This is a genomic window from Isoptericola sp. NPDC056573, assembly GCF_042793335.1.
Taxonomy (GTDB): domain Bacteria; phylum Actinomycetota; class Actinomycetes; order Actinomycetales; family Cellulomonadaceae; genus Isoptericola.
Map to the genome: position 1 here is coordinate 111186 of NZ_JBHTUY010000008.1, position 109212 is coordinate 220397.

113 protein-coding genes, 1 tRNA gene and 1 pseudogene (1 of these 115 cut by a window edge) are annotated in these 109212 nt (G+C 74.9%); 46 read left to right on the forward strand and 69 right to left on the reverse strand.

Annotation, left to right across the window (positions count from 1 at the left end; genetic code table 11):
* Window positions 1–109: 109 nt before the first annotated feature.
* A complete protein-coding gene (locus ACFQ8E_RS15060; RefSeq protein ID WP_430551376.1) occupies window positions 110–406 on the reverse strand; it encodes a hypothetical protein in 297 nt (98 codons plus the stop codon).
* Window positions 407–631: 225 nt separating this feature from the next.
* Here ACFQ8E_RS15060 and ACFQ8E_RS15065 point away from each other — a divergent pair, with 225 nt between their 5' ends.
* On the forward strand, window positions 632–931 hold the full coding sequence (locus ACFQ8E_RS15065; RefSeq protein WP_430551377.1) for a hypothetical protein: 300 nt from the start codon (window positions 632–634) through the stop codon (window positions 929–931).
* A 304-nt stretch (window positions 932–1235) separates the two neighbouring features.
* Here ACFQ8E_RS15065 and ACFQ8E_RS15070 read toward each other — a convergent pair whose 3' ends face one another.
* Window positions 1236–2036, reverse strand: coding sequence for an FRG domain-containing protein (locus tag ACFQ8E_RS15070; RefSeq protein ID WP_430551378.1), 801 nt, complete (start codon window positions 2034–2036; stop codon window positions 1236–1238).
* 351 nt (window positions 2037–2387) lie between these two features.
* Here ACFQ8E_RS15070 and ACFQ8E_RS15075 point away from each other — a divergent pair, with 351 nt between their 5' ends.
* The gene (locus tag ACFQ8E_RS15075; RefSeq protein ID WP_430551379.1) at window positions 2388–2582 is read left to right on the forward strand and encodes a hypothetical protein; all 195 of its coding nucleotides are present in this window, start codon (window positions 2388–2390) and stop codon (window positions 2580–2582) included.
* Here the strand turns inward: ACFQ8E_RS15075 and ACFQ8E_RS15080 are convergent.
* The gene (locus ACFQ8E_RS15080; protein WP_430551380.1) at window positions 2579–2791 is read right to left on the reverse strand and encodes a hypothetical protein; all 213 of its coding nucleotides are present in this window, start codon (window positions 2789–2791) and stop codon (window positions 2579–2581) included. The two genes, ACFQ8E_RS15075 and ACFQ8E_RS15080, sit on opposite strands and share 4 nt — an antisense overlap.
* 103 nt (window positions 2792–2894) lie before the next feature.
* Between ACFQ8E_RS15080 and ACFQ8E_RS15085 the strand changes: the two genes are divergently transcribed.
* Genes ACFQ8E_RS15085 through ACFQ8E_RS15095 form a run of 3 tightly spaced genes read left to right on the forward strand, consistent with a single transcriptional unit; the run spans window position 2895 to window position 4335 of the window.
* Window positions 2895–3122 (forward strand): helix-turn-helix domain-containing protein, encoded by a 228-nt coding sequence (locus tag ACFQ8E_RS15085; RefSeq protein ID WP_430551381.1) that lies wholly within the window; start codon window positions 2895–2897, stop codon window positions 3120–3122.
* Between the two features lie 3 nt (window positions 3123–3125).
* On the forward strand, window positions 3126–3827 hold the full coding sequence (locus tag ACFQ8E_RS15090) for a hypothetical protein (RefSeq protein ID WP_430551382.1): 702 nt from the start codon (window positions 3126–3128) through the stop codon (window positions 3825–3827).
* Window positions 3796–4335: a tyrosine-type recombinase/integrase gene (locus tag ACFQ8E_RS15095; protein WP_430551383.1), complete on the forward strand. Its 540-nt coding sequence runs from the start codon at window positions 3796–3798 to the stop codon at window positions 4333–4335. Before ACFQ8E_RS15090 ends, ACFQ8E_RS15095 begins: the two co-directional genes overlap by 32 nt.
* 44 nt (window positions 4336–4379) lie before the next feature.
* Here the strand turns inward: ACFQ8E_RS15095 and ACFQ8E_RS15100 are convergent, their stop codons facing one another.
* The 7 genes from ACFQ8E_RS15100 to ACFQ8E_RS15130 form a co-directional block, all read right to left on the reverse strand.
* Window positions 4380–4586, reverse strand: coding sequence for a hypothetical protein (locus tag ACFQ8E_RS15100; protein WP_430551384.1), 207 nt, complete (start codon window positions 4584–4586; stop codon window positions 4380–4382).
* A 148-nt stretch (window positions 4587–4734) separates the two neighbouring features.
* Window positions 4735–4824 (reverse strand) — tRNA-Ser (locus ACFQ8E_RS15105).
* 149 nt (window positions 4825–4973) lie between these two features.
* Window positions 4974–6782 (reverse strand): glycosyl hydrolase family 18 protein, encoded by a 1809-nt coding sequence (locus tag ACFQ8E_RS15110; protein WP_430551385.1) that lies wholly within the window; start codon window positions 6780–6782, stop codon window positions 4974–4976.
* Window positions 6783–6913: 131 nt separating this feature from the next.
* On the reverse strand, window positions 6914–7360 hold the full coding sequence (locus ACFQ8E_RS15115) for a DUF6098 family protein (protein WP_430551386.1): 447 nt from the start codon (window positions 7358–7360) through the stop codon (window positions 6914–6916).
* Between the two features lie 27 nt (window positions 7361–7387).
* Window positions 7388–8251, reverse strand: a complete 864-nt coding sequence (locus tag ACFQ8E_RS15120) for an SDR family oxidoreductase (RefSeq protein WP_430551387.1) — start codon at window positions 8249–8251, stop codon at window positions 7388–7390.
* A gap of 48 nt (window positions 8252–8299) precedes the next feature.
* On the reverse strand, window positions 8300–9010 hold the full coding sequence (locus ACFQ8E_RS15125; RefSeq protein WP_430551388.1) for a PAS and ANTAR domain-containing protein: 711 nt from the start codon (window positions 9008–9010) through the stop codon (window positions 8300–8302).
* A 91-nt stretch (window positions 9011–9101) separates the two neighbouring features.
* Entirely contained in the window at window positions 9102–9281 is a 180-nt protein-coding gene (locus tag ACFQ8E_RS15130) for a hypothetical protein (protein ID WP_430551389.1), read from the reverse strand.
* Between the two features lie 148 nt (window positions 9282–9429).
* Between ACFQ8E_RS15130 and ACFQ8E_RS15135 the strand changes: the two genes are divergently transcribed.
* Complete coding sequence (locus ACFQ8E_RS15135) at window positions 9430–9999, forward strand: DUF2231 domain-containing protein (RefSeq protein WP_430551390.1); 570 nt, start codon at window positions 9430–9432, stop codon at window positions 9997–9999.
* Between the two features lie 6 nt (window positions 10000–10005).
* Here the strand turns inward: ACFQ8E_RS15135 and ACFQ8E_RS15140 are convergent, their stop codons facing one another.
* Window positions 10006–10668: a PAS and ANTAR domain-containing protein gene (locus ACFQ8E_RS15140; protein ID WP_430551391.1), complete on the reverse strand. Its 663-nt coding sequence runs from the start codon at window positions 10666–10668 to the stop codon at window positions 10006–10008.
* 242 nt (window positions 10669–10910) lie between these two features.
* Here ACFQ8E_RS15140 and ACFQ8E_RS15145 point away from each other — a divergent pair, with 242 nt between their 5' ends.
* A complete protein-coding gene (locus tag ACFQ8E_RS15145) occupies window positions 10911–12113 on the forward strand; it encodes an alcohol dehydrogenase catalytic domain-containing protein (RefSeq protein ID WP_430551392.1) in 1203 nt (400 codons plus the stop codon).
* A gap of 3 nt (window positions 12114–12116) precedes the next feature.
* Here the strand turns inward: ACFQ8E_RS15145 and ACFQ8E_RS15150 are convergent, their stop codons facing one another.
* The 6 genes from ACFQ8E_RS15150 to ACFQ8E_RS15175 form a co-directional block, all read right to left on the reverse strand.
* Window positions 12117–13703: an NAD-dependent epimerase/dehydratase family protein gene (locus ACFQ8E_RS15150; protein WP_430551393.1), complete on the reverse strand. Its 1587-nt coding sequence runs from the start codon at window positions 13701–13703 to the stop codon at window positions 12117–12119.
* A gap of 63 nt (window positions 13704–13766) precedes the next feature.
* Window positions 13767–14870, reverse strand: coding sequence for a hypothetical protein (locus ACFQ8E_RS15155; RefSeq protein WP_430551394.1), 1104 nt, complete (start codon window positions 14868–14870; stop codon window positions 13767–13769).
* Window positions 14867–15301, reverse strand: a complete 435-nt coding sequence (locus ACFQ8E_RS15160) for a hypothetical protein (protein WP_430551395.1) — start codon at window positions 15299–15301, stop codon at window positions 14867–14869. Before ACFQ8E_RS15160 ends, ACFQ8E_RS15155 begins: the two co-directional genes overlap by 4 nt.
* Complete coding sequence (locus ACFQ8E_RS15165; RefSeq protein ID WP_430551396.1) at window positions 15298–15687, reverse strand: hypothetical protein; 390 nt, start codon at window positions 15685–15687, stop codon at window positions 15298–15300. Before ACFQ8E_RS15165 ends, ACFQ8E_RS15160 begins: the two co-directional genes overlap by 4 nt.
* Window positions 15684–16913 carry an NRAMP family divalent metal transporter gene (locus ACFQ8E_RS15170; RefSeq protein WP_430551397.1) on the reverse strand — a complete coding sequence of 410 codons (1230 nt, stop codon included), beginning with the start codon at window positions 16911–16913 and terminating at the stop codon, window positions 15684–15686. The genes ACFQ8E_RS15165 and ACFQ8E_RS15170 overlap by 4 nt, the downstream gene beginning before the upstream one ends.
* Window positions 16910–17368 (reverse strand): hypothetical protein, encoded by a 459-nt coding sequence (locus tag ACFQ8E_RS15175; RefSeq protein ID WP_430551398.1) that lies wholly within the window; start codon window positions 17366–17368, stop codon window positions 16910–16912. The genes ACFQ8E_RS15170 and ACFQ8E_RS15175 overlap by 4 nt, the downstream gene beginning before the upstream one ends.
* A gap of 240 nt (window positions 17369–17608) precedes the next feature.
* Between ACFQ8E_RS15175 and ACFQ8E_RS15180 the strand changes: the two genes are divergently transcribed.
* The 4 genes from ACFQ8E_RS15180 (at window position 17609) to ACFQ8E_RS15195 (ending at window position 21975) form a co-directional block, all read left to right on the forward strand.
* Complete coding sequence (locus ACFQ8E_RS15180; RefSeq protein ID WP_430551399.1) at window positions 17609–18223, forward strand: DUF4956 domain-containing protein; 615 nt, start codon at window positions 17609–17611, stop codon at window positions 18221–18223.
* On the forward strand, window positions 18220–19005 hold the full coding sequence (locus ACFQ8E_RS15185; RefSeq protein WP_430551400.1) for a polyphosphate polymerase domain-containing protein: 786 nt from the start codon (window positions 18220–18222) through the stop codon (window positions 19003–19005). Before ACFQ8E_RS15180 ends, ACFQ8E_RS15185 begins: the two co-directional genes overlap by 4 nt.
* A 37-nt stretch (window positions 19006–19042) precedes the next feature.
* A complete protein-coding gene (locus ACFQ8E_RS15190; protein ID WP_430551401.1) occupies window positions 19043–20845 on the forward strand; it encodes a carbohydrate-binding domain-containing protein in 1803 nt (600 codons plus the stop codon).
* Between the two features lie 221 nt (window positions 20846–21066).
* Window positions 21067–21975: an NAD-dependent protein deacetylase gene (locus ACFQ8E_RS15195; RefSeq protein WP_430551402.1), complete on the forward strand. Its 909-nt coding sequence runs from the start codon at window positions 21067–21069 to the stop codon at window positions 21973–21975.
* A 16-nt stretch (window positions 21976–21991) separates the two neighbouring features.
* Here ACFQ8E_RS15195 and ACFQ8E_RS15200 read toward each other — a convergent pair whose 3' ends face one another.
* The 4 genes from ACFQ8E_RS15200 to ACFQ8E_RS15215 are packed head-to-tail and all read right to left on the reverse strand — an operon-like array spanning window position 21992 to window position 25297.
* Window positions 21992–22351, reverse strand: a complete 360-nt coding sequence (locus ACFQ8E_RS15200) for a hypothetical protein (RefSeq protein WP_430551403.1) — start codon at window positions 22349–22351, stop codon at window positions 21992–21994.
* A 53-nt stretch (window positions 22352–22404) separates the two neighbouring features.
* A complete protein-coding gene (locus tag ACFQ8E_RS15205; RefSeq protein WP_430551404.1) occupies window positions 22405–23274 on the reverse strand; it encodes a DUF4097 domain-containing protein in 870 nt (289 codons plus the stop codon).
* Window positions 23271–23933 carry a response regulator gene (locus ACFQ8E_RS15210; protein WP_430551405.1) on the reverse strand — a complete coding sequence of 221 codons (663 nt, stop codon included), beginning with the start codon at window positions 23931–23933 and terminating at the stop codon, window positions 23271–23273. The genes ACFQ8E_RS15205 and ACFQ8E_RS15210 overlap by 4 nt, the downstream gene beginning before the upstream one ends.
* Window positions 23921–25297: a sensor histidine kinase gene (locus ACFQ8E_RS15215; protein WP_430551406.1), complete on the reverse strand. Its 1377-nt coding sequence runs from the start codon at window positions 25295–25297 to the stop codon at window positions 23921–23923. Before ACFQ8E_RS15215 ends, ACFQ8E_RS15210 begins: the two co-directional genes overlap by 13 nt.
* A gap of 111 nt (window positions 25298–25408) precedes the next feature.
* Between ACFQ8E_RS15215 and ACFQ8E_RS15220 the strand changes: the two genes are divergently transcribed.
* Window positions 25409–27028 (forward strand): phytoene desaturase family protein, encoded by a 1620-nt coding sequence (locus tag ACFQ8E_RS15220; protein ID WP_430551407.1) that lies wholly within the window; start codon window positions 25409–25411, stop codon window positions 27026–27028.
* Between the two features lie 20 nt (window positions 27029–27048).
* On the opposite strand, the gene ACFQ8E_RS15225 is transcribed toward ACFQ8E_RS15220, so the two are convergent.
* The 3 genes from ACFQ8E_RS15225 to ACFQ8E_RS15235 are packed head-to-tail and all read right to left on the reverse strand — an operon-like array spanning window position 27049 to window position 30930.
* Window positions 27049–29232, reverse strand: a complete 2184-nt coding sequence (locus tag ACFQ8E_RS15225; RefSeq protein ID WP_430551408.1) for an ABC transporter ATP-binding protein — start codon at window positions 29230–29232, stop codon at window positions 27049–27051.
* Between the two features lie 60 nt (window positions 29233–29292).
* The gene (locus ACFQ8E_RS15230) at window positions 29293–30330 is read right to left on the reverse strand and encodes a hypothetical protein (RefSeq protein ID WP_430551409.1); all 1038 of its coding nucleotides are present in this window, start codon (window positions 30328–30330) and stop codon (window positions 29293–29295) included.
* 54 nt (window positions 30331–30384) lie between these two features.
* Window positions 30385–30930, reverse strand: a complete 546-nt coding sequence (locus ACFQ8E_RS15235; RefSeq protein ID WP_430551410.1) for a nucleoside deaminase — start codon at window positions 30928–30930, stop codon at window positions 30385–30387.
* 57 nt (window positions 30931–30987) lie between these two features.
* Here ACFQ8E_RS15235 and upp point away from each other — a divergent pair, with 57 nt between their 5' ends.
* Entirely contained in the window at window positions 30988–31623 is a 636-nt protein-coding gene (gene upp / locus ACFQ8E_RS15240) for a uracil phosphoribosyltransferase (protein WP_430551411.1), read from the forward strand.
* A 33-nt stretch (window positions 31624–31656) separates the two neighbouring features.
* On the opposite strand, the gene ACFQ8E_RS15245 is transcribed toward upp, so the two are convergent.
* Entirely contained in the window at window positions 31657–35592 is a 3936-nt protein-coding gene (locus ACFQ8E_RS15245) for a sigma-70 family RNA polymerase sigma factor (RefSeq protein WP_430551412.1), read from the reverse strand.
* A gap of 182 nt (window positions 35593–35774) precedes the next feature.
* Between ACFQ8E_RS15245 and ACFQ8E_RS15250 the strand changes: the two genes are divergently transcribed.
* Entirely contained in the window at window positions 35775–36581 is an 807-nt protein-coding gene (locus ACFQ8E_RS15250) for a hypothetical protein (RefSeq protein ID WP_430551413.1), read from the forward strand.
* Window positions 36582–36618: 37 nt separating this feature from the next.
* Here ACFQ8E_RS15250 and ACFQ8E_RS15255 read toward each other — a convergent pair whose 3' ends face one another.
* The 6 genes from ACFQ8E_RS15255 to ACFQ8E_RS15280 all read right to left on the reverse strand — a co-directional run bounded on the left by ACFQ8E_RS15255 (window position 36619) and on the right by ACFQ8E_RS15280 (window position 42407).
* Window positions 36619–36927, reverse strand: coding sequence for a DUF1540 domain-containing protein (locus tag ACFQ8E_RS15255; protein WP_430551414.1), 309 nt, complete (start codon window positions 36925–36927; stop codon window positions 36619–36621).
* 166 nt (window positions 36928–37093) lie between these two features.
* On the reverse strand, window positions 37094–37531 hold the full coding sequence (locus ACFQ8E_RS15260; RefSeq protein ID WP_430551415.1) for a heat shock protein transcriptional repressor HspR: 438 nt from the start codon (window positions 37529–37531) through the stop codon (window positions 37094–37096).
* A 55-nt stretch (window positions 37532–37586) separates the two neighbouring features.
* Window positions 37587–38597 (reverse strand): DnaJ C-terminal domain-containing protein, encoded by a 1011-nt coding sequence (locus tag ACFQ8E_RS15265; protein ID WP_430551416.1) that lies wholly within the window; start codon window positions 38595–38597, stop codon window positions 37587–37589.
* Between the two features lie 104 nt (window positions 38598–38701).
* Entirely contained in the window at window positions 38702–39337 is a 636-nt protein-coding gene (gene grpE, locus ACFQ8E_RS15270) for a nucleotide exchange factor GrpE (RefSeq protein WP_430551417.1), read from the reverse strand.
* Window positions 39334–41217: a molecular chaperone DnaK gene (dnaK, locus tag ACFQ8E_RS15275; RefSeq protein WP_430551418.1), complete on the reverse strand. Its 1884-nt coding sequence runs from the start codon at window positions 41215–41217 to the stop codon at window positions 39334–39336. Before dnaK ends, grpE begins: the two co-directional genes overlap by 4 nt.
* A 215-nt stretch (window positions 41218–41432) precedes the next feature.
* Window positions 41433–42407 (reverse strand): cold-shock protein, encoded by a 975-nt coding sequence (locus tag ACFQ8E_RS15280; RefSeq protein WP_430551419.1) that lies wholly within the window; start codon window positions 42405–42407, stop codon window positions 41433–41435.
* Between the two features lie 125 nt (window positions 42408–42532).
* Here ACFQ8E_RS15280 and ACFQ8E_RS15285 point away from each other — a divergent pair, with 125 nt between their 5' ends.
* Entirely contained in the window at window positions 42533–43006 is a 474-nt protein-coding gene (locus ACFQ8E_RS15285) for a GNAT family N-acetyltransferase (RefSeq protein WP_430551511.1), read from the forward strand.
* 27 nt (window positions 43007–43033) lie between these two features.
* Here the strand turns inward: ACFQ8E_RS15285 and ACFQ8E_RS15290 are convergent, their stop codons facing one another.
* Complete coding sequence (locus ACFQ8E_RS15290; RefSeq protein ID WP_430551420.1) at window positions 43034–43510, reverse strand: GNAT family N-acetyltransferase; 477 nt, start codon at window positions 43508–43510, stop codon at window positions 43034–43036.
* A gap of 86 nt (window positions 43511–43596) precedes the next feature.
* On the opposite strand from ACFQ8E_RS15290, the gene ACFQ8E_RS15295 reads away from it, so the two are divergent.
* Both ACFQ8E_RS15295 and ACFQ8E_RS15300 read left to right on the forward strand, forming a co-directional pair.
* Window positions 43597–44397, forward strand: coding sequence for an AraC family transcriptional regulator (locus ACFQ8E_RS15295; protein ID WP_430551421.1), 801 nt, complete (start codon window positions 43597–43599; stop codon window positions 44395–44397).
* Window positions 44398–44500: 103 nt separating this feature from the next.
* Window positions 44501–45118, forward strand: a complete 618-nt coding sequence (locus ACFQ8E_RS15300; RefSeq protein ID WP_430551422.1) for a LysE family translocator — start codon at window positions 44501–44503, stop codon at window positions 45116–45118.
* A 14-nt stretch (window positions 45119–45132) separates the two neighbouring features.
* Here the strand turns inward: ACFQ8E_RS15300 and ACFQ8E_RS15305 are convergent, their stop codons facing one another.
* Together ACFQ8E_RS15305 and ACFQ8E_RS15310 are read right to left on the reverse strand one after the other, a co-directional pair.
* Window positions 45133–45795 (reverse strand): histidine phosphatase family protein, encoded by a 663-nt coding sequence (locus ACFQ8E_RS15305; RefSeq protein WP_430551423.1) that lies wholly within the window; start codon window positions 45793–45795, stop codon window positions 45133–45135.
* A 75-nt stretch (window positions 45796–45870) separates the two neighbouring features.
* A complete protein-coding gene (locus tag ACFQ8E_RS15310) occupies window positions 45871–46281 on the reverse strand; it encodes a RidA family protein (RefSeq protein ID WP_430551424.1) in 411 nt (136 codons plus the stop codon).
* Window positions 46282–46360: 79 nt separating this feature from the next.
* On the opposite strand from ACFQ8E_RS15310, the gene ACFQ8E_RS15315 reads away from it, so the two are divergent.
* Window positions 46361–46741 (forward strand): winged helix-turn-helix transcriptional regulator, encoded by a 381-nt coding sequence (locus ACFQ8E_RS15315; RefSeq protein WP_430551425.1) that lies wholly within the window; start codon window positions 46361–46363, stop codon window positions 46739–46741.
* Here ACFQ8E_RS15315 and ACFQ8E_RS15320 read toward each other — a convergent pair.
* Complete coding sequence (locus ACFQ8E_RS15320; protein ID WP_430551426.1) at window positions 46731–47978, reverse strand: MFS transporter; 1248 nt, start codon at window positions 47976–47978, stop codon at window positions 46731–46733. The two genes, ACFQ8E_RS15315 and ACFQ8E_RS15320, sit on opposite strands and share 11 nt — an antisense overlap.
* A 72-nt stretch (window positions 47979–48050) precedes the next feature.
* On the opposite strand from ACFQ8E_RS15320, the gene ACFQ8E_RS15325 reads away from it, so the two are divergent.
* The 3 genes from ACFQ8E_RS15325 to ACFQ8E_RS15335 all read left to right on the forward strand — a co-directional run bounded on the left by ACFQ8E_RS15325 (window position 48051) and on the right by ACFQ8E_RS15335 (window position 50616).
* The gene (locus ACFQ8E_RS15325) at window positions 48051–48926 is read left to right on the forward strand and encodes a LysR family transcriptional regulator (protein WP_430551427.1); all 876 of its coding nucleotides are present in this window, start codon (window positions 48051–48053) and stop codon (window positions 48924–48926) included.
* Between the two features lie 83 nt (window positions 48927–49009).
* Window positions 49010–49630 carry an RNA polymerase sigma factor gene (locus tag ACFQ8E_RS15330; protein ID WP_430551428.1) on the forward strand — a complete coding sequence of 207 codons (621 nt, stop codon included), beginning with the start codon at window positions 49010–49012 and terminating at the stop codon, window positions 49628–49630.
* Entirely contained in the window at window positions 49630–50616 is a 987-nt protein-coding gene (locus ACFQ8E_RS15335) for a hypothetical protein (RefSeq protein WP_430551429.1), read from the forward strand. Before ACFQ8E_RS15330 ends, ACFQ8E_RS15335 begins: the two co-directional genes overlap by 1 nt.
* 38 nt (window positions 50617–50654) lie before the next feature.
* Here the strand turns inward: ACFQ8E_RS15335 and ACFQ8E_RS15340 are convergent, their stop codons facing one another.
* Window positions 50655–51341 (reverse strand): response regulator, encoded by a 687-nt coding sequence (locus ACFQ8E_RS15340; RefSeq protein ID WP_430551430.1) that lies wholly within the window; start codon window positions 51339–51341, stop codon window positions 50655–50657.
* Window positions 51338–53071 (reverse strand): sensor histidine kinase, encoded by a 1734-nt coding sequence (locus ACFQ8E_RS15345; protein ID WP_430551431.1) that lies wholly within the window; start codon window positions 53069–53071, stop codon window positions 51338–51340. Before ACFQ8E_RS15345 ends, ACFQ8E_RS15340 begins: the two co-directional genes overlap by 4 nt.
* Before the next feature lie 141 nt (window positions 53072–53212).
* Between ACFQ8E_RS15345 and ACFQ8E_RS15350 the strand changes: the two genes are divergently transcribed.
* The 7 genes from ACFQ8E_RS15350 to ACFQ8E_RS15380 all read left to right on the forward strand — a co-directional run bounded on the left by ACFQ8E_RS15350 (window position 53213) and on the right by ACFQ8E_RS15380 (window position 59782).
* A complete protein-coding gene (locus ACFQ8E_RS15350) occupies window positions 53213–54190 on the forward strand; it encodes a Bug family tripartite tricarboxylate transporter substrate binding protein (protein WP_430551432.1) in 978 nt (325 codons plus the stop codon).
* The gene (locus tag ACFQ8E_RS15355; protein WP_430551433.1) at window positions 54187–54732 is read left to right on the forward strand and encodes a tripartite tricarboxylate transporter TctB family protein; all 546 of its coding nucleotides are present in this window, start codon (window positions 54187–54189) and stop codon (window positions 54730–54732) included. Before ACFQ8E_RS15350 ends, ACFQ8E_RS15355 begins: the two co-directional genes overlap by 4 nt.
* A 13-nt stretch (window positions 54733–54745) precedes the next feature.
* Window positions 54746–56332: a tripartite tricarboxylate transporter permease gene (locus tag ACFQ8E_RS15360; RefSeq protein ID WP_430551434.1), complete on the forward strand. Its 1587-nt coding sequence runs from the start codon at window positions 54746–54748 to the stop codon at window positions 56330–56332.
* Window positions 56329–56775 (forward strand): universal stress protein, encoded by a 447-nt coding sequence (locus ACFQ8E_RS15365; RefSeq protein ID WP_430551435.1) that lies wholly within the window; start codon window positions 56329–56331, stop codon window positions 56773–56775. The genes ACFQ8E_RS15360 and ACFQ8E_RS15365 overlap by 4 nt, the downstream gene beginning before the upstream one ends.
* 109 nt (window positions 56776–56884) lie before the next feature.
* The gene (locus ACFQ8E_RS15370) at window positions 56885–57472 is read left to right on the forward strand and encodes an RNA polymerase sigma factor (RefSeq protein ID WP_430551436.1); all 588 of its coding nucleotides are present in this window, start codon (window positions 56885–56887) and stop codon (window positions 57470–57472) included.
* Window positions 57469–58827 carry a hypothetical protein gene (locus ACFQ8E_RS15375; RefSeq protein ID WP_430551437.1) on the forward strand — a complete coding sequence of 453 codons (1359 nt, stop codon included), beginning with the start codon at window positions 57469–57471 and terminating at the stop codon, window positions 58825–58827. Before ACFQ8E_RS15370 ends, ACFQ8E_RS15375 begins: the two co-directional genes overlap by 4 nt.
* Window positions 58828–58843: 16 nt before the next feature.
* Complete coding sequence (locus tag ACFQ8E_RS15380) at window positions 58844–59782, forward strand: phosphotransferase family protein (protein WP_430551438.1); 939 nt, start codon at window positions 58844–58846, stop codon at window positions 59780–59782.
* 27 nt (window positions 59783–59809) lie between these two features.
* Here ACFQ8E_RS15380 and ACFQ8E_RS15385 read toward each other — a convergent pair whose 3' ends face one another.
* A complete protein-coding gene (locus tag ACFQ8E_RS15385; RefSeq protein ID WP_430551439.1) occupies window positions 59810–60391 on the reverse strand; it encodes a hypothetical protein in 582 nt (193 codons plus the stop codon).
* A gap of 68 nt (window positions 60392–60459) precedes the next feature.
* Here ACFQ8E_RS15385 and ACFQ8E_RS15390 point away from each other — a divergent pair, with 68 nt between their 5' ends.
* Complete coding sequence (locus ACFQ8E_RS15390; protein WP_430551440.1) at window positions 60460–61638, forward strand: SLC13 family permease; 1179 nt, start codon at window positions 60460–60462, stop codon at window positions 61636–61638.
* Between the two features lie 33 nt (window positions 61639–61671).
* The gene (locus tag ACFQ8E_RS15395; protein ID WP_430551441.1) at window positions 61672–62139 is read left to right on the forward strand and encodes a luciferase family protein; all 468 of its coding nucleotides are present in this window, start codon (window positions 61672–61674) and stop codon (window positions 62137–62139) included.
* A gap of 81 nt (window positions 62140–62220) precedes the next feature.
* On the opposite strand, the gene ACFQ8E_RS15400 is transcribed toward ACFQ8E_RS15395, so the two are convergent.
* Together ACFQ8E_RS15400 and ACFQ8E_RS15405 are read right to left on the reverse strand one after the other, a co-directional pair.
* Window positions 62221–62811, reverse strand: coding sequence for a phosphoribosylglycinamide formyltransferase (locus ACFQ8E_RS15400; protein ID WP_430551442.1), 591 nt, complete (start codon window positions 62809–62811; stop codon window positions 62221–62223).
* Window positions 62812–62833: 22 nt separating this feature from the next.
* Window positions 62834–63214, reverse strand: a complete 381-nt coding sequence (locus ACFQ8E_RS15405; protein ID WP_430551443.1) for a VOC family protein — start codon at window positions 63212–63214, stop codon at window positions 62834–62836.
* 63 nt (window positions 63215–63277) lie between these two features.
* Here ACFQ8E_RS15405 and ACFQ8E_RS15410 point away from each other — a divergent pair, with 63 nt between their 5' ends.
* Window positions 63278–63859, forward strand: coding sequence for a 1-acyl-sn-glycerol-3-phosphate acyltransferase (locus ACFQ8E_RS15410; RefSeq protein ID WP_430545958.1), 582 nt, complete (start codon window positions 63278–63280; stop codon window positions 63857–63859).
* A 15-nt stretch (window positions 63860–63874) separates the two neighbouring features.
* Here ACFQ8E_RS15410 and ACFQ8E_RS15415 read toward each other — a convergent pair whose 3' ends face one another.
* Window positions 63875–64777 carry an SDR family oxidoreductase gene (locus ACFQ8E_RS15415; RefSeq protein WP_430551444.1) on the reverse strand — a complete coding sequence of 301 codons (903 nt, stop codon included), beginning with the start codon at window positions 64775–64777 and terminating at the stop codon, window positions 63875–63877.
* A 102-nt stretch (window positions 64778–64879) separates the two neighbouring features.
* On the opposite strand from ACFQ8E_RS15415, the gene ACFQ8E_RS15420 reads away from it, so the two are divergent.
* Window positions 64880–65443: a TetR/AcrR family transcriptional regulator gene (locus ACFQ8E_RS15420; RefSeq protein WP_430551445.1), complete on the forward strand. Its 564-nt coding sequence runs from the start codon at window positions 64880–64882 to the stop codon at window positions 65441–65443.
* 10 nt (window positions 65444–65453) lie between these two features.
* A complete protein-coding gene (locus ACFQ8E_RS15425; RefSeq protein WP_430551446.1) occupies window positions 65454–66020 on the forward strand; it encodes a GNAT family N-acetyltransferase in 567 nt (188 codons plus the stop codon).
* Here ACFQ8E_RS15425 and ACFQ8E_RS15430 read toward each other — a convergent pair.
* Window positions 65904–67964, reverse strand: coding sequence for a hypothetical protein (locus ACFQ8E_RS15430; RefSeq protein WP_430551447.1), 2061 nt, complete (start codon window positions 67962–67964; stop codon window positions 65904–65906). The genes ACFQ8E_RS15425 and ACFQ8E_RS15430 overlap by 117 nt on opposite strands.
* 106 nt (window positions 67965–68070) lie before the next feature.
* On the opposite strand from ACFQ8E_RS15430, the gene ACFQ8E_RS15435 reads away from it, so the two are divergent.
* Window positions 68071–68367, forward strand: coding sequence for a hypothetical protein (locus ACFQ8E_RS15435; protein ID WP_430551448.1), 297 nt, complete (start codon window positions 68071–68073; stop codon window positions 68365–68367).
* Between the two features lie 60 nt (window positions 68368–68427).
* Here ACFQ8E_RS15435 and ACFQ8E_RS15440 read toward each other — a convergent pair whose 3' ends face one another.
* Window positions 68428–69324, reverse strand: a complete 897-nt coding sequence (locus tag ACFQ8E_RS15440) for a universal stress protein (protein WP_430551449.1) — start codon at window positions 69322–69324, stop codon at window positions 68428–68430.
* Window positions 69325–69468: 144 nt separating this feature from the next.
* Here ACFQ8E_RS15440 and ACFQ8E_RS15445 point away from each other — a divergent pair, with 144 nt between their 5' ends.
* Entirely contained in the window at window positions 69469–71223 is a 1755-nt protein-coding gene (locus ACFQ8E_RS15445) for a GAF domain-containing protein (RefSeq protein WP_430551450.1), read from the forward strand.
* Here ACFQ8E_RS15445 and ACFQ8E_RS15450 read toward each other — a convergent pair.
* From ACFQ8E_RS15450 to ACFQ8E_RS15495, 10 genes are all read right to left on the reverse strand, one after another.
* Window positions 71175–71855: a response regulator gene (locus ACFQ8E_RS15450; protein ID WP_430551451.1), complete on the reverse strand. Its 681-nt coding sequence runs from the start codon at window positions 71853–71855 to the stop codon at window positions 71175–71177. The two genes, ACFQ8E_RS15445 and ACFQ8E_RS15450, sit on opposite strands and share 49 nt — an antisense overlap.
* A 56-nt stretch (window positions 71856–71911) precedes the next feature.
* Window positions 71912–73129, reverse strand: coding sequence for a dipeptidase (locus ACFQ8E_RS15455; protein WP_430551452.1), 1218 nt, complete (start codon window positions 73127–73129; stop codon window positions 71912–71914).
* A gap of 9 nt (window positions 73130–73138) precedes the next feature.
* On the reverse strand, window positions 73139–73498 hold the full coding sequence (locus ACFQ8E_RS15460; RefSeq protein WP_380318621.1) for an RNA-binding S4 domain-containing protein: 360 nt from the start codon (window positions 73496–73498) through the stop codon (window positions 73139–73141).
* Window positions 73499–73510: 12 nt separating this feature from the next.
* The gene (locus tag ACFQ8E_RS15465; RefSeq protein ID WP_430551453.1) at window positions 73511–74164 is read right to left on the reverse strand and encodes a response regulator; all 654 of its coding nucleotides are present in this window, start codon (window positions 74162–74164) and stop codon (window positions 73511–73513) included.
* Window positions 74161–75489: a sensor histidine kinase gene (locus tag ACFQ8E_RS15470; protein ID WP_430551454.1), complete on the reverse strand. Its 1329-nt coding sequence runs from the start codon at window positions 75487–75489 to the stop codon at window positions 74161–74163. The genes ACFQ8E_RS15465 and ACFQ8E_RS15470 overlap by 4 nt, the downstream gene beginning before the upstream one ends.
* 77 nt (window positions 75490–75566) lie before the next feature.
* Complete coding sequence (locus ACFQ8E_RS15475; protein ID WP_430551455.1) at window positions 75567–76166, reverse strand: NADPH-dependent FMN reductase; 600 nt, start codon at window positions 76164–76166, stop codon at window positions 75567–75569.
* Window positions 76163–76423: a hypothetical protein gene (locus ACFQ8E_RS15480; RefSeq protein WP_430551456.1), complete on the reverse strand. Its 261-nt coding sequence runs from the start codon at window positions 76421–76423 to the stop codon at window positions 76163–76165. Before ACFQ8E_RS15480 ends, ACFQ8E_RS15475 begins: the two co-directional genes overlap by 4 nt.
* Window positions 76424–76426: 3 nt before the next feature.
* Window positions 76427–76687 (reverse strand): hypothetical protein, encoded by a 261-nt coding sequence (locus ACFQ8E_RS15485; RefSeq protein ID WP_430551457.1) that lies wholly within the window; start codon window positions 76685–76687, stop codon window positions 76427–76429.
* On the reverse strand, window positions 76684–76872 hold the full coding sequence (locus ACFQ8E_RS15490) for a hypothetical protein (RefSeq protein ID WP_430551458.1): 189 nt from the start codon (window positions 76870–76872) through the stop codon (window positions 76684–76686). Before ACFQ8E_RS15490 ends, ACFQ8E_RS15485 begins: the two co-directional genes overlap by 4 nt.
* A 16-nt stretch (window positions 76873–76888) precedes the next feature.
* Complete coding sequence (locus ACFQ8E_RS15495) at window positions 76889–77815, reverse strand: hypothetical protein (RefSeq protein ID WP_430551459.1); 927 nt, start codon at window positions 77813–77815, stop codon at window positions 76889–76891.
* Window positions 77816–77962: 147 nt separating this feature from the next.
* Here ACFQ8E_RS15495 and aspA point away from each other — a divergent pair.
* Together aspA and ACFQ8E_RS15505 are read left to right on the forward strand one after the other, a co-directional pair.
* Window positions 77963–79396: pseudogene (gene aspA, locus ACFQ8E_RS15500) on the forward strand (aspartate ammonia-lyase); the annotation flags it as partial.
* Window positions 79397–79530: 134 nt separating this feature from the next.
* Window positions 79531–80838: an anaerobic C4-dicarboxylate transporter gene (locus ACFQ8E_RS15505; RefSeq protein WP_430551460.1), complete on the forward strand. Its 1308-nt coding sequence runs from the start codon at window positions 79531–79533 to the stop codon at window positions 80836–80838.
* A 6-nt stretch (window positions 80839–80844) separates the two neighbouring features.
* Here ACFQ8E_RS15505 and ACFQ8E_RS15510 read toward each other — a convergent pair whose 3' ends face one another.
* On the reverse strand, window positions 80845–81261 hold the full coding sequence (locus ACFQ8E_RS15510; RefSeq protein ID WP_430551461.1) for a cupin domain-containing protein: 417 nt from the start codon (window positions 81259–81261) through the stop codon (window positions 80845–80847).
* The gene (locus tag ACFQ8E_RS15515; protein WP_430551462.1) at window positions 81258–82175 is read right to left on the reverse strand and encodes a helix-turn-helix transcriptional regulator; all 918 of its coding nucleotides are present in this window, start codon (window positions 82173–82175) and stop codon (window positions 81258–81260) included. The genes ACFQ8E_RS15510 and ACFQ8E_RS15515 overlap by 4 nt, the downstream gene beginning before the upstream one ends.
* 101 nt (window positions 82176–82276) lie before the next feature.
* Here ACFQ8E_RS15515 and ACFQ8E_RS15520 point away from each other — a divergent pair, with 101 nt between their 5' ends.
* From ACFQ8E_RS15520 to ACFQ8E_RS15540, 5 genes are all read left to right on the forward strand, one after another.
* On the forward strand, window positions 82277–83677 hold the full coding sequence (locus tag ACFQ8E_RS15520; protein ID WP_430551463.1) for an MFS transporter: 1401 nt from the start codon (window positions 82277–82279) through the stop codon (window positions 83675–83677).
* A gap of 196 nt (window positions 83678–83873) precedes the next feature.
* Window positions 83874–84764, forward strand: a complete 891-nt coding sequence (locus ACFQ8E_RS15525) for an aldo/keto reductase (RefSeq protein ID WP_430551464.1) — start codon at window positions 83874–83876, stop codon at window positions 84762–84764.
* 3 nt (window positions 84765–84767) lie between these two features.
* Window positions 84768–85496, forward strand: coding sequence for a carboxymuconolactone decarboxylase family protein (locus tag ACFQ8E_RS15530; RefSeq protein WP_430551465.1), 729 nt, complete (start codon window positions 84768–84770; stop codon window positions 85494–85496).
* Window positions 85493–85858, forward strand: a complete 366-nt coding sequence (locus tag ACFQ8E_RS15535) for a DUF2255 family protein (protein ID WP_430551466.1) — start codon at window positions 85493–85495, stop codon at window positions 85856–85858. Before ACFQ8E_RS15530 ends, ACFQ8E_RS15535 begins: the two co-directional genes overlap by 4 nt.
* An 84-nt stretch (window positions 85859–85942) precedes the next feature.
* Window positions 85943–87379, forward strand: coding sequence for a DUF2252 domain-containing protein (locus ACFQ8E_RS15540; protein ID WP_430551467.1), 1437 nt, complete (start codon window positions 85943–85945; stop codon window positions 87377–87379).
* A gap of 63 nt (window positions 87380–87442) precedes the next feature.
* Here ACFQ8E_RS15540 and ACFQ8E_RS15545 read toward each other — a convergent pair whose 3' ends face one another.
* Genes ACFQ8E_RS15545 through ACFQ8E_RS15580 form a run of 8 tightly spaced genes read right to left on the reverse strand, consistent with a single transcriptional unit; the run spans window position 87443 to window position 98496 of the window.
* Window positions 87443–87691 (reverse strand): DUF2630 family protein, encoded by a 249-nt coding sequence (locus ACFQ8E_RS15545; protein ID WP_430551468.1) that lies wholly within the window; start codon window positions 87689–87691, stop codon window positions 87443–87445.
* Window positions 87692–87735: 44 nt separating this feature from the next.
* Window positions 87736–88167 carry a GNAT family N-acetyltransferase gene (locus tag ACFQ8E_RS15550; protein ID WP_430551469.1) on the reverse strand — a complete coding sequence of 144 codons (432 nt, stop codon included), beginning with the start codon at window positions 88165–88167 and terminating at the stop codon, window positions 87736–87738.
* Window positions 88168–88177: 10 nt separating this feature from the next.
* Complete coding sequence (locus ACFQ8E_RS15555) at window positions 88178–89548, reverse strand: cellulase-like family protein (RefSeq protein WP_430551470.1); 1371 nt, start codon at window positions 89546–89548, stop codon at window positions 88178–88180.
* A 5-nt stretch (window positions 89549–89553) separates the two neighbouring features.
* Complete coding sequence (locus tag ACFQ8E_RS15560; RefSeq protein WP_430551471.1) at window positions 89554–90450, reverse strand: carbohydrate ABC transporter permease; 897 nt, start codon at window positions 90448–90450, stop codon at window positions 89554–89556.
* The gene (locus tag ACFQ8E_RS15565; protein ID WP_430551472.1) at window positions 90447–91382 is read right to left on the reverse strand and encodes a carbohydrate ABC transporter permease; all 936 of its coding nucleotides are present in this window, start codon (window positions 91380–91382) and stop codon (window positions 90447–90449) included. The genes ACFQ8E_RS15560 and ACFQ8E_RS15565 overlap by 4 nt, the downstream gene beginning before the upstream one ends.
* A complete protein-coding gene (locus tag ACFQ8E_RS15570; protein WP_430551473.1) occupies window positions 91379–92707 on the reverse strand; it encodes an ABC transporter substrate-binding protein in 1329 nt (442 codons plus the stop codon). Before ACFQ8E_RS15570 ends, ACFQ8E_RS15565 begins: the two co-directional genes overlap by 4 nt.
* Window positions 92698–95157: a beta-galactosidase gene (locus ACFQ8E_RS15575; RefSeq protein WP_430551474.1), complete on the reverse strand. Its 2460-nt coding sequence runs from the start codon at window positions 95155–95157 to the stop codon at window positions 92698–92700. The genes ACFQ8E_RS15570 and ACFQ8E_RS15575 overlap by 10 nt, the downstream gene beginning before the upstream one ends.
* 39 nt (window positions 95158–95196) lie before the next feature.
* Window positions 95197–98496 (reverse strand): DUF5107 domain-containing protein, encoded by a 3300-nt coding sequence (locus tag ACFQ8E_RS15580; RefSeq protein ID WP_430551475.1) that lies wholly within the window; start codon window positions 98494–98496, stop codon window positions 95197–95199.
* A gap of 55 nt (window positions 98497–98551) precedes the next feature.
* Between ACFQ8E_RS15580 and ACFQ8E_RS15585 the strand changes: the two genes are divergently transcribed.
* Window positions 98552–99466 (forward strand): helix-turn-helix domain-containing protein, encoded by a 915-nt coding sequence (locus tag ACFQ8E_RS15585; protein WP_430551476.1) that lies wholly within the window; start codon window positions 98552–98554, stop codon window positions 99464–99466.
* Between the two features lie 21 nt (window positions 99467–99487).
* On the opposite strand, the gene ACFQ8E_RS15590 is transcribed toward ACFQ8E_RS15585, so the two are convergent.
* Window positions 99488–100774, reverse strand: a complete 1287-nt coding sequence (locus tag ACFQ8E_RS15590) for a cellulase-like family protein (RefSeq protein WP_430551477.1) — start codon at window positions 100772–100774, stop codon at window positions 99488–99490.
* 174 nt (window positions 100775–100948) lie between these two features.
* Entirely contained in the window at window positions 100949–101449 is a 501-nt protein-coding gene (locus tag ACFQ8E_RS15595) for a nitroreductase family deazaflavin-dependent oxidoreductase (protein ID WP_430551478.1), read from the reverse strand.
* Between the two features lie 16 nt (window positions 101450–101465).
* On the opposite strand from ACFQ8E_RS15595, the gene ACFQ8E_RS15600 reads away from it, so the two are divergent.
* A complete protein-coding gene (locus ACFQ8E_RS15600) occupies window positions 101466–101879 on the forward strand; it encodes a hypothetical protein (RefSeq protein ID WP_430551479.1) in 414 nt (137 codons plus the stop codon).
* Window positions 101880–101937: 58 nt separating this feature from the next.
* The gene (locus tag ACFQ8E_RS15605; protein ID WP_430551480.1) at window positions 101938–102561 is read left to right on the forward strand and encodes a hypothetical protein; all 624 of its coding nucleotides are present in this window, start codon (window positions 101938–101940) and stop codon (window positions 102559–102561) included.
* Window positions 102562–102617: 56 nt separating this feature from the next.
* Here the strand turns inward: ACFQ8E_RS15605 and ACFQ8E_RS15610 are convergent, their stop codons facing one another.
* From ACFQ8E_RS15610 to ACFQ8E_RS15625, 4 genes are read right to left on the reverse strand one after another with little or no spacing between them, the layout of a single operon-like run.
* The gene (locus tag ACFQ8E_RS15610; protein ID WP_430551481.1) at window positions 102618–105086 is read right to left on the reverse strand and encodes a beta-glucosidase; all 2469 of its coding nucleotides are present in this window, start codon (window positions 105084–105086) and stop codon (window positions 102618–102620) included.
* Window positions 105083–105982: a carbohydrate ABC transporter permease gene (locus ACFQ8E_RS15615; protein ID WP_430551482.1), complete on the reverse strand. Its 900-nt coding sequence runs from the start codon at window positions 105980–105982 to the stop codon at window positions 105083–105085. Before ACFQ8E_RS15615 ends, ACFQ8E_RS15610 begins: the two co-directional genes overlap by 4 nt.
* Entirely contained in the window at window positions 105979–106947 is a 969-nt protein-coding gene (locus tag ACFQ8E_RS15620; RefSeq protein ID WP_430551483.1) for a carbohydrate ABC transporter permease, read from the reverse strand. The genes ACFQ8E_RS15615 and ACFQ8E_RS15620 overlap by 4 nt, the downstream gene beginning before the upstream one ends.
* A gap of 7 nt (window positions 106948–106954) precedes the next feature.
* Window positions 106955–108274, reverse strand: a complete 1320-nt coding sequence (locus ACFQ8E_RS15625; RefSeq protein WP_430551484.1) for an ABC transporter substrate-binding protein — start codon at window positions 108272–108274, stop codon at window positions 106955–106957.
* Between the two features lie 197 nt (window positions 108275–108471).
* Here ACFQ8E_RS15625 and ACFQ8E_RS15630 point away from each other — a divergent pair, with 197 nt between their 5' ends.
* On the forward strand, window positions 108472–109212 hold the 5' portion of the coding sequence (locus tag ACFQ8E_RS15630) for a LacI family DNA-binding transcriptional regulator (RefSeq protein ID WP_430551485.1). 306 nt of this gene lie beyond the right edge of the window; 741 of the gene's 1047 nt are visible here — the first part of the coding sequence; it begins with the start codon at window positions 108472–108474; the stop codon falls past the right edge of the window.

The window sequence follows — 109212 nt, forward strand, 5'->3', positions numbered from 1 at the left end:
CATCTGACCTGGCTTTTTACCGCCTCGCCCGTTGGATCGGGTTGCACCCGCCGGCACCGATCCGCCGACCAAACCGGAGGCAAACCGGCGACCTGCCGACCGTGAGCCGCTACGAGCTGCTGTCCGTGTTACGACCGCGCCGTCCTGCGATCAGCGCCTCCACGGTCATCCCGACGGCACCGATGACCGCCAGAAGCCAGAGCACGGTCAGGGGCGCTCGAATCCAGTCCGACAGGGCTCCTTCGGTCCACCAGATCACGAGGAACCAAGCGACGAAGAACGCGGCCAGACTGCCGTACCGCCATGCGGCGCGGAAACGGCTCAACCCGTCCATCTGCATGACGCGAAGGGTACTGCCGACATGGGCCATGTCGGGATCCCCGCCGCGACCGTCGTGCAGCACCATTCCCGCCAGGAGGCCCGGTGCACAGGGAGGCGCCGTGCCGATAGCGGAGCACAAGAGGTCGGCGGAGGTCCGGGCCAAGGGTGGCCGCAGGCCATCGCGTAGCGACGCCGCAGGCGCCCTTGATGCGGGCCGGAGCCGGACGGATGCTCGGCGGTCGGTGCGGGGCCGTCGCGCGACCGCTCCAGATCGGCGCGTCGCGGCGTCCGCAGGTAGAGGATGTCGAACATGGCGATTGACGACCCCTTAGCCGAGCCCCCTAGCGACGCTGTCCAGTCGGATCCCGACGAGTACCTCCCTGCGGGCGAGGTCTTGCAGGGGCTCGAGCTGCTTCCGCTCCCCGAGGGCACGACTCCGAACGCTGCGCTGGCCTTCGTCAGACTCGATGAGCCTGACGGCGGAACTGGCTGGTCGGTGCGCGTGACCGAAGGCACGAGCGACGAGGAGATCCTTGGGCTTCTCGTCGGTTACACCGAGCGGCTGAAGCAAGCGGCTGCTGATGCGTGGGACGACACCGACCCCACGTGACCTGAGCGGCGAATCAACCCGAGGTCGTGCCGGAGGGTGCGCGGTGGGGTGCGCGGAGCGAGCATGCGAGCGCAGCGCGGGGCCCCGACGCGCACCCTCCGGCACGACCGTGCGCGGGCGGAGCCGCGCGCCTTGAGTCAGTAAGGAAAGTTCTCACAGGGTGACCTGACGGCACGGTGTCCCGCTACAGCACCTGCGAGTCCCGCGCGCGATCGTCCTCTGCCTCAAACGGTTAGGAGGCGCGCCGTAGCCAGCGAGACCGCGAGAATGGCGCGAGGCGGAACGTCCCCGCACTCCATCCGACTCAGGAAGCGAACATCTGCCCGACCCCACTAAAGTCCGGGTACATGGTGGCTCTTGTGAAGCCAAAGTTCATCTCGAGGCGATCCAAGAGCACGGGCTTGACCGCAGCTGGGACAACGATCCCGAGCGCCTCAGGAAAGTTAGTTCGACTGCGTCCGCGTCCCACCGTGCCATTCGCCATTCCGAGGTTCTTCATCTCCGTGGTGCCCCACGTAGAGGGTGCCCTAAAGTCGCCGAGCTCGGAAACCCTCGAGAAGGCCGTTTTATCCGGGTCGCTGTGAAGCACGAACAGGCCCCGTTGCGCTGCGATACGGGGATCAATCGTGGGCGTCGAGTAGATTAGTCGGGCAGCTTTCCTCGAGTGAAGCTGGGCGTACGAGTCGACCGCATGAGGGCTGTTGATTTTTTGAAACGCTCTCCGCTGGAACGCCAGCAGGAGCCCTGGTCGCGTCTGAACGTTCACTCCCGCCGCGCTCGAGTCGTCGTCGCAGAGGAACCACAGGGCGACGAACGGGTCGGTCGTGACGTCGATAAGGCGTGTCGCGGCGGCGTGGTGGCGCATACGGGCAAGCAGCTCCCAGTCACCCGTGTACTGCGCGCGGTCCGCACCTATCGTCCTGATGGTCTCGAGCATGCTGATCTCGTGATCACGAATCGCGACCGAGTTCATCTTCTGGCGCGTCGCCTTCGACTCGACTCTCCACGTCGCGTCGGCTTGACCGCGCCAGACGATCCCGCCGTCAGGCCCCGAGATCGAGATGCTGCTGACCGCGTTGACGATCTCGAGCGCTGCTTGCTGCACGAGCTTCTTCCCGGGCTTAGTCCCCGGCCCGCAGCCCACGCTCGCGTCCGATTCGAAGACCACCTCGGCAGGCCACGGCGTCTCGGTGGACGGTTACGGAATCGGTGTCGTCATGGCTGTCATGATGTCAGAAAGGACGCCAGCATGCGGCTAGCAGGGCGTGATGATGCACCGAGTCGATCTCGGATGCGCGCATACATGCGCGAACGCCACTGGGACGGAGTGAACGATGCGCGCGACAACAGCCGCACAGAGAGGTGCGGACACATAACAGACGCGCCGGCCCGGCTCCGCCGAGCCCGCGCACGGTTCCAGAAGCTCAAAGCCGACGCCGACCGCGACCACGCCCCGATGGACACCGCCGACCTCGAGAACCGGCTCCTCGCCGACGACGAAGACACCACCCTCATCATCGGGCACTGGACCTACGCCGGCACCGGCTGGACCAACCCCGGCGACAAGGCCCTCGCCGACGCCGCTGCCGCCCGTGCGCGCGAGTACGCACAGTGGAAGGCCGAGGTCCGCCGGATCCGTGCGGGTGTCTAGTGCGCTCCCCGGAACTCATCCGGATCGTCGGACCCGCCACCGCTTCCTCGATACGCGGCAATCGCGACTCCGATGCCGGCGATGAGCTGTACCCACGCCAGCACCACCAAGAACAGCGGCTGCCTCGCGACGAACAACTGGAGCAGGCCGCTCAGCGCGATAAGGCATCCAGCGAGGAGCAGGAGCCTGCGTCGCTGCTGGTTCGTCATCCACGTCACGGTAGCGAGGACCGTCTGTCTTCGCCCCGAACGCGATCCGCCACTGAACGGCCTCAACGGAGAAGTCAGATTCACCGAGCGAAGGAGCATCGACATGAGCACCACAAGCTCGAGCCAGATCGACAGAGCGACCAACCGTCGGCGCCTGATGACGCCGGACGAGCTGGCTGAGTACCTGGGCGTGAGCCTGCACTGCGTGTACGCGTGGTCGAGCCGTGGCGGTGGGCCGAACGTGGTCCGTGTCGGCGCCCGGCTGCGCTATCGGCCCGACGACGTCGAGGCGTGGCTGGATCGCGTCACCGACGACCACGCGGTGGGCTGACCGATGCCTCGCAAGCCCATCGAGCCGGGACGCTGGGGGCAGATCCGCCGCCGTGAGATCTCCCCCGGCGTGTGGCGGGCGCAAGCGCTGTACCGCGACTTTGCCGGCGTGCTCCACAAGTACGAGGCTCGCGGGCCGTCGGGTGCCGCTGCGCAGCGTCGCTTGGAGGACAAGCTGCACCGTTCGAGCACGGACGGTACGACCAGCGGCGGCGCCGCCATCACGCCGGAGTCCCGGATGACGGTCGTCTTCGACCAGTGGGTGTCGGAGAAGCGGGTCGAGGGGCAGATCACGCCTCAGTCGCTCGCGACGTATCTCGGCGTCCTGGAGCGGGACCTGCGTCCGACGTTCGGCGCGCTGCGGGTGCGGGAGGTCACTCCGGTCGCGGTGAACCGGGTGCTCATGGCGCTGAGCGCGGCGCGGAAGTTCGACACCGCCCGGCAGGCCCGCAACGTGCTGTCGCAGGTCATGATGGTGTGCGTCCGGTACGGGGCGGCGCCGTTCAACCCGGTGCGGGACGCCGTGACGGTGCGCAAGCCGCGACGCGACGAGGTCCGTGCCCTCGGGCTGGAGGACATCGTGCTGCGGCGCAAGGCCGTGCGGGAGTGGGAGGACCGGCCCGCACCCCCCCCGCGGTCGGCGGAACATCACGCTGCTGCCGCAGATCGTGGACATGATGCTCGGCACCGGGCTGCGGATCGGTGAGTGCCTGGCGCTACGGGAGACGGACCTCGACCTCGAGGCTCTCATCCCGACGCTCACCGTGACCGGCACCATCGTCCGGGTGGAGGGCCGGCTGCTGCGGCAGTCCAAGCCCAAGTCGGACACATCGCGGCGCACCATCACGCTGCCGGCCTTCGTCGTCGCGGCGATCACCGAGGCGCTGGACCTCGGGCTCGACGGCGGGCCGGACGACCTCGTGTTCCCGTCGACCAATGCCACGCCGCGCGCACCGAGCCGGATCCGCGACCAGCTCCGCGACGCCCAGGCCGCCATCGGCACCAAGGTCACGCCGCACGACTTCCGCCGCACCGTCGCCACGCAAGTCGCCAACTCGACCACCATCGCCAACGCGACCGCGCTGCTCGGTCACGCCGACGAAGGCACTACCGTGCGGCACTACGTTAAGCGGACCCACGTCGCTCCGGACCTGCGGTTTGTCATCGACCAACTGGTCGCGCGTGCGCACGTGTCAGATCGCGAGAGATCGTGATCGGCGTGCACGTGGGACCTCTGAGGGTCTCGCAGGCGCCCGAGCTAGACCTCGTTGGTGGGGCCGGTAGTCGATCGCCGACGACGGTCGTCGCGGAACTGAGCGACTGCGAGACCGATGCCGATCAGCACCTGGATACCGCCCAATACGCGGCCCAACGTCGATTCCCCCCAGAGTGCGAGGAGCAGTCCGCACACGGCGAAGAGGCAGGCGCACGCGATCATGAACTTGGTGCGTGGAGCAACGCTCATGCGCTCAAAGTAGCGGGGTCATGCCGCGCCCAGCAGGACGCGCGCTGCTTCGAACCGCCGCAACGAACGCAAAACGGAGTGAAAAGGGAGTACGGGGAACGACGAAGGACCCCACAGCCGCAGAATCTCGCGGGTGGGGCCCTTCGGGTGGCGGTAGCGGTGGGATTTGAACCCACGGTGGACTTTCACCCACACACGCTTTCGAGGCGTGCTCCTTAGGCCGCTCGGACACGCTACCTCGCCGGACGAACCGGCCCACCGAGGATACCCAACGAACCGGCAGACCCGAAATCCGCCGTCCGCGGCCGGCCGGTAGTGCCTCCCGTCCCCCGGTCGTACGCGGCGCGCACTACCTGGCGACGGGAGGCACTACCCCGCGCGGAGGCGTCAGACGCAGGGCGCGCCGGCATCCCAGGAACCCTTGACGTCGCTGCCGGGCAGCTCGCCGCGGGTCCACCACTGGGCGGTGTGGTTCACGCCGGCGCGGGAGACGACGTCACCGGTGGAGTACGTCGTGCCCGCGTCGAAGGCCGGGCCGCAGTCCTCGGCGGCGACGGGGTGGTCGCCGTGCTGGCCGACGACCTTCCACGGGTCCTTCTTGGCCGCCACCGACGCGGGGGCGACGCCGCGCGTCCACCACTTCGCGGCGTACTCGACGCCGTCGTGCGAGACGACGTCGCCCGTCGTGTAGACGCCGGTCGGGTACCAGGGGGCGGCGCCGTCGCCCCCGACGAGGGGGCCGGGCGTCGCGGCCTGGAAGGTGCGGACCAGCGCGGAGCTGAGGTCGCGGTCGGCGTCGCCGGCGATGTCCCACAGGTAGGCGCCGCCGAAGCCGTTCTCGGCGAGCCACTCGGCCTTGGCCGTCACGGAGCGCGGGGTGTCGAGCGTCCACCACTCGTCACCGTTGGAGTAGTAGCTCTGGCCGGCCTGCTCGTCGTAGTGCTCGGTGAAGCCGCCCTCGGCGAACCGGTCCTGGAGCTGCGCGTAGTACGTGAACGGCAGCGAGCCGCCGCTGGCGGGCGCGCCGGGCGTCGGGTCGTCGACGCCCTTCCACCCGTACCCGTACGCGGCCAGGCCGAGCACGAGCTGGTCGCCGCGGTACCCGGCGTTCTTGTACGCGTTCATGAGGCCGTCGGCGGCGAGGCCCCAGTTGGCCGACTGGCTCGGGTCGTCGTACGAGGGGTACTCGTGCAGGTTGCCCTGGTGGCCGGTGCTGCCCGCCTGCCACGGCCCCACGTAGTCGTAACCCTGGATGTTGAGGAAGTCGACGACGGCGGCGAGCCGCGGGTCGACCCAGCCACCCTCGGTGCGGCCCGCCCACGACGCGGGCGCGAAGCCGGTGATGAGGTAGTCCTCGCCGGTGGTGGCGGTGCGCGCGTCGAGCTCGGCGCGCAGCAGCTCCGCGAAGGACAGGAAGTTCTCCTTGTCCTCCTCCGGGTGGTCGCTCGGGTGCTCCCCGCCCACGACGGGCCACTCCCAGTCGATGTCGAACCCGTCGAAGATGCCGGCCGCGACGCCGTCGCCGCCCTTGACGCCGTGCTCCGGGTCGTCGACGACGGGCAGGTTCCCGTCGAGGTACAGGTCGATGCACGAGTCGACGAGCCGCTGCCGGCTCTCCGGGCTGCTGACCGCCTCGGAGAAGTTGTCCGACCAGGTCCAGCCGCCCAGGGAGATCAGCACCTTGAGGCCGGGGTTCGCCGCCTTGAGCTTCTTGAGCTGGTTGAAGTTGCCCGCCAGCGGCTGGCCCGCGCCGTCGGCCACGCCGTCCACGGCCTGGCCGGCGCCCTTGAGCTGCACGTAGTCGTTCAGCGGGTCGCCCTCCATGTGCCCCTCGGGCAGTCCGGTCTCCGGGTCGACGGCGCCCTCGTCGGGGTCGACGCGGTCGGTGATGTCGCAGACGAGGTCGGTCGTGACGTTGCCGAAGGCGTAGTTGAGGTGGGTGAGGTCCTCGACCGCCCCGGAGCGCTGGAGGTCGGCGACCTCGAACCCGACGTCCTGCGGGCCCCAGCCCGGGAAGTAGGCGGGCGTCTTGAAGCCGTTGACGCCGTCGGCGTCGTGCACGGAGGCTGCGCCGGGCAGGGGCGGGGTCGACGGCGCGGGGGCGGCAGAGGCGCCTCCGGCGGTCAGCCCGACGACGGCGGCGGCCGCGGCGAGGGTGAGAGCGCCGTGGCGGCGCGGGGACGGTCGGTGTCTCATCGGGAGCCTCGTTGCTTCCTCCGGGCGCACCCGGATCAGGATTTGTTCGGGCTCCTGCACAATAGCGTGGACAGCACGGTGTGGCCAGGCCCTGCACGGTTCGGGCGCAGGTCAGACGGTGTCCGGCCGGTTCAGGTGCCGTCGTTGCCGGGGTCGAAGACGCGAGCGTAGAGCGCGGCCGCCTCGTCCACGACGGCGCGGTCGATCGACGCGACCGGGATCGCGGCGACCAGCAAGGGCTCGCAGTCCGGCCCTCGCCCGGCGAGCTCGCCGGTGAGCGCCCAGGGGAACCGCTGCGGCGTCATGAGGTGCGCGTACTGGCACAGCTGCCGCGCCACCCAGTGCTCCACGGGGCGGTCCCACCACGGCTCCGGGTCCAGCGGATTCACGCTGAGACCCGGGAGGAGGCACCCGCTCTCGTGGTCACGGCTCTCGGCGGCGGCGTCGGCCACCGGGCCGGCGCTGAACCGCACGTACAGCGGGGTCGCGACGGGCAGCAGCTCGACGACGTCCCCCAGCGACCGCAGCCGGGGGACGTCGTCGAGCGTGAGCGGGCCGTCCGGCACGTGCAGCGCCACGCCGTCACCTCACCGTCGGAGCTCCGGTCAGAACACCGGCTTGCCGCCCGTGACGCCGACGACGGTCGCCGAGACGTAGCTCGCGTCGCTCGGGGAGGCGAGGAACACGAACGCGGGCGCGACCTCCGCCGGCTGCCCGGCGCGACCGAGCGGCGTGTCCTGGCCGAACTTCTGCAGCTTCTCCTCCGGCTGCGTGGCCGGCTGCAGCGGCGTCCAGATCGGGCCGGGGGCGACGGCGTTCACGCGGATGCCGCGCGCCCCGAGCTCGCTCGCCAGGTTCACCGTGATGTTGTTGATGGCCGCCTTGGTCGACGCGTAGTCGAGCAGCGACGACGACGGCTCGTACGCCTGGATGGACGAGTTGTTGATGATGCTCGACCCCTCGCCCAGGTGCTTCAGCGCCGACTGCGTGACCCACAGCAGCGCGTACAGGTTGGTCTTCAGCACCCGGTCGATCTCGTCGGTGGTGATGTCCTCCACGGAGTCGCGCCGCGCCATCTGGAACCCGGCGTTGTTCACGAGGACGTCGAGGCCGCCGAGCTCCGCCGCCGCCCGGTCGGGCAGGCCGCGCGCCGTCGGCTCGTCGGTGAGGTCACCGGGCAGCAGCGCGACCTTCCGGCCCGCCTCGCGTACCCAGCGCGCCGTCTCCTGGGCGTCCTCCTCTTCCTCCGGCAGGTACCCGATCGCGACGTCGGCGCCCTCGCGCGCGAACGCGATCGCCACGGCCCGGCCGATGCCGGAGTCGCCGCCGGTCACGAGGGCGCGCAGCCCGTCGAGCCGGCCGGAGCCTCGATAGCTCTGCTCCCCGTGGTCCGGGGTCGGGGTCATCGCGCCGGTGAGCCCCGGCGGTTCCTGCTGCTGGGCGGGGAACGACTGCTGGTCGTCGGCCATGCTGTCCTCCTCGGGTCGTGGGTCGTGGGTCGTGCGTGCGGTCCGGCGTCACGCGGCCCGGCGGCGCGCGAGCTGCGCCTCGTGCACGTGCGGCCGCTTGGCGGGCCGCACGGCCTCGAGGGCCTCCCGGACGGCCTGCTTCGCACCGCGGCCGAAGCCCTCGCCGGCGGCCAGGTGCGCCATCAGCTGCGTGGCGGCCTCGCGCAGCGTGGCGCCGGTGGCGCCCGCCGCCTCGGTGAGCAGGTTCTCCGCCGTGTCCTCGTCCACGCCGTGCACGGCCATCAGCACGCCCTTGGCGCGCTCGATGGCGGCGGCGGAGACGAAGGCGCTGTCGAGGGCGCGGCGCACGTCGCGCTGCACCGCCTCGCGCTGCACCGGCGTGACGTCGACGACGTAGCCCGCGACCTCGGGCGGCCCGTCGCCGCGGACGCGGCGGGCCTGCGCCGTGACCAGCAGGGTCCGCGTGCGGCCGTGGGCGTCGACGACGCGCCGGGCCGTCACGACCGGCCCGCCGGAGCCGAGCGCGCGGGCGGCGTCGTGCACCACGCGATCGCGATCGTCCGGGTGCAGCTTGGCCTCGAGGGTCTCCGGACCGGGCTCGAGCGCTCCGGGCTGGTGGCCGAGCATCGCGTCGACCTCGTCGGACCACCACCAGCGTCCCGTCCCTGCCTCGGCCCGGTAGGAGCCCGTGAGCAGGTGGGTGCCGACCGCGAGCGCCGAGACGAGGTGGTCGGTGCCGGCGGGAGTTGTCGTCGTCATCGTGACCTCCGAAGTGGGAGGGTCGGTGCCGCTTCCTGACGCCGGACCTTCACGCTAACGCCGGCGTCCGAGGACGTCCACCGGGCCCGCCTCATCCGGCGTCGAAACGGTCCTCACCCTCCTCGTCGGGGTCGTCCTTGGGCTTCTCGCCGGGCACCGCCCCGACGTCGGCGGCCTTGCCGTCGTCGTCGTGCGCCGCCCGCTCGCGCTCGGCCTGGCGGCTCGGGTCGTCCTCGTCCGCGCGGTTCCGCTCGGTGGGGTGCTCGCTCATGCGTGTCCTCCTCGGTCTCGGCACGTCGTCCCAGCCTGGGGTGGGTCCGGTCTCCCCGCACCCGGGCGCTCGACGGCGAGCACCGGGCACCCGTCCTACGGTCGAGGGGTGGCGTCGAGGAGTGGCGTCGACTCCAGGAGGAGGCACGATGCCCGCCCACCAGCCCGCACCCCAGCCCACCGACCGGACGTTGCCGCGCCTCGCCGCCGAGCTCGAGCGCGCGGAGCGCCTCGACCCGTTGGCGGGCCTGTACGACCGGATCTCCCGCGCGGTCGTGCCCTCGCCCGGCCGCGTGCGCGACGAGCTCCGCGGCCGTTCCGTCGGCCACCCCGTGCACAGCGTGCTCACCGACCTGCCGATCGGGCTGTGGACGAGCGCGGTCGCGCTCGACCTCACCCGCCCTCAGGGGCACGCCGACGCCGCCCGTCGCCTGGTCGGCCTGGGGCTGCTCGCGGCCCCGCCGACGGCCCTGACCGGCCTCGCCGACTACCGCGCTCTGAGCGTGCCCGCCCGCCGGGTGGCCGTCGTGCACGCCACCTGCAACGGGGTCGGCACGCTGCTGGCGCTCGCCTCGTGGCGCGCCCGGCGTGCCGGCAAGACCGGGCTGGGCACGCTGCTCAGCCTCGCCGGCATGGGGGCCATCGGCGCGGGCGGGTACCTCGGGGGCCACGTCGCGCAGGCGATGCGGGAGCCCCGGCACGTCCCCGGGGCCCGGTGAGCGCGGCTACCGCGTGCGGCGCTCGGAACGGTTCGTCAGCAGGTCGGCCATCGCCTCCGCGACGTGGCGCATGTCCCCGTTGCCGTCGGCGGCGAGCCCCACGATCTGCGCCGCGATGTCGCGCAGCGGCAGGTTGGAGTGGTTCGAGGCCTCCCGGAGCCACTCGAAGGCGCCCTCGAGGTCGGTGCGGAGCGCGCACATGACGACTCCCTTGGCCTGCTCGATCGTCGCCCGGTGCGCGGCGGACGCGCGGATGCTCGCCGTCGCCCGGACGTCGGCGATGCGCGCGACCGCGGGCGTGACGTCGGTGAAGTAGCCGACCAGCTCGCAGACGGCGCCCGTGAGGTCGGTGCGCCCCTCGCCGACGACCGCCAGGGTCCGCTCGTCGCCGTGCGCGTCCATGATGCGGTGCACGCTGCTGAACGGCTCGCCGGTGGTGCAGGCATGACGGAGCACCTGGCTGACGCGGTCCCGGTCGTCGGGGTGCTTGTGCGCCAGGATCAGCTCGGTGGTGGGGACCACCTCACCCGGCTCGAAACCGTGGATGCGGTAGGTCTCGTCGGACCACCACCACAGGCCGGTGGACAGGTCGTGCCGGTACCGACCCACCGGATGGCTGGTGCCGAGGGCAAGCGTGCCCTCGATGTCCCATGACGTGGTGTCGGTCATGTGGATCCTCCCGTCGTGGCTCGCGCCGCTAGAGATGAGCCGCCTCATGACTCCCCTCGACCGTAGCCCGCTTCGGCACGGGACGACAGCGGCGGGTGCTGGGGACGGGGTGCGCCCCGGTGGCGACCATGTCCGATGGACTCCACGATCGACGGTGCGGCGACCCACCGCGGCTGCCGCGGGCCGGGTGTCCAGCAGCGCGGCATCCGGTTCCCCGCCGTCGAGGGTGGAAGGGGCGAACGGTGCGCGCACTGACCTGGCAGGGCAAGGAGCACGTGAGGGTGGAGGACGTCCCGGATCCTCGGATCCAGGAACCGACCGACGCGGTGGTCCGCGTGACGTCCACCGCGATCTGCGGGTCCGACCTGCACCTGTACGGCGTGCTCGGGATGTTCCTCGACGCCGGCGACGTGCTGGGCCACGAGGCGATGGGCGTCGTCGAGGAGGTCGGGAGCGACGTCGGGCACCTCGCCGTCGGCGACCGCGTGGTGGTGCCGTTCGGCATCGCCTGCGGGCGCTGCTGGATGTGCGAGCGCGGCCTGCAGAGCCAGTGCGAGACGACGCAGGTGCGCGACCAGGGCAAGGGCGCCGCCCTCTTCGGGTACACGCGGCTGTACGGCCAGGTGCCGGGCGGGCAGGCCCAGTACCTGCGGGTGCCTCAGGCGCAGTACGGCCCGGTCGTCGTGCCCGACGACGGCACGCCCGACGAGCGCTGGCTCTACCTCTCGGACGTCCTGCCCACCGCGTGGCAGGCGGTGGAGTACGCGCACGTGCCCGACGGCGGCAGCGTCGTCGTCCTCGGGCTGGGGCCCGTCGGCCAGATGGCCGCCCGCGTCGCCCTGCACCGCGGGGCGAGCACCGTGGTCGGCGTGGACCCGGTACCCGCGCGGCGCCTCATGGCGCAGCGGCACGGCGTCATCACGTTCGACCCGGGAGAGCGCGGGGTCCGCACGGCGGTGGGCGACCTCACCGACGGCCGCGGGCCGGACTCCGTGATCGACGCCGTCGGGATGGAGGCGCACGGCTCGCCCCTGGCCGAGACGACGCAGAAGCTCGTGGGCCTGCTGCCCGACGTGCTCGCCGCGCCGCTGACGGAGAAGGGCGGCGCCGACCGGCTCGCGGCACTCCTCGCCGCGTGCGCCCTGGTGCGGCGTGGCGGCACGGTGTCGCTCTCGGGCGTCTACGGCGGCGCGAAGGACCCGCTGCCCCTGATGCAGATCTTCGACAAGCAGCTCACGATCCGCACGGGCCAGGCGAACGTGCGGCGGTGGACCGACGACCTGCTCCCCCTCGCCGCCGACCTGGCCGACCCGCTCGGGGTGCTCGACCTGCGCACGCACCGCCTCCCGCTGGAGGACGCGCCGGAGGCGTACCGCGCCTTCCAGCGCAAGGAGGACGGCTGCATCAAGGTCGTGCTGGACCCCTGGGCCGACGCCGCGTCGTAGGGATCAGCCCGTCGGCGCGTCGTCGGCGCGGAACGCCCGCCGACGCGCGTACTCGTGCAGGCGGTCGAGGGTGGCGAGCTGGCGCTGCGCGCGCTCGGCGAGCCCGCGGAACTGGCCGGGGTCGAGGCCGAGCTCGGCGGCGTGCTCCTCCAGGGTCTGCCAGCCGCCCAGCTTGCCCACGACGGCCGACCGCATGAGCTCGGCCTCCAGCACCACCGACATCGGCGACCGCTCCACCAACCGGCCGTTGAGCTTGAGCCGCCCGACGCGCTCGGCCACGCCCGCCAGCAGCTGGCGGTGACGCCGACGCGGCAGGCCGAGCTCCTGCAGGAGCCGGACGTACAGCTCGCGCTCGCCGCGGATCTGCTCGGCCACCTCCACCAGCTCGGCGTGCAGGGGCAGGTCGGCGTAGTCGCCCACCATCCGCTCGATCCGCCCGAGGCCCGCCGTGGCGCCGGTGAGGTGGTCGGACAGGTAGAGGCCGAGCAGCTCCCGGTCCACCTGCGGGGGCACCGCCGGGTGCGCTCCGCGCAGGGGCAGCGTGGACGCGCCGGCGGGCCGGGTGGCCGCCGGCCGCAGCGGTGCGGAGCCCAGCCCCCGCCCCTCGGCCATGCCCGCCACGACCTCCCGGAGCGCTTCGGCCGCCGACGTCCGCGACCGCCAGCCGAGCTCCGTGACCGCCCGCGTCGTGTCCATCACGGGGGCGCCCATGGCCATGTCCACCCAGCCCGGGTCGGCGGCGACGACGCGCACCGCGTGGCCGAGCGACACCGCCGCGCGCACCACCGGGGGCGGCACCTGCACCAGGCGGCCGTGGTCCACCAGCCGGGCGAGGTCGTCGCCGCGCAGCAGGTCGCCGGCGGCCACGTTGAACGCGCCGCCCGCACGGCGCAGCAGCACGCGCCGGTACGCGTCCGCGGCGTCGTCGGCGTGCACGGCCTGGAGCCGCAGCCCGGCGGGCAACGGAAGCAGCGGCGGGCGACCGAGCCGCAGCAGCCCGACGGGCAGCAGCCGGCCCACGAACAGCCGCGTCACCTCGGCGCCCGCGTCGCCCTGGAACACGAGTGCGGTACGCAGCCGCGCGACGGTGACCTCCGGGTGCGCGCGCTCCAGGTCGTCCAGCACGTCCTCCTGGGCGGCCTTGTCGACGCTGTAGTGGGAGGTCGCGATGCCGTCGGCGGGCCAGTCCTCGGTGCGCGGCACGTCGTCGTCGACCGGCGCGTACGCGCCGACGGAGGACGCCGCGACGAGGTGCGGCACCCCGGCCTCGACCACGGCACGCGCCACCCGCCGCGTCCCCTCGACGTTGACGGTGCGCAGCAGGTCGCGGTCCCGGTTCGGCTGGATCAGCCACGCGAGGTGCACCACGGCGTCGGCGCCGCGGAACAGGCCCGTGAGCCGCTCGACGACGCCCTCCTCGCTGCCCGCCAGGTCCACGGCCGCCCACTCCGCGCGCCGGTACGGCTCGGCCGTCCGGTCCGGCAGCCGCCGCGCCACGCCCAGCAGCGACGTCACCTCCGGCTCGTCCGCCAGCGCGCGCAGCACCGCCGTCCCGACGTTCCCCGTCTGCCCCACCACGACGACCCGCATGACCCACACCGTGACACCGGCGGCCCCTGCCCGCAGTCGCGTGGCGTCGTGGCAGGTGAGCGCTCAGGCGGTGAGCACGTCGGCGGCGCGGCGCAGCACGACGACGAGCGCACCGGCCACGAGATGGTCGCCGCCGGAGCGCTCGCGGGCGTCGCGCACGACGTCGCGGAGACGGTCGAGCGACCGGGCGAACGCCGCACCAGGATCGTCGGCAGCGGTGACCGGAGGTGCGTCCACGGCGTCGTCGGGGCCGCCGTCGTCCTCCGGTTCGCGCAGGGCGTCGGCGAACGAGCGCAGCGCCGACGCGAGCTCCGGGCGCAGCCGCGGGCCCAGCGCGACCTCGTCGCGCCCGGTGCGCTCCCAGTCGACCAGGAGGCGCACGACCTCGTCGACCACCTCGGCCGCCGTCCCGAGCACCTCCGCCTGCCGGGCCTGCGACCGGGCGCGCTCGCCGTGCCGCCGGGCGCGAGGGTTGCCACGGGACGCCTCCCCCGACCGGGCGACCGCCGCCCGCGCGCCCTCGATCGTCGGGAACAGGGCACGACGCCGTCGTTCCCACTCGTCCGGGTCGAGCGTCCCCTCGTCGTCCAGCCGGGCTGCCAGGTCGTCCAGCTGCTCCACGAGGGCGTCGCGCAGCGCCCCCAGCGCGATGGCCGACGGCGCGAGCAGCAGCGGCGGCAGCAGGAGGTTGACCCCGGTCCCGATCGCCGCCCCCACCACCACCAGGCCGGCGAACGCACCGACGTACTCCGCGCTCTCCCCCTGGCCGAGGACGAGGACGAAGATCGCCGAGTTCGCGACCCACGTCCCCTGCGCGCCGAGCACCCGCCAGCCCGCGCAGAGCAGCGCGAGGCCCACCACCAGCGCCACCGACAGCACGCCGGGCACGAGCACGCTGTCGACGGCGAGCGCGATGGCGGCGCCGAGCAGCAGGGCCCCCACGGTCTGCACCGACTCGCGCACCGACCGGGCGAGGGTGCTCGTCGTGGCGATCACGGCGCCCAGCGGGGCGTAGTACGGGTAGTCGGAGAACGGTGCCGGCGCGACCACCCCGACCAGCCAGGCGAGCGCCGCGGCCACCGCGCCCCGGAACGCGAGCGACCAGCGAGGATGCCGCACCCAGACCTCGTGCAGGCCCGCGGCTCCCCGGCCCCACCATCGGGTCATCCCAGCCCCGCCGGCAGCTCGGCGTAGCCCGGCGCGAGGCGCAGGCGCGGGGTCGCGTCGTCGGCCACCGGGTCGGCCTCGACGGCCGCCACGTCCTCCCACCGCACGAGGAAGGTGCCGCGGTGGCGGCGGCGCACGAGCTGCGGGATCGGCCACGGCGAACGGACGTCGGTGCGCTCGTACCCGTGGAACGACCCGGCGCCTCGCGGCCCGACCAGCAGCCCGACCAGGCGCGCGCCGCCGACGGCGTCGCGACGCGCCTGCGCGCTCAGCGGGGCGTCGTGCCCCGCCTCCTCGCGGTCCTCCCCCGCGCCCGGTCCGTCCTCGGGCTCGTCCACGACCTCGAGCGCCAGGCGGACGTCGACGACGACGCCGACGGGCGCGCCGTCGGGCCCCAGCACGCGCGCGTCGAGGAGGTCGCCGACGTTCATGCCCCGGCCTCCGGGTCGTGCCGGCCGCCGGGGATGCGCCCGATCAGGCGGTCGCGCACCCAGCGCTCCACCCACACGGCGTCGAGGCGGTCCGACGGCACGGTGAGCTCGATCGCCGTCCCGACGTGCCCGACGTCGTCCCAGGCGATTCGCGGCAGCCGGCTGTCGGGCACGCGGCCGCCGAAGAGCCGCGTCGCCAGCACGGGGCCGACGAGGATCGCGTCGACGTGCACCTCGCGGCCCGCCTCGACATCGCCCCCGCCGGGGCCCGCGAGAGCCAGGTCGTCGACCACGCCGACGGGCTCACCGTCCGAGTCGAGCACCTGCCGGCTCAGCAGGTGCAGGCGGGCGTCGACGAGGCGCACCTCTCCCCTCGGCTCGGTCATGACCCCGCTCCCGTCGCGATCATCAGGGGGATCGCCGCGACGGCGGCGACCACCACGACCACCAGGTACACCGTGCCCAGGGCGTTGACCACCCGCCCGTTGACGTGCTCGCCCATGTACCCCGGGTCGTTCGCGACCACCAGGATCGGCACGTACGTCAGCGGCAGCGCGACGGCGGAGAACACCACCGACATCTCCGTCACCGCCACCGGGTCGACGCTGGTCATGAGGATCCCGACGGCGAGCAGCAGCGCCACGATCATCGTGAGGTGGAAGCGCGCCGCCCGCGCCGGCCGGCGGAACTTCCCCCACGACCAGCCGAGGTACTGCGCGAGCGTGTAGCCGCTGGACAGGGCCGTCTCCAGGGCGGCGCCGAACGTCGCGGCGACGATCCCCAGGATGACGACCGCGAGCAGCAGCACGCCGCCCGCCTGCGCGACCGGCAGCACGATCTGCGACAGCGACGACACCTCGATCGCCGCCGGCAGCAGCACGACGGCGGCGCACGCGGCGATGGAGAGCGACAGCAGGCCGCCCAGGGGGAAGCCGAGCAGCACGTTGACCCGGTTGGTGCCGAGGTCCTTGGCGGTCCACCGCTCCTCGACGGCGCCGGAGGAGAAGAAGAACACCTCGTACGGCGTCATCGCCGCGCCGAACAGCGCGACCGCGTAGTACCAGTACGACGCGGGGTGCTCGGTGCCCGGCGGCGACGGCGGCACGGCCTGGCGCAGCAGCTCGCCCCAGTCCGGGCCGAGCTGGAACAGCGCGACGGCGAACCCCACGAGCAGCAGGCCCATGAGGCCCGCGACGTTCTCCATGACCTGGAACTTCACGCGCCACAGCACGAGCCACACCGCGAGCGCCGCGACCGGGATCCACAGGCGCGGCTCCACGCTGCTGGCCAGGTGCAGCGCGAGCGCGATGCCCCCGACCTCCGCGGTGAGGGTGAGGAGGTTGATCGCGAACGACGCGAGCAGGTTCGCCCCCGCGGCGCGCGGTCCGAGCCGTTCGCGGACGATCTCGAACGTCGCGCGGCCGCTCACCGCCGCGACCCGCCCGGCCATGCTCGCGAACAGGACGATGCCGACCACGCCGAGCACCACCACCCAGGCGAGCGACATGCCGAACCGGGAGCCGACGACGGCGTTGGTCACCAGGTCCCCGATGTCGACGAACCCGCCGATGGCGGTGAGGATGCCGAGCGCGGCGGCGAGCAGCTTCTTCACGGCCCGCCCGCCTCGGCCAGGGCGGCGTCGGTGGCGTCGAGGGCGGTCGCGAGCCCGGACAGCAGGTCGTCGGCCGACGCCGGCACGCCCTCGTCGGCGGCGAGGTCGCCCCCGGAGCGCGTCGCCACCCAGCTGCGCGCCGCCACGACGGCGTCCGTGACGTCGCCGACGGCGTCCAGCCCGGTCGTGCGCCGCGCGGACGACGCCGCGTCGGGCGGCACGAGGGTCGTCAGCGCCGACTCCGCGTCGTCGAGCACCCGCAGCTGGTCGAGCAGCACCGTGTCGGCGACAGGCCCGGTGACCCGGCCCTCGTCGAGCAGGCCGACGGCGATCCGCGCCGTCTCGCCCGCGGACCCGGCCTCGGCGAGCGCGTCCGCCACGGCCGCCGTCGCCTGGCCGGGCTCCTGCCGGCCGGCGACGCACCCCGTCCCGGCCAGCACGGTCGTGAGCACCACGACGACCCCCAAGCCCGCGGCCGCGGGCCGCCGTCGTCCTGTCTGCCGCGTCACGTCCGATCATCCGCACGGCGCGCGTCTGCACGCATGTCCGGGGCTGCTCGGCGGTGCTCCCAGCGACCGCCCACCCCTCGCAGCCGATTCCCAGGACGCCCTCAGCGCCCACCTGAACGAGGGGTGTCGACTGGGTGTCCTTCCCACCCACGGACCACGACCGGTCCCCGTCCCCCCGGAGCCCGCATGCCTCCCGCAGCCCTGTACGCCGTCGACCTCGTCGCCGTGTCGATCCTGACCTTCGCGCTCTACTTCCCCCGGCACCGCCGCCGCGACCTCGTGGTCGCGTACCTCGGCGTCAACGTCGGCGTGCTGGCGGTGTCGGCCGTGCTGGCGTCGGCCTCGGTCGCCGCCGGCCTCGGCCTCGGGCTGTTCGGCGTGCTGTCGATCATCCGGCTGCGGTCCGACGAGCTCTCCCAGCGCGAGGTGGCGTACTACTTCGCCGCCCTCGCGCTGGGGCTCCTGGGCGGGCTGGGCACGTCGGCCGGCTGGCTCGGCGTCGCCGGCTCGGCGCTGATCCTCGTCGTCATGGCCGTCGCGGACCACCCGCGCCTCCTGGCCCGGTACGGCTCGCAGACGATCGTGCTCGACCGCGCCGTCGTCGACCGCGCCGAGCTCACCGCCCACCTCGAGGCGCTGCTCGGCGCCCGCGTGCGGTCCGTGTCCGTGCAGGAGCTCGACCTCGCGGACGACACGACGCGCGTCGAGGTCCGGTACGACCTGCCCCGCGACGGCGACCTGCCCGCCCGCCCGGCCGTCGCGTCCGTCGCCGCCCCCGACACGCTGGCGGTGACCCGGTGAGCGCCGCGGCCGTCGTCGCCCGGGGCCTGGAGGGCGCCGCGCCCGTCTCCCTCGCGGAGCTCGACGCCACCGCCGCCCTCCAGACCCGCGTCGACCGCAAGTACGTGCTCACCCCCGCCGAGGTCGCGGCCCTGCTCGCCACGCTCACCGCGCACGGCCCGCGCGTGCTGGAGATCGCCGGCGACCGGTCGTTCACGTACGCGTCGACCTACTACGACACGGCCGACCTGCTGACGTTCCGGCTGGCCGCGCGCCGTCGTCGGCGGCGGTTCAAGGTCCGCACCCGCACCTACGTCGACACGGGGAACGCCACGTTCCTCGAGGTGAAGACGCGCGCCGCCCGCGGCGTCACGGTGAAGGAGCGGCGGCCGTGGCAGCTCGCGACGCCGCTGGCCGGCGAGGGCCTCGACTTCGTCGACGACCGGCTCGCCGCCGCCCACCTCGACGCGCCCCCGTCGGCGCACCTCGCCCCCGTGCTGCGCTCCGCGTACCGGCGCACCACCGTGCTGCTGCCCGACGCCCGCGTGACCCTCGACACCGGCCTGCGGTGGCGGCTCGCGGGCCCGGAGGCCACCGACCGCAGCACCGCCGACGTCGGCGACCTCGTCGTCGTCGAGACCAAGGCCGGCACCGCGCCGTCGTCCGCCGACCGCGCCCTGTGGCGCGCCGGCCACCGCCCCGACCGCATCTCCAAGTACGCGACCGGGCTCGCCACCCTGCGACCCGACCTGCCCGACCACCCCTGGCGCCGCCTGCGGCGCGAGCGGCTCGGCGCCGCCTGACCTCACCACCGATCCCCACCAGAGAAGAGCCCGAACCATGCGCATCCCCCGCCCGAGGAAGACCCTCTGGACCCGCACCGTCTCGACCCGAGCCGTGGCGCTCGCCGCCGCCGGGACCCTGACCGTCGGCGCGCTCGCCGCGTGCAGCGCCGGCTCCACCACGTCCGCGGCGTCGGACGGCTCCGGCACCACCACCGCCCAGGTCGCCGCGACGGACAACTCCGGCCGGTCCGCGCAGGAGGTCCTCGACGAGAACCTGTCGTCCGCGGAGACCGCGGCCCTCGCCGACCAGACCTGGGACACGGCCGACGAGGTCGCCGTCACCCTCGACGGCGACTCGGCGTCCGCCTCCGGCGACGGCGTCACCGTCGACGGTTCCATCGTGACGATCACGCAGCCCGGCACGTACCGGCTCTCCGGCACGCTCGACGACGGCCAGGTCGTGGTCGACGCGTCGGCCGACGGCGTCGTGCGCCTCGTGCTCGACGGCGCGGACGTCACCAGCTCGACCGGCGCCGCGATCGACGTCCAGGACGCCGACCAGGTGTCCGTCGTCCTCGCCGACGGCTCCACCAACCGGCTCGAGGACGCCGAGGAGTACGCCGACACGACCTCCGACAACGCCGCCAACGCCGCGCTGTACTCGACGGCGGACCTGGCGATCTCCGGCGGCGGCGCGCTCGACGTGGTCGGCAACGCGAACGACGGCATCACCGGCAAGGACGGGCTCGTCATCGCGAGCGGGACCGTCTCCGTCGACGCCGTGGACGACGCCATCCGCGGCAAGGACTACCTCGTCGTCAGCGGGGGCACGATCGACGTCACGTCCGGCGGCGACGGGCTGAAGTCCGACGCCGACGACGACGCCACGGCCGGCTACATCGCCCTGACCGGCGGCGACGTGACCGTCGCGGCGGGCGACGACGGCGCGCAGGCGTTCACCGACATCGCGATCACGGACGGCACCCTGACCATCGAGGAGTCCGTCGAGGGCCTGGAGGCCGCGACCATCGCGATCTCCGGCGGCGACGTGGACATCACGTCGTCCGACGACGGCCTGAACGCCACGGTGAAGGAGGCGGAGGACGACACCGCCAGCGAGGACTCGACCGCCGACGACACGGCCGCCGACGACTCCGCGACGGGCACGGGTGACCAGGCCGCTCAGGACCAGGGCACCGCGCCGGAGCCGCCGACCGACGGCGAGATGCCGACGGGAGAGCCGCCCACGGACGGCCAGATGCCCCAGGGCGAGGCGCCCCAGGGCGGCGGGGGCGGCGGCATGGACGCCGTCCAGGAGGGTGCGTCGCTCACGATCACGGGCGGCACGCTGCACGTGGACGCCGAGGGCGACGGCCTGGACTCCAACGGCGTCACGGTGATCAGCGGCGGCGACGTCGTCGTCGAGGGGCCGACGAACGGCGGCAACGGCGCGCTCGACTCCGCGGGCGGCAGCACGGTCTCCGGCGGCACCGTCCTGGCGGTCGGGTCGGCGGGCATGGCCGAGGCGTTCGACGAGGACTCGACGCAGGGCTGGGTGGCGCTGACCGCCGACGCCACGCTCGAGGCCGGCACGGACGTGGCGGTCGTGGACGCCGACGGGACCGAGGTCGCGACGATCACGCTGTCGAAGACGGCCCAGTCGGTCGTGTACTCCGGCCCGGAGATCACCGACGGCGGCACGTACACGCTCACCGCCGACGGCGAGGAGGTCGGCACGGCCACCGCGGGCGAGGCCCCCGCGGGCGGCATGGGCGGCGGACCCGGCGGAGCCGCTCCCGGCGGCTCGACCGACCAGGGCGGCCAGACCGACCAGTCGTCGTCGACCACCACCAGCTGACCGCGAGGTAGTCCGGATCCCGCCGAGGTAGTCCAGATCCCGCCGAGGTAGTCCAGATCCCGCCGAGGTAGTCCAGATCCCGCCGAGGTAGTCCAGATCCCGCCGAGGTAGTCCCGAGCTCGCGTCAGAACTACCTCGGCGGGATCTGGACTACCTCGCGGGACCTCGTGCTACCTCGCGGGACCGGGTGGGCCCGGCCGCGCCGTCGTACGCTCGAAGGCGTGCAACCCGTGCCCCGTCCGCTCGCCCCGACGTACCAGGACCGGCGGTGGGAGCTCCCGCCCGACGCCGTCGTGCACCACGGCACGATCGACGACGCGGTCCGCCTGCTCCAGGGCAGCACGGTCACCGCGCTGACGGGCGCGGGCGTGTCCACCGACTCGGGCATCCCGGACTACCGCAGCCCGGACTCGCCGAAGCGCGCGCCGATGACGTACCAGCAGTTCGTGGCCGACGAGGCGTTCCGCCGCCACTACTGGGCCCGCAACCACGTGGGCTGGCAGGTGGTGCACCGCACGGAGCCGAACGCGGGGCACCGCGCCCTCGCGCGGTTGGAGGGGCGCGGGGTGGTGCGCGGCGTCATCACGCAGAACGTGGACCTGCTCCACGAGGACGCCGGCTCGCGGCACGTCATCGACCTGCACGGCCGCTACGACCGGGTGATCTGCCTGCAGTGCGGGCGCGTCATCAGCCGCGCGCACCTCGCGGAACGGCTGGACGCGCTCAACCCGGGCTTCGTCGAGTCGGTGCTCGACGACGGGGCGACCGTCGCGGACATCGAGACCGCGCCGGACGCGGACGCCGTCATCGAGCAGACGAGCCACTTCGTCCCGGCGGCGTGCGAGTTCTGCGGCGGGGTGCTCAAGCCGGAGATCGTGTACTTCGGCGAGAACGTGCCGCGCGAGCGGGTGCAGCGCGCGTACGCGCTGGTGGACGACGCCGACGCCCTGCTCGTGGCGGGCACGTCGCTCACCGTGATGAGCGGCCTGCGGTTCGTGCGGCACGCGGCCAAGGCCGACAAGCCGGTGGTCATCGTCAACCGCGGCGAGACGCGCGGCGACCCGCTCGCCACGCTCAAGGTGGACGACGGCGTCACCGAGACCCTCGTCGCGCTGGCCGACCGGCTCTGACGGCGACGGGCTGCGGCTACCGGGCCGCGACCAGCCGCGAACCCCTGACGCCCTCGGCGTCGATCAGGCTGCCGTCGCCGCCCGGGACGACCGGCAGCGCACCACGCCCCAGCCCGCCGAGGTAGACGGCGGCCTCGGTACCCGTCTCGGCCACGTCGGCCTTGCGGCGCCGCACGTCGATCCGCGTGACGGTCACGGCGTGCTCCCCCGTCGGCAGGTGCAGCACCGCGGCCTGGCCGGTGCGCACCCGACCGGACGTCACGGTGCCGGTGAGCACGTGGCCCCGCGTCGGGACGGCGAAGACGGTGTCGACCAGCAGCTCGAACGGCTCGGCAGGGCCGGACGGGGCCGGCGTCCGGCGCGAGAAGATCCCCATGGCCGACGACGATATCCGCCGCGCGGCGACGCCGGGCCCGCATCAGGCCCGCGTCAGCGCACCAGGTAGGCGACGTCCCCGTTGGACGACCGGACCTCCACGGCGCGGTCGGCGTCCGGGTCCGTGGGCCCCTCGGTGGTCTGCTCCCCGTTCGACGTCTCGATCATGAGCCGCACGGGCTCGCCGTCCCCGACGACGGTGACGTCGCCGTTGCTGGACTCGGCCCGGACGTCGCCGGTCACGCCGGAGACGTCGACCCGGCCGTTGCTGGTGTCCGCGTCGAGGCTGCCCTCGACCCCCGTCACCTCGATCGACCCGTTCGACGACGCCGCGACGACGTCACCCGCGGCCCGGTCGACGAGGACGTCGCCGTTGCTGGAGCCGGCGTCCAGGCGCCCGGTGGCGGACGCCGCGACGTCGCCGTTGCTCGACCGCAGCTCCGTGTCACCCACCACGCCCGCGGCCACGACGTCCCCGTTGGACGTGCGCACCACCAGCGTCGTGTCGGCGGGGAGGGTGACGGCGAGCTCCCCCGCGCACCGGCCCGGGATCCACTGCCAGCGCCGGCACTCGTGGGTGACGACCAGCCGGTCGGCCCCGTCGCCGGCGCGGTACGTGGGGCTCGTGAGGCCCTGGCGCGCGATCCGGTCGACCTCGACCCTCCCCCCGGTGCCGCCGCCGTCGGCGGCCTTGACGGTCACGTCGCCGTCCGCGACCAGCTCGACCGTGCCGACCGCGGCGTACGTCTCGTGCTGCGTGGTCGTGGTCGCGACCGCCCGGTCCACGAGGAACAGCGCGCCCCAGGCCACGGCGAGCAGCCCGACGACGACGCCGGTGACGAGCAGCGCGCGCCCGACGGGGCCGCGGTGCGGCTCCTGCGGGGCCGGCGGGGCGGGCACGGGGGCAGGTCCGGTGGTGGTCATGGTCGTGCTCCGTTCTCGTCGAGCCACCGCAGCACGGCGAGCACGCGGCGGTTGTCGTCGGAGTCGGGCGGCAGCCCGAGCTTGGTGAGGATGCTGGTGACGTGCTTCTCGACGGCGGGCATCCCGACGACGAGGCGGTCCGCGATCGCTGTGTTGGAGCGGCCCTCGGCCATGAGCGCGAGCACCTCCCGCTCGCGGCGCGTGAGCCGGTCCAGGTCGGAGCGGCGACTGCGGGCGATGACCTGCGTGACCACCTCGGGGTCGATGACGGTGCCGCCGCCGGCCACGCGGTCGACGGCGTCGAGGAACGCGTCGACGTCGGCCACCCGGTCCTTGAGGACGTACCCGAGGGCGTGCGCGCCGCGGGCCAGCAGCTCGGACGCGTACCGCTGCTCCACGTACTGCGACAGCACGAGGATCGGCAGGTCCGGGTGCAGGCTGCGCAGGTGCAGCGCGGCGCGCAGACCCTCGTCGGTGTGCGACGGCGGCATCCGCACGTCGGTGACGAGCAGGTCGGGCAGCGCGGCGCCAGGTCGCGACAGGGCGGCGACGAGCTCGTCCGCCGTGCGGTGGCCGGTCACCGTGTGGCCCTCGGCGGCGAGCAGCCGGGTCAGCCCGTCCAGGAGGAGCACGGAGTCCTCGGCGATCACGATGCGCACGGCACCTCCACGGTCAGTCGGGTGCCCGCGCCGGGCGGGCTGTCGAGGTCGAAGACGCCGTCGAGCGCGGCGACCCGCCCGCGCAGCCCGGCGAGGCCGCTGCCGGGCGACGGCTCCGCGCCGCCCCGGCCGTCGTCCTCGACGACGACGCGCAGTCGGGCGCCGTCGCTCCACCCGTCGCCCGCACCGTCGTCCACGACGTCGGCGCGCACCCGGACGGAGCGCGCGTCGGCGTGCTTGGCCACGTTGGTCAGCGCCTCGGCGACGACGAAGTAGGCCGCGGCCTGCGCCGCGGAGCCGGCCCGCGCGACGTCGGGGGACGCGTCGACCCGCACGGGCACGGGGCTGCGCGCCGCCAGCGCGGACAGGGCGGCGTCGAGCCCTCGGTCGGACAGGACGGCGGGGTGGATGCCGCGCACGAGGTCGCGCAGCTCGGCGAGGGTCGCCTTCACCTCGCCGTGCGCGTGCTCGAGGGCCGCGGCGGACGCGGCCGGGTCGCGGTCGGCGAGCCGGCGGGCGACGCCGAGCTCCACCCCGAGCGCGACGAGCCGCTGCTGGGCGCCGTCGTGCAGGTCCCGCTCGATGCGCCGCCGCTCGGCGTCGGCGGCCGCGACGGCCTGGGACCGCGTCTCGGTGAGGACGGCGGCCCGCTCGGCGGCCGCCGTCGCCGCGTGCTCGGCGTCGCGTGCCCGGGCCCGGGCGAGGTCCGTCGCGGACGGGCCGAGGCACGCCCGCGCCAGCGCCAGGACGAGGGCCGTGCCCGCCTGGGCGACGGCCGCCCCGAGCCACAGCAGCAGCACGACCCCGACGGCGCCACCGACCAGCGCGACCGGCCACGCGATACCGGCCTCGCCGCCGACGGCGCCGACCCCGCCGCGCGCCATCACGACGACGAACGCGACCGCGCCCGCGACGAGGGCCACGACCGCGGCGAGGAAGGCCACGGACAGGAGCATCGCGACGAACGCGTACCCCGCGGCCGCCCACGCCCGCCCGTCGCGCAACGTGCCCCGCAGGGCGGCCCACGACCGCGGCAGCCCGGCCGCGCCGAGCGGCGGCCCCGGCACGACGACGCCAGTCTGGGCGGCGAGCCGCTCCCGCTCGAGCGCGGCGAACCAGCGGGCCGCGGGCAGCGTCACGCCGAGCGCGAGCAGCCCGAGACCGAGGACCGGCACGAGGGCCGACGACACCAGGACCAGCACCCACACGACCACGCCGGCGCTCGCCAGCCACACCGCCCCCACGGCGAGCTGCGCGACGGCGCGGCCCGTGGCCGGGTCGACCGGCGCACGCAGCAGCGCGGCCCGCGAGCTCAGGGCCGGGGCGGCGTCCACGCCGCCGGAGGCGACGTCCGTGCTGGTCATGACCTCGAGACTAGGCTGCGAGGGATCGGCCGGACAGCCAGCGCACCCACGTCGTCACGGTGGGGAAACCCCACGCCGGCGGGCGCGCGGCGGCGGCCGGAGGGAGGCAGCATGCTGGACGCGGTCGTGGTCGGTTCGGGCCCCAACGGCCTCGCCGCCGCCGTCACCCTCGCCCGGGCCGGGCTGTCCGTGACGGTCCTGGAGGCCAACGCGACCGTCGGCGGCGGGGCACGCACCCTCGCGCCCGGTGACGAGCCCGGTGACGAGCCCGGCGGCGAGCACGGCGACCTGTTCGCGGGCCTGCCCGCCGACGTCGTGCACGACGTGTGCTCGGCGGTGCACCCGATGGCGTGGGCGTCCCCGTTCTTCCGCGCGTTCGACCTGCGGTCGCACGGCGTCGAGCTCCTCACGCCCGAGGTGTCCTACGCGCAGCCGCTGCCCGGAGGGCGGGCAGCCGTGGCGTACCACGACCTGGAGCGCACGGCCGAGCGCCTCGGACCCGACGGCGCCGCCTGGCGCTCCCTGCTCGGCCCGCTGGCCGAGCAGTGGGAGGCCGTCGTCGCCGTCGCGATGGGCGACCACCGGTCCGTGCCGCCCGGCGTGCTCGACGGCGGCTCGCCCCTGCGGGCCACGGCCGGCGCCGTCCGGTTCGCCCTGGCGCTGCTCGAGCAGGGCACGGCGGCCTGGGACGGCCGGTTCTCCGGCGAGGCCGCGCCCGCGCTGCTCACCGGCGTGGCCGCGCACACCATCACCCGGCTGCCGTCGCTGTCCGCCGCCGGCACCTCGCTGCTGCTCGGCGCCCTCGCCCACGCCACCCCCGCGCGCCGAGGTCGAGGCAGGGCGCCCGAGGTCGATGCCTCGGACCTCGACCTCGGGCGCTCACCTCGACCTCGCGGGTTCGACGGCGGCTGGCCCGTGCCGCGCGGCGGGTCCGGGGCGATCGTGGCGGCGCTCGTCGCCGACCTGGAGGCGCACGGGGGCACGATCGTGACGGGTCACCGGGTACGCACCCCGGCGGACCTGCCCGCTGCCCGCGCGGTCCTGTTCGACACGACGCCGCGCACCCTGCTCGACGTGCTGGGCCCCGCCGTCCCGCCGGGCCTGCGCCGCGCGCTGGGAGGGTTCCGGTACGGCAACGCGGCCGCCAAGGTGGACTACGTGCTGTCCGGCCCGGTGCCCTGGGCGGACCCGGAGGTCGGCCGGGCCGGCACCGTGCACGTGGGCGGCACCCGGGCGGAGATGGCCGCGGCCGAGAACGCGGTCGCCGCCGGCCGGCACGCCGACCACCCGCTGTGCCTGGTCAGCGACCCGACGGTCGTCGACGCGTCCCGTCGCGTCGTGTCCGGCGACGGCGAGCTGCGCCCCCTGTGGGCGTACACGCACGTGCCCGCCGGGTCCGACGTCGACGTCACGGACACCGTCACCGCGCAGATCGAACGCTTCGCGCCGGGGTTCCGCGACGTCGTCGTCGGTGCGCGCGCGATCCCCGCCGCCGCGATGGCGGAGCACAACCAGAACTACGTCGGCGGGGACATCTCCGCCGGCGCCGCGACGATGTGGCAGATCCTGGCGCGCCCCACGCCCCGCGCGAACCCCTACCGCGTGGCCGGAGGCGTGTACCTCTGCTCGGCGTCGACCCCTCCCGGCCCCGGCGTGCACGGCATGGGCGGCTGGCACGCCGCGCGGCGCGCGCTGCGCGACGTCTTCGGCGTCCGCGTCCCGGCGCTGTAGCCCGCGTCCCGGTCGGGACCTCAGACGCGCACGTCCGGGCGCGGGTGCACGCCGCGGCGCGGGATCGTGGTCCCGTCGGCGAACCGCACGCAGTCCTCGAGCCGCGCCTCCACCGTGCCGCCGCCGAACTGCTCCGCGTAGAGCCGCGCGTACAGCCCGCCGCGCTCCAGCAGCTCGGCGTGCGTGCCGTGCTCGACGAGACGGCCGTCGGCGATCCCGAAGATCACGTCGGCGTTCATGATCGTGCTCAGCCGGTGCGCGACAGCGAACGTGGTGCGGTCGGCCATCGCCCGCTCTAGCGCCCCCTGCACGAGGCGCTCGGTGGCGGTGTCGAGGGCCGACGTCGCCTCGTCGAGGATGAGGATCCGCGGGTCCTTGATGAGCACGCGGGCGATCGACAGCCGCTGCTTCTCCCCGCCCGACAGCCGGAAGCCCCGCTCCCCCGTCACCGTCTCGTACCCGTCGGCGAAGCTCATGATCCGGTCGTGGATGTTCGCCGCGCGGCACGCCTCCACGATCTCCGCGTCCGTGACGTCGGCGCGCGCGTAGCGCAGGTTCTCCGTGATCGTGCCGTGGAACAGGTACGGCTCCTGCGTCACCATCCCGACGACGTCGGCGAGGCTGCCGAGCGTCACGTCCCGCACGTCCGTGCCGTCGACCAGCACCGCGCCGCGCGTCACCTCGTGCAGCCGCGGCACCAGGTACGTGAGCGTCGTCTTGCCCGAGCCCGAGGGCCCCACCAGCGCGGCGAGCTGGCCCGGCCGCACCCGCAGCGACACGCCCTGCAGGGCCCAGCCCTCGGCGTCGCCGCCCGTGCCCGCCGGGCGGTCCTGCGACGGCGGGGCGTCCTCGACGGGCACCGCCGCGGCCAGCCCGGGCGCCGACGCCGCGGACATCACGTAGGTGGCGGCGGGGTCGGTGAGCGTCGCGACGACGGGCACCTCGAGCGCGCGGTACCCGCGCCCGGACCGTCGCCCGGCGGGGCGCGGTCCGCCGCCCGGCCGCGCCGGCGGCGCGGAGACGTCCCGCGCCTCGGGGTAGCGGAACCACACGTCGCGCAGCTCCACCTCGCCGCGCGTGGCGGCCTTGTCGAGCACCCGCGCGTCCGGCCGGTCGGTGATGGCGGGCTCGAGGTCCAGGTACTCGAACAGCCGCGAGAACAGCGCGAACGACGTCTGCACGTCGAGCGTGACGCGCATGAGGCCCACGAGCGGCTGCTGGAGCCGCGACTGCAGCGTCGTGAACGCGACGATCGTGCCGGCGGTGAGCACCTCCCCGCCGATGAGGGTGCCGCCGTTGATGAGCAGCCCCGCCACCAGGTACACGATCGCCGGCGTCAGGCCGAAGAACGTGGAGACGATCGAGAAGAACGTCTGCCCGGTCATCGCGTTCTTCACCTGGAGCCGCGTCTGGCGGCGGTTCTCCCGCCGGTAGCGCGCCACCTCGACGTCGGACCGGTTGAACACCTTCGCCAGCAGCACGCCCGAGACGCCGAGCGACTCCTCGGTGATGGCCGTCATCTCGCTCAGCGACTCCTGCGTGCGGCGCTGGAGCCGCTTGCGCCGCCGCCCCACCCGCACCTGGATCACCACGAACACGGGCATGAGCACCAGCGTGATGATCGTCAGCTGCCAGCTCAGCAGCAGCATCGACACGAAGGCGGCGGCCACCGTGACGACGTTCTGCAGGATCGACGTCGCCGTCGAGGTGAGCACGTTGCGCACGCCGGAGACGTCGTTCGCGAGCCGCGACTGGATGTCGCCCGTGCGGGTGGAGGTGAAGAACGCGAGCTCCATCTTCTCCAGGTGCTCGAACAGCGCCACGCGCAGGTCCGCCATCGCGCCGTTGCCGATCCGGGTGGTGAGGTACGTCTGCCCGACGCCGATCAGCGCGCTCACCATCGGGATCGCCACCAGCCCGGCCACGAGCCAGGCGAGCAGCCTCAGGTCGGGCTCGCCCACCTGGCCCGCGGCGTCGGTCGGGAACAGCGCGTCGTCGAACACCGCGCGGGTGAGGAACGGCGCGACGCTCGTCAGCGCGGCGGCCGCCACCACCGCCACCGCGACCAGCACCAGCTGGGCCTTGTACGGCGCGAGCAGCGCGGCGATGCGGCGCAGCACGGGCTGGTCGGGCGTCCCGGCGATCGGGCCCGTGCGGGCCGGTGACGACGGGGCGGCGGACGCGGAGCTTCCGGGGTCGGCCATCTGCCCATGCTCACGCGCGGCCCGCCGGGGCGCGCGGGATGCCGGACGGGTCGGGTGGCGTCAGGAGGTCGCGGCCCACCGCGTGGTGCGGCTCGCCAGGTCCGTGATCCCGACTCTCCCGGTGGGCGAGAGCGTCGTGACCCGTCCGCGCGCGGCCCACCGGCCGGCGTAGCGGTCCGCGAGCGCCGCCTCCGCCGAGGTGTCCCCCGCGTCGGCCGCCACGAGCAACGCGGCGACCTCGTCGGCCAGCGCGTCCAGCTCGTCGGACGTCGGCTCGGACGACGGCTCGGCGCCGTCCGCCCGCGCCTCGTGCGCCCAGAGCTCGGTGACGCCGGGGACGTCGTCGGGCGTCGCGCCCCACACGTCCCACAGCAGCACCTCGTCGCACATCCGGTGCGCCAGCTCGAGCAGCACGTAGCCGCGCACGAAGTCCCGGCCGCCCAGCTCAGGGATCCCCGGCGCGACGCCGTACGACGCCGGGTCGACCTCCCCGGCGCGGATGGCCTGCCACACCTCCGCCGCGGTGGGGAACGGCGACGCCGGCCCGGTCGGCATGTCGCGCACGTCGAAGTCCCACGGCCCGTCCGGGGTCAGCTCCGGGTCCCAGCGCACCCACCGCCCCGCGCCGTCGTCCTCCCCCTCGGCCCAGTGCTCCACCACCACGTGGTCGTGGAAGAACGGCGGCTCGAAGTACCCCGCGAACCCGATCCGCGACCGGGCGGGCACGCCGTGCTGGCGCAGCACCCCGAGCGCGAACAGCGTGTGGTCGCGGCAGCAGCCGGCCACCTGCCGGGCGTGGTCGCGGGGCGCGGCCAGCGGACCGGCCTGCCGGGCGACGGCGCCGTCGAGGATCGAGGACAGCCAGCGGCGGTCGATGTCCGCGGACTGCTCGTCGGTGAGCTCCGGGTTCCCGGCGCGGTAGTGCACGATCGTCGCGCACGCCGCGGCGCCGGCGCTCGCCGGGTCCGGGCCGACCGCACGGAGCAGGTCGGCGTGCGGGCCCGGGTCGGAGAAGGCGCTGTGGCGGGCGTAGTCCGCGAGGGTCGGCGCCGTCGTCGTGCCCTCCGCCGCGTCCGAGAGGGGTGCCGTCGTGTCCATACCCTGCTGACCTCCGTCGTCGTGGGGACTCATCGGCCCGCACGCGCGTCGTCGTCAGCGGCGGGACTCGAAGAAGTCTCGCAGGATTCCCCCGCACTCGTCCTCACGCACCCCGCCGACCACCTCGACCGCGTGGTTGGCGCGCTGGTCGCGCACGAGGTCCCAGACGGAGCCCGTGGCGCCGGCCTTCGGGTCCCAGGCGCCGAGGACGAGCCGCTGCACGCGCGCCGCGACGAGCGCGCCCGCGCACATGACGCACGGCTCGAGCGTGACGACGAGCGTGCAGCCCTCGAGCCGCCACTCGCCGCGCGTGGTGGCGGCCTGCCGCAGCGCGAGCACCTCGGCGTGCGCCGTCGGGTCCCCGGTCTCCTCGCGGCGGTTGCGCCCGAGCCCGACGAGCCGGCCGTCCGCGTCGACGACGAGCGCGCCCACCGGCACGTCGTCGCTGGCCAGCGCGTGCGACGCCTCGTGCAGCGCCAGCCCCATGAGCGCGTCCCACACCGCGCGACGCCGGCTGACGGTGTGCGGCGGGAACTCGCCGTCCGCCCAGGGCAGCGCGAGGCCGGAGCCTGCGGGGCCGGGGGCGGCGTCGGACGTCACAGGGCCCAGGCTAGCCGCGAGAGGTGCCGCGGGCCCTCGCGCCGGTACCGTGGGGCCATGCGCCTGCACGTCGCCGACCACCCGCTGGTGGACCACAAGCTCACCGTCCTCCGCGACGAGAAGACCCCGTCGGCGACGTTCCGTCTCCTCGTCGACGAGCTCGTGACCCTGCTCGCCTACGAGGCGACGCGGCACGTGCGCACGGAGCCGAAGGAGATCCGCACCCCGGTCACCACGACCACGGGCGTGCGCCTCAGCGACCCGAGCCCCATCGTGGTGCCGATCCTGCGCGCCGGGCTGGGGATGCTCGAGGGCATGACGCGGATGATCCCGACGGCGGAGGTCGGCTTCCTCGGCCTCCAGCGCGACGAGTCCACGTACGAGGCCGTCACCTACGCGAACCGCCTGCCCGACGACCTCACCGACCGGCAGGTCTTCCTGCTCGACCCGATGCTCGCCACCGGCGGCACGCTCGTCGCGGCCATCGACTACGTGCTGGAGCGCGGCGCCCGCGACGTCACCGCCGTCTGCCTGCTGGCCACGCCCGAGGGGCTGAAGGTTCTCGAGGAGGCGATCGGCTCGCGCGTCGACGTCCAGATCGTCGTCGCCGCCGTCGACGAGCGGCTCAACGACCAGAAGTACATCGTGCCCGGCCTCGGCGACGCCGGGGACCGGCTGTACGGCATCGTCTGACGCGTCCCGGCCCGGGACGTCCCGGGGACCGGCTCAGCGGTACTCGCAGTCCCCGACCCGCTCCCAGGCCCGGCCCCACCCGTGGCCCCGGCCGCGGTCCCCGTCCTGGCGCTTCTGGGCCTTCTCCTCGGCCTTCTCCTGGGCCTTCTCCTGGGCCTTCTCCTGGGCACCGCGCCCGACGTAGCGGTAGTTCGCGCCGTGCCACGAGGCGACGTCGCCCACCTCGTACCCGCCGCCCCAGCGGACCCGGGCGGCGCACCAGCCGGTCGTGCCCGTGAAGGGCTCGACGGCGAGCTCGACGGACCAGTCGCCGGCGCCCACGGTGTAGGTGGCGCCGTCACGCCCCCGCACGGTGCCGCCGTCAGCGGTCAGGCTCTGCCGGGCGGGCACGGTCACGTCGACGGACGCGCCGTTCGAACCGCGCACCGCGAAGTCCTGGGGGACCGAGGAGCCGGTGTTGTCCAGCACCACCGACACCGCCCGGGTGGACGTCGAGCGCCCGCGCTCCTTCTCCACCTGCACGGCACCCGGGTCCAGCCGCGCCTGCGGGTCGACGACGACGCACGACACGGCGTCGTGCTCGAAGGTCCGCTCGACCGACCGCGTGCGCTGCTCGATCTCGCGGGAGAGCCGCACCGTGACGTGGCCGGCCTCCGCCGTCAGCCCTGCGGGAGCCGTCGTGAGCCTGGCGCCGGAGCCGGGCTCGACGGTGGTGTCGTCGCCGCCGCCCGCGAGGCGCGCCTTCCAGGGCACGCCGCCACCGTTGCGCACGTCGACCACCACCTGGGCGCGGTCCTCCACGCACCGCGTGCTGACGGCCACGTCCACCGACCCGGGCCAGGTCACGGTGGCGCAGCTCTCGAAGCCGGGCACGTCCACCGTGGCGAGGTCGCGCCCGTCGGCGGTGACCGCCAGGCTGCGGGTGCCCCACGGCACGGACACCGTGAGGGTGCCCGTGGCGCCGGCCGCGACCGTCGCGGCACGACCGTCCCCCGCCCCGTCGGCCACCGCGAACCGCACCGCGTGCGTGGAGGCGCTGTTGTCCACGGGGACGGTGACGGTGCGCCACGACGTCTCGGCGGACTCGTCGAACCGGCACTCGGTCGCGGCGAGCGTCACCGGCCCGCCGACGGCGGGCGCGAGCGTCGCGGCGTCGTACGACGCCGTCGGGGCGACGGCGGGCACCACGCCCTGCGCGGGCTCGTCGCCGTCGCGGTCGGCCACCCAGCGGTACAGCTGGAACTCGGCGGCGCCCGCGGAGAGCGACGAGCGGTCCGTGGCGGCGACGAAGGTGGCGCTCTCCCCCGGCGCGAGCCGCTTCTGCTCGGTGCTGACGCCGGCCGCGGTCATCCCGACCCGCATCGACTCGTCGCTGGTGTTGGTCAGCGTGCCGCGCACCTGCAGGCGGCCGTCGGCGTTCACGGTCTCGGCGGACTTCGACACGGCCCAGCTCGGGTCGTAGCACTCCGCGGAACCGTGCGTCCCGGCGGGCACTGTGGTGCGGTAGGTCTCGCCGCCCAGGGTCGTCGCGACCGTCCACGTGGCGGCGCCCGCGGGGACCCGGAGCCCGTCGGGCACCTGCACGGTGACCGACGCGCCGGGCGCGACCTCCTGCGCCGCCGCGGCGGTGTCGCCGGCGGCGTCGAGCCGCACCGCAAGGCTCTGGTCGGTGAGGTTGACGTACGTGCCCTCGACCACGGAGGAGGCCGTGCTCACGCCGCCGACGGCGGTGCAGCGGGCCTCGACCGCGCGCGCCCCCGAGGCCGCGCCCGCCCACGACTGCGCCACCGTCACCGCCGCGTTGCCGCCCACCGTGTGCGGGGATCCCGGCAGCTGGGGTGCGGCGGAGACCGTCATCGGGCCCGGCGCGGCGGAGCCGTCCGCCACGACGCGCAGCCGGACCGTCCGCTGCTCGCCCGGCGCCAGCGGCGCTGCGTCGGGCCGGGCCACGCAGGTCCAGACGGCGCCGGCCGCGGAGTCGCCCGTGCCGGGCACGCACACGAGGTCGCCGTCGGTCGTGACCGGCCGCAGCCCCGCGGGCACGCCCAGCTGCACCGACCAGGCGGCGGCCGGCTGGTCGCCGGTGTTCCGCACCGCGACGGGCACCCAGGCCGCGCCCGGGTTCGAGACCGGGACGGCGTCGCCGCTCGAGGCCGTGAGCTCCGCGCCGTAGGGCCGCACGGTGGTGGGAGGCAGGGCGATGTTCTCCCGCCCCACGCCGTCGGCCCAGACCGCGACACCGATCGCGTAGCTGCCGCCGGAGTGGGCGCGCACCGGCACCGAGACGTCGCGGGTCGCGCCCGGCTCGAGCGTGCCGACGGTGCAGCGCGCCGTCCTCCCGGTGGTGTCCCCCGGGGTGCACGACAGGGCGTCGGCAGCGAGCACGTCGCCGAGGGCCGCGCCCGCCGGCGCCTGCGGCGTCGCCAGGTCGACGCCGTCCGGCAGCGCGACCTCGACGACCGTCGCGCTCGCCGCCGCCTTCCCCGTGTTGCCGACGGTGAGCACCAGGGACTGCGGCGCGCGGGGCTCGAGCGGCGCCGCGGCGGCCGTGACCGTGAGGTCCGCGACGGGGGCGAAGAGCGTGGTGCCGAGCAGGTTGACCGGGCTCGTCGGGTCGGCGGTGGGCTCCGGCGGGTCGGCGGCATCGTCCTCGGCGGGCTGCACCGCACCCTCGCCGGGCTGCTCCCCGGGCGGGGTCCACGGTGCGCCCTGGACGGTCACCGGCGCCGGCGGCACCGCCGGCGGCTCGTCGCCGCCGCCGAGCGCGTTGAGCACGGTGACGACCCCGACGGTCGCGACGGCGACCGCGCTCGCCGCCGCGGCGACGCTCGCCGTGCCGACCGCGGCGGCCGTGCCCGCCGTCGCGGCGGCCGTCGTGCCCGCGGTGGCGGCGGTCGCCGTGGCGGCACCTGCTGCCGTGGTGCCGGCGGTCGCGCCTGCCGTCGTGCCCGCCGTCGCTGCCGCCGTCGTGCCGGCGGCCCCTCCCGTGACGCCCGCGCCACCGGTGATGCCCGCGCTTCCGACCGTGGCGGTGCCGACGGTGCCCGACGCGGCCGTGCTGCTGCCCGCGACGGCCCCCACGCTCCCGGCGCTCCCGGCGCCCACGGCGCTGCCGGCCCCCACGCTCCCGGTCGCGACGGCCCCGCCCAGGGCGCCACCGATGGGTAGCGCTCCCACGACGGCGAGGCCCGCGATCCCGACGATCAGCGGCGCCACGACCGCCCGCATGCCGTGCGCGATGTCCCCGAGCTCGAGCACGAGGGACCGGCACTCCCCGCACGTCTCGAGGTGCGCGTCGACCTTCGCGACCTCGCGCCGGGCGAGGCCGCCGCGCACGTACGCGCCGAGCAGCGGGTTCACCACCCGGCAGCCGTCGGTGGGCGCGTGCGTGAGGTGCTCCTGCAGGTAGCCGACCCGCAACCCCTCTCGGGCGCGGTAGGCGAGCGCGGACACGCCGTTGGGGGTCAGGCCGAGGATCGGGGCCACCTCCGCCGGCGCGCGTCCCTCGATCTCCGTGTACCAGAGCACGGCCTGCCAGCGCTCCGGCAGCGCCTGGTAGGCGTTCTTCACGACGGAGTGCTCGAAGCCCTCGAACGTCGCGACGTCGGTGGGGTCGACCAGGCCGAGCGCGGCCTCGAACGTGCCGTCGTCGGACGTCGGGCGGGTGCGCTTCACGCCCCGCGCGAGGTCGGCGGCGAGGCGCCGCACCACGGTGAGCAGGTAGGCCCGGAACGTCGCGTCCGGGCCGCCGCCGTGCTGGAGCACGTCGAGCACGCGGTGGAACGCCTCGGAGACCAGGTCGTCCGCGTCGGCCGCCGACCGGACGTACTGCCGGGCCACGGCCCGCGCCGCCGGGAGGTGCCGGGTGTAGAGGGCCCCGAACGCCTCGAGGTCCCCACCGCGCACGTCGAGGATCAGCTCGGCGTCACTGCGCGCCGAGTCGTCCGACCCCACGTAGACGTCCGTCATGGCCGACCTCGCTCTGCACCCGATGCTGCGCGAAGGCCACACGCAGACCCCCGTACTTTACGCGCCGGGAGCACCTGCTCGCGGGGTGAACTTTGGGGCGAGATCCGCGGGATTCCGTGCCTCAGGCAGCGGAGAGGGCTATCCCGGGGCACCTACCGATGAAAGTCCGCCACAACTGCGTCATGATGGCTGCCCATGGCGGTCCCTTCATCATGAACCGGTCCACGAGCGGGCCCCCCGACGCGCCCGAGCACGTCTCGGACGTGATCGACCGCTGGCGCGCGACAAGCCTCGCCGAGGTATGGCTGCGTCCGGACGACTGGTACCACCCCGCCGTGGACGCCCTCGTCGAGGCCTTCGACGACGGCCGCTCCCCCCACGCCGCCGCCCACCGGCTCGGCGCCGCGCGCGGACGGGCCGGCGTCGGCCTGGGCGAGACGCTGGACGACCTCGAGTGCCTGTACCGCTCCGCCCATCACCCGGCCGACCCCGACGCGGTCCGCGCCGTCGCCGTCGGGTGGGTGCGCGGCCGCGACGCCGAGCCGGCGCTCGGCGCCCTGCGCGACCCCAGCTCCGGGCTCCCCACCCGCGAGTACCTGGCCGAGCGGCTGCGGGAGACCTACGGCGCCGCCGTCGGCGCCGACCAGGACGTGCCGGACACGCACTGCCTCGTCGTCGTCGACGTCGCCGTCGACGGGCTCGCCCCGTGGGACCGCGCCGCACGCTCCGCGACCGTCGGCCGCGCCCTCGAGCAGGTCTACGGCGAGGGCCACCCGATGGCCGCCCTCACCGACGGCGTGTTCGTCGTGCTCGCGCGGCGCGACACGGGGGTGCCCGACCTGGCCAAGGCCACCCGCGGGGTGGTGGAGCGCAACGCCGCGCTCATGGGCCTCGGAGACGCGCTGAGGCGCCCCACCCGGGTGTGGGTGGAGCGCCTCCCGACGTCGCACGCCGCCGCCGTCGAGCTGCTGACGCAGCTGGCCCGCTAGCCGTACCGGCCCGGCACGGCCCCGGTCAGGTGCCGCGTCAGTGCTGGGCGTACGTGAGGCAGTCGGCGTGGCTCTCGTCGTCCGGGCCGGGGCCGACGCGGATGGCCGACGCCGCGCACTCGAGGTCGGTGTTGTGGACGCAGTCGCCGCGCTGGCACGCGCCCACGTGGGCGACGACCTTCTCGAGGCCGCCCTTCGCGCTCAGCGGGATGAAGGTGGCGCACGCCGCGTCGCCGCTGTGCCCCGCGATCGTCACCGCCCCGGCGTGGCAGCCGTGGTCGTGGTTGTAGCCGCAGCCCTCGACGGTGCACTCGGTGACCTCGGGCATCTCCATCAGCGTGCTCATGGTGCGCTCCTCGCCGCTCGACGCCGGCTCTCGCCGCCTTCGACCACGATATTCCTCTCGCACGGAAATGCACAGCGAATGCGGGATCGAATTCACGGCGTATCGAATAAGGAATACCTTACCTATTGCACCATGAATTAGCGAAGAATTGCGTTGCGAAAAGACGTCAGCCGCGGCGGTGCGGGCGCCACAGCACCAGCGCGCCCTCCTCGGCCTCGATGTCGGCCCGGAGGTCGGACCGCTCCGCGCGGCGCACGCGCTGGCCGCGGCGCACGACGACGACGTCGCCCGTCGAGCCCGCCGTGAACACCCGGCCGCCGGGCTGCATCGCGAGCGCCGCGAGCCGGCCCTCGAGCTGGGCGACGTGCTCCTGCAGGTCGAGGATCCGTCGGATCCCGGCGAGGTTGATGCCCTCCACCTGCGCGAGCCGCTGCACCTCGAGCAGGCGTGCCACGTCGCGCTGGGAGTAGCGGCGGCCGCGCCCGGGGGTCCGGCGCGGCGTGACCAGCCCGAGGCGGTCGTACTGCCGGAGCGTCTGCGGGTGCATGCCGGCGAGCCGGGCCGCCTGCGACACGGTCAGCACCGGCGCGTCCTCGGTGACCATCGCTACCTCCCTCGCTCGGTGCCTCCGGCCGGTCAGCCCGCACCTCGCCGCGGCGTCACTCCGCCGCGCGCTGCGCGAGCCCCGCCCGCACGTCCTCGTGGTCGCTCTCGGCGGCGAACGCCTCGAGCGCCTCCTTCGCCTTCTTGCTGAGCTTCTGCGGCACGGCCACCTGGACCGTGACCAGCAGGTCGCCCTGCGTCTTCGTGGTCCTCACGCCGCGGCCCTTGACCCGCAGCACCCGCCCGGTGGGCGTGCCCGCCGGCACCTTGAGCCGCACGGTGTGCCCGTCGAGCGTCGGCACCTCGACCGTCGTGCCCAGCGCGGCCTCCGCGAAGGTCACGGGGACCGTCATGCGCAGGTTCGTGCCGTCGAGCGTGAAGACGGGGTGCGGCGCGACGTGCACGGTGACCACGAGGTCGCCGGCGTCGCCGCCGCCCGAGCCGGGACGCCCCTTGCCGCGGATGCGCAGCTTGCGGCCGTCGTTCACGCCGGCGGGGATCTTGGTCTTCACCTTGCGGCCGTCCACCGTGAACTCGACGGTGGCGCCCTCCACCGCCGTGCGGAACGGCAGCGTGGTCTCGGCCGCGACGTCCGGGCCCTTCTGCGGCGTCGTGAAGCCGGCGCGCTGCCGGCCGCCGCTGCGGAAGCCGCCCTGGCCGCCGAGCATGGAGCTGAGGATGTCCTCGAAGCCTCCGCCGCCCGCGCCGCCCTGGGGGTACTGCTGGTAGCGCACGTTCGGGCCGGCGCCGCCGCCGAACATCGAGCCGAAGACGTCCTCGAACCCGTTGCCGCCACCGCCGCCCGGGCCCGCCGCGAAGCGGGCACCGCCTCCGGCCATGGCGCGCACGGCGTCGTACTGCTGGCGCTGCTCGGAGTCGGACAGCACGGCGTACGCCTCGCCGATCTCCTTGAACTTCGCCTCCGCCGACGCGTCTCCCGGGTTCTGGTCCGGGTGGTACTGGCGCGCGAGCTTGCGGTACGCCTTCTTGATGGCCGCGTCGTCCGCGTCCTTGGGGACGCCGAGAGCGGAGTAGAAGTCCTTCTCGATCCAGTCCTGACCTGTCACGACGCCCTCCTTCCTGTCATTGTCCGCGAGATCGACCCGCCCGTCGTGAGAGCGGCCCTCGAAGGGTCGGTCTCACGACGGGCAGGTCGATCTCGCGGGTGGTGTCACTCGGGGCCGACGACGCCCACGCGGGCGGCTCGGACGACCCGCTCGCCGATGCGGTAACCGGGCTCGACCACCATCGCGACGGTCGTGCCCGTCGCCTCGGGGTCCACGTTGTGCATGAGCGCCTCGTGGACGTTCGGGTCGAACTCCTCCCCGACCGCGCCGAAGCGCTCGATGCCGAACCGCGCCAGCGACGCGTCGAGCTTCTCCGCGATGGCCGCCATGGGCCCGCTCAGCTCGGCGTGCTGCTTGGCGCGCTCGATGTCGTCGAGCACCGGCAGCAGCGCGGCGAGCACGTCCTGCGTGCCCTGGGTCCGCGCCGCCTCCTGGTCGCGCAGCGACCGGTTGCGGTAGTTCGTGAACGACGCCCGCTCGCGCTGCAGCGCGTCCAGGTGCTGGGCCGCCTCGGCCTTGGCCGCGAGGACCTCGGCGCTCTCGGCGGCCTCGCCCTCGGGCTCGAAGTCGAGGGCGGCGAGCGGGTCGTCGCCCTCCCCCGCGGCGGCGGGCTCGGCGGCACGCGCCTCGCCCGACTGCGGGTCGACCTTGCGCTTGTCGGTGAACTGGAAGGGGGTCTCCCCCGAGCCCTCGGAGTTCTCCGGGGGCTCGGGGACCGACCGCTGGTTCTCGTCCGTCACTTCTTGTCGTCCTCGTCGTCGACGATCTCGGCGTCGACCACGTCCTCGTCGGGAGCGGAGGTCGCGCCCGCGGCAGCGGCCGCGTCGTCCTCGGCCGCCTGGGTGTCACCCGCGGCCTGCTCCTGCTCGGCCGTGGCGTAGAGCGCCTGGCCGATCTTCTGCGAGGACGCGCCGAGCTTCTCGTACGCGGACTTCACGGCGTCGGCGTCCTCGCCCTCCAGGGCGGTCTTGACGCCGGCGATGTCGGCCTCGACCTCGGTCACGACCTCGGCGGGGAGCTTGTCGCGGTTGTCCGCGATCTGCTTCTCCATCGAGTACGCGAAGGCCTCGGCCTGGTTGCGGGTCTCCGCCTCCTCGCGACGCTTCTTGTCCTCGGCGGCGTGCTCCTCGGCGTCCTTCACCATGCGGTCGATGTCCTCCTTGGGGAGGGCCGACCCGCCGGTGATCTTCATCGACTGCTCGGTGCCCGTGCCGCGGTCCTTGGCGGACACGTGCACGATGCCGTTCGCGTCGATGTCGAAGGTGACCTCGATCTGCGGGACGCCGCGCGGCGCCGGGGCGATGCCGGTGAGCTCGAAGGTGCCCAGCGGCTTGTTGTCGCGGGTGAACTCGCGCTCGCCCTGGAAGACCTGGATCGCCACGGACGGCTGGTTGTCCTCCGCCGTGGAGAAGATCTCGCTGCGCTTGGTCGGGATGGCCGTGTTGCGCTCGATGAGCTTGGTCATCACGCCGCCCTTGGTCTCGATGCCGAGGGACAGCGGGGTGACGTCGATGAGCAGCACGTCCTTGCGCTCGCCGCCGATGACGCCGGCCTGCAGGGCCGCGCCCACGGCGACGACCTCGTCCGGGTTGACGCCCTTGTTGGGCTCGCGGCCGCCGGTGAGCTCCTTGACGACCTCGGTCACGGCGGGCATGCGGGTGGAACCACCCACGAGCACGACGTGGTCGATGTCGGAGACCGAGATGCCGGCGTCGCGGATCACCGCGTGGAACGGCGCCTTGGTCCGGTCGATGAGGTCCTGCGTCATCTGCTGGAACTGCGCGCGCGTGAGCTTCTCGTCCAGGTGGACGGGGCCGTTCTCGCTCATCGACAGGTACTGCATCGAGATGGTGGTGCTCGTCGCGGACGAGAGCTCCTTCTTGGCCTGCTCGGCCGCCTCGCGCAGACGCTGCAGGGCGATCTTGTCCTTGGACAGGTCGACGCCCGCGCTGTTCTTCACCTGCTTGATGAGGTGGTCCACGATGCGCTGGTCCCAGTCGTCGCCGCCGAGGCGGTTGTCGCCGGAAGTGGCGCGCACCTGGATGGTGGAGAAGTCGTCCTCGTCCTTGCCGACCTCGAGGAGCGAGACGTCGAACGTGCCGCCGCCCAGGTCGAAGACCAGGATGAGCTCGTCCTCCTTGCCCTTCTCCAGGCCGTAGGCGAGGGCCGCCGCGGTGGGCTCGTTGACGATGCGGGTCACGTTGAGGCCCGCGATCTGGCCGGCGTCCTTGGTCGCCTGGCGCTCGGCGTCGTTGAAGTACGCCGGGACGGTGATGACCGCGTCGGTGACGGGCTCGCCCAGGTACTCCTCGGCGTCGCGCTTGAGCTTGCCGAGCACGCGCGCCGAGATCTCCTGCGCGGTGTACTTCTTGTCGTCGATCTCGACCGACCAGTCGGTGCCCATGTGGCGCTTGACCGACGAGATGGTGCGGTCGACGTTGGTGACCGCCTGACGCTTGGCCACCTCACCGACGAGGACCTCGCCGGTCTTGGAGAACGCGACGACGGACGGCGTCGTGCGCGACCCCTCCGCGTTCGCGATGACGGTGGGCTCGCCGCCCTCCAGGACGGCGACCACCGAGTTGGTGGTACCCAGGTCGATACCGACTGCTCGAGCCATGTGTGCTGCCTCCATGCGTACGTCCGGACGCCTGTGCGCCCGAGGTTGAGTCAACTGCACTCAACGTAAATCTCGGCGTCCCCGCCTCGCAAACCGCGGGCGCCAAAGTTGAGTCTGTATGGCTCAACCTTGCTCGGGGCGCCGATATTCCCCCAGGTGGCCCCTGCTGTTCGCCGTGAGCGAACAGCAGGGTCGCCACCAGAACGGCGCGGCGCTCAGATCAGCTCGACGCGGTCGGCCTGCGGTCCGCGGTCGCTCTGGCGCACCTTGAACCGGACCCGGTCGCCCTCCTCCAGGTACTCGCCGCCCTGCACGACCGACACGTGCACGAACAGGTCCGCACCCCCGGCGTCGGGGGTGATGAAGCCGAAGCCGCGGTCCGCGTCGTAGCGCGCGACGGTGCCCTCACCTCCGCGCACGGGCCCGCCGGACGCCGCGGGACGGCCCGGCCGGCCCCGGTCACGGTCGCGGTCGCGGTCCCGGTCGCGGTCCCGGTCGCGGTCCCGGTCGCGCCCCGCGTGCGAGCCGGAGCCGCGCACGAGCCGCACGTCGCGGGCGTTCGGCCCCTTGTCGCCCTCGACGACGTCGTACGTCACACGCGCGCCCTCGGACAGCGAGGTCAGGCCCGGGCCGAGCGCGTTGACGTGGACGAAGAGGTCACCGCCGCCCGCGTCGGGAGCGATGAACCCGAAGCCCTTGGTGTCGTCGAACCAGGACACGGTGCCGTCCGCGCCGTCGGAGGCCGCCCGCGCCGCCTCCGCGGCGAGCGGGAGCAGGTGGTCCGCCTGCGGCCCCTTCTCCCCCTCGACGACCATGAACGCCACCCGCTGGCCCTCGGAGATCACCCCGCCCCCGACGATCGCCGAGCTGTGCACGAAGATCTCGCCACGACCGTCGTCGGGCGTGACGAAGCCGTACCCCTTGGCCGGCTCGTACCAGGCGACCGTGCCGAGCACGCCCACGGGCGCGTCGGCGGACCGCTCGCCCGTGACACGGACGCGGCGCGCCTGGGGGCCGCGGTCGCCCTCGCCCACCTCGAACTCGACGGCCTGACCCTCGCGGAGCTGCTTCGGCCCGTCCTCGCCGACGATCTCGGACGCGTGCACGAAGAGGTCCTCGGCCTCGTTCCCGAGGTCGATGAAGCCGAACCCTCGGTCGGCGTCGAACCATCGGACTGTTCCCTGGGGCACCTGGTACTCCTCGTCTTGGCAGATAGTGCTCCCCCCAGTGTCGCGCGGAGTACGGTCCCGACGAGAATCGCCAGGTGACCCGCGACAGGACGCCCCCGCCCACCGCCCGCCTGAGGTTCCGCGCGATGGGCGCGGACGACCTCGACGAGATGGCCGCGCTCCTCGGCGACCCCGACGTCATGGCGTACTACCCCGCCCCGAAGACCCGCGCCGAAGCGGCGGCGTGGATCGCCTGGAACGAGGAGAACTACTCCCGCCACGGGTACGGGCTCTGGTTGCTGGAGACCCTCGACGGCACCTTCGTCGGCGACTGCGGGCTCACGTGGCAGCGCGTCGGCGCCGAGGTCCGGCTCGAGGTCGGCTATCACGTCCGGGGCGACCTGCAGGGGCGCGGGTACGCGACCGAGGCCGCCGCCGCGTGCCGCGACTTCGCACGCGACACCCTGAGGGCGCGCGAGCTCGTGGCGATCGTCCACCCCGACAACGCGGCGTCCCGCCGGGTCGCCGAGAAGCTCGGCATGCAGCACGTCGCCGACGACACGACCGGGGCCGTCCCCGTCCGCACCGTGATGGGCATGGACCTGCGCCCGCACCTCTGAGCACCCACGTGCTCCCGGGCGCCCGCCTCAGAGCGCCTTGCGCATCTGCTGCGTGACGACGGCGTACCCCGCGGAGTCGTAGAGCGACACGGCGGCGGCGTTGCGGCCGAAGACGTTCAGCTCCAGCGCGGTGGCGCCGGCCTGCCGGGCGGCCTCCTCCGTCGCGGCCAGCAGCGCACGCCCCAGGCCCTGACCGCGCCGGGACTCGACGACCTCGATGTCGTAGAGGAACGCGATCCCCGCCGTGGTGTGCGGCGGGTCCAGCGCCACCCAGCTGCGCCCGACCGGCTCCCCGTCGGCGTCGACGGCGAGGTTGACGAGCATCCCCTCCGTCGCGGGTCCCCGCGGCAGGAGCTGCGCCGACTCGTCGCGGGCCCGCCGCACCGCTCCCTCGTACGGCCAGCGGCCCGCCGCGACCTGCTCCGCCGCGAAGTCCGCCGCCAGGGCGTCCTGCCACTCGTCGAACTCGGCCGGGGTCATCGGGCGCAGCGTCACCGTCGTCATGCAGAGCATGCTGGCACCCCTCGTCCGCCGGCCGCGCAGGGTGCGGGCGACCGAGCCGGCCGCCCAATGCCGTACGGTCGGCGTCGATGACCGAGTTCTGGCACGACGCGGCGCTGCCGCAGCTGGAGGCGCGACGGTCCTGCCAGGACGCCGCGTGCTACCGCCTGCACTCGCACGACCGGTTCTCGGTCGGGCTGATCGACGCCGGCACGACGACGTTCACCGGTGCGGACGGCGCTCCCCTGCCGCTCTCCGCCGGCGACGTGATCCTCGTCCCCGCCGGTCACGTGCACTCCTGCAACCCCGACCGGGGCCGCTGGGAGTACGGGATGATCCACGCCGACCAGGACTGGGTCGCGGGCCTGCTGCCCGCCGGGGCGGACGCCCTCCTGGCCGGCATCACCGTCCTGCGCGACCCCGGCGCCTACCACCGGGTGCGCGCCGTGGAGGACCTGCTGTTCGCGCCGGGCGACGGGGGACGGGTGGACGCCGCGGGGGTCGAGGAGGCGCTCCGCCAGGCCCTGCGCACGTGCGCGACGGCGTCGCCCCACCGCCGGATCGCCCCCACCACGGACGACGCGCTGCTGGAACGTCTGCGACCGGTGCTGGCCCGGCTGCACGACGACGCGTCGAACCCGGCCCTCGACGAGCTGGCCGCCGTCGCGGGGATGGACCGGTACGCGCTGGTGCGGACGATGAAGCGGGCCACCGGGCTCACCCCGGTGGCGTGGCGCCACAACGACCGGGTGACCGCCGCGCGGGCGATGCTGCGCGCGGGCAGGCCGCTCGCCGAGACCGCGCACGCGCTCGGGTTCGCCGACCAGAGCCACTTCCACCGCGTGTTCCGCGCCCACGTGGCCGCCACCCCCGGCGCCTACCGGCGCTGACGCCGCGCCGGGCGGCTGCCCTCGGGCGGGCGGCGGCGCCCCGGTCCGTCCAGGTGCAATTTCGTCCAAGACCGCGACGGCGGGCTCGCCCGAGCATGCCCGCATGGAGCAGTTCCTCGCCGTCGCCGTCGCGCACTTCCTCGCCCTACTGATCCCCGGGGCCGACTTCTTCCTGATCGCCCGCACCACGATGACCAGCGGCTGGCGCAGCGCCAGCGGCGCGTGCGTCGGGATCGCCTGCGCGAACGGCGTCTTCGTCGCGGTGGCGTTCGGCGGGCTGTCCGCGATCACGAACCCGGCGGCGCTCCTGGTGGTCCAGGGCGCCGGCGGCGTGTTCCTCGTCGTCATGGGGATCGCGTTCGTGCGCGCCCGGGTCGACGTCGAGCTCGCCGCACCGGCCAGGCTCGGCCGCGGCTCGTGGACGCGGAACCTCGGCCTCGGGCTCGCGTCCGGGCTGCTCAACCCGAAGAACGCGCTGTTCTACGTCAGCCTCGCCGCCACCCTCACTGCCGCGTCGCCCGGCACCCGCGCGCTCTACGGCGCCTGGATGGTCGCCGTCGTGCTGGCGTGGGACCTGTTCGTCGCCGTCGCGCTGGGCTCCGAGCGGGCGCTCGCGCGCCTGGCCCGCCTGCTGCCGTGGCTGACCAGGGCCGCCGGCGGCTTCCTCGTGCTGCTGGGGCTCGGGATGCTCGTCACGCTCGCCGCGGGCCTGGTGCGGTGAGCGTGACGGACCCGTCAGTCGTCGACCGGCTCGCCGGTCGGGTCGTGCGCGACGACCGCGTCGAGCAGCGCGCCGCCGACGGGCTCGCGGTGCCAGTCCACCAGCCGCCAGCCGGACCCCGGGTCCCCCTCGACCTCGATGAGGCCGGTGTTCGCGAGCGGGGTGTGCGCCAGCTCCTCGACGTCCAGGCCGCGGACGCGCGCGCCGGACCACGAGCGGATGGCGGCGCCGTGGGAGACGGCGAGGACGACGTCGTGGTCGCGCGCCGCGAGCGCGGCGACCGCGTCGTCGAACCGGGCGAGGAACGCGTCGCCGTCGGGCCCGCCGGGCATGCGTCGCGACCGGTCGCCGCGGGACCAGGCGAACACGGTCTCGAGGTAGGTGTGGTGGTCGGCGAGGTCGGACGACATCTCGAGGGAGCCGGCCTCCACCTCGCGCAGGCCGTCGAGCACCGTGGGGCGCAGGTCGCGGGCGGCGGCCAGGGGGCCGACGGTGTCCGAGGTCCGCACCAGCGACGACACCGCGAGGGCGTCGATCCGCCGTTCCTGCAACGCGGTCGGGACGGCGGCCGCCTGCTGCTCGCCCAGCGGGGTCAGCCGGGGGCCGGGGGCACCGGTGTCGAGCAGCCCCGCCACGTTGGAGGGGGTCTGGCCGTGTCGCAGGAGGAGGAGACGCATGCCCCCAGGGTTTCATCCCGCGCCGCCACCGACGGCCTGGCGCGTCCGCGGCACCCGGCCGGCACCCGCCGACCCTCAGTCGAGCACGGCGTCGGCCTCGATCTCGACGAGCACGTCCGGCTCGAACAGGCTCTCCACGCCGACGAGCGTGGCGGGCGGCCACGGCTGCGGGATGCCGAGCTCCTCGACGACCTCCTCGATCCCCGCCACGAGGTCGCCGTACCTCTCCGGCCGCCAGCCGACGACGAGGAAGCGCAGGCGGACCACGTCGCCGAACCCCGCTCCGGCGCCGGCCAGCCCCCGGGCGGTGTGGCGCAGCGCCCGGGCGACCTGGCCGGAGAGGTCGCCGACGGCCGACGGCGACCCGTCGGCGTCGCGGCCGACCTGCCCGGCGACGTGCACGTGCCGGGAGCCCACGCCGATCGCGACGTGGTGGTACGGGACGGGGTGGAGCATGCCGGGCGGGGTGCGCAGGTCGACGGTCACAGGACGTCCTTCCGGTGGGGCGATCAGGTATCCCGTGTCTACCTGGTCTCCTCAGGCCACTTCAACGAGACTAGGTGTCGTGAACGAGACCGACCCGGCCCTGGCCCCTGCCCACCGTGAGCTGCTCGACCAGGTGCTCGACAAGTGGTCCCTGCAGGTGCTCGAGTCGCTCTGCGAGCGGCCCCAGCGGTTCAACGAGCTGCGCCGCAGCATCCCCGCCGTGACCCAGAAGTCGCTCACCGCGACGCTGCGGCGGCTCGAGCGCAACGGCATGGTCGAGCGACGGCTCCTCAGCTCCCGCCCGGTCGCCGTCGAGTACCGCGTCTCGGGGCTCGGCAGCACGCTCCAGGACCTCGTGGACGCCCTGCTGGCCTGGTCCGCGTCCGTCCTGCCCGACGTCGAGGCGGCCCGGGAGGCCTTCGACGGCCCCGGGCCCGACGCGGCGCCGCTCAGCCGCTGACGGCGGCGGCCGGCGTGGCGGCCGGCGTCCGACCGCGGGCGCCGAGGTACCGGGCCGCCAGCAACCCGAGGCCGCCGGCGAGGACCTGCACCCCGCCGACGACGACGAGCACCGGACCCGCGCCCACCACGCCGATGACCGCGCCGCCCACGAGGAGCCCGAGCGAGGCGCCGCCCGAGTGCAGCACCGTCTCCGCCGTGAACGCCGCGCGCCGCTCCGCCCCGGAGGTGCGCTCGCTGATCAGCGCGTTGAGCGCGGCGATCCCGAACGGCGTCGCCAGCCCGCCGACGGCGGACACGAGGGCGACGCCCACCACGCTCGGCACCACCGCGGGGAGCGCCGCGAACGACAGGCCGAGCACGGCCCAGGTGCCGACCGACGTCGCGAGGCGCGGCAACCGGTCGACGAGCAGCGGCGCCGCCAGAGACGCGGCGACCGACGTCGCCCCGTAGCCGCTCATCCCGGCCGCGATCAGCGCGCCGGGCATCCCGTGCTCCACGCCGAGGACGGCCAGCCCGAGGCTGAAGCCGAACCAGCACAGCCCGCCGACGCCCGCCGCGGCGATCCCCACCGCGACCTGCGGGTGCGCGCGCAGGACGGCGAGCACCGCCGTCGGCTCCTCCTCGCCCCGCGCCGGCGCGCGGCCGTCCGCCCGCGGAACCCTGAGCATCGCCGCCGCGGCCGCCAGCACCACGGCGGCCTGGCACCACAGCAGCGGCTCCGCGCCCCACGCCACGACCAGCCACGCGCCGAGCGGCGGCGCGAAGATCATCGACACGCGATGGGCGAGGTCCTGCCACGCGAGCCAGCGGGCGGCGGACGCGCCCGCCCCTCCTGCCCCGCCACCGTGCCGTCCGACGTCCGCGAGGTCGGCGACGAGCGCGCGCTCGGCCGGCCCGAGCAGCGCGCCGGCGACGCCGGTCACGAGGCCGGACGCGCACAGGCTGACCGCGCCCACCTGGCCGACGAGCGCCGCGAGCGGCACGATCGCGAGCCCCGCGACCTGCACGAGCATGACGACGGCGAGCGCCCGGCCGGACACCAGCCGCTCGCGCAGGCCGCGGCCCCACCAGCCGACCGTCAGCAGCGGCAGCCCCGACATGCCGCCCACGAGGCCCGTGGCCCACGCCTCCCCCGTCTCGGCGAGCGCGACGAGCGGCAGCGCGACGGCGGTGATCCGCGCCCCCACCCAGGTGAGGAACGTGATCGCGGTGAGGATCAGCAGGGGGCGTCGCATGCCTCGATCCTCCGCACCGGCGGCCGCCGCCGGTAGACGGCGGCGCGGGCGCCTCGCTCATACGCTGGAGGCATGACCTCCCGTCTGACGGTGGACGACCTGCTGCTCGCCGAGGCGGTCGCGCGGCACGGCTCCGTGGGCGCCGCGGCGCGCGAGCTGCTCGTCGCGCAGCCGTCCGCGAGCCGCCGCCTGTCCACCCTGGAGCGCCGCCTCGGCACGCCGCTGTTCGACCGCGACACCACCGGCGCCCGGCCCACCCCGGCCGGGCGCGAGCTCGCGCGCCTGGCCGCGCGGCTCCTGGCCGACCTGGACGACCTGCCCGACCAGGTGCTCGCCGCCGTCGCCGCGCCGACCCTGTCGGTCGGCACCATCCAGGCCCTCAGCCCGATGGTGCTCACCGCCGTCGAGCTCGAGCTGCCCGACGTCACGGTCCTGCCGGAGGTGGACCACGGCCCGACCCTGGTGCGGCAGGTGCACGAGGGCTCCCTGGACGCCGCGATCGTCACCGTCGCGGAGCAGATCGTGGTGCCGCGCGGCCTGCAGCGCACCCCCCTGGGCGAGTCGCCACGGGTGGTCGTGCTGCCCGCCGGCGTGGCGCCGCTCGCCGCGGGGCGCCGGCCGTTCGCCGGGCGCACGGTCGTGTACAGCCTCATCGACCTGGCCGGCGAGACCACGCACCGGCGGCTGTCGGCCCTGGGCGCCGTCCCGCGCCGCGGCCCCACCACGGAAGCCACGCTCCGCATCGCGCGCGAGCTGGGGTGCCCGGCCCTCGTGCCCGAGCTCACCGCCCGCTGGTACGCCGCGCCCGGCGACCGCGTCGTGCCGTCCCCGGTGCCGGGGGCCGTGCGGGTCACGCTCGTCACCCGGACGCCGCGGCCCGCCGTGCTGGCGGACGCGCTGCCCCGGATCGCGGCGCGGGTGCTGGGCGCCGGCGGCGGGGACCGGTAGCGCCGCCCCGGCCGCCCTGCAACGCTCGGGCCGGACGTGGACATGTCCCGGTCGTCACCGTCCCCCGGTCGGAAGGACCGCCCATGCCCACCCGCGAACCGCCGGACCACGAGGCGCGCTTCACCGCGCTCTTCGAGGCCACGCACCGCCCACTGCTCGCCTACGCGGTGCGACGCGTCGCCGACCCCGCGGACGCCGCCGACGTCGTCGCCGAGGCGTTCCTCGTCGCATGGCGGCGCATCGAGGACGTCCCCGCCGGCCCGGACGCGCGCCCGTGGATGTTCGGCGTGGCGCGCCGCGTCCTCGCGAACCACCACCGCGGGACCAGGCGCCGCACCGCCCTGGCGGACCGCCTGCGGGCCGAGGTCGTCGAGGCCGTGCCGCCTCCGTCCGACGACGACGTCAGCGACGTCGAGCAGGCCCTCGCGCGCCTCGGCGACGAGGACCGGGAGCTGCTGCGCCTCGTCGCGTGGGAGCAGCTCGCGCGGGACGAGATCGCGATGGTGCTCGGCGTCTCCCGCGCCGCGGTGCGCGTCCGGCTGCACCGCGCCCGACGGCGGCTGGCCGACCAGCTGGCCGCGCTCGCCGCGGCGGACGACGTCCCCGGCGTGCGACGCACCGACCGGGCCGCGCAACGCACCGTCCCGGCCGGACAGGTGATCAGCGGGTGGGCACCTGCCCGCCCCGGAACCGAGGAGGCGTGATGAGCGACCTGATGAAGCGGCTGAGCGCCGCGGACCCGGCCCGCCGGGCCCGACTCGACGCCATGGACGAGGCGGCGTTCGCCGCCCTGCGCGAGGAGATCACCATGACGAGCACCGACGGCGCGACCGCGCCCGCCCTGCCCACCGCCGGCGACCCGCTCCCCCGGCGACGCCGCCTCGGGCGCCGCGGCGCGGTGGCGCTCGGCCTGGCCGCCGTCCTCACCGGGGGCGGCGTGGCCTACGCGGCGATCCAGGCGTTCCAGGGCTCCAGCGGCGAGGGCGTCACCTGCGTGCACGCCTGGACCGCGGACACCGCCGACGGGCTGGACGTCGACGCCGCCGGCTCGTGGATCACCGGCGACCCGTACGCCGACTGCACCACGCTGCTCGCCGAGGCCGGGCTGCCCCCGATCGAGGCCCCCGTCGCCTTCGCGTGGGACGGCCAGACGGTCGTGGCCCCCGCCGACCAGGTGCCCGAGGGCGTGCAGCGCCTGGAGGGGTCCCAGGCGGTGGGCACCGGCGTCGTCGAGCTGCAGCAGAGCGTCGTCGACCCGGTCGACGGCGGCTGGAGCGAGTGCCGCTCCGTCGCCGAGGGCGCCACCTGGGCCCAGGGGGAGATCGACCGGCTCGGCCTGCAGGACTGGACCGTCGCCTCGGAGGACGCGAGCGGGACCTCGCCGTCGTGCTCCCACCTCGAGGTCAACGTCGGGGAGCGCACGCTCACCGTCAGCCCGTCGGAGGACCCGTACCAGAGGCTGTCCGCGCCGGACGTGGACGCGATGATCGGCGCGCTCCGGGACCGGGTGGTGGACGAGTGCCTCCCCGCCGACGAGGCGCGGGCGGTCGCCGACGAGGCGGTCGCGTCGTTCGACTTCGAGGTCCCGACGAGGGAGGTGACCGACGAGTCGGCCGGGTGCTCCCGGGTGGACGTCTTCCTCGGCGGCACCATCGAGGTGACCGTGTACGGGCCGAGCGCGGCCGGCTGACCCGGCCCGACGTCCGTGTCCGCAGCGCCGCTGCCGGCTCAGCGCAGCCGGTAGCGGCGCTCGGGGCGCCCCGCGGTGCCGTAGTTGAGGCGCACCGCGGCGCGCCCCGTCGTCGCGAAGTGCTCCAGGTAGCGGCGGGCGCTGACCCGGCTGACGCCGACGGCGTCGGCGCACTCGGTGGCGCTGAGCTCGGCGCCGTCCGCGAGCACGGCCAGCACGGCGTCGGCGGTCTCCTGGCTGAGCCCCTTGGGCAGGGGCTCGCGCGGTGCGGCGGCCTGCGGCGGGCGGGCGAAGACGGCGTCGATGTCCGCCTGGATGTCCGCGCCGGCGTCGTCGTCGAGCCCTTCGAGCGCGACCCGTGCGCGGCGGAACTCCTGGAGGCGCGCCGTGAGGTCGTCGGACGCGAACGGCTTGACGAGGTAGTGCGCCGCCCCGCCCGCCGCCGCGGCGCGCACCGTGTCCGCCTCGCGGGCGGCGGTGATGACGACGACGCCCAGGTCGTGACCGGCCGCGCGCAGGCGGCGCAGCACCTCGATGCCGCTCATGTCGGGCAGGTGCACGTCGAGCAGCACGAGATCCGGCCGCAGCGCCTCGACGGCGGCGATCGCGTCGGCGCCCGAGTGGGCCTCCCCGACCACGCGGAACCCCGGGACCCGCTCCACGAAGCGGCGATGGATGGACGCGACCATGAAGTCGTCCTCCACCACCAGCACGTCGAGGCTCACGCCTGCTGCACCTCCTGGTCGGCCCGTCCGGTGCCCGCGACCGACTGCGGCAGCCGGGCGATGAACACGGCACCGCCCTCCCCGGCACGGGCGTCGCCATTGTGCACCGTCACCCTCCCGCCGCGGCGCTGCGCCAGCACGTGCACCAGGGCGAGGCCCACGCCCCGGCCGGTCGCGCCGTGCGGCTTCGTGCTCCACCCGCGCCGGAAGATCTCGTCCGCCTGCTCGGGCGGCACGCCCCGCCCGGTGTCCGCGACCTCGACGAGGACGTCGTGCGCGGGCCCGTCCAGCGCCAGCCGCACGCGGACCATGGCGGGCGCCGCGACGCCGTGCGCGTCCGGGCCCGCGGCCCACGCCGCGGCGTCGACGGCGTTGTCCACGAGGTTGCCGAGCACGGTCCCCACGTCCGCGGACAGGTCCGGGTCCAGTCGGGGCAGCGCGCTGCCCGGGTCGACGACGAGCTCCACGTGCCGCTCGTCCGCGAGCGTCGCCTTCGCGATGAGCAGCGCCGCCACCGCCGGGTCGGCGACGCGCGCCGTCACGACGTCGCTCAGGTCGGCCCGGCGCCGCGTCAGGCGCTCGACGAACCGCCCCACCTCGTCGTACTCCCCCAGCTCGATGAGCCCCGAGACGGTGTGCAGCTGGTTGCTGAACTCGTGCGTCTGCGCGCGCAGCGTCTCGGTGACGCTCTCGCGCGCGTGCAGCTCGCTCTGCAGCGCCAGCAGCTCGGTGCGGTCGCGCAGCGTGGTCACCGTGCCGGCCGGGCGGCCGTCGTGCAGGACGCGGCGGCGGTTGAGCACCAGCACCGTGTCGCCCGCGACCAGGACCGCGTCGTGCACCTCGTCGGTGCCGCGCAGCAGGTCGAGGACGGCGGGGTCGAGGCCCAGGTCCTCCAGGCGGCGGCCCGTCGGGTCGGGCGCGTCGCCCGCCCCTGCGACCGGCCCGACGAGGCCGAGCAGCTCGCGGGCGCTGTCGCTCATGAGGCTCACGGCGCCGTCGTCCCCCACGACGACGACCCCCTCGCGGATCGAGCGCAGCACGCCCTCGCGGTGGTCCGCGAGCGCCGCGATCTGCGCCGGCTCCAGGCCGCGCGTGCGCCGCTTCACCAGGCGTGCCAGCAGCCACGACCCGGCGGCCGCGAGCGCGGTGCCGATGCCCAGCACCACGAGCACGTCGCCGCCGGCGTCCGAGAGCCGCTCCGTCAGCGGCGGGTACGGGTCGGCCAGCACGACGACGGCCACCGGCTCGGGCGCGCGCGGCTCCGGCACCGGGTCGCTGCCGCCGTAGACCGGCACCCACGCCGCGATCGAGCTCCCCGCCACGTCGGCGACGTCGCCGCTGCCGGCGCGCGTGGCGGCGTCGTCGGGCAGGTCGAGGCGCTCGCCGGTGCGGGTCGGGTCCGTGGCGACGAGGATGCGTCCCTCAGGGTCGGTGAGGTAGGCGTTGCGGGCGTCGACGTAGGCCGCGCGGGTCTGCAGGTAGAACGCGAGCGCCTGCGTGTCGGGCGCGTCCGCGGCGAGCGACGCCTGCACCGCCGGGATGCCCGCCAGGCCCTCCGCCGCCACCTCGAGCCGGTCCGCGCGGTCGTCGCGGAACTCGGCGTCGGCCTGTCCCAGGAAGACGACGGCGGCCGCGGCGACGACGACGAGCAGCACGGCGAGCTGCAGCGCCAGCACCTGACCGCCGAGCGTCAGGTGGCGCCGGGAGCCCTGCGAGCGTCGTGACCGCAAGTTCCACAACCTCCTTTGGTTGCCCAATGATGACGCGCCCCACGCGTACCTGTGACGATCTCACCCGGGGCACAGCCGCCCCGCAGCACCGACAGTCTGGAGTACCCGGTGTCGACGACGACATCCCGCCGACGACGTGGCGTGCGCGCCGCCGTCGCCGCCGCCCTCGCCGCGACCCTCGTGGCGGTCTCCGCCGCGTGCGGAGTGACGCGCGGCGACGACTCGACCGACCTCGACATGTGGATCCCCAACAGCCCGGGCGGCGGCTACGACCAGACCGGGCGCGCCGCCGTCGGCGTCCTGGACCGCGACGGCATCACCGGCGGCGACATCCAGGTCACCAACATCCTCGGCGCGGGCGGCTCGGTCGCCATGTCGCGGCTCATGGGCGAGGCCGGCAACGAGCGGCTCCTGATGACGCTCGGGCTCGGCGTCGTGGGCTCCACCTACTCGTTCGGAGTGGACGCCCGGCCGCACGACGCGACCCCCATCGCCCAGCTCATCGAGGAGCAGGAGGGCGTGCTGGTCCCCGCGGACTCGCCGTTCGAGACCATCGACGACCTCGTCGCCGCGTGGGAGGACGACCCGGGCTCCGTGGTCGTGGGCGGCGGGTCGTCGCCCGGCGGCCCCGACCACCTGTTCCCCATGCAGCTCGCCAAGGCGACCGGCGTGGACCCGAAAGACCTGCGGTACGTGTCGTACGACGGCGGCGGCCCGCTGACCAGCGCCCTGCTGGGGCACAAGATCCAGGTCGGGTTCTCCGGCCTGGCCGAGTTCGAGGGGCAGATCGAGGCGGGCGAGCTGCGCGTGCTCGCCGTCTCCGGCGACGAGCGCGTCGCCGGGGACGTCCTCGCCGACGTCCCGACCCTCACCGAGTCCGGCATCGACCTCGTCTTCACGAACTGGCGCGGCGTCGTCGCCCCGCCCGGCATCAGCGACGAGGCCCGCGACCGGCTCATCGACTACCTCACCCGCATGCACGACTCGCCCGAGTGGGACCAGGCCCTGGCCGACAACGGCTGGACCGACGCCTTCACCACCGGCGACGACTTCGAGCGGTTCCTGCGCGAGCAGGACGAGCGGGTGTCGACCACCCTGAAGGAGCTGAACCTGCTGTGAGCACCGAGGTGGAGACCCCCGACGCGGGGCCGGCCGGCGGGGATCCACGTGGCCCGGGCACCCCACGCGTCGACGCCGCCCAGTACGGGCTGTCGGCCGTGCTGCTCGTCGTCGGCGCCTACACCGTCTACGACGCTATCCAGCTTGAGGTGGGCTTCGCCGACCCCGTGGGCCCGCGCGTCTTCCCCTTCGTCATCGGCGCGGGGCTGGCGGTGACGAGCGTGCTGCTGGCCGTCGCGACGGCGCGCGGCTCGCGCCCCGAGCCGGAGGCGGGCGAGGACGTCGACGTCACGACCCCGGCCGACTGGCCCACGGTGCTGAAGCTGGTCGGAGTCATCCTGCTGACCGTCGCCACCGTGAGCTGGCTCGGGTGGGCGCTCGCGGGCGCCGTCCTCTTCGCCGGGTCGGCGTGGGCGCTCGGCAGCCGCACGGTGATCCGCGACGTGCTGGTGGGCCTCGTGCTCGCCGTGGCCAGCTGGTACGGCTTCGTCGTCGGGCTGGGCATCCCGCTCACGCCCGGCGTCCTCGACGGGATCCTGTGAGGGGGCGGGACTGATGGAGAACCTCGGACTGCTGTGGGACGGCCTCGGCGCCGCCCTCACCCCCATGAACCTCCTGTACGCCGCGGTGGGCGTGCTGCTCGGCACCTTCGTCGGCGTGCTGCCCGGCATCGGGCCGGCGATGGCGATCGCGCTGCTGCTCCCCGTGACGTTCGGGCTGGAGCCCACGCAGGCGTTCATCATGTTCGCCGGGCTGTACTACGGCGGCATGTACGGCGGGTCGACGACGTCGATCCTGCTCAACACGCCCGGCGAGTCCGCGTCCGTGATGACGGCGCTCGAGGGCAACCTCATGGCGCGGGCCGGGCGGGGCGCGCAGGCGTTGGCGACCGCCGCGGTCGGGTCGTTCGTCGCGGGCACGATCGGCACGCTCCTGGTCGCGATGTTCGCGCCGGCGCTGGCGGACGTCGCCGTGGAGATCGGCGCGCCGTCGTACTTCGCGCTCATGGTGCTGGCGCTCGTCATGACGGCGACGGTGCTGGGCGCGAGCCCGCTGCGCGGCCTCATGTCGCTGTTCGTGGGCCTGACGATCGGCCTGGTGGGCCTCGACCTCAACACCGGGCAGCCGCGCCTGACGTTCGGCGTCACGCAGCTCGTGGACCGGCTCGACATCGTGGTGGTGGCCGTCGGCATCTTCGCGCTCGGCGAGGCCCTGTGGGTCGCGGCGCACCTGCGTCGCAAGCCCGCGCGCGTCGTGCCGGTCGGGCAGCCGTGGCTGGGTCGCGAGGACCTGCGCCGGTCCTGGAAGCCCTGGCTGCGCGGCACGGCGTACGGGTTCCCGTTCGGCGCGCTGCCCGCGGGCGGCGCCGAGCTGCCGACGTTCCTGTCGTTCGTCACCGAGCGCAGCCTGGCGAAGCGCGGCGTCGTCCGCCGGAGGGCGGACGCCAAGGACGAGTTCGGCCGGGGCGCCATCGAGGGCGTCGCGGGGCCGGAGGCCGCGAACAACGCGTCGGCCGCGGGCATGCTCGTGCCGATGCTGGCGCTGGGCCTGCCCGTGACCGCGACGGCGTCGGTGATGCTGTCCGCGCTCCAGGGGTACGGCATCCAGCCCGGCCCGCAGCTCATGACCGAGCACGCGGACATGGTGTGGACGCTGCTCGCCAGCCTGCTGGTCGGCAACCTGCTGCTGCTCGTGCTCAACCTGCCGCTGGCACCGCTGTGGGCGCGGCTGCTGCGCATCCCGCGGCCCCAGCTGTACGCGGGCATCCTGTTCTTCGCCTGCCTGGGCGCCTACGCCACCAACCTCGACCCGTTCGACATCGCCCTGCTGCTGGTGTTCGGCCTGCTCGGCATGGCGATGCGCCGGTTCGGGCTGCCCGTGCTGCCGCTCATCCTCGGCGTCATCCTGGGCCCGCTCATGGAGACCAAGCTGCGCGAGGCGCTCACCATCTCCGGCGGCGACCCCGCCATCCTGTGGAGCGAGCCGCTGGCGATCGCCATCTACGCGGTGCTGGCACTGGTCCTGCTGACCCGGCCGCTGCTGTCGCGGTGGCGGTCGCGGACGGAGTCGCGGATCGTCGCGGAGGCGGAGCACACGCAGGAGGCGGACGACGAGACCGTGACCGAAGGGAGCGCCCGATGACCACGACCCCGGGGCAGGAGCAGACCCCGCCCCCCGCCGACGGCTGGGTGGTGGTGGCCTGGACGCCCGACGAGTTCGGTGCCGCCGCGCTGGAGCACGCGATCGCCTGGGCCGCCGAGGGCGGGCGCGGCGTCGCCGTCGTCAACGGCACCCGCGGCGACGCCCTGGTGGACGAGCGGTTCGCCGCCCCCGCCGGGCTCGCCGACCTCGCCGAACGGCTGCGGGGCACCGGGCTGCCGCACGTCGTGCGGCAGGAGATGGGGCGCGACGTCGCGGAGCAGGTGCTCGACGTCGCGGCCGAGCTGTCCGCACGGCTCGTCGTCGTGGGGCTGCGGCACCGCAGCCCCGTGGGCAAGCTGCTCATGGGCTCCGTCGCGCAGCGCATCCTGCTCACCGCCGAGTGCCCTGTGCTCGCCGTCAAGCCCGGGGAGCGCTCCGCCTGACGGCCCGAGATCGGTCAACCGGTGCGAGCTCGGTCCTCGTCCCGACCGATCTCGTACCGGATGACCGATCTCGCGTGTAAGGAGCGGCCGGCCCGGGACACTACGTCGTGTGAGCACCCCCGACGACGCCGCCGACCGGCGCGAACGACTGTCCGCGCTGTGGAGCGCGCACGCCGTCCGCGTCCAGGCGTACCTGTGGCGGCACACCGACCCGGACACCGCGCAGGACGTGCTCTCCGAGACGTTCCTCGTGGCGTGGCGCCGCCTCGACGACGTCCCCGACCCGGCGCTGCCGTGGCTGCTGGTCGTGGCCCGCAACCTCGTGCGCAACGCGCACCGCGCCGCGCGGCGCCGCCGCACGCTCGACGACGAGCTCGCCTCGCTCGCGGCCTCCGCGCCCCTGCCGGAGGCCGCACCCGAGGCCCTCGCCGTCGAGCGCGACGCCCTGCTGCGCGGCCTCGCCCGCCTCGGCGAGCGCGAGCGGGAGGCGATCCTCCTCGTCGCGTGGGACGGCCTCGCCCCCGCCGACGCGGCCGACGTCGCCGGGTGCAGCACCGCGACGTTCCACGTCCGGCTGCACCGCGCCCGACGCCGGCTGGCCGCCGACGCCGACCACGCCGACGGTGCCCCCGGCGCGGCCCCCGCCGCCGCGACCACCGCCCTCCGCTCCGCCGCGTCCTCCAGGAGGTCCGCATGAGCACCGCAGGCAGCTCCACCGGTATCGACGAGCGGCTCGCCCGCCTCGCCCCCACCGCGTCCCCCGACCCCGAGCGGCTCGCCGCCGCCCGCGCGGTGCTCGACGACGTGCTCGACGAGACCCTCGACGGCGACCGCGACGGGTCCGGCCCCTCCCGCAGCCGACGTGTCGGGGACGCGCACGTGCTCGACCTCGACGACGCCCGCGCCCGCCGCGACGCCGCGGACGGTGATGCCCCCCTCCCCCTGGTCGACGACGACCTCGTCGTGCCGCTCGACCGCGGCCGCACCGCGCGCGAGCGCCGCCGTCGGCGCGTGCAGCTCGGCGCCGCCGCGGCCGGCGTCGTCGGCGTCGTCGCCGTCGGGCTGGTGCTGGCACCGCGACCCGCTCCCGGGCCGGCGTCACCCGAGTCGTCGTGCGCCGAGCAGCTCACCGCGTCCCTGCCCGAGCGGTTCGACCTCCACCCGGCCTGGTCGTCGCTCGCCCACGACACCGTCGGCGGGGCGAGCCTGACGATGCTGCGGTCGCCCGAGAAGCTGACCGGTTTCTGCGCGGACACGAGTGACGCGGCGGGCTCGACCAGGACGAACACCCTGTGGACCGATCCCGCGCCCACGGCATCTGCCGGGGAGGTCACGCTCGGCGGGGTCATGGACGACGACTGGTACGTCGCCTGGGGAGATGTCGGCTCGGGGGCCAGGGACGTCCGGCTCCAGGTGGAACCGCCGCGCGACGCCGGAGCCCCGGGCTCCCTGCTCGTCGTCGACACTGTCCGGGACGGCGCCGGCTGGACCGTCATGCTGCCCGGCGACCGCGTGCCGACCGACGCCCGCGTCTCGCTGCTCTGGCGGGAGGACGGCACCGCCCGGTCGCTGGCGCTCGACAGCGCCTGGCCCGAGGACGGGGAGGCGGCCACGGCGCTCACCGAGCAGCGTCGTCAGCGGTGCACGGACGGCCCCGACGTCACCGGCCTCCGACCGCTGATCGAGCGACGCTACGACGACCTCGGGCTCACCGCGATGATGAACGACCGGCGCGAGCTCGTCATGTGCGTCCAGGACGCGTACCCGCCGTACCAGGCCTGGACCGTGACGAGCGGCAGGGCCGACGCCGCCCCGGCGCGCGACGTGGCGGCGGTGGAGATCGGCACCTCGACGGACGGCGCCCACGTGCTGACGGGCTTCGCAGGCGCGGACGTCGAGCGCGTCGAGCTGGAGACGGAGGACGGCACCGTCGTCCCCGCCGAGCTGTCCGACGGGTACTGGGTCGCATGGAGCACGACCTCTGGCGGCGACATCCTCGGCGAGGCACAGCTGGTCTGGTATCTCGACGACGGCTCGCGGCACGAGGACTGAGCGCTAACCTGCCCGGATGTCTCGTTCGGTCCCTGACCTCCGCGCCCTGTCCGACCGGCAGCGCGAGCTGCTGAGCGCCTGGCTGCCGGACGTCGCGGTCAAGGAGGACATGAGCTGGGGACTGGTGGAGACGACCGTCCTCCGCGTGGCCGCGGGCGGGCGGACGCTCGTCGTCAAGGCCGGGGGCGAGCGGGATCACCACATCGCCCGCGAGGTCCGGGCGCACCGGGAGTGGACGGGGCCCTGGCTCGCGGACGCCCTCGACGCACGGGTGGACGCGGACCGGGTGGACGCGGACCGGGTGGACGCGGACCGGGTCGGGCGCCTGGTGCGCGCCGACGTCGACGCCAAGCTGCTCGTCACGACGTACCAGCCGGGCCGGCTGGTCCAGGACGACGCGGCCGCCGCCGACCCGGACACCTACGAGCAGGCGGGGCGGCTGCTGGCGGCACTGCACGGGCAGCTCGCCGTCGAGGACGTCGGCTACGAGGCGAGGGCGAACGCCCGGTCCGAGCGGTGGCTGGGCGGTCCGCACCGGATCGCCCCGGGGGACGTGGCACGGTTGCGCACGCTGATCCGCTCCTGGCCCACGCCGCCCGCCGTCGTCGTCCCGACGCACGGCGACTGGCAGGCACGCAACTGGCTGGTGGACGACGGTGGCACTGTGCGCGTCATCGACCTCGGCCGCGCGGACCTGCGGCCGGCGATGAGCGACCTCGACCGGCTCGCGTCGCGGGAGTTCCGGCGGTACCCGGGCGCCGAGGAGGCGTTCCTCGCCGGGTACGGGCACGACCCGCGCGAGCCGGGGGCGTGGTCCCGGTCGCGGGTGCGCGAGGCGATCGGTACCGCCTGCTGGGCGTACCAGGTGGGCGACGACGCGTTCGAGGCGCAGGGCCACCGCCTCGTCGCGGAGGCGCTGGCCGACGCCGGCGGCGCCCGCCCGACGAGCCCCTGATCAGGCCGGACGGGCGCCGCAGGCAGCTCATTGCGGCGCGGTGAGGTGCTCCTCCCACGGCAGCAGGGTGACCGGGTGCGGCGGGTGGTCGGACGCCCTCAGCGTCAGGTCCACGACGGCGGCGCGCACCCGTGCCCAGTCGCCGTCGCCGGGGCCGCCGGGCCCGTCCGACCCCTGCGCGACCTCGAGGATCTGTCGCAGCACCAGGACGGCGCGTGCCCGGTCGACCCGGTCGGCGGTGCCGGGCCGGGTGGCGGCGCGCACGACCTGGGCGGCGAGCGCCGCGCCGCGCGACCCGGGCTCGAGCGGGTCCGACGTCGCCAGGCGCACCGGCACCGGCGCCGCGCGCAGCGACCAGCGCGCGCCGGACGGGTCGTGCGCCACGATGCGCGTCGGGCCGCGGAGCAGCGACGCCACCAGCAGCCCGACGGCGACCAGCACCGTCACGCCGCCGACGGTCAGCACCCAGCCGGCCGTCTGCGGCCCGGCGACGTCGGTGAGCATCAGCACGCCCAACCACACGACCCAGACGGTGGCGCAGCCGAGCGCCACGAGCGCGAAGATCAGGGGCGCGGAGGCGTCCCCGGGGCGTCGGCGTCGAGTGCTCATACCCCTCAGTTGCCGGCCGAGGCCCGATCACTACCTCCGACCTTCGAACCGACGTCTACGCTCAGCCCGTGACACGCCGCGCGCGACGGCTCCTGCCGCCCCTGTGGGTCCCGGCGCTCCTCCTCGTCGTCGCCCTGCCCTTGTCGGGTGCGCTGCCGGCCGCCGAGGCCCGCTCCCTCGCCGCCCTGACCGGGCCGGTGCTGGGCTTCGTCGTCCTGCTCACGGTGGTCGCCGAGCTCTGCGCCGGCGCGGGGCTGTTCGACGCCGTCGCGGACGGCGCCGCCCGGCTCGCCCGCGGGCGGGCGGTGGCGCTCTGGCTCCTCGTGGCCGCGGTCGCGACCGTCTGCACCGTCGTCCTGTCGCTCGACACCACGGCCGTGCTGCTCACCCCGGCCGTCGTGGCCGTCGCCCGCCGCGCCGGCCGCGACCCGCTCCCCCTCGCACTCACGGTGCTGGCGCTCGCCAACACGGCGTCGCTCCTGCTGCCGGTCTCCAACCTCACCAACCTCATGGCCGCGTCGTCGTTCGACGCCGGGTACCTCGGCGTCATGGTGGCGCCCGCCGTCGCGGTGGTCGTCGTCGTGGTCGCCGCGCTCGCCGTCCTGCACGCGCCCGCCCTGCGCGGCACGTACGCCGTCCCGGAGCCTCGCCGGGCCGCCGATCCGGTGCTGCTGTGGACGGCGGGCGCGGTCGTCGTCCTCATGGGGGCCGGCTTCGCCGCCGGGCTGCCGGTGCTGCCCGTGGCGCTGGGCGCCGCGGTCGCGCTCGGGGCCGCGACGGCGTGGCGCCGGGTGCCGCTCCTCGTCCCGGTGCGCGAGCTGGTGCCGTGGCGCACCGTCGTGGTCACCGCCGGCCTGTTCGCCGTCGTCGGAACGTGGCACGCGCACGGTCTCACCGACCTGCTCGCCCCGCTCGTGGGCACGGGCGACGACGCGGGCGCCCTCGCCCAGGTCGCCGCCGTCGGCGCGGCGTCGGCGAACGCGGTGAACAACCTGCCCGCCTACCTCGCCCTCGCCCCCACCGTGACCGGCGACGACGCCCGGCTGGCGGCCTTGCTCGTCGGCGTCAACGCCGGGCCGCTCGTCACGCCCTGGGCGTCGCTCGCCACGCTGCTGTGGCTGCAGCAGTACCGGCGGCACACGTTCTCCGCGCCGGTGGGCCTGGTGCGCCGCGTCGTCACCCAGGGCGCCGTCGTGGCGCCGCTCGCCGTCGCGGCCGGCGTGCTCGCCCTGGCTGTCGTGAGCTGACGTCCCGGCTGCCGGGGCGGGTACGGTGCCACCGTGCCGACCTCCCCACACCTGACCGCCGCCCGCCCGGGCGACCGTCCTGACACGTCCGACGAGGGCCCGCACCGCCAGCTCACCCAACGCTCGACCCCTGCGCTGTGGGGCGAGCTGGTCGCCCGAGTGTTCGCGCTCGACGGCGTCGTGGAGGGCCACAGCCAGGTGTCGCCGAAGTCCTCGCGCGCGGTCTTCCTCGCCGGCCTCGAGCAGGAGCGGGAGCCGGCGACGAACCTGGCCCCGGGACGTCGCCTCGAGCCCGTGCACCTGCACGGCGTGACCGACACGAGCGTGCACCTGGTGCTGCCGCACGAGCGCGGCGAGGAGCTCGTCGCGCTCGGGTGGGCGGAGCCGCACCAGTACGAGGACTTCGGCACCGAGTACATGGTCTACGGCCCGCGCGACGCCGCGGAGGTCGACGCCGTCGTGTCCGTCGTGGCCGAGAGCATCGCCTTCGCACGGGGCTGAGGCCTCACGCCGGGACGGGCGCGCCGTGTCCGTCGTGGTCCAGGGGTTGTCGTCGCGAGCTCGTCCGGCGCACCCGCCGGCTCAGGAGCGCCAGGCCCGCAGCACCTCGACGAGGAGCGCCTTCTCCGCAGCCTGCACCCGGGCGCGCAGGGCGGGCACGTCGTCGCCGGGGACGACCGGCACCTCGGTCTGCGCGACGACGGGTCCCTCGTCGTAGTCCGCCGTCACCACGTGGACCGTCGCGCCGGAGACCGTGCGGCCCGAGGCCAGGACGGCCTCGTGCACATGGTCGCCGAACATGCCGGCGCCGCCGAACTCCGGCAGCAGCGCGGGGTGCGTGTTGAGGATCCGCCCCGCGTAGCGGGCGAGGACCCGCGGCCCGAGCTTCTTCATGTACCCGGCGAGCACCAGCACGTCGACCTCGGCACCGTCGAGCGCGGCGAGGACGGCGGCGTCGAGGTCGTCCGCGTCCGGATGGGTGACACCGCTGAGGTGGGCGGTCGGGACGCCGTGCCGCCGGGCGACGTCGAAGATCCCCGACCGGCTGTTGTTCCCGAGCACGAGGCGCACGTCGGCGGCGCCCGACCCCAGGACGTGGTCGGCGGTGCTCCCCGCGCCCGACCCGAGGAGGGCGACACGGAGCGGGACGGAGGGGCTCGCGGCGGCGGTCACGGCACGAGCCTGCCAGAGCCCGTCAGGCCGTCGCCCACACCCCGAGCTCGTTGCCGCTGGGGTCGAGGAAGTGGAAGCGGCGGCCGCCGGGGAACTCGTACGGGCCGTCGACCACCCGGCCGCCCGCGGCCGTCACGCCGGCCAGCGTCGCGTCGAGGTCGTCGGAGTACAGCAGGACGAACGGGCCGCCCCGGGAGACGTCGGCGGCCTCGGCGAGACGCAGCCCGCCCGCCTCCGCCGGCGCCCGCTCCGCGGCCGTGCGGATGCCCGCGTACTGCGGCCCGTAGGCGACGAACTCCCAGCCGAAGGCCGCGGCATAGAACTCCTGGGCCGCCGCGAGGTCGGTCACCGGCAGCTCGAGGTAGTCGATGGTGTGGTGGACGCCGTGCGCGTGCTCGCTCATCCAGGCAGCATGGCGCGGCCCTCCGACACCCGCTCCCCGTCCGCCGGCCGGTAGAGTCGCCCGATGCTCAGAACCCTGCGGCGGGCGCTCGCCGGCACCTACTGGCGGCTCAGCCGCTGGACCCTGCGCAGCGAACCGGCCCCGGCGCAGGCGGGCGTGCTGGTGGGCGCGCCGCACACGTCCAACTGGGACTTCGTGCTCATGCTCGCCATCGCGTGGCGGCTCGGGCTGGACGTGCGCTGGCTGGGCAAGCACACCCTGTTCGCCGGTTGGCGCGGGCCGCTCATGCGCGCGCTCGGCGGTATCCCCGTGGACCGTCGCGACCCCAGCCGGGTGGTGGACGACGTGCTCGCCCACGTCCGTGCCGGGGAGGTGTTCCACCTCGTCGTCACGCCCGAGGGCACGCGGTCGGGCGACGGGTGGAAGTCGGGCTTCTACCGCATCGCCCGGGCCGCGGACCTGCCCGTGACGCTCGGGTACGTCGACCGCACCACGATGACGACGGGCCTCGGCCCCACCCTCCGCCTCACCGGCGACGTGCGCGCCGACATGGACGACATCCGCGCGTTCTACGCGGACAAGGCGGGCCTGCGCCCGGCGCTGCGCACCGAGCCGCGGCTGGCCGACGAGGACCGGCAGGGCTGACGCCCTCTCGACGCGTCAGCCGCGCGCCGCGTGGTCGTACGCGCCGGCGGCAAGGTCCTCCAGCAGCGTCGGGCCGAACGGCTCCCAGCCCAGCAGCTCGCGCGTCAGGGCGCTCGACGCGACGGCGTCCATGCCCCAGAACCGGCTGAGCCAGCCGAAGTGCTCGGCCGCGTCCGCCGGGTCGACGGACACCGCCGGCACCCCCACGACCCTGCCGATCGCCTCGGCGATCTCGCGGGACGGGACGCCCTCCTCCGCCACGGCGTGCACCGCGGAGCCCGCGGGCGCCTTGTCGACGGCGAGGGCGACCGCGCGCCCGGCGTCGCCGACGTGCACCGCGGGCCACCGGGCCGAGCCGTCCCCGACGTACCCGGAGACGCCGCGCTCGCGCGCCGTCCGCACGAGCGTCGCGGTGAAGCCGTGGTCGCCGGTGCCGTGCACGGTCGCCGGGAACCGGAGCGCCACCGGTCGGACCCCTCGTCCCACGGCGTCGAGCGCCACGCCCTCGGAGCCGCCGCGCGGCGCGTCCGGGCCGGTGAAGGCCGACGCGTCGCGCTCGGTGAGCACGACGCCCGGCCGCCCGACGACGCCGGACGCGACCAGCAGGCCGCGCCCGCTGTCCGCGAGCTCGTCGACGAACGCCTGGACGACGGCCCGTTCGGTACGGCCCGCGGCCTCGTAGTCGGCGAAGTCGTGCTTGAACGCCAGGTGAACGACCGCGTCGGCGTCGCGGGCGGCGGCCCGCAGCACCTCCAGGTCGTCGAGCCCGCCACGGACGGCGGTGGCGCCCAGCTCCTCGACCCGGCGGGCCGACGCGTCGGAGCGGGCGAGCCCGAGGACGTCGTGCCCGGCGGCGAGGAGGTGGGGGACGGTGGCGGAGCCGATCCAGCCGGAGGCTCCGGTGACGAAGACGCGCATGGGTTCTCCTCTCGTGGGCCGTGCCGCGGCCCGTGATGTCAGTTGCTGACATCACTCACGGTACACCTGATGTCAGGGACCGTCATCACTAGACTGTGCCGCATGGCCCGATGGGAACCCGACGCGCGCGGGCGCATGACGCGCGCCGCGCTCGACCTCTACGCCGAGCAGGGGTTCGAGCAGACGACGACCGCCCAGATCGCCGAGCGCGCCGGCGTCACCGAGCGCACGTACTTCCGGCACTTCGCCGACAAGCGCGAGGTGCTGTTCGACGGCTCCCACGAGCTCGAGGCGGCCGTCGAGGCCGCCATCGCCGCCGCGCCCGACGCCGACGAGCCGCTCGACGTCGTCGGCGAGGCCGTCGCCACCGCCGTCGAGGTGCTCGAGGAGCGCCGCGAGTTCGCCGCCCGCCGCGCCGCCGTCGTCGCCGCGACCCCGCGCCTGCAGGAGCGGGAGCTCCTCAAGCTCGCCGCGCTGCGCGACGCCGCCGCGGCAGCACTGCGCGGCCGCGGCGTCCCCGAACCGGACGCCTCGATGGTCGCCGAGGCCGGGGTGGCGGCGTTCCGGGTCGGGTTCGAGGCCTGGATCGCCTCCGGGCAGTCCCGACCGGTCACCGACGAGGTGCGGTCCGCCCTCGCGGCCCTGCGCGCGCAGGCGCGGGGCTAGGCTCGCCGTCGTGCCCGCGACCGGAAACCCGCCCTCCGTCCCCTCCGGTGCGCTGCCCGACGGCGTCACCCTGCGCCTCCTGGACGAGGACGACGGACCGGCGCTCGCGGCGGCGTACTCCCGCAACCGGGCTCACCTGGAGCCGTGGGAGCCGGTGCGTCCGCCGGAGTTCTACGACGCCGACCGGCAGGCCGGGCTCGTCGCGACGGAGCTGCGGTCGCACGAGGACGGCCGGTCGGTGCCGCTCGTCCTGGTGCGTGCCGGCGAGATCGTCGGCCGCGTGAACCTGTCCGACATCGTGCTCGGCGCGTTCCGCAACACCCATCTGGGCTACTGGGTCGACGCCTCGCTCGCCGGGCGCGGCGTCATGACCGCGGCGGTCGACGCCGCGTGCGCGCACGCCCGCGACGACCTGGGCCTGCACCGCGTCCAGGCGGCGACGCTGCTGCACAACGCGGCGTCACAGAAGGTGCTCGCGCGCACCGGGTTCGACCGCATCGGCACCGCGCCGTCCTACCTCCGGATCGCCGGCCGTTGGCAGGACCACGCCCTCTTCCAGCGCATCCTCCACGACTGACCTCCGTCGACGGCGCACCACGAGAGCGACGACGCCGCCCCCCGCGGCGAGGACCAGCACCACCACGCCGGCCCCGGCGGCCGTCGCGAGCCCCGCCCGGTCCGACGCCGCGGCCGCATGCTCGGCGGCGGCATCGAGGTCGCCGGCAGCGAGGTCGCCCCGCGCCCGCTCGGCCGCCAGGTCGACGCCGAGCACCAGCGCCCCCAGCTCCGTCACCGGGTCGCGGTCGGCGTCGGACGCCTCGACGGCCGCGCCGACGCTCGTCGTCACCTCGGCGGCCCGCGGCAGCAGGGTGGCGAGCTCCGCGTACGCGTCGGCGTCGGACGCCCCCTCGTACGCCGCGCGCACCGCCGCCGGCACGTCCAGCCCGGCCCGCTCGGCCGCTGACTGCACGGCCCCGGCGTCCTGCGCCGCGCCGTCGAGCGCGGACCGCACGACCTTCGCCTCGCCGAACTCCCAGCGGGTCATGGCCGTGCGCAGCCCGAGCGGCGGCGCCCAGCCGCCGTCGGCCTCGTCCAGGGCCGCGTACGCCTCGCGTGCGGCGGCCCGGGGCTTCAGCGCGGCCTTCTGCTCGGCGTCGAGCACCCACGTGCGCAGCACCTTCGGCGCGCCGGAGACGCCGCCCCGTTCCTCCACCAGGTCGAGGAAGCGGCGCCAGTCGGTGCGGCCCCCGTTCTCCTCCCGGGAGCCCGGGCGCTCGTACGCGCTCTCCCCCGCCTGAGCCGCCGAGACCACGGCCGTGAACGCGTCGTCGTCGAGCCCGCCCAGCAGCTTCCGCACCACGGTGTACGACGCCGCGTACCCGTACTGCTCGGCGTCCGCGTCCAGCTCGCCCGGGTGCGCGTCCCAGTCCGAGAGGGGCACGGCGACGTCGGCGTGGCGGTCGGGCGCCGACCACGGGTCGCTCGACGCGCCCGTCCGCTCCACGACGCGCTGCGCCACCACCTCCGTCACGCCCTCGGACAGCCACCGCTCGGTGAGGCGGTCCGGGTTCAGCCAGGCGTGCCCGAGCTCGTGGTAGAGCGTCGCCGGGTCGAGGTCCTCCGGGATGACGATCTCGTCCTTGTCCGGGTCGAACCACGCGTACCCGAGCACCTTGGGCGACACGTCCTCGCGGATCGTGTCGAGCCCGCCCGGCCACGGCCGCCCGACGAGGTCCTCCAGCACGGGCAGGCCCTGCTGCAGCCGCTTCCCCACGAACGCCGTCCACTTCTCGTCGCCCGGGAAGCTCTGCAGGGTGAGGGTGGTGCCGCCCACCTCGACGACCTTCTCGTCCGCCTTCTTCGGGTCGCGCGCCGAGACGACCGCCCAGATCCCGTCCTTGTCGGTGTTCTCCGTGGCCGTGTACGTGGTGGTCTTCCCGGAGCGCTCCTGCGTGAACACGTCGGACGTCGCGTCGAACGTCATCGACGCCGGCAGCACCACCTCGACCGTCGTCCGGCCGGCGTCTCCCACCCCCGACGCCGCGAAGGTCGCGAAGCCGTCGCCCACCCGCGTGTAGTCCTCCGAGCGCACCGGCTCGCCCGGCACGACGAAGCTCCACTCGATGGTGCGCGTCTGCCCGTACCGCAGCGGTGCGAACGTCGTCACCGCGTACCGGGTGCTCGGGTCCTCGGTCGCCTCCAGCCGCACCGGCAGCGAGGCACCGCCGCTCGTCGCGCGCACGTCCTCCGCCCCCGCCGGCACGGCGATGGAGTACGACGTGAAGTAGTAGTACGTCAGCCCGCGGTCGGGCGTGACGTTGCCGATGGTGGTGGTCGTCGTCGCCCGCACCTCGGTGTCCTTCGCCCGCAGCACGTACCGGCTGTGGGACTCCTCCGTGAGCCCTTCGTCGGCGACGGCGGCGGGGCCCGCCAGCAGCAGGGCGCCGGCCAGCCCGACGCCGAGCAGACCGGGCAGCAGGTGCGGCGCGGCACGTCGGCGAGGCGCGGGCGAGGGGATCATCGCGCGCATCCTTGCGCCTGCCGTCGGCACGCCGCAAGCCCGCCCGGGTGCGCGACGTCGCCCCGTGCGGTAGACCGGAACCCGTCGGGCCGCGGAGGGGGACGCCATGGGTACTGACAGCACAGGTGCCGGCGACGGTTCCGCCGGCACGGACGCCGGCTCGCTCACCATCGCCCTGCTCACGGCGTGCTCGGAACCCGACCTCGGCATCCGCTCCCGCATCGTGCAGGAGCTGCTCGACGAGGCGAGCACCGACCCCCGGCTCGCGCGCGAGGTGATCACCACCATGCTCACGGCGTCGGTGATGTCCCTGCGTGCCTACACGGACGCGACGCGGCGCGACCCGCACGACGTCCTGCGCGCCCTCGGCACCAGCTGGTCGCAGCGCTCACTGAGCGCCTGAGCCGCACGGGATCCTGCCGCCGCGGCCCGCCGGGGGAGTCGACGGGCGCGCGGCGGCAAGCTAGTCGTGCACCACCGTCACGGCGCACGGCGCGTGGCGCACGATCCGGTCGGGACCGCCGCGCACGCGGCCGACCTGCAGCGAGGCGGCACGGCCGCCGGTCACCACCAGGTCGTCCGACCGCAGCGCGGCGAGCAGCGCGCCCGGCGCGACACCACCGCGCGTCTCGACCGTCCAGCCCACGGCGGGGTACTTCTCGCCCCACCGCGCGACCCGGGCCTCGAGGTCGGCCCGCGCCTCGGCGCGCAGCCGTTCCAGCCACCCGAGGTCGCCGTCGGTGGCGCCCGCGAACATCCCCTCGTCGGCGGAGTGCGCCGCCGTCAGGGACACACCGGCGCGGTCGGCCTCGTCGAACCCTGCCTCGAGCACGCGGTCGGAGGCCTCGCGAGGGTCGACGGCGACGACCACGCGGCGCGGCTCCTGGGCGCGGGCGGCCCGCGGCACGACGACCACCGTGCCGGGGGCCAGCGCCGCCACGGCGGACGAGATCGAGCCCATGGGCACGCGGTCGAACGTGCCGACGCCCCGGCGTCCCACCACGACGACGGCGCCGCGCCGGGCGTGGTGCACGAGGACGGCGCAGGCGTCGCCGCGCACGGCCACGAACTCGACCGCGCCGGGCGACGTGCCGAGCGTCCGCGCCGCCGTCGTGCGCTCGAACCTGACCCGGGACCGCGCGACCAGCGCCTCCGCCTCCGCCCGCGGTTCCGGCCCGCGGGACCCCGCGGTCACCGCCCCGAGACCGACCGGCTGGGCGTAGGCGTGCACGACGACGAGGCGCGCCGCCAGGCGCAGTGCCTCGCCCGCCGCCCACGCCATCGCGTGGTAGCCGCCCTCCGAGCCGTCGACACCCACGACGACGTCCCGGACCGGTCCCTCCACGCTGCTGATCGCCATGTCGTCCTCCTCCGACCGCACCAGTGGGCCACGCGCGCCGGGCCGCGCGGCAGTGCCGAACGCCCCGTCGGACGGGCCGAAGGTCCCGATCGGGACGACCGGGACAACGGGCGGGCATCCGTCGGTGCTTCTAGCGTGTGTGACGTGAGTCCGCGGCAGGGTCGCCGGGAGCGGGACATGGACGTCCTCCTGGACGCCGTCGTGTCCGTGGGCCGGGGCCTCGAGCTGGAGACGACCCTGCACCGGGTGGTGCAGGCCGCCGCCGCGGTCGTCGACGCCCGCTTCGCCGCCCTCGGCGTGCTCGGGGACGACCGGCGCATCACCCGGTTCCTCACCGTGGGCATGTCCGAGGACGAGATCCGCGCCATCGGCCCGTACCCGACGGGGCACGGGATCCTCGGCGAGCTCATCCGCGACCCCCGTCCGCTCCGACTCCCGGACATCGCCGCGGACGCGCGCTCGGTCGGGTTCCCGCCGCACCACCCGCCGATGCGCAGCTTCCTCGGCGTGCCGTTGCAGGTGCACGGACAGCCGTTCGGCAACCTCTACCTCACCGAGAAGCGCGGCGGAGGCGAGTTCACCGCGGACGACCAGCGGCTGCTGGAAGGGTTCGCGACCGCCGCGAGCTTCGCCGTCGAGAACGCGCGCCTCTACGAGGAGACGCGGCTGCGGGAGCGGTGGCTGCGGGCCGACGACGAGATCGCGCGGCGCCTGCTGTCCGGCGAGGACCCGGACAGCGTGCTCGACCTGGTCGCGGCGGAGGCGATCAGCGTGGCCGCGGCCGACACGGCCGGGATCGCCGTGCCCGTGGACGACGACCCGGACCGGGAGCTCCCCACCCTCGTCGTCCGCTCGGCGGTCGGGATCCGGGCGGAGAGCCTGCGCGGGCAGGTGCTGACCCCGCCACGCTCGTTCAGCGCGATGGCGTTCGTGGACGGGCGGCCCGTCGTCACCGCCGACGCCACCACCGACGACCGCGCCGACGTCGCCCTGCACCCGGACGGCACGCTCGGCCCCGTCGCCGCCTTCCCGCTCGTGGGCCGCGGGCGGCGGGCGCGCGGCGTCCTCGTCGTCGGGCGGGTGCGCGGCGCCGACCCCTTCCCGACCGTCGTCGTCGAGGCGCTGGGGGCGTTCGCGAACCAGGCCGCCGTCGCGCTCGAGCTGGCCGAACGGCGCGCGGACGCGGCTCGGCTCGCCGTGGTGCGCGACCGCGACCGCATCGCGCGCGACCTGCACGACCTGGCGGTGCAGCGCCTGTACGCCACGGGGCTCTCCCTGCAGACGGTGGACCGCCGCCTCGCCGCACCGGGCCCCCTGGCCCCCGAGGAGACCCGTGAGACGGCGGGGCGGGTCGGTGCGGCGATCGACCAGATCGACGAGACGATCGACCTGATCCGCACCACCATCCGCGGGCTGCGCGACCCGGGCGGCGACCTCCCGCACCGCGTCGGCACGCGCTCGCTGCTCCTCGCGGAGGCCGACGCCGCGACCCATGCGCTCGGCTTCGCCCCGACCGTCCGGTTCGAGGGCCCGATCGACGCCCAGGTGCCCTCCACCGTCGCGGCGCACCTCGTGGCCGTGCTGCGGGAGAGCCTGTCGAACGCGGCCCGGCACGCGCGCGCCACACGGGTGCGGGTCGGCCTGCGCGCCGACGGCGACCTCGTGCTGACCGTCGTCGACGACGGCGTCGGGATCGCCACGGACGCGCCCCGCAGCGGGCTCGCGAACCTCTCGCGGCGGGCGGCGGAGCTGGGCGGCTCGTTCGAGGCCCGGCCGGGCCGGGCCGGCGGCACGGCGCTGCGCTGGCGGGTGCCCCTCGTGCCCGGCGGCAGCGGTCTCGCCGGCGTGGGTCAGGAGGCGGCGGACGGCGTGTCGGGGTCGTCGGGCCGGCCGAGCTGATCGAGCCGCACCGCGAGGACCGCCGCCTGCACCCGGCGCTCGAGGCCCAGCTTCGCCAGGAGGCTCGACACGTAGTTCTTCACGGTCTTCTCGGCGACGAACAGCTCGGCGCCGATCTGCCGGTTCGTCAGGCCCTCGCCCACGAGCACGAGGATGCGCCGCTCCTGGGGGGTGAGGTCGGCGAGCGGGTCGTCGGCCGCGGTCTTCTCGCGCAGGCGTGCCATCACGCGGCCCGTGGCCCGCGGGTCCAGCATGGAGCCGCCCGCCGCCACCGTCCGGATGCCCGCGACCAGGTCGGTGCCGCGCACCTGCTTGAGCACGTAGCCGGACGCGCCGGCGAGGATCGCGTCGAACAGGGACTGGTCGTCGTCGAACGACGTGAGCATGAGGACCGCCACGTCGGTGCGCGAGCGCAGCTCCCGGCAGACGCTGACCCCGTCGCCGTCGGGCAGCCGGACGTCGAGGACCACGACGTCGGGCCGCAGGGCCGGGACCCGCGCGAGGGCCTCCGCCGCCGTCCCGGCGGTCCCGACGACCTCGAGGTCGGCCTCCATGCCGAGCAGGTCGGCGACGCCGCGGCGCACCACCTCGTGGTCGTCGACGAGGAACACCCGCACGGGCGCACCGGTCATGGGCTCACGCTAGCCCTCCGGCGCGCCCTCGGCCGGGCGGCCGACGCGGGCAACCGTCAGACGCCGCCGTCGAGGTCCTCGAGGCGCGCGACGCTGGGCTCCCGCTCGGCCCGCAGCCGGGCGGCGACGTCCTCCGCGCCGCGCAGCGCGCGCAGCACGTTGCCGCTGGTCAGGCCCGCCAGGTCGGCGTCCGACCAGCCGCGGTCGGCGAGCGCCGCCAGCAGGGCCGGGTAGCCGGAGACGTCGCGCAGCTCGTCCGCGAACCCTCCTGCGCCGTCGTAGTCGCCGCCCAGGCCGACGTGCGCCGCCCCCGCGACCTCGCGCACGTGCTCGACGTGCGCGACGACGTCGTCGAGCGTCGTCGGCGGCTTGGGGTGCGTCTCGGCCCAGGCGGTGGAGAACCGGTCGAACTCGGCGATGTCGTTCGGCGCGATCCCCGCGGCCCTCGCGGCCTCCCCCGCCTGCGCCCGCCACTCGCCGATGGCCGGGGTGACGAAGCTCGGCACGAACGTCACCATGCACACGCCGCCGTTCTCGGCGAGGCGCGCCAGGACGTCGTCGGGCACGTTGCGCGGCACGTCGGCGACGGCGCGCGCGGAGCTGTGCGAGAAGATCACCGGCGCCTCGGAGACGTCGAGGGCGGCGCGCATCGTGCGCGCGGAGACGTGCGAGAGGTCGACGAGCATGCCCAGCCGGTTCATCTCGCGCACCACCTCCCGCCCGAAGGCGGTGAGGCCGCCCTGCGCGAAGCGCCCGTCGGCGGGGGGCTCGTCGGTCGCGGACTCGGCCCAGGGGTTGTGGTGGTTGTGCGTGAGCGTCATGTACCGCACGCCCAGCTCGTACAGCATGCGCAGGGCGCCCATCGACGAGTCGATCGACTGCCCGCCCTCCGCGCCCATGAGCGACGCGACCCGGCCCTCCGCCCACGCGGCCACGACGTCGTCGGCGCTCGTCGCGAGGCGGAAGTGCTCGGGCCAGCGCGCCACCATGCGGCGCACGGCGTCGACCTGCTCGAGCGTCGCCGTGACCGCGGCGCTGCCGGGCAGGTTGGACGGCACGTACACCGACCAGAACTGCGCGCCCACGCCCCCCGCGCGCAGCCGCGGCACGTCGGTGTGCGTACGGCCGTCGGTACCGGCCTCCAGGTCCAGCCGCGACCAGTCGTACGCGACCTGGTCGCGCGCCTCCCACGGCAGGTCGTTGTGCCCGTCCCAGACGGGATGCTCGCGCAGGAGCGCGGCGATGCGGTCGGTGTGGTCCGCTGAGCTGGTCATCCCCCGACCCTAGCGACGGCCGCCGCGCAGCCGGTCGATCTCGCGCCGCTCGCGCTTGGTGGGGCGGCCGGCGCCGCGGTCGCGCACGCCGACGGCCTCCCGCTCCTGGCGGGTGGGCACCGGCGGGCTCTCGTCGCGGTACGCCTTGACGGCCAGCGGAGCGCCGACCCGCTTGGGCAGCAGCTCGACGACGACGACCTTGCGGTCGCGCAGCGGGTCGCGCCAGGTGACGGTGTCGCCCACGGTGACGGACGTCGACGGCTTGGCCACCGTGCCGTTCACCCGCACCCGCCCCGACCGGAGCAGGGCGGCCGACGACGACCGGCTCTTGAAGAGCCGCACCGCCCACAGCCACACGTCCACGCGCACGACGTCAGCCTCTCACGACGACCGCCCGGCCAGGCCGCTCTCGTACGCCGCGATGACGAGCTGCACGCGGTCGCGGCACCCGAGCTTGCGCAGCACCTCCGACACGTACGACTTCACGGTCTGCTCCCCGATGAACAGGGCGTCGGCGATCTCCGCGTTCGACAGCCCGCGCGCGACGGCGAGTAGGACGTCCGTCTCCCGCGGCGTGAGCGTGCCCAGCTCCGGCGCCGGACGCCGTACGGCCGCCCGGGCCGCGAAGTCGTCCACCAGCCGCCGCGTGACCTGGGGGCCCAGCAGCATCGACCCGTCCGCGACGAGGCGGACGCCCTCGATCAGCCGCTCCCCCGTCACGTCCTTGAGCAGGAACCCGCTCGCCCCGGACCGCAGGGCGTCGTACACGTACTCGTCGAGGTCGAACGTGGTGAGGATCAGCACGCGCGTGGCGGGGTGGTCGGCAGCGATCCGGGCGGTCGCGGCGATGCCGTCGAGCACCGGCATGCGGACGTCGACCACGGCCACGTCCGGCTCCGTGCGGGCGACGAGGTCGAGCAGGTCCCGGCCGTCCCCGGCGGTCCCGACCACCTCCAGGTCCGGCGCCGAGCCGAGGATCGCGGTGAACCCGTGCAGCACGACCGGCTGGTCGTCGGCGACGACGACCCGTGTCACGCGACGCCCGCGGCGTCGCGCCGGACGTCGCGTCCGACGGCGGGCACCGCCTCGCGCGGGCCGACCGGCAGGCTGACGACGAGCACGAACTCCGGCCCCTCCCGCTCCGCCGTCACGACGCCGCCGAGCGCCTCGACCCGCTCCCGCATGCCGATCAGCCCGCCCCCGGGCACGACGTCGCCCGCACCGGCCGGGGGGTCGACCGGGTTCGTGACCCGCAGCCCGGCGACGTCCGACACGTGCGCCAGCGTGATCGTCGTCGGCGCACCGGGCGCGTGCCGCCGGGCGTTCGTCAGCGCCTCCTGCGCGGCCCGGTAGAGCACGTAGCCCTGCGCGGCCGGCACGTCCTCGCAGTCCCCGGTGAGCGTGACGTCCTGGCCCGCGGCCCGCGCCTGCTCGACGAGGCCGGCGATGTCGCAGGCCGTCGGCTGCGGCGCCCGGGCGCTCCCGTCCGTGCGCTGCAGCACGGCGAGCACCTGACGCAGCTCGCCCAGCGCCTCGCGCGCGTCCCCGGCGATGTCGGCGAGCACGCGGCGGGCGTCGTCGCCCAGGTCCGGGTACGTGTACGGGGCGGACTCCGCGCGGACGGCCACGAGGGACACGTGGTGCGCGACGACGTCGTGCAGGTCGCGCGCGAGGCGCGCCCGCTCGACGGCGACGGACTCGACCTCCAGCGCGTGGCGCTCCGTGGCGGCGGCCGCCAGCGAGCGCCGCGACGACGCGCGCGCCGTGCGGACGACTGCGGCGACCCCGACGACGAGCGACACGGCCACCGTGTAGATCAGGCCCGCCTCGACTGGGCGCTCGCCGTCATAGCTCCCGGCGTGCACCGGGCCGATCGGGAGCGCCGCGGGCACGTTGGTCAGCGCGTAGAGCCACGCGCCCGCGAGGGTGACCACGAGCGGCACGACGGCGCGGCGCCACGAGTCCTGGACCACGAGGCACGTGATCATCAGCAGGGCCAGCCACCAACCCCACACGAACGTCCCGAGCAGCGGGACCGTGAGGAACGGCCAGGCCGCCAGGAGCGTCGCGAGGACGGGACGACGGCGGGCGACGAGCACGGCGGTGACGCAGCTCAGCCCCGCCGCCCAGGTGACGAACCACAGGAAGTACCCGGAGTCGAGCCACGAGGTCTCGACCAGGTAGGGCGTGCCCGCGGGGGTGTCCCAGGTGCCGTCCGGCTGCTCGACGGCGAGCGGTGCCTCCTCGACCCGCAGGGGCGACGCCAGGAGGAAGAGGCCGAGCACCGCGGCCATCGCCGCGGGCGCGACCCAGGCGCGGGCGGGCCGGAGGGGGTTCGGCGCGGCGACGGTCGAGGTCATGGCGACGATCATGGCCGCTCGGCCGCACCGCCCACCACCGCCGAGCGGGGGAGATCCGGTCCCCCCGCGCGGGGGGACTACTTGGTCGACGCCGGGTCGCTGTCGCCGATGTGCCCGGGCGCGGTGACGGCGAGCACGCGCTGCACGAACGCGCAGTACTCGTCCATGTAGTGCCGCAGGAAGCCGGCGGTGCTCTCGTTCGACACCTCGCCGTCCGGTCCGAAGTCGTCGGCGACGAAGGTGATGTAGGCCTCCGGGGCGTTGAGCTGCGGCGCGTCGAGGAAGCTGAGGACGGCGCGCATCGACGACTGCATGACGGCGGTGCCGATGCCGCCCGGGGACGCGCCGATGATGCCGACGGGCTTGCGCGCGAAGGAGTTCTGGCCCCACGGGCGCGAGCCCCAGTCGATGGCGTTCTTCAGGGCGCCCGGGATCGACCGGTTGTACTCCGGCGACACGACGAGCAGGCCGTCCGACGCCTCGACCGCCGTCTTGAAGGCCCTCCCCTCGGGCGGGTAGTCGGCGTCGTAGTCCCAGCTGTAGAGCGGGAGGTCCCCGATGGGGATCTCCGTGAACTCGAGGTCCTCCGGCGCCAGCCGGACGAGCGCCCGCGACAGCGTGCGGTTGATGGAGCCCTTCGCGAGGCTCCCGACGATGTAGCCGATCTGGTACGTCATGACGTCTCCCTGTTCCTCCCGTGCCGCGGCAGCTGCGCCAGGAGCGCCTCCGCGGCGGCCAGGTCACGGCCGTACACCGCCGGGACGCGGCGCTCCCCGGGCAGCGTGCCGCCGACGGCTTCCTCGACGACCATCCGTCGGGTGACGGCGGCGCCACCGGGGCCGTCGTCGTCCCGGAGCTCCACCGCGCCCACGACCCGCAGCAGCGGGATGCGCAGGAGCCGCGCGAGCAGGTGCACCCGGATGATCACGGCCACGGGTCACCCGCCGAGCCTGATGTCCCCGTACGGGTCGGCCCCCGCGCGCGACGACCCGGACCGGCGGCGCGCCTCGCCGTCGCGACCGCCGTCGTCGTCGACGCTCCCGCCGTCGTCCTCGCCGTCGAGGCGGGCGCGCAGGCCCGCGACGAGCGCCCGGGCGCCGGCCTCGATCTGTGCGTACCGCTCCCGCCCGGCCCGGGTGCCCACGACGTACCCGAGCCCGAAGAACAGGGCGCGGCCGAGCGTCCTCCGACCGATCATCCTGACCCCTCCTGGCCCTGCCGTGTGCGGATCGCCGACGCGACCGCGCTCGCGGCCGTCACGCCGACGACCGATCCGAGCGCGATCAGCCCCGACCGCACCGCCGTGCCGCCCGACCGCCGCGACCTGCGCCCCAGCGCCTCCGCGACCCGGTCGGCGAACGTCTTCTTGCGCCACCACGTCATCGTCGTGCTCCCGTCCCTATCGGTCGTGCTCGTCCTTGTGCCTGCGGATCCTCGTGACGATCTGCTCCTTGCGCAGGGACGTCGGCAGGTCGAGGCCCATCTCCACCCCGAGCGCGCGCAGCTCGTCCTTCGTCATCGCCTTGAGGTCCAGCGGGCCGGTGTCGGCGTCCGCCCCGAGCTGCCGTCCCTCGGACGCCACCTCCCGACGGCGCGCGTCGGCCTCCTCGACCCGCCGGCGGGCCTGCTCCGCCTCCTCCTCGGCCTCCCCCGCGAGCCGGTCGGCCCGGGCCCTGGCCTCGTCGGCCGCGCGCCGGGCGTCCTCCGCCGCGGCCTCGGCCAGCTCCCGGGCTCGCGTCATCTGCTGGCGGGCGCGCTCGACCGCCTCCTCGGCCTTCGCGCGAGCCCGGTCGGCCTCCGCCCTGACCTGCTCCACGTGCTTGCCGACGTCGGCCTCCGTCTCCTCCACCCGTCGGGCGGCGAGCTCGGTGGCCCGCCCGCGCTTCGCCGCGACGTACTCGTCCGCCTCGCGCTGCGCCTCCGCGGTGACCCGCTTCACCTCGCGGTCGCCCTCCGCGCGGGCCTCGGCCACCCGGCGGTCGCCCTCGGCCTCGGCCTCGGCCACGGCGTCGGCCTGCTCCTTCGCATGGCGGGCCTCGTCGTGCGCCCGCACCTCGAGCTCGTGCGCCCGCTCCATCGCGGCGTCCACCCGGCTCAGACGGCGCTGGTCGCCGTCGCCCGGGAAGGGGTTGGCGTCGGCCAGGGCGGCGACCGCCTGCTGCCCGGCCGACTGTGCGGTGCGGCCGGCGGACTGCACGGTGCGGCCGGCCGTGCGGGCCGGGCTCTTGACGCCCGCGTCCAGCATCCACAGGACGTTGCGCGGCAGGTCCGTCACGCCGCGCCGGGCCTGCCTGCCCAGCCACGTCATCGGGTTGGTCCTCGTCATGGGCTCCTCCTCGACTCGGGCAGCCGAACGACCACCGATGGCGCCCCCTGACGACTTCGTGCCCCTCCAGCACACGCCGGACCCCGCATGCACGCACGCCCACCTCTCGTCGGGTGCCCGGCCGGTGGCGTTGCTAGCGTCTGCCCCATGGCTGAACCCACGGCTGACGTGCGCGTCGAGGAAGACCTGCTCGGACCGAAAGAGGTCCCTGCGCAGGCGTACTACGGGATCCACACCGTCCGGGCGATCGAGAACTTCCCGATCTCCGGGACGACCATCAACGACGTGCCGGAGATGATCCGCGGCATGGTGATGGTGAAGAAGGCGGCGGCGCTCGCGAACCGGGAGCTGCGCGCCATCCAGCGGGACGTCGCGGACGCCATCATCGGCGCGTGCGACGAGGTGCTGGTCAAGGGGCGCTGCCTCGACCAGTTCCCGATCGACGTGTTCCAGGGCGGCGCGGGCACCAGCGTCAACATGAACACCAACGAGGTGGTGGCGAACCTCGCGCTGGAGCTGTCCGGCTTCCCCAAGGGCCGCTACGACGTCATCAACCCGAACGACCACGTCAACAAGTCCCAGTCCACGAACGACGCCTACCCCACGGGCTTCCGCCTGGCCGTCCATGCCCTCACCGAGTCGCTCGTGGTGGCGGTCCGACGCCTGTCGCGGGCGTTCGACGAGAAGGCGTCGGAGTTCGCCGACCTGCCGAAGATGGGCCGCACCCAGCTGCAGGACGCGGTGCCGATGAGCCTGGGGCAGGAGTTCGCCGGCTTCTCCGTCAACGTCGCGGAGGAGGTCAAGCGCCTGCGGAACGCGGCCGACCTGCTGCTCGAGGTGAACCTGGGCGCGACGGCGATCGGCACCGGCCTCAACACCCCGCCGGGCTACCCGAAGGTGGCGGCGCGGCGGCTCGCGGAGGTGTCCGGGCTCGGCACGGTGCCGGCGGAGAACCTCGTCGAGGCCACCTACGACAACGGCGCCTACCTGGCCGTGCACTCCGCGGTGAAGCGGCTCGCGGCCAAGCTGTCGAAGATCTGCAACGACCTGCGCCTGCTGTCCTCCGGGCCGCGCGCGGGGCTCAACGAGATCAACCTGCCCGAGCTGCAGGCCGGCTCCTCGATCATGCCCGCCAAGGTGAACCCGGTGATCCCCGAGGTCGTCAACCAGGTCTGCTTCAAGGTCATGGGCAACGACGTGACCATCACGCACGCCGCCGAGGCCGGGCAGCTCCAGCTCAACGTCATGGAGCCCGTGCTGGCGGAGTCGATGTTCGAGTCGATCCGGCTGCTGACCAACGCGTGCGACGCGCTGCGCACCAAGTGCGTCGTCGGGATCACCGCGAACGCCGACGTCATGCGGCAGCACGTGCTCGGCTCCATCGGCATCGTCACCTACCTCAACGAGGTGATCGGGCACCACAACGGCGACCTCGTGGGCAAGGAGGCGGCCCGCACCGGCGCCTCGGTGCGCGACGTCGTCGTCGCGCGCGGCCTGCTCACCGCCGAGGAGGTGGACAAGATCCTCACCACCGAGAACTTCCTGCACCCGCGCTACAGCGGCCGCTTCTACGCGCCCGACGAACGCGGCATCCCGCCGCTGGGCGAGGAGGGCGAGTCCTCGCGCGTCGTGGAGTCCGACGACGCGACGGGCGCGCCGTCCGACCCCGGGCACGAGCACGACGAGGCCTCCGACGAGACGGGTGAGGCCGCCCGGTGATCGTCGTCCAGTTCGCCGTCCTCCTCCTCTTCGTCTTCATCGGCGCGCGCCTCGGCGGGATCGGGATCGGGCTGGCGGGCGGCGCCGGCGTCATCGTCCTCGGGCTGCTGGGCCTCGAGGTCGACCCGGCGACGGGCGTCCCCTGGGACGTGCTGGGCATCATCATGTGCGTCATCGCGGCCATCGCCGCGATGCAGGCCGCCGGCGGGCTGGACTACCTCGTGGCGAAGACGGAGGTGCTGCTGCGCGCCCGCCCGCGCAGCATCACCTTCCTCGCGCCGCTCGTCACGTATGTCATGACGGTGTTCTCCGGCACCGGGCAGGTCGCCTTCTCGACGCTGCCGGTGATCGCGGAGGTGGCGAAGGAGTCGAACGTGCGGCCGTCGCGGCCGCTGTCCATCGCGGTGGTGGCGTCGCAGATGGCGATCGCCGCCTCGCCCATCTCCGCGGCGGTGGTGGCGATGGCCGCCGTCGTGGAGCCGCTGGGCGTCGACTACATCACGCTGCTCACGGTGGCCGGCGTCTCGACGCTGGTCGGCTGCATGGTCGGCGCCGTCGTCGCGTCCCGGCAGGGGGTGGAGCTGCAGGACGACCCCGTCTACCAGGAGCGGCTCGCCAAGGGGCTGGTGAAGCGCCGCGAGCGCACCGAGTTCGTCGCCAAGCCGCGGGCGCTGCTGTCGCTGATCATCTTCGCGGCGGCGCTGCTGGTCGTCGTGCTCTACTCGACGGCGGTGTCCGACTCGGTGGGCCTCATCGAGAACCCCACCATCACGCGCAGCGGCGCCATCATGACGTTCATGCTGCTGGCGGGGCTGCTCATCGCCCTGCTGTGCAAGATCGACGTGGGCACGGTCATCACGCAGCAGACGTTCCGCAGCGGTATGAGCGCCGCCGTCTGCATCATCGGCGTCGCGTGGCTGGGCAACACGTTCGTGCAGGGGCACACGGCCGAGATCGAGGAGCTGGGCGGCGACATCATCGAGCGCTACCCGTGGATGCTCGCGGTCGTGCTGCTGCTCGCGTCGGCGCTGCTGTACTCGCAGGCGGCGACGACGATCGCCCTCATGCCGGTGGCCGCCGGGATGGGCGTGGCGGCCACGACGATGGTCGCGTCGTTCCCCGCCGTCACCGGCCTCTTCCTGCTGCCGACGTACACCACCGTGGTCGCCGCCATCGAGCTCGACGACACCGGCACCACCCGCATCGGGAAGTACCTGTTCAACCACTCGTTCATGGTGCCGGGGCTGGTGGCCGTCGCGTCCGCCGTCGCCATCGGGTTCGGCCTGGCGCCGCTGCTGATCTGAGCGGCGTCAGACGTCGAGCCACGGCGCGGCGGCGTACTCCTCGTCGCTGACGTGCTCGATCCAGGTCGTCGTGGCGGCCGGGTCGTCGGCGTTCTCGAGCATCGCCAGGTGCTCCATGAAGTCGTCCGGCGACGCCCCGTGCCAGTGCTCCTCCCCCGGCGGGCAGTAGACCGTCTCGCCCGGCCGGGCCTCGACGACCACGCCGTCGCGCGTGCCGACCAGCGCCACGCCGGACACCACGTGCAGCGTCTGGCCGCGCGCGTGCGAGTGCCAGGCCGTGCGGGCGGCGGGCGCGAACCGCACCAGCGCCACGACCATCCGCTGGTCGCCCTCCTGCGGCGTGACGATCGGGTCGAGCCACACGTCGCCGCGGAACTGCTCGGGCGGGTTCTTCGTGGTCGCGGGGCGGGGAAGCTTCTTCATCGGTCGGTGGCTCCTTCTCGGGCGGAGGCGGCGGGCGCCGTGAGCGTGGTGGCCGCCCACGACGCCAGCAGCTTGAGCCCGTCCTCGGACGGCGAGCCGGGCTGCGCGGTGTACACGTTCATCTGGAGCCCCGGGTCGGCGGGCAGCACGAGGGCCTCGTAGTCGAGCTCGAGCAGCCCGACCGCCGGGTGGTGGAACACCTTCGTGCCCGTGCGGTGCAGGCGCACGTCGTGCGACGCCCACAGCCGGCGGAAGTCCTCGCTGCGCGTGGACAGCTCGCCCACCAGGGCGGTGAGGGCCTTGTCGTACGGGTTCTTGCCCGCCTCGGCGCGCAGGATCGCGACGGCGTCGTGGGCCATCCGCGGCGACTTCTCGCCGAAGAACGCCGCGGCGGCGTCGGGGTCGAGGAAGTGGAAGCGGGCGCTGTTGACCGGCTTGCCCGCGACCTGCTCCGGCGAGTCGTACAGCGGGGCGTACAGGGCGCGGCCCAGGACGTTGGTGCCGAGGACGTCGAGCCGTCCGTTGCGGACGAAGGCGGGGACGTCGCCCATGGCGTCGAGGATCCGCTGCACGGCCGGGCGCACGGAGCCGGGCGGGGTGCGGCGCGCCCGCGACCGGGCCGCGCCGGACGCGTTGGCGGCCCGCGCGAGGTCGAACAGGTGCAGCCGCTCCGCCTCGTCGAGCTGGAGCGCCTCCGCGAGCGACTCCAGCACCTCCTCGGACACCCCGCCGAGGTTCCCGCGCTCCAGCCGGGTGTAGTAGTCGACGCTCACGCCCGCGAGCATCGCCACCTCCTCGCGCCGCAGCCCCGGCACGCGCCGGTTGCCGCCGTACGCGGGCAGGCCGGCCTTGTCCGGGGTGATCCGCGCCCGGCGGGTGGCCAGGAACTCGCGCGTCTCCGCCTTCAGGTCCATGCCTCGACGGTACGTCGGCCCCCTCCGGCGTGGGAGGTACTGGCGTTACCCGGGCCGACCGGGACTCCCTCGCGGCGCCGCACAGGCGTCGACTGGTCGCCATGACCACCACCTCCGTCGCGGCGACCCCCACCACCCGGCTCGCCGGCCCCGCCCCGGCGTCGTCGCGCACTGGCGCGATCCTCGCGATCATCCTCGTCGGCTACTTCATGGTGATCCTCGACAACTCGATCGTGATCACCGGTCTGCCGCACCTCCAGGACGAGCTGGGGATGTCCGCCACGGCCCTCGCCTGGGTGCAGGACGCCTACCTGCTGACGTTCGGCGGCCTGCTGCTGCTGGGCGCCCGCGCCGGCGACGTCCTGGGGCGGCGCCGCATGTTCGTGGCCGGGCTGGCCCTGTTCACGCTGGCGTCCGTCGCCGTCGGGCTCGCGCCCACGGGCGGGTGGCTGGTCGGCGCCCGCGCGCTCCAGGGCGTCGGCGCGGCGGTGCTCGCGCCGTCGACCCTCGCGCTGCTCACGGCGAGCTTCCCCGAGGGGCCGGAGCGCACCCGCGCGACGGCGGCGTACGGCGCGGTGGCGGGGATCGGCGCGAGCGTCGGCCTGGTCGTCGGCGGCCTGCTCGCCGACCTCGTCTCCTGGCGCGCGGGCTTCCTCGTGAACCTGCCCGTCGGCGTCGTCATGCTGGTCGCCGGGCTGCGGGTGCTGCCGGAGACGCCCCGGTCCCCCGGCCGCTTCGACGTCCCGGGGGCGCTGCTGGCCACGCTCGGCCCGACGGCGCTCGTCTACGGGTTCGTCCGTGCCGGGGACGACGGCTGGGACGACGCCGGGACCCTCGCGGCGCTCGGGCTCGGCGTCGCGCTCCTGGTCGCCCTCGTGGTCGTCGAGCGCCGCGCCGCGCAGCCGGTGCTGCCGCTCGGCCTGTTCGCGAGCCGCGAGCGCGTGGGCGCCTACGCGGCCCGGCTGCTCTTCATCGGCGCGATGATGGGCTTCTTCCTCTTCACCAGCCAGTACCTGCAGGACGAGCGCGGGTTCACCGCGCTGGCCGCCGGGTTCGCGTACTTCCCGATGACGGCGGTCAACTTCGCCGTCGCGCTCGCCGTGCCGCGCCTGCAGCGACGGACGAGCGGCCCGGTGCTGCTCGTGGCCGGGCTGGTGCTCGCCGTCGCGGGCATGGCGTGGCTGGGCGCGGTCGATGCCGACACCTCGTACGCCGTCGGCATCGCGCTGCCGATGACGTTGATCGGCGCCGGGCAGGGCCTCGCCTTCGGCCCGCTGACGGCGTCCGGCATCGCGGGAGTGGACCGGTCGCAGGCCGGCGCCGCGTCGGGGGTCGTGAACTCGGTGCACCAGCTCGGCGGGGCACTCGGCATGAGCCTGGTGCTGGCGCTGTCCGGCACGTACGCGGCGGCCATGACCGCCGGCGCGGTGCTGCTGCTGGCCGCGCTCGTCGCCGCCGTCATGCTCGTGCTCCCCTCGGCACGTCGAAGCCCAGGTGCGTGAGCCGCTCGTCGCCAGCACGTACATTGCGACAGCCTGCTCGTGGACCCGCGACCTGTTGCTCGTGGATTCGCGGCGTCCTGCTCGTGGATTCGCGGCGTCCTGCTCGTGGATTCGCAGCGGCTCTGCGGGAGGTTCCCCCGGGCGGGGTACCAGCAGGACCTCCCGCACCTGGCGACCCGCTCGTAGCGTGAAGGACATGACGAATCCCGTCCCCACCCTCACCCTGAACAACGGCGTCGAGCTGCCCGCCCTCGGGTACGGCGTCTTCCAGACCCCGCCGGACGAGACGGTCGCGGCGACCGCCGAGGCGCTGCGCGTCGGCTACCGGCACATCGACACCGCCGCCGCGTACGGCAACGAGCGCGAGGTCGGCGAGGCGCTCCGCCGCTCCGGCGTCGACCGCGCGGACGTGTTCCTCGAGACGAAGGTCTGGATCAGCGACTACGGGTACGACGCGACGTGGCACGCGTTCGACAAGAGCGCCGGCAAGCTGGGCGTCGACACGATCGACCTGCTGATCCTGCACCAGGCCCTGCCGTCGCGCTTCGACCTCACCGTCGACGCCTACAAGGCCCTCGAGTCCCTCCTCGCGGACGGCAGGGTCCGCGCGATCGGCGTCAGCAACTTCATGCCCGAGCACCTGGACCGGCTGCTGGCCGAGACGTCCGTGGTGCCCACCGTCAACCAGGTCGAGGTGCACCCGTACTTCCGCCAGCCCGACGTGCTGGCCGCCGACGCGGCGCACGGCATCCTCACCCAGGCGTGGTCGCCCATCGGCGGCATCACGTTCTACCGCGACTCCGGCCACACCAGCACGCTGCAGGACCCGACGATCCTGCGTCTCGCCGAGGCGCACGGCGCGACGCCCGCGCAGGTGATGCTGCGCTGGCACCTCCAGCAGGGCCGTTCCGCGATCCCCAAGTCCGTCACGCCGAGCCGCATCGCGGAGAACCTCGACGTCACCGGCTTCGAGCTCACCGCCGACGAGCTCGCCGCCATCGACGCCCTGGACACCGGCCGCCGCGGCGGCCCCGATCCCGCCGACGTCACGCTGGAGACGTTCGGCCGCGAGATCCCGGAGGCCTGACCGATGCCCCTCGCCGACACCTCGCTCGCCGCCACCGACCCGGAGCTGGTCGCGATCGCGGACCGGTTCGCCGACGACGTCGAGCGCGACGCCCCGCTCGCCCCGCGACTGCGGGGCCTGCTGCGGGTCGCCGCCGTCGTCGCGACCGGCGGCACCGCCGTCCTGCGGGTCGAGCTCGACGACGCCCTCGCCGCCGGCGTCACGCCGGTCGAGCTCAAGGAGGTGCTGTACCAGGCGGTCCCGTACGCGGGGCTCGGCCGGGCGGTCGACGCGCTGGTGGTGGCGAACGAGCTGCTCGCCGACCACGACGTCGAGCTCCCGCTGCCCGGGCAGGCCACGGTGACGCCCGCGACGCGCGCCGCCGACGGCCTCGCCGTGCAGAAGCGGATCGTCGGCGCCGACGCGGTCGACGCCATGCACGCGAACGCCCCCGCCGACGAGCAGCACGTGCAGCGCGCCCTGGCCGCGCACTGCTTCGGCGACCACTACACGCGCGGCGGCCTCGACGTTCCGACCCGCGAGCTGGTCACGCTGGCGCTGCTCGTCGCGCTCGGCGGGGCCGACCCGCAGGTGGCCGGGCACGTGCGCGCGAACCTCCACGTCGGCAACGACCGCGCCACGCTGGTCGCGGTCGTCACCCAGCTGCTGCCCGTCGTCGGATACCCGCGCACGCTCAACGCCCTGCGCGCCGTCGACGACATCGCCCCGTTCCCCGCCGAGGAGGAGTCATGACCGACTGGAACCCCGCCGACCTGGCGGCGATCGACGGCGACGGCGAGCTCCGCGTCGCCGCGCACCGCCCCGACGGCACGCTGCGCACGCCCCGCATCGTGTGGCACGTCGTCGTGGACGGCGCGCTCTACCTGCGCTCCGTGCGCGGCGTCGAGGGCGCCTGGTATCGCGGCGTGCAGCGCACCGGCACCGGCGAGATCGACGCCGGCGGCGTCCGCGCCGAGGTGACGTTCACCCGCGACGACGCCCACGACGACGCGATCGACGCCGCCTACCACGCCAAGTACGGCGACGGCTCGGCGGTGCGGTCGGTCACCAGCCCGACCGCGCGCTCGACCACCCTGCGCGTGGAACCGCGCTGACCTCCCCCGCACCCTCTGCCGGACCGCCCGGGTGCGACGGTCGGCGGCGGGGCCGACGATCGGACGAGGCATCGGAGGTGGCCCATGAGCACCCGTGACGACGTGGCCGAGGAGCTCCCGCCGCCGCACGACTTCGCGCGCCGCGCCGAGCACGGCAGGAGCGCCCGCCGCCGCACCCCGAGGGCGTCCCACGCGGGATGGACGCCCCCGCCCGACCGCCCCGACCCGGTCGCCCTCCTCGAGGAGCAGGAGGCCACCCGGGTGCCGGAGCTCCTGCCGATCCGGCACCGGCGGATGATGGTCTCGCCGTTCACCTTCTACCGGGGCGCCGCGCTGCTCATGGCGACGGACCTCGCCCGGACGCCCGCGTCGGGGATCGTCACGCAGGTCTGCGGCGACGCGCACCTGTCGAACTTCGGCGTCTTCGGCACGCCCGAGCGGGCGATGGTGTTCGACATCAACGACTTCGACGAGACGCTCCCCGGCCCGTGGGAGTGGGACGTCAAGCGGCTGGCCGCCAGCGTCGAGGTCGCGGGCCGGCACCGCGGCTTCGACGCCGGCCGGCGCCGCGACATCGACCTCGCCGTCGTGCGGGCCTACCGCGAGCGCATGCTGCGGCTGGCGGGATCGGGCGTGCTCGAGGGGTGGTACGACCGGCTCGACACGGACCGTGTCGTGGCCTGGGTCGAGGCCGAGCACCGCGCGAAGCGGGTCGGCCGCAAGCAGGTCGACCGGCTGGAGGCGGACCTCGCGAAGGCCCGGACGAAGGACAGCACGCGCGCGACCGCCAAGCTCGTCGAGGTGGTCGACGGCGAGCCGCGGATCGCGGCCAGCCCACCGCTCGTCGTCCCCGTCGAGGACCTCGTGCCCCTCGCGCGCGACCGGGAGCGGGCGGAGGAGTGGATGCGGGGCCTGATCGCCTCGTACCTGCCGACGCTCCAGCCGGAGCACCACCCGATGGCGGAGTACTCGTACGTGCACCTGGCGCGCAAGGTCGTCGGCGTCGGCAGCGTCGGCACGCGGGCCTGGGTCGTGCTGCTGCGCGGCCGCGACGAGGGGGACACCCTCGTGCTCCAGGCCAAGCAGGCGGAGCGCTCGGTGCTGGAGCGCTTCCTGCCGCCCAGCCGGTACGCCAACCACGGCGAGCGGGTGGTGCGCGGGCAGCGGCTCATGCAGGCGGCCGGCGACGTCTTCCTCGGCTGGCAGCGCGTCGCGGGCGTGGACGGCGTCGTCCGCGACTACTACCTCCGCCAGCTCTACGACTGGAAGGGCGGGGTGGACGTCGAGGCGATGGACGCCCCGGGCGCGCGCGCCTACGCCCAGCTCTGCGGAGAGGCGCTCGCGCGGGCGCACGCCCGCTCCGGCGACCGCGTCGCGATCGCCGCCTACCTCGGCCACGGCGACGTCTTCGACCGGGCGGTCGCGGACTTCGCCGCGGACTACGCGGACCAGAACGACCGCGACTACGCCGCCTTCCTGGACGCCGTCGCGTCGGGCCGGCTCGAGGCCGCGGAGGCGTGACGGGCGCGCCCCCGCACGGGCATGGAGGTCTCGGCGAACCGGCCCCACGGTCCCGTCCCGGCCCTACCCGCGGTAGCGCTCCACGACCTCCGCGGGGCGGACGGTCGCCTGGTCCGGGTCGCCGCCGAACTCCCGTGCCGCGTGCCGCTGCCGCAGCAGGTCCCAGCACTGATCGAGCCGGGTCTCCGTCGCGGCGAGCTCGTCGTGCTCGGTGCTCGCGTCGATCTCACCCTTCGCGAGCCGCTCGCGCAGCTCCCGTTCCCGGGCGATGAGGTCGCTGATGGTCTGCTGGATGTCGCGGTCGGTCGCCATCGTCCGATGGTCTCGCGCCGGGGCGTGCGCGGCAGCCCGGAGCCTCAGGGCCGGGACGCCAGGACCATCCCGAGACTGTGCGGCGCGGACTCGACGAAGCCCATGCTGCGGTACAGGGGCCGGCCCGGCGCGTCCGCCATGAGGGTGACGTACGGGTCGGCGGGCGCGCGCTCGGCGATCTGGTCGAGCAGCCACCCGAGCACCCGCCGCCCCAGCCCCTGGCGCTGGTGGGCGGGCAGGGTCGCCATGTCGGCGACGTGGAAGTACCAGCCGCCGTCGCCGAGCACGCGCCCCATCGCGACGGCCTCCCCCGTCGGCCGGTGCCGCACGTGGACGAACGCCCAGCTGTTCGCGACGGCGTACCCCGCCTGCTCGGGAGTCTTCGGGCTCAGGCCCGCGTCGCGACGCAGCCGCACGTAGGCCTCGACGTCCGGTGCGGTGGGGACGAGCTCGTACGGGTCCGCGGCGTCGGTCATGCCGCCGACCCTAGGCGGCGCCGGCGACGTCCGGGTCCCCGGGCTCGCCGAGGATGACGGCGGTGCACTCGCGCTGCAGGTCGGCGTCGAGCCACATGGCGTGCTGCGGTGCGGCGTTGGAGCACACGACGGAGCCCCAGGCGCCGACGGCGTCCGCGTGCCGCACGGCGTCCCGGCAGATCTGCGCCCCGACCGGACCCTCCTCGAACCGGGTGTCGCGCGGGGTGTAGCCCACCCAGCCCTCCCCCAGCACGAGCGGGACGCCGAGCCGCGCCGCGTGGTCGGCGGCGACGCCGATCCACTCCCGCAGCCGCTCGGCCATCGCGATGCGGTGCGCGCCGTACCGCTCGTACAGCCACCGGTCCACGGCCTGCGGGTCGCACCAGTCGTGCACGTAGATCTCCGCGTGCCCGACGATCGACGCGCGCCGCTTCCACTCCTCGTCCGGCGGCGGCGCCCACTCGCCGAGCCGCGGCGCATCCGGCCGGAGCAGCTCGGCGTCGGCCCGCGCCTGCGGGAAGTCGGCGGGGTCGCCGCGCAGCGCGAACTCCCGCACCAGGTCGTCCAGGACGCCGTACACGTACGGGTGGACCCCGAGCACCTGGGCGTTGCGCGGCAGCCCCCGCATCGCGGTGACGGGCACGGCGGCGTAGTTCGGTCCGCACAGCACGTCGGGGTGGCGCGCGGAGAAGGCGGCGATGCCGCGCTCGAGCCGGTCGCGCAGCTCCACCACCGGGTCCTCGACGCCGGGCAGCCCTGCGGTGAGGTGCCCGGCCTGCACCTCGTTGTGCGGCTCGACGAACGCCAGGGCGTGGTCGAGCCCCTCGTCGCGCAGCAGGTCCACGAGGTCGGCCATCGCCTCGCCGAACACGGTCAGCCTGTCCTCGGGGGGCACGGCCTGGAGGGCGTCGTACCAGGCCCGGTCCGCGGCGAACGCCGGGCTCTGCTGGTACTCCCACGACGAGGCGATCACCGTCATGCCGTGCCGGTCGGCGCCGCGGAACAGCTCCAGCAGGTGCGCGCGGGCGTCGACCGTCGTCGGCTCGCGCACGTCGTACCAGCGCACCCGCGACGCGTACCCGCCGCCGATCGGCCCCAGCCGCAGCGCCGTCGTGTCGAGGCCGGACCGGAACAGCAGGAACGGCATCGCGCAGACCCGCACGGCGTTGTACCCGAGCTCCGCGGCGCGGGCGAACGCCGCGTCCAGGTCCTCGAAGGGCTCCCCCGGCCCGGTGCGCACGTACCAGGAGAAGTCCCACAGCGTGATCGCCAGGCGGCGGGGCAGGTGCGCGGGGACCCCCGCGGCGGTGCCTCCCGGCGTCGCGCCCGTCTGCCTCCGGTCCGGCGTCGACCGGTCCGTCACCATCTTGGGGTCCGTCATCTCGCTCATCCCTTCACCGCCCCTGCGGTCAGGCCGTTGACGAGCTGCTTGCGCAGCACGAAGAACACGATCAGCGCGGGGACGGCCGCGAGCACCGACCCCGCCATCACCAGGTCGTACTGCCGTCCCTCGGCGCCGAACAGCGCCTGCAGCCCCAGCGGCAGCGTGTAGAACTCGGGCTCGGCGATGATCACCAGCGGCCACAGCAGCGTGTTGTACGAGTTGAGGAAGCTCCACACCGCGAGCGCCCCGATCGCGGGCCGCAGCAGCGGCATGACGACCGACAGGAACGTCCGCAGCTCGGAGCACCCGTCGATGCGGGCCGCGTCGAGGAGCTCGTCGGGCACCGACTGCTCGGTGTACTGGCGCATCATGAAGATCCCGAACGCCGGCGCCACCCAGGGCACGACCAGCGCGAAGAACGGGTTCGCCAGCCCCAGCTTCGCGACGAGGACGAACAGCGGCACGACGATCACCGCGAACGGGATGGCCAGCGACGAGAACATCACGTCGAACAGCACCCGCTTGCCGCGGAACTCGTACTTGGCGAACCCGAAGCCGGCCAGGGAGCACAGGAAGACGGTGGCGACGGTGCTGACGGTGGCCACGACGGTGCTCATCAGCATCCACTGCCAGAACGGCTGCGTGGCGAGGAGGTTCGCGTAGCTGTCCAGCGTGGCCGGGTCCGGGATCAGCGCGGGCGGGAACGCGAAGATGTCGCCGCGGTCCTTGAACGACGAGGACAGCGCCCACAGCAGCGGCGCGACGTAGACCACGGTCAGCAGACCGAGCACCGCGTACAGCGCGGCACGGCCCGGGCGGAAGCGCCGCGGGGCGCGGGCCGCCCGCCCCGCCACGGGGGTCCCGGCGCGGGGTGCCCGCGCGAGGGTCGGAGTGCTCATCGGTTCCTCCCGACGCCGAACGCGCGGGTGCCGAGCCGGCCCAGCACGAACACGATGACGAACATGACGACGCCGGCGGCCGCGGCGTAGCCGAGCTCCTGACGCTGGAACCCGGCCCGGTAGACGAACATCGAGACCGACAGCGTGGCCTCGCCGGGACCGCCCTGCGTGAGCAGGAACGGCTCCTCGAAGATCTGCGCGGTGCTCACCAGCATCGTCACGGCGATGAAGGCCGTGACCGGCTTGAGCTGGGGCAGCGTGACGGCGAAGAACCGGCGCACGACGCCCGCGCCGTCGAGCTCGGCCGCCTCGTGCAGCTCGCGCGGGATGTTCTGCAGGCCGGCGAGGAAGAAGATCGTGAGGTACCCGGTCCAGCGCCACAGCACCAGCACCACGACGACGACGCGTGCCCACCACGGGTCGGTGAGCCAGGAGACGCCGCCGAACCCGAAGAGGGCCTCGAGCGTGGCGTTGAGCAGCCCGTACTCGCCGTCGAAGACCAGCCCGAAGATCAGGGCGATGACGATCGGCGACAGCACCACCGGCATGAAGTACGTGAGGCGGAAGAAGTCCCGCAGCCGCAGCCCTTTGGCGTCGAGGGCCAGCGCGATCAGCAGCGCCAGGGGCAGCACCACCACCATCGCGAAGACGGTGTAGAAGGCGGTGTTCGCCAGGGCGGCGCCGAAGCTCGCGTCGCGCAGCAGCCGGGAGTAGTTCGCCAGTCCCACGAACTCCGGGCTGCCCAGCCCGGCCCAGTCGGTGAGGCTCAGGTAGATCCCCGCCCCGACCGGCACCACCATGAAGACCGTGAACAGCAGGAAGAACGGGGAGATGAAGAGGTAGGGCGCCCACTGCCGCCCGCTCCCGCGTCGGGGGGCGCGCGCGGCGTCCCGGGTGGCCGTCGCCGTCGGCGGCCTGGTCAGGGTGCTCACTGCTGCACCTGCCTCTCGTACGTGCGCACCCCGGCCCGCAGCGCCTCCTCGGCACCGACCTGACCGTTGATGGCGCGGAGGATGGGGCCGCCGAGGCTGTCGCGCAGCACCGAGGCGCCCGCGGACTGGTAGAAGAGCGGCATGTCGGCCGCGGCGGCGGAGAAGACCTCGAAGACGCGCTGGCCGCCGAGGTACGGGTCGGTGATCTCCTGGAACTCGGGCGCGTCGTAGAGGTCGACCAGGGTGGGCATGTAGGCGCCCGCGAAGTACCGGGCGAGCTGGCCCTCCTCGGACAGGTAGGCCCGCTGCAGGAAGTCGGTCGCGGCGTCGGTCAGGGGCTGGTCCTTGAGCACCGCGAACGCGGTGCCGCCCATCGTGGAGGCGACGTGCCCCCCGCCCGCGAACCGCGGGATCGTGCGCGCCCGCCACAGCCCGGACTGGTCGGGCGCGTTCGCCTGGAGGCCGTACACCTCGTACCAGTTCGGCATGACGGTCGCGACGAGCCGGCTCCCCTTGAGCGCCGCCGCGGCGGCGCCGCCGTACGGGTCCGCGAGGGCGACGAACGCCCCCGTCCGGACGCCCTCGGCCATGAGCTCGAGCACCTCGACGGCCTCGTCCGAGAGCACGGCGAGGTTCCCGTCGGCGTCGTAGAGGTTCCCGCCGCGCTGCAGGAGCAGCTGCGTGAACCCGTTGACGATGGAGCCGTTGTCGCCGTTGGCCACCATCCCGATCGCCTGGCCGGTGTCCGCGGCGACCTCGGCCCCGACCTCGAGCAGCTCCTCCCAGGTGTCGACGTCCGCCGGGATCCCCAGCTCCTCGAAGAGGTCGGCCCGGTAGAACATCACCGAGATGGAGTTGTCCGACTCCAGCGCGTACACCTTGCCGTCCACGGTGTACGGCTGGGTCTTCAGCAGCCGGTCGCCCAGGGGCGCCGTCAGCGAGGTGAGGTCGACGAACAGGTTCTCCGCGATCCCGGCCCGCATGACGCGGGGGAACTGGTCGATCACCAGCCCGGCCAGGTCCGGCAGCGGCCGCTGCGCGACCGCCTGCGTCACCAGGCGCGAGACGATGTCGGCCGGCGCGACGGACGTGACGTCCACGCCGAAGGTCCACGCGCTGCCGCCGACGACGGCCGAGTCCGTGGCCGCCTGCGTGAAGTAGCTCGCGTAGCCGGGGTCGTGCGTCCACAGCCCGAGGGCCGCCGCTCCCGAAGGAACCGGCGCGGCCGCGGTCGTGGACGAACAGCCCGCGAGCGCCCCGCCGCCCGCGACGCCGAGGCCGGCGACGCCGAGCAGCCGCAGCACCTCGCGCCGGTTCAGGTCCACGACCGCTCCTCCCCCACGGCGAGCACCACCCGCGCCACCCGCACGACGTCGACCGCGGCGACGGCGATCCCGTCGGGCACGTCGCGCACGGACGGGTCCACCCAGACGCCGGTCTCGGCGCGCCACGGCAGCAGCTCCAGCGTCAGGCCGTCGCGGGCGACGTCGTCGCGCCACGGCGTGAGGTCGACGTCCCACTCGCGGCCGTGCCAGAAGTGGTCGCTCACGACCTCCCCTCCCACCAGCGCCCGGCCGACGTCGCCCGTCCACGCGACGCGCAGCAGCGCACGGTCGACGCCGTCCAGCGCGTCGGCGGGCACGTCCAGGTCCACGGGGGCGGCGCCGGAGAAGTCGACCGGCGCGCTGAGCCGGTCCATGGGACCGCCGTGCGCCGGCTCCGGCGGCGCGGGGGCGACCGGGCGCAGGTCCGACGCGACCCGGCGGCGCCCGGCGCCGGGGACGGACAGCGTCCACGTGGACCAGAGCGCGCCGGCCTGCTGGTCGGGGGCGACGTCGTCGGCGATGTCGGCGGCGACGTCGGCGCCCGTGGTCGTCGACGTCAGCGACGCCGGCGCGGGCAGCATCGACACCGTCACCGCCGGTTCCTCCGTGTGCACGACGAGCGCGCCGTCGAGCGCGTACGCCGGGGCGTCGGAGAGCACCAGGCGCTCGCGGCCGCCGACGTCGAGGCGGTACAGCCGGTCGGCCGTCGCCTCGTCGAGCACCAGCACGTCGACCCCGCCCGACGGGCCGCCCAGCCGGACCAGGGTGTCGGGACCCGGGCGACCGGTGAGGTCGAGGACCGTCGCGCCGTCCCCGGCGCGCGCCTCCACCGGACCCGTCGCCGTGACGTCGCCGTCGACGACGAGCTCGACGGGCACGCCGTCGGTCGCGACGAGCACGACGAGATCCCGCCCGGTCCCGCCGTCCGGCCCGGCGTCGATCCGGGTGAGCAGCTGCGCCGTCGCGCTGCGCAGCACGAGGCCGGCGCCCAGCGGGAGGCGGAGCGGCCACGCGACCGAGACGCCCGCCGGCAGGTCCACCGGACGCGTGGGCACGGTCACGGTCGCGTCGTCGAGCTCGACGGCGACCTGGACGCCCGACTGCGGCGGCAGCGGGCGGCGCGCCGGCTGGTACGTGGTGAGGAAGACGTACCCGCGGCGGCCGTCCGACCGCACCGACCAGCGCAGGTCCTCCGGGGTGTCGCTCCCCCCGCCCACGGTGGTCGTCATGGCCGCGATCTCGGCGCCGTCGGCCTGGAGCCACAGGTGCTGGCGGCGCAGCAGGTGGTGGTGGCGGCGCACCTGGCCGTGCTCGCCGACGGGGGCGCCGAAGTCGTAGGTGCGGGTGGGCACGTCGTTCGGGTACCCGGTGGCGTGCGACTCCTGCTCCGTGCCGTGCGGCCCGACGCGCTGGGTGCCGCCGGCGTACATGTAGTACCCCTGCCAGACGGAGCCGCTGCCGACCTTCGCGAGCGCGAGGGCGGCCACGTCGCCGGGCGTCACGAGCGGCCGCCGGTGGTAGGCGACGTGCATCCCGCCGCCGAGCTCGCAGGTCGCGTACGGCAGGGCGTCGTCGTCCTTGAGCGCCACCGCGTCGGGTGCCACGACGATGCCGTCGAGGGCCTCGCGCAGGTCGGCGCCCACCGAGAGGTCGTCGCGCACCGTGCTGTACCGGAAGTGCACGGGCGAGAACGCCGGCCACTCGGTCTCGGCGTCCTCCCAGAACCCGTCGGCGTACGCGCTGTACAGGGGAAGCAGGGTGGCGGGCACCTGCGCGCCGCCCCACCCGGTCGCGGTCCAGACCGGCACCCGCAGGCCCAGCTCCTCCGCGGTGGTGCGCAGGGTGGCGAGGTGCTCGGGCTGGTCGTAGAGCTCGTTGTCCACCTGGGCCCCGACGACCGGCCCGCCCTCGGCGTGCGTGAGGCCGTCGAGCTGCGCGACCGTCTGCGCGTAGTAGGCGCGCACCAGGTCGAGGTAAGCGGGGTCGTTCGTGCGCGTCGCCAGCCCGCGCTCGACGAGCCAGTCGGGGAAGCCGCCGTACCGCGCCTCGCCGTGCGCCCACGGCCCCAGCCGGACGACGACGTCGAGCCCGTGCCGGCCGGCCGTCTCGACGAACGCGCGCAGGTCGAGGTTCCCGTCCCAGCGGAAGTCGCCCGGTGCGGGCTCGTGCGCCTGCCAGAAGACGTACGTCGCCACGGAGTCCAGCCCGCCCGCCTTCGCGTGCCCCAGCACCTCCGACCAGCGGTCGCGCGGGACGCGCGAGTAGTGCACCTCGCCCGTCACGGGGAACCAGGGCCGCCCCGCCCGCTCGAGGTACCGGCTGGTCACGGCCACCGCGTCCGACGCGCCGGGCGGGTCGCCCAGCTCGAGGTGGTCGCGGCGCGGTGGGGACGGGCGGCGGGCCCGCACGCGGTGCGTGACGGACCGTCGGCTGTCGAGGGCGTCGGGCATGGGCTCTCTCCTTCGAGAAGCGGGGTCGGGGCGGGCGGGTCAGGCCGACGCGGTGGCGGCGACGTGCCGGTCGAGGGCGGCGAGCTGGTCGCGCAGGGCGCGGACGCGGTCGTCGTGGTCCTGCTGGACGTCGTGGGCGAACAGCAGCATGGCGGGCAGCGACGTCGCGAAGTAGTCGACGGTCGCGCGGCGGCCGTCCTCGGCCTCGACGTACCGCGCGAGGCCGTCACGCAGGTGCCGTGCGTCGTCCGCGCGCCCCAGCCGGCGCAGCGCGAGCACGGAGGCCGCCGTGCGCTCCGAGAACTCCTGGACGGCCATGCCCTCGAAGTCGCCCTGCTGGTCGGCGGCGGTGCGCCAGGCGTCCCGGGCCTCGTCGGCGCGGCCCGCGGCGTCGAGCGCGTCGCCGAGCAGCAGGTGCAGGTCGGCGGTGTTGGCGAGCGGGTGGCGCGCCTCCCCGAGCGACTGCGGCGGCGTGAGGGCCGCGGTGGCGTGCGCCAGCGCGGTCGCGGCGTCGCCGTCGTCCAGGGCCCGCCGGCCGAGGGCGAGGTGCGCGGCGTCCCAGGCGGCCAGCACCCGGCCCTCGCCCCCCTCCCACGGCTGGAAGGACCGGCCGGCCAGGGTGTCGAGCGCCTCGGCCGCGCTGCCGAGCGCGGTGTGCAGCTCCGCGAGCTGCACGGACAGGTCGTCGCGGGCGTCGACCAGGTCGGGCCGGTCGAGCAGCGACGCCAGGCGGCGCTCCGGGTCGGTACCCCGCCGCGCCTCGAGCTGGTCCGCCTCGTACAGCAGGCGGGCGTCGCCGGGGGCGAGGGCCCGCGCGCGGGCGTACCAGGCGGCCGCCGCCGCGGCGTCGCCGCGCACGTTGTAGGCCGCGACGCCGAGGTTCCGCAGCACGACGGCGTCGGTCCCGTCGCCCGCGGCCGCGACCTCCCAGGCCGCGACCGCGTCCTCGCGCCGGCCCGCCGCGTACAGGCGGTGCCCGGCCAGGCCCGCGACGAGCGGGTCCTGCGGCCACGCCCGGCGCAGCCGCGCGAGGGCGTCGTCGTCCGTGGCGGCCGGGAACGCCCAGTCGCGCGGGGCGCGCCGGGCCCGCTCGAGCGCGTCCGCCGCGGCCGCCCGGTCGCCGCGGGCCAGCTCCAGGTCGGCGCGGTGCAGCAGCGCGAGCGCGCGGACGTCCCGCTGCCCGCGCGGGGACGGGCGCGTCGCGACGTCCTCCAGCAGCTCGACGGCGTCCGCGACCTCCCCCGCCGACGCGTGCTCCAACGCGACGTCGAGCGCGATCGTCGGGTCGGGCGTCGGTCCCGTCGGGACGGCGAGCGCGAGTCGCGCCGCGAGGTCGCGCGCCCACGCGTCGAGGGGGTCGACGGCGAGCGTGCCGCGCACCAGGTCGCGGGCGCGGTCCGCGTCCCCCAGGCGTCGCGCGGCGACCGCCGCGAGGTTGCGGCCCTGCACGTGCTCCGGGCTGCGGCGCAGCAGCGCGTCGAGCTCCTCCGCGGCCTCGGCGTCGCGCCCCTCGGCGAGGTCGAGGCGCGCGGTCGCGACGGCCGCGGCGTCGCGCCACGCCTGGTCCCACGACGCCGTGCCCAGCGCCTCGCGCGCCTCGGCCGTCCGGCCCTGCCGCGCGAGGACGAGGCCCAGCCGGTAGTGCGCCTCCCCGTCGCGCGGGTTGGGGTTGCGCACCGTGAGGCGCGCGACCGCGGTGCGCAGCAGCCGCTCGGCCTCCTCCAGGCGGCCCGCGCGCGCCCGCCGGGCCGCGAGCGCCGTCGCGCAGCGCGCGTCCCCGGGGTCGCGGCGCAGCGCCTCGGCCCAGTACGGCTCCGGCGAGCGGGTCGCGTGCCGGTACTGGTCCAGGTGCAGGCCGGTGACGTACAGCTCGTCGACGGACGCGAGGTCCTCCGGCGCGGGCGGCTCGGTGGCGGGCTCCGGCGCGGGGGCGTCGGGGTCCGCCGCGGGCCGCGGGCGCCAGGCGACGAGCGTCGCGCCGTCGTGCTCGACGACGAGCTCGTAGGCGGTCGGGTCGACGCCGGCGGGCCCGGCCACCTCGCGCACGAGCGGCGCCCCGGGCACGACGTCGGCCCGCTCGTCCAGCAGCACCTCGCCGCCGGCCCGCAGCACCACCCGTGCCCCCGGCCGCGGGGAGGTGACCGCGACGCCGACGCGGACGGCCGCGCCCTCGACGTCGAGCCGCACCGCCGCGTCCAGGGTCGCCTGGTGCACGGGCCCGACGTCCTGGATCGGGTACCAGTACTGCGAGAACGTCGTCGTCTCCCCCGGGCGCAGGAACGCGAAGTCCGGCTGGTTGTCGGTGAAGACCCCCGCCATGAGCTCCACGTACGGGCCGTTCGTGTCCGTGAGGTGCCGGTCCCAGGCCCAGCCGAACGGCGCGTTCCCCCACGTCCACATCTTCTTGCCGGGCGAGACCCGGTGGTCCGCCCAGTGCACGAACCCGGCACGGGCGGTGTGGTCGTAGCCGCCGAAGAAGTCGTCCTGCGAGCCCAGGCACATGTACGACGTCGGCACGGGGATGTTGCGGTACCGGTCCAGGCGGTCGCCGTCCGGCCGCTCGGGCGTGCGCTGCGCCGGGTAGTCCACGCCGTAGTAGCGGCCCGACGCCGCGGGGAAGGTCGTCACGGCGCGCTTGGCGTGGTCGGCCACGACCGTCACGTCCGTGGGGAAGAACGCCTGGTAGTCGTCGTGCACCGCGGCGGCCACGTTGGCCCACCACAGGAACGTCTGCACGTCGTCGGTCCGGTTGACGAGGCGGACGCGCAGCTCGACGAGCGCGCTGTCCGGGCGCAGCCGCACGCCGTGCATCCCCTGCATGCGCGCGAACGGGTCGTGGTCGGAGCACCACACCGTCACCGCGCCGTCCGGCTCGTGCTCGATCCACGCCTCCGTCGGCAGGAACGTCGCGGGCCGGTGGTGCTGCGGCCAGTTGAGCTCTACGCCCCCCGAGAGCCACGGCCCGAGCAGCCCGACCAGCGCCGGCTTGATGACGTCGTTGCGGTAGAAGAAGTCGTAGCCGCGCGTGCGGTCGAGGCCCACGTGGATGCGCCCGCCCAGCTCCGGCAGCACCATGAGCCGCACGTACGCGTTCTCCAGGTGGATCGCGTCCCACCCGCGGGGCGCCTTGGTCTGCTCGACGCGGTCGACGAACGGCATCGGGTACACCGCCCCCGACGACCCCTGGTACACCCGCTGGTCCAGGTAGGCCGGGTACCGGTCCGGCTCGCCGATGTCGTACGTGTCGATGGACACCGGCTCGCGCCACCCGCGCACGGGCCGGTCGGCGAGGCTGTCCGGGGCGGGCGGCAGGACGATCCGCGACTCTTCTCCTGGCATGCGACGAACGTAGGCCGCTTGACCGCGCGGCACGATGGGCGATTCCCTGGGACGCATGGACGAAACGACGGCCGAACGCGGCGTCGCGGCCGAGGTCGGGGGCGAGGGCGCGCTCCGCGACGGCTTCGCCGGCCAGCGCATGGTCGTCGTGCCGCGCCCGGCGGTCCGCGCGGCCCTCGCGCGCCCCGTGACGGCCCGGTTCGTCGTGACGGACGCCGGGTTCTTCCCGCACGCCGCCCGCCACGGGCGGTCGCGACCCGACGGCGCCCGGGAGCACGTCCTGCTGGTCTGCACCGACGGCGCCGGTTGGTGCCGCACGCCGGACGGCCGGTTCGACGTCCGACCCGGGGACGTGGTGCTGGTGCCGGCCGGGTCGTCGCACGAGTACGCCGCCGCCGAGCACGACCCGTGGACCCTCTGGTGGCTGCACGCCACCGGCCGGGACGCCGACGAGCTCGTCCGCGCGGCACGCGAGACGGCCGGCGGCCCCGTGACCCACCTCCGGGACCCGGCGCCCGTGGCGAGCCTCGTCTCCCAGGTGATCGACGCGCTCGACGCCGGCACGGCGGGCGGTCTCGTGACCGCGACCGGCGCGGCCTGGCACGCCCTCGCCCTCGTCGTGGCGACCGGACGCCGCTCCCCCGGCCCCGCCCCGGACCCCGTGGAGCGCGCCGTCGAGCACCTGCGGTCGACCGCCCCGCGCCGCACGTCGGTGGAGTCGCTGGCGGCCATGGTCGGACTGAGCCCGTCGCAGCTCGGCAGCCTGTTCCGGGCGCAGGTCGGTACTTCGCCGCTGCGCTATCAGACCGGGCTGCGGATGGCCCGGGCGCGAGAGCTCCTCGACAGCACGGACCTCCCGGTCACGGCCGTCGCGCAGGCCAGCGGGTACGACGACGCGCTGTACTTCTCGCGTCAGTTCACCCGCGTGCACGGGTCGTCACCGACCGCCTATCGCGCCCGGGGCCGCTGAGCGGACGGCGCGTGCTGCCCCTCAGGCGGCGGCGTCGCCCAGGGTCAGGCGGCGGTTCCAGGTCCGCTGCCACTCGACGTTGTCCCAGCCGGGGTGGTGGGGCGCCGAGTTGGAGCCGAGGACGGCGCCCCAGGCGCCGAGCTCGATGCACCGGGTGATCGCGCGCTCGGCGATGCCCTGGCCGACGGGGCCGTCCTCGAACTCGGCGAGCAGCGGGGTGTAGCCGACCCACCCCTCGCCGATCACGAGAGGAGTGCCCGTGCGCCGTGCGTGGCGCGCCAGCACGTCGAGCCGCTCGTCGACCGCGGTGCTCATGGCCTCCCGCCACCGGCCGTAGTTCTCGTACAGCCACCGGTCCCAGCGCGCGGTATCCATCCAGTCGTGGCTGTAGAACATGCTCGCGGAGACTCCCGTGGCGGACAGGCGCCACGGGTCGACCTTGCCCTCGTACGACGCCATGTCCGGGGCGTCGTCGCGCAGCAGGGACCGCAGCTCCGGGGAGGGGAACCCGTCGACGGCGCGCACCCCGGCCCACTTCTCGAGCGCGCCGAGCACGCCGTAGACGTAGATGTGGAAGTGGGCGACCTCGCCGTTGTCGGGGACGGCGCCGATGTCGAGGTGCGGCGGGATGCCGTAGCAGGTCGTGGCGAGGATGTCGGGGTGGCGCTCCTGCATGCGGGCCACCGCGGACTCCACGAACGGGCGCTGGGGCCAGTAGACGTCTGCCGGGCCGCCACCGCCCGCCAGGGAGAGGCGGCTCAGGTCGACCTCGTTGTGCAGCTCGGCGTAGGCGATGCGCTCGGCGAGGCCGTGGTCCTTGAGGAACTGCACGAGGTCGGACATGGCCTCGGCCATGACGCGGTGGCGGTCGTCCGGATCCACCGCCATGAGGGCCTCGTACCACTCCGGTCCCTCGAGGAACGCCGGGCTCTGCTGGTACTCCCAGGACGACAGGATGACGTGGCAGCCGTGGCGCTCCGCCGCCCGGAAGAGCTCCAGGAGGTGGGCCCGGCCGTCGAGGACGGCCCCGCCGGCGGCGTCGTACCACCGCGTCCTGACCCCGACGTCGCCGCCCATGCTCGTGAAGCGCAGCGCGGCGGTGTCGATGCCGTGGTCGCCGAAGAGCAGGAACGGCATCGCGCAGATCCGCACGGTGTTGTAGCCGCGCTCGACGGCCTGCTCGAACGCGACGTCGAGATCGGCGAACGGCTCACCCGGGGTGGTCCGGGTGTACCAGGTGAAGTCCCACAGGCTGATCGTCAGGCGGGAGGGGAGGTGCGAGGGCACCTTCGACACGGGGTGGGGCACGGCGCGGCCTTCCGGTGATCGGGTGTCGTGCTGGTCAGTCGTGCGATGCGCCGAGGCACGAGGACCGCGCCGCCGCCGTGGCGTCGCACCCTCGTCCCCGAGCGGCCTGACGATCACGGTAGAGACGCCGCGCGGGGGCGGGGAATGTCCGATCCGGCGGACGACATGGACGAATCAGCGGTCGCCGGCGTCCGCCCGCTCGAGCACGACCAGCCGCACCACGCGGCCGGACTCCCGCTCGTAGGCGCGATACCCCGGCCACTGCGCCTCGATGCGCGCCCACAGCGCGTCCCGCTCGCCGTCGTCGGTGACGGGGGTCGCGCGGACGTCGAAGCGCCGGCCGCGGACGCTGACGGCGGCGTCCGGGTGCGCGAGCAGGTTGTACGTCCACGCGGGGTGGCGGTCGCGCGCGAACGACGTGCCCGCGACCACGAGGCGTCCGGCGCCCACGGGCGTGTACATGAGGTAGGTGTCGCGCGGCTCGCCGGACCGGGCCCCGGTGGTGTGCAGCACCAACGAGGGCACCAGCACGGCCGAGAGCTGGAACCGGCCGCGCGTGAGCCGCGCCAGCGCGCGTTCCACGGGCGGCAGCACGACGGGGGCGACGGCCCGGAACGCGCGCGTCCGGGTGATCGGCGCGACGACGGACCGGACGACGTGCAGCACGCTGGCCATGCCCCATTCTGGGGTGGTGCCCTCGCCACGGTCGTCCGCACGCGCCCTGGGCGTGGTGCGCCTGCTCTGGGTGGCCGGGTTCCTCGTGGGGACGACGACCCACGTGGTCGACCTGGTGCTGGGCGGCACCGACGTCTACGCCGGGTATCCCGCGGGCGTCCGCGCGTTCTGGGTGGCGCTGACCGTCGTCGACCCGCTGGTCGTGACGCTGGTCCTGCTGCGGCGGCGGGCCGGGGTGGCACTGGGCGTGGTGGTGATGGTCGCCGACGTCGCGGTGAACGGGAGCATGCTCGCGGCCACGGGCGACGGCCTGGCCGCCCTCGTGCCGCAGTCGCTGTTCGCGGCGTTCGTGCTGCTCACCGCCCGGCCGCTCGCCCGGCGGCTGGACGAGTCGCGCCGCCCCGCGGGGAGGAGCACGACGGCCCCCTAGACGGTCACGCCCCGGACCTGCCGGCCCGGCCGCGCGGCTGGTTGCGTACGATCGGCGCGTGGATCCCGTCGCCGTGGCCGAGCCCGCCCCCGCCCGCCCCCGGAGGCAGAGGGCTCTCGTGCTCGGCGCGGTGGGGCTGGCCGCCGTCGCAGCCGTCGCGGTGCCCTGGGTGGCGTCCGAGAGGTCGGCCGCCCGCGAGCGGAGCGTGGCCACCGCGGTCGAGGCGTGCCAGACGATCACGCCGACCGCCGACCTCGCCGACACCGCGGACCCGATGCGGGTGATCGCCTCGGAGGTCCGCGACGACGCGGTGCTGACGTTCGTCGCCGCGGACGCGCCCCTCGACCGCACCGCCCTCTGCGCCGACGAGATCGGTGCCGCCGATGCACAGGGCGGCGTGGGGTTCGGCGCCGACGAGCCGCGCGAGCTGCCCGCGCCGGGCATCGCCACGCTGATGGGCACGGCGGGCACGGGCGACCAGGGGTGGAGCGGCGCCTGGGGCTATGCCGGCGACGACGTGGTGGCGCTGACCGTCACGACCGACGCCGGCGACGACGTCGCGGCCACGGTCACGGACGGCTACTGGGTCGTGTGGTGGCCGAGCGGCGACGCCGGCGCGCTCACGACCGGGACCCTGCGCACGCGGGACGGCAGCACGGGCACCGTCGACCTGGGGGTCTGACCGCGTCCCCCGGCACGCGTCCCGGGTGGCCGCCGCCGGCCACCCGGGACGCACCGTCACGCCACGGTGGACGTCACCACCCGCGGGTCGGCGACGGTCACCTCGTAGGTGTCGCCGGTGACGACGAGCGTCGCGCGGGGCGTCGCCGTCCCCGGCAGGTCGCGCTTCTCCGAGCGGCGGGCGCTGGTGATGGCCCCGCCGGTGGCGTGCTGCACGTCCTCGGCCTCGGCGTCGGGCGTGGCGGCCACGTGCGACCCGACCCACACCTCGGCGTCGCCCGGCTCGACGACGCGCACGAGGCGGCGGTCGGCGAACGCGAGCCGGGTCGTCGGCACGGCGAACGTCACGACGACGGACTCCCCCGGCTCGAGCGCGACGCGGCGGTACGCGAGCAGCTGCGCCACGGGCCGGGTCACCGACCCGACCACGTCGCGCCCGTAGAGCTGCACGACGTCCGACCCGGCGACGGTCCCGGTGTTGGTCACCCGGACGGCCGCGGCGAACGTGCCGCCCGCGGCGACCTCGCCGTCGACGGCCAGGTCGGTGTACGCGAACGTGGTGTACGACAGGCCGAAGCCGAACGGTCGCAGCGGCGTCGAGTCGGTGGACGTGACGTCGGACGGCCCGCCCAGCACAGGGTGCAGGTACGAGTACGGCTGCGCCCCGGCCGACCGGGGCAGCGACACCGGCAGGCGGCCCGACGGGTTCATCGCGCCGGCGATCGCCGCGGCGACCGCGGTGCCGCCCTCCTCGCCGGGGAAGAACGCCTGCAGCACCGCGCCCGGGCGCCGGTCGTCGGAGTCGCCCGCGACGTCGAGCGCCCAGTCGATCGCGTACGGCCGACCGCTGAGCACCACCATGACGACGGGGGTGCCGGTGGCGAGCACGGCCTCGACGAGCCCGCGCTGCACGCCGGGCAGCTCCAGCGACTCCGCGTCGTTGCCCTCGCCCACGGTGCCGCGGCCGAAGAGGCCCGCGTGGTCGCCCACGACGACGACGGCCACGTCGGCCGACGACGCGGCGGCGACCGCCTCCGCGAAGCCGGACGTGTCCTCGCCCTCGACGTCGCAGCCCGCGGCGTGCACCAGCTCGGGCTGCGGCAGCCCCGCGGAGCGGAACGCGCCGCCCAGCGACTCGAACACGGTGGGGATGTGGAAGCCCTTCGGCACCTCGGGGTGGTGCGCCAGCACGTGGTTGGCGAACGAGTAGCAGCCCATGAGGGCGTCGCTGCGGTGCGCGTTGGGGCCGACGACGGCGACGCGCACCGGCGCGGCGCTCCACCGCGTCAGCGGCAGCACGCCGTCGTTGCTGAGGAGCACGAGCGACTCCTCCGCCAGACGACGCGCCACGTCCCGGTGGGCGGGCGAGTCCAGGTCGACGACCGCGGGCGGCTCGCCGGCGAAGGCGTCGTCGTCGAGCAGCCCGAGCTCCTCCTTCTGCGCGAGGGCGCGCAGCACGGCGCGGTCCACGTACCGCTCGTCGAGCCCGCCCGCGCGGACGACCTCCGCGAGCGGCTCGAGGTAGGCGTCGCCCGACGGCAGCTCGACGTCGAGGCCCGCCGCGAGCGCCTGCGCGGCCGCCTGCCCGCGGTCCGCGGCCACCCGGTGCATCACCTCGAGGAACGCGACGCCGAAGTAGTCCGCGACGACGGTGCCCTCGAAGCCCCACTCGTCGCGCAGGATCCCGGTGAGGTGCTCCGCGCTGGCGTGCATCGGCACGCCGTCGACGTCGACGTACGACGCCATGACCGACCGCACGCCGCCGTCACGCACCGCCATCTCGAACGGCGGGAGGAAGACGTCGGCCATCTCCCGCGGGCCCGCCGAGACGGGCGCGTGGTTGCGACCGGCGCGCGACGCCGAGTACCCGACGAAGTGCTTGAGCGTGGCGTGCACGCCGGCGTCCTGCAGGCCCCGCACGTACGCGGTGCCGACCGTGCCGACGAGGTAGGGGTCCTCGCCGATGCACTCGTCGACGCGGCCCCAGCGGGGGTCGCGCACGACGTCGAGCACGGGCGCGAGGCCCTGGTGGATGCCGAGCTCCCGCATGGACCTGCCGATGACGGCGCCCATCTCGGCCACGAGGTCCGGGTCGAACGACGCGCCCCAGGCGAGCGGCGTGGGGAACGTCGCCGCCTTCCACGCGGACAGGCCCGTGAGGCATTCCTCGTGCACGAGGGCGGGGATGCCGAGGCGGGTCTCGCGCCGCAGCCGCTGCTGCTCCGCCCACAGCCAGGCGGCGCGCTCCGCCGGGTCGACCGGCCGCGTGCCGTACACGCGGGTGTAGTGGCCGATGCCGTGCCGGGTGACCTCCTCGAGGCGGCCGCCGTCACCGGCGGCCATCTCGCCCTGCATGGGGGCGACGACCTCGCCGCCCTTGTCGAGCCAGTAGCCGACCAGCTGCGCGAGCTTCTCCTCCAGGGTCATGCGGGCGTGCAGCGCGGTCACGCGCTCGGACACCACGGGCAGCGCCGGCAGCTCCGGCACCGTGGGGACAGGGTGGGTCACGTGCTCTCCTTGGGTCATCCCTTCACGGCTCCCTGCAGGCCGTTCACGATGCGCTTCTGCATCGCGAGGAAGAACACCAGCGCAGGGATCATCGCCAGCGTCGTGAAGGCGAACACGCCCGCGGTGTCGGCCGAGTGCTCCGAGGAGAAGTCGGCGACGCCGAGGGGCAGCGTCCGCATGTCGCCCTGCAGCAGCAGCAGGGGCAGGAGGTAGGCGTTCCAGGAGCCGACGAACGCGAGCACGCCCACGGTCACCATCCCCGGCCCGGACAGGGGCAGCAGGATCCGCCAGAAGAACCCGATGCGGCTGGCGCCGTCGAGCTGCGCCGCCTCCTCGAGCTCGGTGGGCAGCGCCTGGAGGAACGGGCGCAGGATGACGACCGTCATCGGCAGCGCGAACGCCGCCTGCGGCAGCGCCACGCCCCACCACGTGTTGCCCATCTGGTAGTTCTGCGTGATGAGGATGAACAGCGGGATGATCGCCACCGTGGCGGGGAACAGCAGCCCGATCACGAACACCATGAACAGCGCCTCGCGACCCTTGAAGCGGTACCGCGCGAGGGGGTAGGCGGCCATGATGCCGAACACCACGACGACGGCGGTCGTGACGACGGCGATGATCGTGGAGTTGAGGAAGTACCCCCAGAACGGCGAGTCCGCCGCGAGCACGCCGGCGTAGTTGTCCCACACCCACGGGCTGGGCAGGCCGGCCGGGTCCTCCGCGAGCTGGGCGTTGGAGCGGAACCCGCCGAGCACGCCGTACAGCACGGGCCCGAGGGTCACCGCCACCACGACGAGGGCGATCGCGTAGACCAGCGGGCTCCCGCCGGAGAACGACTTCTTCCGCGCCCCGCCGGACGACGCACGGGCGGGGTTGCGGCCAGAGGTGCGGGCGGGGGTCGTCACGGCGCTCATCGGCCGCCCTCCTTGCTGTCGCGGCTCAGGATGAACTTCTGGTACGCGAGCGCGAGCACCAGCGCGATGACGAACAGCACCACGGAGGCGGCGCCGGCGATGCCGAAGTTCTGCCGCTTGGTGCCCTCGTTGACGAGGAACGTCGCCATCGTCGTCGTGGCGTTCGCGGGCCCGCCGCCGGTGAGGATCCACACCATGTCGAAGAGCTGGAGCGAGCCGATCATCGACAGGAAGCCCCAGGTGCGCATGGTCGGGCCGAGCAGCGGGATGGTGATGCGGCGCTGCACCTGCCACCAGGAGGCGCCGTCGAGCTGTGCGGCCTCGTACAGCTCGTCGGGCACGCCCTGCAGGCCGGCGAGGAAGAGGATCACGGCGAGGCCGAGGTACTTCCAGGTGAGCACCACGAGCACGGTCCACAGCGCGTACTCGGGCGTGCCGAGGAAGCCCTGCTCCGGCCCGTGCAGGCCCACGGCGGCGAGCAGCGTGTCGATGACGCCGTACTGCGGCTGCAGCAGCTGGAACCACACGACGCCGGCGATGACCTCCGCCAGCACGTACGGCACGAAGATGATCGTGCGCAGCAGGCCCTGGCCCCACATCTTGCGGTTGAGCAGCAGGGCGATCGCGAGCCCGAGCGGCAGCTGCAGCAGGATCGAGCCCACCACGATGATGAGGTTGTGCACGACGGCGTCGGTGAACACCTCGTTGGTCAGCACCGACACGTAGTTGCGCAGGCCGACGAAGTCGACCATCGGGCCGAAGCCCTTCCACTTGTACAGCGACATCTGCACGGCGGTGGCGATCGGGACCACCACGAAGGCCACGAGGAGCGCGAGCGCCGGCGTCACGAACAGGGCGATCTCCGCCCGCTTGCGCCATGCGGCGGCACGGCCGCGGCGCTCCGGACGGCGGTCCGCCGACCGTGCCGGGGCACGGTCGGCGGACCGGACTGCGGTGTCCGTCATCGTCCGGTCACTGGTCCGCTTCCGCGGCGGACTGCACCGCGTCGACCACGTCCTGCGGGGTCGCCTTGCCGGCGAACTGCAGGGCGATCGCGTCGTTCATCGCGCCACCGACCGACGCTCCGAGGAGCGTGTCGAGGTACAGCTGGATCTCCGGGGCGCCGTCACGCACCTCGAGCAGCTCGGCCAGCGCCGGGTCGGAGACCGACGAGGACGCGGCCGGGTTGGTCGGCAGGCCCATGTCGAGCTCGGCGAAGCCCGTCTGCACCTCGTCGCTCAGCAGGTACTCGGCGAACTCGACCGCCACGTCGGGCGCGTCCTTCGACACGGCCCACGCGTCGCCGCCGCCCATCTGCGCACCGTCGGTGCCCTGCTGACCGTCGATCGACGGGTAGGGGAACCAGCCGGTGTCGTCGCCCAGGCCGGAGCCGTCCTCCGTGAGCCCCTGCATGACGCCGGGCTCCCAGTGGCCGGCCAGCTCCATCGCGACCTTGCCCGAGGCGAGCAGGCCCGAGGCCGACGTGGGGCCGGTCTGCGCGGGCGTGGTGAGGAAGCCCTTGTTGAACGGCTCGGTGGCGAGCAGCTCGTCGAGCGAGTCGCCCGCCTTGACGAAGCACGGGTCGGAGTAGTCGACGTCGGCGATGGCGGCGTCGAGGGTGTCCTTGGCGCACTGCCGGATGACGTTGTAGTACCAGTAGTGCGCGGCGGGCCACTTGTCGCCCGCGCCCACCGAGGCGGGCGTGACGCCGGCGTCACTGAGCTTGGCGAAGACGTCGTACAGCTCGTCCATCGTGGTCGGGGTCTCGGTGATCCCCGCCTTCTCGAAGAGCGACTTGTTGTACCAGAAGCCGACGACCCCCATGGAGAACGGCAGCGCGTACGACGCCCCGTCCACCTGGAAGCCCGGCATGTACGCGCCGAGCTTGTCGATGGTCTCCGCGGCGGGCTCGGAGAGGTCCTTGAGCAGGCCGGCCTCGACGTGGTCGGCGAGCTCGCCGCCGCCGCGCTCCATGAAGACGTCGGGCGCGTCGCCGGACTGGAAGGCGGCGTCGAGCTTGGTGAGCATGTCCTCGTGCGCCATGGCGCTGACCTCGACGGTGGTGCCGGGGTGGTCCTTCTCGAAGTCGGCAGCGAGCTTGTCGTAGTACTCCTTGCCCTCGCCGGTGTTCGAGTTGTGCCACCACGTGATCGTGCTGGCGTCGGCGCTGCTGCCGCCGTCGTCGTCGCCCTGCGAGCCGGTGCCCTGGCCCGCGCAGGCGGCGCCCAGGAGCGCCACGGTGGTCCCGAGCGCGACCGCGGTGGCGCCGCGGATGATCCTCGTCCTCGTCATCATCGATCCCTTGTCCTCGTCGACGGGCACGGCAGCGACGCTGCCGCGAAGGTAGGAGTGTTCCTGGCACGAGAGTGGCAGGCCGGCCGTCGATTCGTCAATCGTTGTCGATAACGATTTCGAAACCTCACCCGTCGCCGGCTCGGACGCCGACGACGACGCGTCATCGCCGCCCGTATGGCGCATACTGTCGACTCGTGAGCACCGCCGCCGACCCGCCCAGGGGTCCCACCGCACCTGTCGCCGGGCGCGTCACCATCTCCGACGTCGCCCGCGTCGCCGGGGTCTCGGTCGCCACCGTGTCGAAGGTGGTCAACAACCGGTACGGCGTGGCCGCCGGGACGTCCGAACGGGTGCTCGCCGTCGTCGAAGAGCTCGGCTACGAGTCCTCCCTGGTCGCCCGCAGCCTGCGCCGCACCAGCACCAACGTCATCGGCGTGCTCGTCGCCGAGTTCGAGCCGTACTCCACCGAGCTGCTCAAGGGCATCTCGGCCGCCGTGGACGGCACCGGCTACGAGCTCCTCGCCTACGCCGGCCGCACGGACGGCGGCGCGCGCACGGGCTGGGAGCGGCGGTCGCTGTCCCGTCTGGCCGGCACCCTGGTCGACGCGGCGATCGTCGTGACGCCGACGATGGTGATGTCCGCCGACTCCCCCGTGCCCGTGGTCGCCGTCGACCCGCACACCGGGCCCGAGGGCACCCCCACCGTGGACTCCGACAACACGACCGGCGCCCGCGAGGCCGTCGAGCACCTCATCGACCTCGGCCACCGGCGGATCGCGCACCTGGGCGGCCGCGCCGACCTCGAGTCCGCGCGGCTGCGCGAGCTCGGCTACCGGCAGGCGCTCGAGGGCGCCGGCATCGCCGTCGACCCGCTCCTCATCAAGGTGGGCGGCTACCGCCCCGACCTCGCCGACGCGCCCGTGCGCACCCTGCTC

Excerpts from the sequence above, each read along its gene's own strand:
- ACFQ8E_RS15060 (WP_430551376.1), bottom strand. The coding sequence starts at position 406 with ATGGTGCTGCACGACGGTCGCGGCGGGGATCCCGACATGGCCCATGTC.
- ACFQ8E_RS15065 (WP_430551377.1), top strand. The coding sequence starts at position 632 with ATGGCGATTGACGACCCCTTAGCCGAGCCCCCTAGCGACGCTGTCCAG.
- ACFQ8E_RS15075 (WP_430551379.1), top strand. The coding sequence starts at position 2,388 with ATGGACACCGCCGACCTCGAGAACCGGCTCCTCGCCGACGACGAAGAC.
- ACFQ8E_RS15080 (WP_430551380.1), bottom strand. The coding sequence starts at position 2,791 with ATGACGAACCAGCAGCGACGCAGGCTCCTGCTCCTCGCTGGATGCCTT.
- ACFQ8E_RS15085 (WP_430551381.1), top strand. The coding sequence starts at position 2,895 with ATGAGCACCACAAGCTCGAGCCAGATCGACAGAGCGACCAACCGTCGG.
- ACFQ8E_RS15090 (WP_430551382.1), top strand. The coding sequence starts at position 3,126 with ATGCCTCGCAAGCCCATCGAGCCGGGACGCTGGGGGCAGATCCGCCGC.
- ACFQ8E_RS15095 (WP_430551383.1), top strand. The coding sequence starts at position 3,796 with ATGATGCTCGGCACCGGGCTGCGGATCGGTGAGTGCCTGGCGCTACGG.
- ACFQ8E_RS15100 (WP_430551384.1), bottom strand. The coding sequence starts at position 4,586 with ATGAGCGTTGCTCCACGCACCAAGTTCATGATCGCGTGCGCCTGCCTC.
- ACFQ8E_RS15110 (WP_430551385.1), bottom strand. The coding sequence starts at position 6,782 with ATGAGACACCGACCGTCCCCGCGCCGCCACGGCGCTCTCACCCTCGCC.
- ACFQ8E_RS15120 (WP_430551387.1), bottom strand. The coding sequence starts at position 8,251 with ATGGCCGACGACCAGCAGTCGTTCCCCGCCCAGCAGCAGGAACCGCCG.
- ACFQ8E_RS15125 (WP_430551388.1), bottom strand. The coding sequence starts at position 9,010 with ATGACGACGACAACTCCCGCCGGCACCGACCACCTCGTCTCGGCGCTC.
- ACFQ8E_RS15130 (WP_430551389.1), bottom strand. The coding sequence starts at position 9,281 with ATGAGCGAGCACCCCACCGAGCGGAACCGCGCGGACGAGGACGACCCG.
- ACFQ8E_RS15135 (WP_430551390.1), top strand. The coding sequence starts at position 9,430 with ATGCCCGCCCACCAGCCCGCACCCCAGCCCACCGACCGGACGTTGCCG.
- ACFQ8E_RS15140 (WP_430551391.1), bottom strand. The coding sequence starts at position 10,668 with ATGACCGACACCACGTCATGGGACATCGAGGGCACGCTTGCCCTCGGC.
- ACFQ8E_RS15150 (WP_430551393.1), bottom strand. The coding sequence starts at position 13,703 with ATGCGGGTCGTCGTGGTGGGGCAGACGGGGAACGTCGGGACGGCGGTG.
- ACFQ8E_RS15155 (WP_430551394.1), bottom strand. The coding sequence starts at position 14,870 with ATGACCCGATGGTGGGGCCGGGGAGCCGCGGGCCTGCACGAGGTCTGG.
- ACFQ8E_RS15160 (WP_430551395.1), bottom strand. The coding sequence starts at position 15,301 with ATGAACGTCGGCGACCTCCTCGACGCGCGCGTGCTGGGGCCCGACGGC.
- ACFQ8E_RS15165 (WP_430551396.1), bottom strand. The coding sequence starts at position 15,687 with ATGACCGAGCCGAGGGGAGAGGTGCGCCTCGTCGACGCCCGCCTGCAC.
- ACFQ8E_RS15180 (WP_430551399.1), top strand. The coding sequence starts at position 17,609 with ATGCCTCCCGCAGCCCTGTACGCCGTCGACCTCGTCGCCGTGTCGATC.
- ACFQ8E_RS15190 (WP_430551401.1), top strand. The coding sequence starts at position 19,043 with ATGCGCATCCCCCGCCCGAGGAAGACCCTCTGGACCCGCACCGTCTCG.
- ACFQ8E_RS15200 (WP_430551403.1), bottom strand. The coding sequence starts at position 22,351 with ATGGGGATCTTCTCGCGCCGGACGCCGGCCCCGTCCGGCCCTGCCGAG.
- ACFQ8E_RS15205 (WP_430551404.1), bottom strand. The coding sequence starts at position 23,274 with ATGACCACCACCGGACCTGCCCCCGTGCCCGCCCCGCCGGCCCCGCAG.
- ACFQ8E_RS15215 (WP_430551406.1), bottom strand. The coding sequence starts at position 25,297 with ATGACCAGCACGGACGTCGCCTCCGGCGGCGTGGACGCCGCCCCGGCC.
- ACFQ8E_RS15220 (WP_430551407.1), top strand. The coding sequence starts at position 25,409 with ATGCTGGACGCGGTCGTGGTCGGTTCGGGCCCCAACGGCCTCGCCGCC.
- ACFQ8E_RS15225 (WP_430551408.1), bottom strand. The coding sequence starts at position 29,232 with ATGGCCGACCCCGGAAGCTCCGCGTCCGCCGCCCCGTCGTCACCGGCC.
- ACFQ8E_RS15230 (WP_430551409.1), bottom strand. The coding sequence starts at position 30,330 with ATGGACACGACGGCACCCCTCTCGGACGCGGCGGAGGGCACGACGACG.
- upp (WP_430551411.1), top strand. The coding sequence starts at position 30,988 with ATGCGCCTGCACGTCGCCGACCACCCGCTGGTGGACCACAAGCTCACC.
- ACFQ8E_RS15245 (WP_430551412.1), bottom strand. The coding sequence starts at position 35,592 with ATGACGGACGTCTACGTGGGGTCGGACGACTCGGCGCGCAGTGACGCC.
- ACFQ8E_RS15250 (WP_430551413.1), top strand. The coding sequence starts at position 35,775 with ATGATGGCTGCCCATGGCGGTCCCTTCATCATGAACCGGTCCACGAGC.
- ACFQ8E_RS15255 (WP_430551414.1), bottom strand. The coding sequence starts at position 36,927 with ATGAGCACGCTGATGGAGATGCCCGAGGTCACCGAGTGCACCGTCGAG.
- ACFQ8E_RS15260 (WP_430551415.1), bottom strand. The coding sequence starts at position 37,531 with ATGGTCACCGAGGACGCGCCGGTGCTGACCGTGTCGCAGGCGGCCCGG.
- dnaK (WP_430551418.1), bottom strand. The coding sequence starts at position 41,217 with ATGGCTCGAGCAGTCGGTATCGACCTGGGTACCACCAACTCGGTGGTC.
- ACFQ8E_RS15285 (WP_430551511.1), top strand. The coding sequence starts at position 42,533 with ATGGGCGCGGACGACCTCGACGAGATGGCCGCGCTCCTCGGCGACCCC.
- ACFQ8E_RS15290 (WP_430551420.1), bottom strand. The coding sequence starts at position 43,510 with ATGACGACGGTGACGCTGCGCCCGATGACCCCGGCCGAGTTCGACGAG.
- ACFQ8E_RS15295 (WP_430551421.1), top strand. The coding sequence starts at position 43,597 with ATGACCGAGTTCTGGCACGACGCGGCGCTGCCGCAGCTGGAGGCGCGA.
- ACFQ8E_RS15300 (WP_430551422.1), top strand. The coding sequence starts at position 44,501 with ATGGAGCAGTTCCTCGCCGTCGCCGTCGCGCACTTCCTCGCCCTACTG.
- ACFQ8E_RS15305 (WP_430551423.1), bottom strand. The coding sequence starts at position 45,795 with ATGCGTCTCCTCCTCCTGCGACACGGCCAGACCCCCTCCAACGTGGCG.
- ACFQ8E_RS15320 (WP_430551426.1), bottom strand. The coding sequence starts at position 47,978 with ATGCGACGCCCCCTGCTGATCCTCACCGCGATCACGTTCCTCACCTGG.
- ACFQ8E_RS15325 (WP_430551427.1), top strand. The coding sequence starts at position 48,051 with ATGACCTCCCGTCTGACGGTGGACGACCTGCTGCTCGCCGAGGCGGTC.
- ACFQ8E_RS15330 (WP_430551428.1), top strand. The coding sequence starts at position 49,010 with ATGCCCACCCGCGAACCGCCGGACCACGAGGCGCGCTTCACCGCGCTC.
- ACFQ8E_RS15335 (WP_430551429.1), top strand. The coding sequence starts at position 49,630 with ATGAGCGACCTGATGAAGCGGCTGAGCGCCGCGGACCCGGCCCGCCGG.
- ACFQ8E_RS15360 (WP_430551434.1), top strand. The coding sequence starts at position 54,746 with ATGGAGAACCTCGGACTGCTGTGGGACGGCCTCGGCGCCGCCCTCACC.
- ACFQ8E_RS15365 (WP_430551435.1), top strand. The coding sequence starts at position 56,329 with ATGACCACGACCCCGGGGCAGGAGCAGACCCCGCCCCCCGCCGACGGC.
- ACFQ8E_RS15375 (WP_430551437.1), top strand. The coding sequence starts at position 57,469 with ATGAGCACCGCAGGCAGCTCCACCGGTATCGACGAGCGGCTCGCCCGC.
- ACFQ8E_RS15380 (WP_430551438.1), top strand. The coding sequence starts at position 58,844 with ATGTCTCGTTCGGTCCCTGACCTCCGCGCCCTGTCCGACCGGCAGCGC.
- ACFQ8E_RS15385 (WP_430551439.1), bottom strand. The coding sequence starts at position 60,391 with ATGAGCACTCGACGCCGACGCCCCGGGGACGCCTCCGCGCCCCTGATC.
- ACFQ8E_RS15405 (WP_430551443.1), bottom strand. The coding sequence starts at position 63,214 with ATGAGCGAGCACGCGCACGGCGTCCACCACACCATCGACTACCTCGAG.
- ACFQ8E_RS15410 (WP_430545958.1), top strand. The coding sequence starts at position 63,278 with ATGCTCAGAACCCTGCGGCGGGCGCTCGCCGGCACCTACTGGCGGCTC.
- ACFQ8E_RS15415 (WP_430551444.1), bottom strand. The coding sequence starts at position 64,777 with ATGCGCGTCTTCGTCACCGGAGCCTCCGGCTGGATCGGCTCCGCCACC.
- ACFQ8E_RS15420 (WP_430551445.1), top strand. The coding sequence starts at position 64,880 with ATGGCCCGATGGGAACCCGACGCGCGCGGGCGCATGACGCGCGCCGCG.
- ACFQ8E_RS15430 (WP_430551447.1), bottom strand. The coding sequence starts at position 67,964 with ATGATCCCCTCGCCCGCGCCTCGCCGACGTGCCGCGCCGCACCTGCTG.
- ACFQ8E_RS15435 (WP_430551448.1), top strand. The coding sequence starts at position 68,071 with ATGGGTACTGACAGCACAGGTGCCGGCGACGGTTCCGCCGGCACGGAC.
- ACFQ8E_RS15440 (WP_430551449.1), bottom strand. The coding sequence starts at position 69,324 with ATGGCGATCAGCAGCGTGGAGGGACCGGTCCGGGACGTCGTCGTGGGT.
- ACFQ8E_RS15450 (WP_430551451.1), bottom strand. The coding sequence starts at position 71,855 with ATGACCGGTGCGCCCGTGCGGGTGTTCCTCGTCGACGACCACGAGGTG.
- ACFQ8E_RS15455 (WP_430551452.1), bottom strand. The coding sequence starts at position 73,129 with ATGACCAGCTCAGCGGACCACACCGACCGCATCGCCGCGCTCCTGCGC.
- ACFQ8E_RS15470 (WP_430551454.1), bottom strand. The coding sequence starts at position 75,489 with ATGACCTCGACCGTCGCCGCGCCGAACCCCCTCCGGCCCGCCCGCGCC.
- ACFQ8E_RS15475 (WP_430551455.1), bottom strand. The coding sequence starts at position 76,166 with ATGACGTACCAGATCGGCTACATCGTCGGGAGCCTCGCGAAGGGCTCC.
- ACFQ8E_RS15485 (WP_430551457.1), bottom strand. The coding sequence starts at position 76,687 with ATGATCGGTCGGAGGACGCTCGGCCGCGCCCTGTTCTTCGGGCTCGGG.
- ACFQ8E_RS15490 (WP_430551458.1), bottom strand. The coding sequence starts at position 76,872 with ATGACGTGGTGGCGCAAGAAGACGTTCGCCGACCGGGTCGCGGAGGCG.
- ACFQ8E_RS15495 (WP_430551459.1), bottom strand. The coding sequence starts at position 77,815 with ATGACGAGGACCAACCCGATGACGTGGCTGGGCAGGCAGGCCCGGCGC.
- ACFQ8E_RS15510 (WP_430551461.1), bottom strand. The coding sequence starts at position 81,261 with ATGAAGAAGCTTCCCCGCCCCGCGACCACGAAGAACCCGCCCGAGCAG.
- ACFQ8E_RS15515 (WP_430551462.1), bottom strand. The coding sequence starts at position 82,175 with ATGGACCTGAAGGCGGAGACGCGCGAGTTCCTGGCCACCCGCCGGGCG.
- ACFQ8E_RS15520 (WP_430551463.1), top strand. The coding sequence starts at position 82,277 with ATGACCACCACCTCCGTCGCGGCGACCCCCACCACCCGGCTCGCCGGC.
- ACFQ8E_RS15525 (WP_430551464.1), top strand. The coding sequence starts at position 83,874 with ATGACGAATCCCGTCCCCACCCTCACCCTGAACAACGGCGTCGAGCTG.
- ACFQ8E_RS15530 (WP_430551465.1), top strand. The coding sequence starts at position 84,768 with ATGCCCCTCGCCGACACCTCGCTCGCCGCCACCGACCCGGAGCTGGTC.
- ACFQ8E_RS15535 (WP_430551466.1), top strand. The coding sequence starts at position 85,493 with ATGACCGACTGGAACCCCGCCGACCTGGCGGCGATCGACGGCGACGGC.
- ACFQ8E_RS15540 (WP_430551467.1), top strand. The coding sequence starts at position 85,943 with ATGAGCACCCGTGACGACGTGGCCGAGGAGCTCCCGCCGCCGCACGAC.
- ACFQ8E_RS15545 (WP_430551468.1), bottom strand. The coding sequence starts at position 87,691 with ATGGCGACCGACCGCGACATCCAGCAGACCATCAGCGACCTCATCGCC.
- ACFQ8E_RS15550 (WP_430551469.1), bottom strand. The coding sequence starts at position 88,167 with ATGACCGACGCCGCGGACCCGTACGAGCTCGTCCCCACCGCACCGGAC.
- ACFQ8E_RS15555 (WP_430551470.1), bottom strand. The coding sequence starts at position 89,548 with ATGACGGACCCCAAGATGGTGACGGACCGGTCGACGCCGGACCGGAGG.
- ACFQ8E_RS15560 (WP_430551471.1), bottom strand. The coding sequence starts at position 90,450 with ATGAGCACTCCGACCCTCGCGCGGGCACCCCGCGCCGGGACCCCCGTG.
- ACFQ8E_RS15575 (WP_430551474.1), bottom strand. The coding sequence starts at position 95,157 with ATGCCCGACGCCCTCGACAGCCGACGGTCCGTCACGCACCGCGTGCGG.
- ACFQ8E_RS15580 (WP_430551475.1), bottom strand. The coding sequence starts at position 98,496 with ATGCCAGGAGAAGAGTCGCGGATCGTCCTGCCGCCCGCCCCGGACAGC.
- ACFQ8E_RS15585 (WP_430551476.1), top strand. The coding sequence starts at position 98,552 with ATGGACGAAACGACGGCCGAACGCGGCGTCGCGGCCGAGGTCGGGGGC.
- ACFQ8E_RS15595 (WP_430551478.1), bottom strand. The coding sequence starts at position 101,449 with ATGGCCAGCGTGCTGCACGTCGTCCGGTCCGTCGTCGCGCCGATCACC.
- ACFQ8E_RS15610 (WP_430551481.1), bottom strand. The coding sequence starts at position 105,086 with ATGACCCAAGGAGAGCACGTGACCCACCCTGTCCCCACGGTGCCGGAG.
- ACFQ8E_RS15615 (WP_430551482.1), bottom strand. The coding sequence starts at position 105,982 with ATGAGCGCCGTGACGACCCCCGCCCGCACCTCTGGCCGCAACCCCGCC.
- ACFQ8E_RS15620 (WP_430551483.1), bottom strand. The coding sequence starts at position 106,947 with ATGACGGACACCGCAGTCCGGTCCGCCGACCGTGCCCCGGCACGGTCG.
- ACFQ8E_RS15625 (WP_430551484.1), bottom strand. The coding sequence starts at position 108,274 with ATGACGAGGACGAGGATCATCCGCGGCGCCACCGCGGTCGCGCTCGGG.